Source organism: Campylobacter concisus UNSWCS (assembly GCF_000466685.1).
GTDB lineage: Bacteria > Campylobacterota > Campylobacteria > Campylobacterales > Campylobacteraceae > Campylobacter_A > Campylobacter_A concisus_A.
On record NZ_ANNG01000011.1, the window covers coordinates 1 to 106,022 of the forward strand.

General features: G+C 38.5%; 108 protein-coding genes. 53 read left to right on the forward strand and 55 right to left on the reverse strand.

The genetic code is table 11. The annotated features are described in order from the left end of the window. Positions 1-173 precede the first annotated feature (173 nt). The 9 genes from UNSWCS_RS03960 to UNSWCS_RS04000 all read right to left on the reverse strand — a co-directional run bounded on the left by UNSWCS_RS03960 (position 174) and on the right by UNSWCS_RS04000 (position 10,890). A complete protein-coding gene (locus UNSWCS_RS03960; protein ID WP_021087442.1) occupies positions 174-737 on the reverse strand; it encodes a MotE family protein in 564 nt (187 codons plus the stop codon). Then, entirely contained in the window at positions 737-1,159 is a 423-nt protein-coding gene (locus tag UNSWCS_RS03965; protein WP_021087427.1) for a flagellar export protein FliJ, read from the reverse strand. The genes UNSWCS_RS03960 and UNSWCS_RS03965 overlap by 1 nt, the downstream gene beginning before the upstream one ends. Continuing rightward, complete coding sequence (locus UNSWCS_RS03970) at positions 1,156-2,406, reverse strand: adenylosuccinate synthase (protein WP_012140419.1); 1,251 nt, start codon at positions 2,404-2,406, stop codon at positions 1,156-1,158. Before UNSWCS_RS03970 ends, UNSWCS_RS03965 begins: the two co-directional genes overlap by 4 nt. 2 nt (positions 2,407-2,408) lie before the next feature. Further along, positions 2,409-3,269 carry an ATP phosphoribosyltransferase regulatory subunit gene (locus tag UNSWCS_RS03975; RefSeq protein WP_021087457.1) on the reverse strand — a complete coding sequence of 287 codons (861 nt, stop codon included), beginning with the start codon at positions 3,267-3,269 and terminating at the stop codon, positions 2,409-2,411. Then, positions 3,262-7,314: a diguanylate cyclase domain-containing protein gene (locus UNSWCS_RS03980; RefSeq protein ID WP_235044381.1), complete on the reverse strand. Its 4,053-nt coding sequence runs from the start codon at positions 7,312-7,314 to the stop codon at positions 3,262-3,264. The genes UNSWCS_RS03975 and UNSWCS_RS03980 overlap by 8 nt, the downstream gene beginning before the upstream one ends. Before the next feature lie 119 nt (positions 7,315-7,433). Continuing rightward, positions 7,434-8,063, reverse strand: coding sequence for an NAD(P)H-dependent oxidoreductase (locus tag UNSWCS_RS03985; RefSeq protein WP_021087465.1), 630 nt, complete (start codon positions 8,061-8,063; stop codon positions 7,434-7,436). 111 nt (positions 8,064-8,174) lie between these two features. Then, positions 8,175-9,197 carry a selenide, water dikinase SelD gene (selD, locus tag UNSWCS_RS03990; protein ID WP_155242296.1) on the reverse strand — a complete coding sequence of 341 codons (1,023 nt, stop codon included), beginning with the start codon at positions 9,195-9,197 and terminating at the stop codon, positions 8,175-8,177. Then, positions 9,194-9,796: a sulfurtransferase-like selenium metabolism protein YedF gene (gene yedF / locus UNSWCS_RS03995; RefSeq protein WP_021087476.1), complete on the reverse strand. Its 603-nt coding sequence runs from the start codon at positions 9,794-9,796 to the stop codon at positions 9,194-9,196. Before yedF ends, selD begins: the two co-directional genes overlap by 4 nt. A gap of 146 nt (positions 9,797-9,942) precedes the next feature. Next, complete coding sequence (locus tag UNSWCS_RS04000) at positions 9,943-10,890, reverse strand: formate dehydrogenase subunit gamma (RefSeq protein WP_021087495.1); 948 nt, start codon at positions 10,888-10,890, stop codon at positions 9,943-9,945. Between the two features lie 234 nt (positions 10,891-11,124). On the opposite strand from UNSWCS_RS04000, the gene UNSWCS_RS04005 reads away from it, so the two are divergent. Next, positions 11,125-11,721, forward strand: coding sequence for a DJ-1/PfpI family protein (locus UNSWCS_RS04005; protein WP_021087467.1), 597 nt, complete (start codon positions 11,125-11,127; stop codon positions 11,719-11,721). Positions 11,722-12,025: 304 nt separating this feature from the next. On the opposite strand, the gene nspC is transcribed toward UNSWCS_RS04005, so the two are convergent. Then, positions 12,026-13,165, reverse strand: a complete 1,140-nt coding sequence (nspC, locus tag UNSWCS_RS04010) for a carboxynorspermidine decarboxylase (RefSeq protein ID WP_021087432.1) — start codon at positions 13,163-13,165, stop codon at positions 12,026-12,028. Between the two features lie 84 nt (positions 13,166-13,249). On the opposite strand from nspC, the gene UNSWCS_RS04015 reads away from it, so the two are divergent. The 6 genes from UNSWCS_RS04015 to UNSWCS_RS04040 all read left to right on the forward strand — a co-directional run bounded on the left by UNSWCS_RS04015 (position 13,250) and on the right by UNSWCS_RS04040 (position 18,164). Then, positions 13,250-13,471, forward strand: a complete 222-nt coding sequence (locus UNSWCS_RS04015; protein ID WP_002941462.1) for a MoaD/ThiS family protein — start codon at positions 13,250-13,252, stop codon at positions 13,469-13,471. A 1-nt stretch (position 13,472) separates the two neighbouring features. Further along, on the forward strand, positions 13,473-13,907 hold the full coding sequence (locus tag UNSWCS_RS04020; protein ID WP_009295363.1) for a molybdopterin synthase catalytic subunit: 435 nt from the start codon (positions 13,473-13,475) through the stop codon (positions 13,905-13,907). Positions 13,908-13,918: 11 nt separating this feature from the next. Further along, positions 13,919-14,386, forward strand: a complete 468-nt coding sequence (locus UNSWCS_RS04025) for a hypothetical protein (protein WP_021087501.1) — start codon at positions 13,919-13,921, stop codon at positions 14,384-14,386. Between the two features lie 66 nt (positions 14,387-14,452). Then, positions 14,453-15,946 carry a GTPase gene (locus UNSWCS_RS04030; RefSeq protein WP_021087437.1) on the forward strand — a complete coding sequence of 498 codons (1,494 nt, stop codon included), beginning with the start codon at positions 14,453-14,455 and terminating at the stop codon, positions 15,944-15,946. A 39-nt stretch (positions 15,947-15,985) separates the two neighbouring features. Next, positions 15,986-16,468, forward strand: a complete 483-nt coding sequence (locus tag UNSWCS_RS04035; protein WP_035143466.1) for a hypothetical protein — start codon at positions 15,986-15,988, stop codon at positions 16,466-16,468. Then, the gene (locus UNSWCS_RS04040) at positions 16,461-18,164 is read left to right on the forward strand and encodes a LeoA/HP0731 family dynamin-like GTPase (RefSeq protein WP_035143469.1); all 1,704 of its coding nucleotides are present in this window, start codon (positions 16,461-16,463) and stop codon (positions 18,162-18,164) included. The genes UNSWCS_RS04035 and UNSWCS_RS04040 overlap by 8 nt, the downstream gene beginning before the upstream one ends. A 153-nt stretch (positions 18,165-18,317) precedes the next feature. Here the strand turns inward: UNSWCS_RS04040 and UNSWCS_RS04045 are convergent, their stop codons facing one another. After that, positions 18,318-18,956 carry a Crp/Fnr family transcriptional regulator gene (locus UNSWCS_RS04045; protein ID WP_021087451.1) on the reverse strand — a complete coding sequence of 213 codons (639 nt, stop codon included), beginning with the start codon at positions 18,954-18,956 and terminating at the stop codon, positions 18,318-18,320. A gap of 149 nt (positions 18,957-19,105) precedes the next feature. Next, positions 19,106-19,519 carry an acyl-CoA thioesterase gene (locus UNSWCS_RS04050; RefSeq protein WP_009295346.1) on the reverse strand — a complete coding sequence of 138 codons (414 nt, stop codon included), beginning with the start codon at positions 19,517-19,519 and terminating at the stop codon, positions 19,106-19,108. Between the two features lie 90 nt (positions 19,520-19,609). On the opposite strand from UNSWCS_RS04050, the gene ciaB reads away from it, so the two are divergent. Both ciaB and UNSWCS_RS12460 read left to right on the forward strand, forming a co-directional pair. Beyond that, positions 19,610-21,454, forward strand: coding sequence for an invasion protein CiaB (gene ciaB / locus UNSWCS_RS04055; RefSeq protein ID WP_021087460.1), 1,845 nt, complete (start codon positions 19,610-19,612; stop codon positions 21,452-21,454). Positions 21,455-22,391: 937 nt separating this feature from the next. Then, the gene (locus UNSWCS_RS12460; protein WP_235044382.1) at positions 22,392-23,780 is read left to right on the forward strand and encodes a putative bifunctional diguanylate cyclase/phosphodiesterase; all 1,389 of its coding nucleotides are present in this window, start codon (positions 22,392-22,394) and stop codon (positions 23,778-23,780) included. Positions 23,781-23,919: 139 nt separating this feature from the next. Here UNSWCS_RS12460 and UNSWCS_RS04065 read toward each other — a convergent pair whose 3' ends face one another. Continuing rightward, entirely contained in the window at positions 23,920-24,459 is a 540-nt protein-coding gene (locus tag UNSWCS_RS04065; RefSeq protein WP_021087499.1) for a hypothetical protein, read from the reverse strand. A 65-nt stretch (positions 24,460-24,524) separates the two neighbouring features. Here UNSWCS_RS04065 and UNSWCS_RS04070 point away from each other — a divergent pair, with 65 nt between their 5' ends. Beyond that, positions 24,525-26,900: a putative bifunctional diguanylate cyclase/phosphodiesterase gene (locus UNSWCS_RS04070; protein ID WP_021087435.1), complete on the forward strand. Its 2,376-nt coding sequence runs from the start codon at positions 24,525-24,527 to the stop codon at positions 26,898-26,900. Here UNSWCS_RS04070 and UNSWCS_RS04075 read toward each other — a convergent pair. Then, the gene (locus tag UNSWCS_RS04075) at positions 26,897-27,085 is read right to left on the reverse strand and encodes a hypothetical protein (RefSeq protein WP_002940779.1); all 189 of its coding nucleotides are present in this window, start codon (positions 27,083-27,085) and stop codon (positions 26,897-26,899) included. The two genes, UNSWCS_RS04070 and UNSWCS_RS04075, sit on opposite strands and share 4 nt — an antisense overlap. A 129-nt stretch (positions 27,086-27,214) precedes the next feature. Between UNSWCS_RS04075 and UNSWCS_RS04080 the strand changes: the two genes are divergently transcribed. Then, positions 27,215-27,910, forward strand: a complete 696-nt coding sequence (locus UNSWCS_RS04080) for a dUTP diphosphatase (RefSeq protein ID WP_021087434.1) — start codon at positions 27,215-27,217, stop codon at positions 27,908-27,910. Next, a complete protein-coding gene (locus UNSWCS_RS04085; RefSeq protein ID WP_021087444.1) occupies positions 27,907-28,647 on the forward strand; it encodes an EI24 domain-containing protein in 741 nt (246 codons plus the stop codon). The genes UNSWCS_RS04080 and UNSWCS_RS04085 overlap by 4 nt, the downstream gene beginning before the upstream one ends. A gap of 17 nt (positions 28,648-28,664) precedes the next feature. Here the strand turns inward: UNSWCS_RS04085 and UNSWCS_RS04090 are convergent, their stop codons facing one another. Beyond that, positions 28,665-29,186, reverse strand: a complete 522-nt coding sequence (locus tag UNSWCS_RS04090) for a hypothetical protein (protein WP_021087487.1) — start codon at positions 29,184-29,186, stop codon at positions 28,665-28,667. Between the two features lie 83 nt (positions 29,187-29,269). Here UNSWCS_RS04090 and UNSWCS_RS04095 point away from each other — a divergent pair, with 83 nt between their 5' ends. The 5 genes from UNSWCS_RS04095 to UNSWCS_RS04115 all read left to right on the forward strand — a co-directional run bounded on the left by UNSWCS_RS04095 (position 29,270) and on the right by UNSWCS_RS04115 (position 33,259). After that, a complete protein-coding gene (locus UNSWCS_RS04095) occupies positions 29,270-29,638 on the forward strand; it encodes a hypothetical protein (RefSeq protein WP_035143471.1) in 369 nt (122 codons plus the stop codon). Further along, positions 29,639-30,046: a hypothetical protein gene (locus tag UNSWCS_RS04100; protein WP_021087443.1), complete on the forward strand. Its 408-nt coding sequence runs from the start codon at positions 29,639-29,641 to the stop codon at positions 30,044-30,046. Positions 30,047-30,177: 131 nt separating this feature from the next. Further along, on the forward strand, positions 30,178-30,771 hold the full coding sequence (locus UNSWCS_RS04105) for a LemA family protein (RefSeq protein WP_021087473.1): 594 nt from the start codon (positions 30,178-30,180) through the stop codon (positions 30,769-30,771). Next, positions 30,771-31,628, forward strand: coding sequence for a TPM domain-containing protein (locus UNSWCS_RS04110; protein ID WP_021087498.1), 858 nt, complete (start codon positions 30,771-30,773; stop codon positions 31,626-31,628). The genes UNSWCS_RS04105 and UNSWCS_RS04110 overlap by 1 nt, the downstream gene beginning before the upstream one ends. A gap of 947 nt (positions 31,629-32,575) precedes the next feature. Beyond that, positions 32,576-33,259, forward strand: coding sequence for a hypothetical protein (locus tag UNSWCS_RS04115; RefSeq protein ID WP_021087482.1), 684 nt, complete (start codon positions 32,576-32,578; stop codon positions 33,257-33,259). A gap of 75 nt (positions 33,260-33,334) precedes the next feature. Here UNSWCS_RS04115 and UNSWCS_RS12465 read toward each other — a convergent pair whose 3' ends face one another. The 3 genes from UNSWCS_RS12465 to UNSWCS_RS04125 form a co-directional block, all read right to left on the reverse strand. After that, on the reverse strand, positions 33,335-34,006 hold the full coding sequence (locus UNSWCS_RS12465; RefSeq protein WP_320973603.1) for a polysaccharide lyase family 1 protein: 672 nt from the start codon (positions 34,004-34,006) through the stop codon (positions 33,335-33,337). Continuing rightward, on the reverse strand, positions 33,949-34,584 hold the full coding sequence (locus UNSWCS_RS12470) for a pectate lyase family 1,PelI (protein ID WP_021087475.1): 636 nt from the start codon (positions 34,582-34,584) through the stop codon (positions 33,949-33,951). The genes UNSWCS_RS12465 and UNSWCS_RS12470 overlap by 58 nt, the downstream gene beginning before the upstream one ends. 121 nt (positions 34,585-34,705) lie before the next feature. Beyond that, positions 34,706-35,803, reverse strand: coding sequence for a CinA family protein (locus tag UNSWCS_RS04125; protein ID WP_021087502.1), 1,098 nt, complete (start codon positions 35,801-35,803; stop codon positions 34,706-34,708). A 95-nt stretch (positions 35,804-35,898) separates the two neighbouring features. On the opposite strand from UNSWCS_RS04125, the gene ileS reads away from it, so the two are divergent. From ileS to dapE, 14 genes are all read left to right on the forward strand, one after another. Next, positions 35,899-38,655 (forward strand): isoleucine--tRNA ligase, encoded by a 2,757-nt coding sequence (gene ileS / locus UNSWCS_RS04130; protein ID WP_021087441.1) that lies wholly within the window; start codon positions 35,899-35,901, stop codon positions 38,653-38,655. Between the two features lie 99 nt (positions 38,656-38,754). Beyond that, the gene (gene gatA / locus UNSWCS_RS04135) at positions 38,755-40,113 is read left to right on the forward strand and encodes an Asp-tRNA(Asn)/Glu-tRNA(Gln) amidotransferase subunit GatA (RefSeq protein WP_021087492.1); all 1,359 of its coding nucleotides are present in this window, start codon (positions 38,755-38,757) and stop codon (positions 40,111-40,113) included. A 4-nt stretch (positions 40,114-40,117) separates the two neighbouring features. Then, the gene (gene guaB, locus UNSWCS_RS04140) at positions 40,118-41,566 is read left to right on the forward strand and encodes an IMP dehydrogenase (protein ID WP_021085271.1); all 1,449 of its coding nucleotides are present in this window, start codon (positions 40,118-40,120) and stop codon (positions 41,564-41,566) included. Beyond that, positions 41,566-42,672, forward strand: a complete 1,107-nt coding sequence (gene metX, locus UNSWCS_RS04145; RefSeq protein ID WP_021087494.1) for a homoserine O-acetyltransferase MetX — start codon at positions 41,566-41,568, stop codon at positions 42,670-42,672. The genes guaB and metX overlap by 1 nt, the downstream gene beginning before the upstream one ends. Before the next feature lie 3 nt (positions 42,673-42,675). Beyond that, positions 42,676-42,867, forward strand: a complete 192-nt coding sequence (xseB, locus tag UNSWCS_RS04150; protein WP_004317712.1) for an exodeoxyribonuclease VII small subunit — start codon at positions 42,676-42,678, stop codon at positions 42,865-42,867. Next, entirely contained in the window at positions 42,860-43,654 is a 795-nt protein-coding gene (locus UNSWCS_RS04155) for a carbon-nitrogen hydrolase family protein (protein ID WP_035143506.1), read from the forward strand. Before xseB ends, UNSWCS_RS04155 begins: the two co-directional genes overlap by 8 nt. Further along, positions 43,651-44,211 (forward strand): DNA-3-methyladenine glycosylase I, encoded by a 561-nt coding sequence (locus UNSWCS_RS04160; protein WP_021087509.1) that lies wholly within the window; start codon positions 43,651-43,653, stop codon positions 44,209-44,211. The genes UNSWCS_RS04155 and UNSWCS_RS04160 overlap by 4 nt, the downstream gene beginning before the upstream one ends. Before the next feature lie 3 nt (positions 44,212-44,214). After that, a complete protein-coding gene (locus UNSWCS_RS04165) occupies positions 44,215-44,568 on the forward strand; it encodes an MmcQ/YjbR family DNA-binding protein (protein ID WP_021087481.1) in 354 nt (117 codons plus the stop codon). A gap of 86 nt (positions 44,569-44,654) precedes the next feature. Then, entirely contained in the window at positions 44,655-45,962 is a 1,308-nt protein-coding gene (murC, locus tag UNSWCS_RS04170) for a UDP-N-acetylmuramate--L-alanine ligase (protein ID WP_035143507.1), read from the forward strand. Further along, positions 45,962-46,279, forward strand: a complete 318-nt coding sequence (locus tag UNSWCS_RS04175; RefSeq protein WP_021087459.1) for a hypothetical protein — start codon at positions 45,962-45,964, stop codon at positions 46,277-46,279. Before murC ends, UNSWCS_RS04175 begins: the two co-directional genes overlap by 1 nt. Beyond that, positions 46,273-46,617, forward strand: a complete 345-nt coding sequence (locus UNSWCS_RS04180) for a hypothetical protein (RefSeq protein WP_021087493.1) — start codon at positions 46,273-46,275, stop codon at positions 46,615-46,617. The genes UNSWCS_RS04175 and UNSWCS_RS04180 overlap by 7 nt, the downstream gene beginning before the upstream one ends. After that, complete coding sequence (locus tag UNSWCS_RS04185; protein WP_021087449.1) at positions 46,614-48,815, forward strand: endonuclease MutS2; 2,202 nt, start codon at positions 46,614-46,616, stop codon at positions 48,813-48,815. The genes UNSWCS_RS04180 and UNSWCS_RS04185 overlap by 4 nt, the downstream gene beginning before the upstream one ends. A gap of 90 nt (positions 48,816-48,905) precedes the next feature. Beyond that, positions 48,906-50,816, forward strand: a complete 1,911-nt coding sequence (locus tag UNSWCS_RS04190) for an EAL domain-containing protein (RefSeq protein ID WP_021087503.1) — start codon at positions 48,906-48,908, stop codon at positions 50,814-50,816. Further along, complete coding sequence (gene dapE / locus UNSWCS_RS04195; protein ID WP_021087469.1) at positions 50,816-51,907, forward strand: succinyl-diaminopimelate desuccinylase; 1,092 nt, start codon at positions 50,816-50,818, stop codon at positions 51,905-51,907. The genes UNSWCS_RS04190 and dapE overlap by 1 nt, the downstream gene beginning before the upstream one ends. 62 nt (positions 51,908-51,969) lie before the next feature. Here dapE and UNSWCS_RS04200 read toward each other — a convergent pair whose 3' ends face one another. Beyond that, positions 51,970-52,182 carry a hypothetical protein gene (locus tag UNSWCS_RS04200; protein WP_021087454.1) on the reverse strand — a complete coding sequence of 71 codons (213 nt, stop codon included), beginning with the start codon at positions 52,180-52,182 and terminating at the stop codon, positions 51,970-51,972. A 137-nt stretch (positions 52,183-52,319) separates the two neighbouring features. Between UNSWCS_RS04200 and UNSWCS_RS12475 the strand changes: the two genes are divergently transcribed. After that, the gene (locus UNSWCS_RS12475) at positions 52,320-52,559 is read left to right on the forward strand and encodes a hypothetical protein (protein ID WP_021087430.1); all 240 of its coding nucleotides are present in this window, start codon (positions 52,320-52,322) and stop codon (positions 52,557-52,559) included. A 229-nt stretch (positions 52,560-52,788) separates the two neighbouring features. Here the strand turns inward: UNSWCS_RS12475 and UNSWCS_RS04210 are convergent, their stop codons facing one another. After that, positions 52,789-53,619, reverse strand: coding sequence for a peptidylprolyl isomerase (locus UNSWCS_RS04210; protein ID WP_021087484.1), 831 nt, complete (start codon positions 53,617-53,619; stop codon positions 52,789-52,791). A gap of 70 nt (positions 53,620-53,689) precedes the next feature. Between UNSWCS_RS04210 and gltX the strand changes: the two genes are divergently transcribed. The 7 genes from gltX (at position 53,690) to UNSWCS_RS04245 (ending at position 60,623) form a co-directional block, all read left to right on the forward strand. Then, entirely contained in the window at positions 53,690-55,069 is a 1,380-nt protein-coding gene (gene gltX / locus UNSWCS_RS04215; protein ID WP_021087470.1) for a glutamate--tRNA ligase, read from the forward strand. Then, positions 55,066-56,319 (forward strand): malic enzyme-like NAD(P)-binding protein, encoded by a 1,254-nt coding sequence (locus UNSWCS_RS04220; protein ID WP_004317644.1) that lies wholly within the window; start codon positions 55,066-55,068, stop codon positions 56,317-56,319. Before gltX ends, UNSWCS_RS04220 begins: the two co-directional genes overlap by 4 nt. A gap of 90 nt (positions 56,320-56,409) precedes the next feature. After that, the gene (gene upp / locus UNSWCS_RS04225; RefSeq protein ID WP_004317747.1) at positions 56,410-57,036 is read left to right on the forward strand and encodes a uracil phosphoribosyltransferase; all 627 of its coding nucleotides are present in this window, start codon (positions 56,410-56,412) and stop codon (positions 57,034-57,036) included. 9 nt (positions 57,037-57,045) lie between these two features. Continuing rightward, positions 57,046-57,552 (forward strand): ribonuclease domain-containing protein, encoded by a 507-nt coding sequence (locus tag UNSWCS_RS04230; RefSeq protein ID WP_021087447.1) that lies wholly within the window; start codon positions 57,046-57,048, stop codon positions 57,550-57,552. After that, positions 57,549-57,821, forward strand: a complete 273-nt coding sequence (locus UNSWCS_RS04235) for a barstar family protein (protein ID WP_021087462.1) — start codon at positions 57,549-57,551, stop codon at positions 57,819-57,821. Before UNSWCS_RS04230 ends, UNSWCS_RS04235 begins: the two co-directional genes overlap by 4 nt. Next, positions 57,818-58,492, forward strand: coding sequence for an MqnA/MqnD/SBP family protein (locus tag UNSWCS_RS04240; protein WP_021087424.1), 675 nt, complete (start codon positions 57,818-57,820; stop codon positions 58,490-58,492). The genes UNSWCS_RS04235 and UNSWCS_RS04240 overlap by 4 nt, the downstream gene beginning before the upstream one ends. A 295-nt stretch (positions 58,493-58,787) precedes the next feature. Beyond that, complete coding sequence (locus tag UNSWCS_RS04245; protein ID WP_021087507.1) at positions 58,788-60,623, forward strand: aryl-sulfate sulfotransferase; 1,836 nt, start codon at positions 58,788-58,790, stop codon at positions 60,621-60,623. Positions 60,624-60,686: 63 nt separating this feature from the next. Here the strand turns inward: UNSWCS_RS04245 and UNSWCS_RS12325 are convergent, their stop codons facing one another. The 11 genes from UNSWCS_RS12325 to gatC form a co-directional block, all read right to left on the reverse strand. Continuing rightward, positions 60,687-61,601 (reverse strand): hypothetical protein, encoded by a 915-nt coding sequence (locus UNSWCS_RS12325; RefSeq protein WP_200862615.1) that lies wholly within the window; start codon positions 61,599-61,601, stop codon positions 60,687-60,689. A gap of 17 nt (positions 61,602-61,618) precedes the next feature. After that, a complete protein-coding gene (locus tag UNSWCS_RS12330) occupies positions 61,619-62,662 on the reverse strand; it encodes a hypothetical protein (protein ID WP_200862616.1) in 1,044 nt (347 codons plus the stop codon). Positions 62,663-62,905: 243 nt separating this feature from the next. Continuing rightward, positions 62,906-63,694, reverse strand: coding sequence for a shikimate dehydrogenase (locus tag UNSWCS_RS04255; RefSeq protein WP_021087478.1), 789 nt, complete (start codon positions 63,692-63,694; stop codon positions 62,906-62,908). Further along, entirely contained in the window at positions 63,691-64,584 is an 894-nt protein-coding gene (locus UNSWCS_RS04260; protein ID WP_021087500.1) for an SPOR domain-containing protein, read from the reverse strand. The genes UNSWCS_RS04255 and UNSWCS_RS04260 overlap by 4 nt, the downstream gene beginning before the upstream one ends. A 9-nt stretch (positions 64,585-64,593) precedes the next feature. Then, a complete protein-coding gene (locus UNSWCS_RS04265) occupies positions 64,594-65,136 on the reverse strand; it encodes a DUF1882 domain-containing protein (protein WP_021087453.1) in 543 nt (180 codons plus the stop codon). Beyond that, positions 65,136-66,380, reverse strand: a complete 1,245-nt coding sequence (locus UNSWCS_RS04270) for a serine hydroxymethyltransferase (protein ID WP_021087445.1) — start codon at positions 66,378-66,380, stop codon at positions 65,136-65,138. The genes UNSWCS_RS04265 and UNSWCS_RS04270 overlap by 1 nt, the downstream gene beginning before the upstream one ends. Continuing rightward, on the reverse strand, positions 66,377-67,885 hold the full coding sequence (gene lysS / locus UNSWCS_RS04275) for a lysine--tRNA ligase (RefSeq protein WP_223231786.1): 1,509 nt from the start codon (positions 67,883-67,885) through the stop codon (positions 66,377-66,379). Before lysS ends, UNSWCS_RS04270 begins: the two co-directional genes overlap by 4 nt. Before the next feature lie 4 nt (positions 67,886-67,889). Then, on the reverse strand, positions 67,890-68,357 hold the full coding sequence (locus UNSWCS_RS04280) for a Fur family transcriptional regulator (protein WP_002941362.1): 468 nt from the start codon (positions 68,355-68,357) through the stop codon (positions 67,890-67,892). Beyond that, complete coding sequence (locus tag UNSWCS_RS04285; RefSeq protein ID WP_035143508.1) at positions 68,354-68,971, reverse strand: CvpA family protein; 618 nt, start codon at positions 68,969-68,971, stop codon at positions 68,354-68,356. The genes UNSWCS_RS04280 and UNSWCS_RS04285 overlap by 4 nt, the downstream gene beginning before the upstream one ends. Beyond that, entirely contained in the window at positions 68,971-70,104 is a 1,134-nt protein-coding gene (locus UNSWCS_RS04290; RefSeq protein WP_021087508.1) for a type IV pilus twitching motility protein PilT, read from the reverse strand. Before UNSWCS_RS04290 ends, UNSWCS_RS04285 begins: the two co-directional genes overlap by 1 nt. A 3-nt stretch (positions 70,105-70,107) precedes the next feature. Further along, complete coding sequence (gene gatC / locus UNSWCS_RS04295) at positions 70,108-70,395, reverse strand: Asp-tRNA(Asn)/Glu-tRNA(Gln) amidotransferase subunit GatC (protein WP_021087429.1); 288 nt, start codon at positions 70,393-70,395, stop codon at positions 70,108-70,110. A 124-nt stretch (positions 70,396-70,519) separates the two neighbouring features. On the opposite strand from gatC, the gene UNSWCS_RS04300 reads away from it, so the two are divergent. From UNSWCS_RS04300 to hisG, 5 genes are read left to right on the forward strand one after another with little or no spacing between them, the layout of a single operon-like run. Continuing rightward, on the forward strand, positions 70,520-71,083 hold the full coding sequence (locus tag UNSWCS_RS04300) for a hypothetical protein (protein WP_021085040.1): 564 nt from the start codon (positions 70,520-70,522) through the stop codon (positions 71,081-71,083). Continuing rightward, a complete protein-coding gene (locus UNSWCS_RS04305) occupies positions 71,083-72,090 on the forward strand; it encodes a lipoprotein (RefSeq protein ID WP_021087488.1) in 1,008 nt (335 codons plus the stop codon). The genes UNSWCS_RS04300 and UNSWCS_RS04305 overlap by 1 nt, the downstream gene beginning before the upstream one ends. After that, positions 72,087-72,419 (forward strand): hypothetical protein, encoded by a 333-nt coding sequence (locus UNSWCS_RS04310; protein WP_021087452.1) that lies wholly within the window; start codon positions 72,087-72,089, stop codon positions 72,417-72,419. Before UNSWCS_RS04305 ends, UNSWCS_RS04310 begins: the two co-directional genes overlap by 4 nt. Beyond that, entirely contained in the window at positions 72,406-73,035 is a 630-nt protein-coding gene (locus tag UNSWCS_RS04315; protein ID WP_021087426.1) for a type III pantothenate kinase, read from the forward strand. Before UNSWCS_RS04310 ends, UNSWCS_RS04315 begins: the two co-directional genes overlap by 14 nt. Beyond that, complete coding sequence (gene hisG, locus UNSWCS_RS04320; RefSeq protein ID WP_002941288.1) at positions 73,032-73,646, forward strand: ATP phosphoribosyltransferase; 615 nt, start codon at positions 73,032-73,034, stop codon at positions 73,644-73,646. The genes UNSWCS_RS04315 and hisG overlap by 4 nt, the downstream gene beginning before the upstream one ends. 633 nt (positions 73,647-74,279) lie before the next feature. Here the strand turns inward: hisG and UNSWCS_RS04325 are convergent. The 10 genes from UNSWCS_RS04325 to tupB form a co-directional block, all read right to left on the reverse strand. After that, positions 74,280-75,605 carry an aminotransferase class V-fold PLP-dependent enzyme gene (locus UNSWCS_RS04325; RefSeq protein ID WP_021087510.1) on the reverse strand — a complete coding sequence of 442 codons (1,326 nt, stop codon included), beginning with the start codon at positions 75,603-75,605 and terminating at the stop codon, positions 74,280-74,282. A gap of 87 nt (positions 75,606-75,692) precedes the next feature. Further along, complete coding sequence (locus UNSWCS_RS04330; protein ID WP_002941192.1) at positions 75,693-75,881, reverse strand: hypothetical protein; 189 nt, start codon at positions 75,879-75,881, stop codon at positions 75,693-75,695. A gap of 25 nt (positions 75,882-75,906) precedes the next feature. Further along, the gene (locus UNSWCS_RS04335) at positions 75,907-76,650 is read right to left on the reverse strand and encodes a winged helix-turn-helix domain-containing protein (protein ID WP_021087439.1); all 744 of its coding nucleotides are present in this window, start codon (positions 76,648-76,650) and stop codon (positions 75,907-75,909) included. Beyond that, positions 76,643-77,425 carry a formate dehydrogenase accessory sulfurtransferase FdhD gene (gene fdhD / locus UNSWCS_RS04340; protein ID WP_021087489.1) on the reverse strand — a complete coding sequence of 261 codons (783 nt, stop codon included), beginning with the start codon at positions 77,423-77,425 and terminating at the stop codon, positions 76,643-76,645. The genes UNSWCS_RS04335 and fdhD overlap by 8 nt, the downstream gene beginning before the upstream one ends. A 219-nt stretch (positions 77,426-77,644) precedes the next feature. Then, complete coding sequence (fdh3B, locus tag UNSWCS_RS04345) at positions 77,645-78,286, reverse strand: formate dehydrogenase FDH3 subunit beta (protein ID WP_021087450.1); 642 nt, start codon at positions 78,284-78,286, stop codon at positions 77,645-77,647. Between the two features lies 1 nt (position 78,287). Next, complete coding sequence (locus UNSWCS_RS04350; protein WP_080655743.1) at positions 78,288-81,110, reverse strand: formate dehydrogenase subunit alpha; 2,823 nt, start codon at positions 81,108-81,110, stop codon at positions 78,288-78,290. A 30-nt stretch (positions 81,111-81,140) separates the two neighbouring features. Further along, complete coding sequence (locus tag UNSWCS_RS04360) at positions 81,141-81,314, reverse strand: twin-arginine translocation signal domain-containing protein (RefSeq protein ID WP_002941238.1); 174 nt, start codon at positions 81,312-81,314, stop codon at positions 81,141-81,143. Further along, positions 81,304-81,999: a molecular chaperone gene (locus tag UNSWCS_RS04365; RefSeq protein WP_021087486.1), complete on the reverse strand. Its 696-nt coding sequence runs from the start codon at positions 81,997-81,999 to the stop codon at positions 81,304-81,306. The genes UNSWCS_RS04360 and UNSWCS_RS04365 overlap by 11 nt, the downstream gene beginning before the upstream one ends. 245 nt (positions 82,000-82,244) lie before the next feature. Beyond that, the gene (gene tupC, locus UNSWCS_RS04370) at positions 82,245-83,198 is read right to left on the reverse strand and encodes a tungstate ABC transporter ATP-binding protein TupC (protein WP_021087491.1); all 954 of its coding nucleotides are present in this window, start codon (positions 83,196-83,198) and stop codon (positions 82,245-82,247) included. 9 nt (positions 83,199-83,207) lie between these two features. Continuing rightward, positions 83,208-83,900: a tungstate ABC transporter permease TupB gene (gene tupB / locus UNSWCS_RS04375; RefSeq protein ID WP_021087440.1), complete on the reverse strand. Its 693-nt coding sequence runs from the start codon at positions 83,898-83,900 to the stop codon at positions 83,208-83,210. A 75-nt stretch (positions 83,901-83,975) separates the two neighbouring features. On the opposite strand from tupB, the gene tupA reads away from it, so the two are divergent. The 4 genes from tupA (at position 83,976) to UNSWCS_RS04400 (ending at position 88,614) form a co-directional block, all read left to right on the forward strand. Then, positions 83,976-84,794 (forward strand): tungstate ABC transporter substrate-binding protein TupA, encoded by an 819-nt coding sequence (gene tupA, locus UNSWCS_RS04380; RefSeq protein WP_002941321.1) that lies wholly within the window; start codon positions 83,976-83,978, stop codon positions 84,792-84,794. Between the two features lie 259 nt (positions 84,795-85,053). Continuing rightward, positions 85,054-87,297, forward strand: a complete 2,244-nt coding sequence (locus UNSWCS_RS12735; RefSeq protein ID WP_414531019.1) for a molybdopterin oxidoreductase family protein — start codon at positions 85,054-85,056, stop codon at positions 87,295-87,297. Between the two features lie 777 nt (positions 87,298-88,074). Continuing rightward, positions 88,075-88,326 (forward strand): hypothetical protein, encoded by a 252-nt coding sequence (locus UNSWCS_RS04395; RefSeq protein WP_021087446.1) that lies wholly within the window; start codon positions 88,075-88,077, stop codon positions 88,324-88,326. Beyond that, the gene (locus tag UNSWCS_RS04400; protein WP_021087466.1) at positions 88,327-88,614 is read left to right on the forward strand and encodes a type II toxin-antitoxin system RelE/ParE family toxin; all 288 of its coding nucleotides are present in this window, start codon (positions 88,327-88,329) and stop codon (positions 88,612-88,614) included. It abuts the gene before it with no gap. 10 nt (positions 88,615-88,624) lie between these two features. Here UNSWCS_RS04400 and UNSWCS_RS04405 read toward each other — a convergent pair whose 3' ends face one another. From UNSWCS_RS04405 to UNSWCS_RS11485, 5 genes are all read right to left on the reverse strand, one after another. Beyond that, entirely contained in the window at positions 88,625-89,875 is a 1,251-nt protein-coding gene (locus UNSWCS_RS04405; protein ID WP_021087504.1) for a hypothetical protein, read from the reverse strand. A 397-nt stretch (positions 89,876-90,272) separates the two neighbouring features. Beyond that, a complete protein-coding gene (locus UNSWCS_RS04410; protein WP_021087480.1) occupies positions 90,273-91,535 on the reverse strand; it encodes a 5-methylcytosine restriction system specificity protein McrC in 1,263 nt (420 codons plus the stop codon). A gap of 4 nt (positions 91,536-91,539) precedes the next feature. After that, positions 91,540-93,150: an McrB family protein gene (locus UNSWCS_RS04415; protein ID WP_035143489.1), complete on the reverse strand. Its 1,611-nt coding sequence runs from the start codon at positions 93,148-93,150 to the stop codon at positions 91,540-91,542. Between the two features lie 100 nt (positions 93,151-93,250). Further along, positions 93,251-93,703, reverse strand: a complete 453-nt coding sequence (locus UNSWCS_RS12740; RefSeq protein WP_051267824.1) for a DUF1566 domain-containing protein — start codon at positions 93,701-93,703, stop codon at positions 93,251-93,253. A gap of 27 nt (positions 93,704-93,730) precedes the next feature. After that, on the reverse strand, positions 93,731-94,225 hold the full coding sequence (locus tag UNSWCS_RS11485) for a DUF1566 domain-containing protein (protein ID WP_021087431.1): 495 nt from the start codon (positions 94,223-94,225) through the stop codon (positions 93,731-93,733). Between the two features lie 199 nt (positions 94,226-94,424). Here UNSWCS_RS11485 and UNSWCS_RS04430 point away from each other — a divergent pair, with 199 nt between their 5' ends. From UNSWCS_RS04430 to UNSWCS_RS04450, 5 genes are all read left to right on the forward strand, one after another. Then, positions 94,425-94,856 carry a transcriptional regulator gene (locus UNSWCS_RS04430; RefSeq protein ID WP_021087448.1) on the forward strand — a complete coding sequence of 144 codons (432 nt, stop codon included), beginning with the start codon at positions 94,425-94,427 and terminating at the stop codon, positions 94,854-94,856. Between the two features lie 128 nt (positions 94,857-94,984). Continuing rightward, the gene (locus tag UNSWCS_RS04435; RefSeq protein WP_035143496.1) at positions 94,985-95,212 is read left to right on the forward strand and encodes a hypothetical protein; all 228 of its coding nucleotides are present in this window, start codon (positions 94,985-94,987) and stop codon (positions 95,210-95,212) included. 37 nt (positions 95,213-95,249) lie between these two features. Next, a complete protein-coding gene (locus UNSWCS_RS04440; RefSeq protein WP_021087505.1) occupies positions 95,250-96,536 on the forward strand; it encodes a hypothetical protein in 1,287 nt (428 codons plus the stop codon). Positions 96,537-96,633: 97 nt separating this feature from the next. After that, the gene (locus UNSWCS_RS04445) at positions 96,634-97,191 is read left to right on the forward strand and encodes a ClpP family protease (RefSeq protein ID WP_021083671.1); all 558 of its coding nucleotides are present in this window, start codon (positions 96,634-96,636) and stop codon (positions 97,189-97,191) included. Position 97,192: 1 nt separating this feature from the next. Continuing rightward, a complete protein-coding gene (locus UNSWCS_RS04450; protein WP_021087425.1) occupies positions 97,193-98,740 on the forward strand; it encodes a TraM recognition domain-containing protein in 1,548 nt (515 codons plus the stop codon). Positions 98,741-98,778: 38 nt separating this feature from the next. On the opposite strand, the gene UNSWCS_RS11800 is transcribed toward UNSWCS_RS04450, so the two are convergent. The 9 genes from UNSWCS_RS11800 to UNSWCS_RS04495 all read right to left on the reverse strand — a co-directional run bounded on the left by UNSWCS_RS11800 (position 98,779) and on the right by UNSWCS_RS04495 (position 105,766). Continuing rightward, the gene (locus tag UNSWCS_RS11800; protein WP_080655745.1) at positions 98,779-99,297 is read right to left on the reverse strand and encodes a tetratricopeptide repeat protein; all 519 of its coding nucleotides are present in this window, start codon (positions 99,295-99,297) and stop codon (positions 98,779-98,781) included. Then, positions 99,267-100,748 (reverse strand): double zinc ribbon domain-containing protein, encoded by a 1,482-nt coding sequence (locus UNSWCS_RS04460; RefSeq protein ID WP_021087496.1) that lies wholly within the window; start codon positions 100,746-100,748, stop codon positions 99,267-99,269. The genes UNSWCS_RS11800 and UNSWCS_RS04460 overlap by 31 nt, the downstream gene beginning before the upstream one ends. 12 nt (positions 100,749-100,760) lie before the next feature. Further along, positions 100,761-101,312 (reverse strand): zinc ribbon domain-containing protein, encoded by a 552-nt coding sequence (locus UNSWCS_RS04465; RefSeq protein ID WP_021087458.1) that lies wholly within the window; start codon positions 101,310-101,312, stop codon positions 100,761-100,763. Positions 101,313-101,408: 96 nt separating this feature from the next. Beyond that, on the reverse strand, positions 101,409-101,873 hold the full coding sequence (locus UNSWCS_RS04470; protein WP_035143498.1) for a hypothetical protein: 465 nt from the start codon (positions 101,871-101,873) through the stop codon (positions 101,409-101,411). Next, positions 101,870-103,543, reverse strand: coding sequence for a phage integrase SAM-like domain-containing protein (locus tag UNSWCS_RS04475; protein ID WP_021087461.1), 1,674 nt, complete (start codon positions 103,541-103,543; stop codon positions 101,870-101,872). The genes UNSWCS_RS04470 and UNSWCS_RS04475 overlap by 4 nt, the downstream gene beginning before the upstream one ends. A 50-nt stretch (positions 103,544-103,593) precedes the next feature. Further along, the gene (locus UNSWCS_RS04480) at positions 103,594-104,880 is read right to left on the reverse strand and encodes a tyrosine-type recombinase/integrase (protein ID WP_021087421.1); all 1,287 of its coding nucleotides are present in this window, start codon (positions 104,878-104,880) and stop codon (positions 103,594-103,596) included. Positions 104,881-105,061: 181 nt separating this feature from the next. Then, positions 105,062-105,295: a histidine kinase gene (locus tag UNSWCS_RS04485; RefSeq protein WP_035143501.1), complete on the reverse strand. Its 234-nt coding sequence runs from the start codon at positions 105,293-105,295 to the stop codon at positions 105,062-105,064. Beyond that, a complete protein-coding gene (locus tag UNSWCS_RS04490) occupies positions 105,292-105,543 on the reverse strand; it encodes a hypothetical protein (RefSeq protein ID WP_021087438.1) in 252 nt (83 codons plus the stop codon). The genes UNSWCS_RS04485 and UNSWCS_RS04490 overlap by 4 nt, the downstream gene beginning before the upstream one ends. A 10-nt stretch (positions 105,544-105,553) precedes the next feature. Continuing rightward, positions 105,554-105,766: a helix-turn-helix domain-containing protein gene (locus UNSWCS_RS04495; RefSeq protein WP_021087497.1), complete on the reverse strand. Its 213-nt coding sequence runs from the start codon at positions 105,764-105,766 to the stop codon at positions 105,554-105,556. Positions 105,767-106,022 lie beyond the last annotated feature (256 nt).

The following is a 106,022-nucleotide window of genomic DNA, read 5'->3' on the forward strand; positions in this document are numbered from 1 at the left end:
GGTATTTATCACTACATCTGCACTTAGACTAACGCCGCTAAGCTCTTTAAACCAAAACTCATCTTTTTGCACGCTAAAGCCAACAAGGGCAGGGGTAAAAATAAGAGATGGATGAGCAAATAGGTTAAATTTATCAGTTAAATTTAGTTTTTTAGATTGGCAGTAAATTAAATTTACTGCATATTTATGCTTCCAGCTGGAGCAGGCATATCGCCCTTTTCATCTACAAATGGAGGCCCTTTTTGAAGCAGCGCAGTCACTTCAGAGGCAACTTTTGGATCCATTTTAGCCATGATGGTTGATATCTTTTTCGCATCAAGGGCGTAAAGTATGGTGGCTGCGTTTGATCTAGGCATTTGCGAGAGCACCTCGGCTGCTGCGCCATCTTTCATTTTGGCGTAGGATTCATTGACTTTATCAGTAGTCATCGTGCGAAGCTCTTTTAAAATTTTCTCATTTTTAGCGACAACTTCGTCGATCTCTTTGCGTTTTTGCTCGATCACTTTCATCGTCGCATTCAGATCAGCCTCTTTTTTGGCAAGCTTTTTGTTGTTCTCTTTATAAGCCGCAGCCGAGCTTGCTCGAAAGACCTCTAGGGCTTGGCGCTGCTCGTCGATGACCTCAAGTTCCTTTGAAATTTCCTCTTTTCTAGTTTCAAAGATCTGAGTGCAATCAACCGGCACTTCAAAGCAAAATGCAAAATTTATAACCATAAAAAAGAGTAAAACAGCTCTCATCACGCCTCGCTTTTGGCTGCAAATTTCATAACCGCAAACTCATCAAGAGCGAGCGCTTCAGCCTTTTGTATGCGTTTTATCTCTTTTTTAAATTCTTCTTTTTCTAGATATTTCATCTTTTCATACTCTAAATTTGCATTTTTATATTTGTGCTCGTAGTGCAAGACCTCTTTTTTTGCTATCTCTAAGCTTTCTTTGCAGGTACTTAGCTCGGCTCTTGCTATATTTATGAGCTCTAAATTTTCTCTTAGCTCGCCTATGTTGCCACTTTTTGGCAGGCTAAACTCGTTGAGCTTGGCTCTTAAGAGTGCTATTTTTTCTTCAGCATTTCTTACATTTAGCCTAGCAACGACGAGCTTAGCCTCTACCTTATCCATCTCCTGCTTTTTGACGCGGACGACGGAGGTAAATTTACTTTTCATCTAATGATCGTATCGCTTCTTTCAGGGCTTGTTGAGATATAGCCGACCTTCACGCCAGTTAGCTCCTCGATACGCTCGATATACGCTCTTGCGTTTGCTGGCAAGTCTTCATATCTGCTGATGCCTTTTACGCTATCCCAGCCTGCAAGCTCTTCATAGATAGGCGTTGCATTTTCAAGATCTGTTGGCACGTAGTCGATCGTCTCGCCGTTATATTGATACGCTTTGCAAATTTTTACCACCTCAAAGCCATCAAGCACGTCAAGCTTCATAAGCGCATAAGTATCTACGCCATCAAGCCTTGAAGCATATTTTACGCTTACTGCGTCAAACCAGCCACAACGTCTGCGGCGGCCTGTTGTTGTGCCAAATTCTTTACCGATCTCACACATCTTATCGCCGTTTGTGCCTTTGTCTTCAGTTGGGAAAGGTCCGTGTCCTACGCGAGTCGTATATGCTTTGATGACGCCTATTACCTTGCCTATCTCTTTTGGATTTAGTCCAAGGCCTGTGCAAGCGCCAGCGCTTATGGTATTTGAGCTAGTTACATAAGGATATGTGCCGTGATCGATATCTAAAAGTGTGCCCTGAGCGCCTTCAAGTAGGACTTTTTTATCTTCATCAAGCGCTTTCCAAACTAAATTTGTAGTGTTTGCGATAAATGGAGCAAGCACCTCTTTATATCTTTTTAGCTCTTCAAGTAGCTCATTTTCTTCAGGTATCTTTACGCCAAGAGCGTCAAATACTGGTTTATTTGTTTCAAAATCATGCATCAAAGCATCGCACAAGCGCTCTGGCTCAAGTAGCTCGCCAACTCTGTGGCCGCTTCTGCTTATCTTGTCTGCGTATGTTGGTCCGATACCTTTGCCAGTCGTTCCGATCGCTTTTTCGCCTTTTAAGCGCTCTTTTGCTTGATCGACTTGGCTGTGGTAGCTTAAATTTAAGTGCGCTTTGTCGCTTATGTAAAGTCTGCCCTCTAAGTTGTCAAATTGTGCCATCTCAGTGATGAGCACCTCTGGAGAGACAACGACGCCATTGCCGATGATATTTATGATATTTTTGTGCAAAATTCCGCTTGGGACAAGGTGAAGTGCGTATCTTACGCCATCGACCCAGATCGTATGACCAGCGTTGTGGCCACCTTGAGAGCGACAAATCATGTCATAGTTTAGTCCTAGCATATCAACTATCTTGCCTTTGCCCTCATCACCCCATTGAACACCAACTACTAAATCAGCCTTTCTCATTCTTACTTCCTTAAATTAATTTTTTCTTCTATCAATGCATCAGTATAAACAGCGAATCCGCTGCTTGAAATATCGTCTATTTCATAGTTTCCACCACTTGCTAAGATGGCGTTGTCTTTTAAAAATCTAAAAAATAAACTATCATAATATCTCATTTTTGAGTAATATAGCGGAACTATTCTTAAATTTTTATATTCTAGTGATTTTGCCACAGCTTGCAAATTTCGCAACGGCTCTTTTAGCTTATCAGGGACTAAATTTACTATCTCATCAAGCTCGCTAGCGTCCTTTAAAAGAGCTAGTTTGCTAAGCCACGGCACGTTTTGTGATAAAATTTTTTCTAGCCATGAGTTTTCAAAAATTTCTATCTCTAAGTTTAAAATTTCGCAAATTATCCTTGGTATTTGCATATTGCTAAGCTGCAAACAAGCGCCGATCTCAAGTTCGCTAAAGAGCTTTGCTACGATGTTTATGCTCTTTAAAATGTCGTTTTCACCGATAAGCTCAGCGCCTATTTGATAAATTTCTTGGCTTGGGTAGCGAAAGACTGGCTGTATGTAAAACCACCTCTTTGGCTCATTTGCCTTAAGCCTTCTAAGCACAATCCTAACGGTATCAACCGTGCTATCAGCCCTTAGGCTTATCTCGTGGTTTAGACTGTCGCTAAAGCGCAGAAGGTTTGTCGCATCTACGCTTAGATGTTGATGATACGAAAAAAACGGCGTTACGATCTCGCTAAAACCTTCATCTTCTAAAATTTCACTCGCTTTTTGCTCGATTTTTCTCTTTAGCTTCGCACTTTTTGCAAAGTAAAGTTTGCTTCCGTTTGGGATCTCGTGCTCATAAACATTTACATCACTCAACTCTTATCTCCTTACTAAAACCTAAATTTATATCACACTCTTTGATGATGGACACGGCTAAATTATAGAGTTCGCCGCTGTCACTACTGCTTGCTAGTTTGCTTAAATTTATAGAAATTTCTTGATTAAATTTACCTATATTTTTTATCTCGTCTTCTATTTTTTGCTTTAGGCTTTGTGCTAGTTTGTCGTCTTGATTTAAATTTGCTATCACTTCATTTGCAAGCTCTTTTAGTACGACTAAGCCTTTAAAAAGCTCGAAATTTTCGCTATTTTTATAGTCTTTTATATGTAGATACGGTCTTTCAAATTTAAACGAAGCAGCATCTTTTGCCAAAAGTGCCAATGAGAAAATGTTACCTTGAAATTTATCAAAACCAAGACCAAGTAAAAACTCAAGCGTTCTTTTATCATCGATATTTTTTATAGTCGCATTTAGTCCAAATTTATCAGCCACAAACCTTATCATATTTATGCTCTCAAGCGCCTCTTTTGAGTTAAAGATATGCTTGCAAAATTTATTATCTATATTAAAGCGGTTTGTCTTTAGCATGCCAAGAGCTTCTATCGAGCTTGAGTATGAGGCAAAGTCATCAAGTGAGAAGTGTATGCCAAGCTCTTTATACTTTCTAACATAAATTTCTAAAACTTCTAAATTTGTAGCTGTTGCAGCGTCGATAACATCGATGATAAGCCCAGTTGGATCAAGGCTTTTATCCTCATCAAATATCGCTTTAAATTTATGCCAAAACTCCTGCGTAAAGAGCTTTTTGACGCTTAAATTTACGCGAACCTTTGCGCTTATGCCATTTTCTAGCCACATTTTTCTTGCTAAAAGCGCCTCTTTTATCGTAAATAAAGCGATATTACTCGATGCGCTACTTGTCTTTATGAGTGGCAAAAAGTCGCTTGGATAGATGATCTCGCCATCTTTTCTCCATCTAATAAGCGCTTCAAAACTTAAAGTCTCGCCCGTGCTAAAGCTGATCTCTGGTTGAAATTCTAAAAACATTTCGCCAGCGTCAAGCGCTTTTAAAATTTTTGAGCCATCTTCGTATTGGCTCTTAAAATAGACATCTTTTTTCGCGTCAAATGTATAGCTTCTGTTTTTGCCGCTTATCTTGGCTTGATACATCGCCCAGTCGGCTCTTTGTAGCACGTCATCAGCCCCAAGATCACTATCAGCCAAGGCTATGCCTACGCTAGCGCTTGCTTTTAGTTTTAGCTCATCTATCTTCACTTCATCTGAAGCTAGCCTTAGCATATTTTGCGCTATCTCATAGACTTCGCCTAAATTTTCGTAGTTTATGACGCCTACAAACTCATCTCCGCCTATCCTTGCAAAGATATTTTTGCCATTAAACATAGCGCCTATCTTTTCAGAGATAGCTACTAAAAATTTATCGCCTATTTGGTGACCGAAGTTGTCATTTATGCTCTTAAAATCATCCATATCAAGGTAGATGACGGCTATTTTTTGTTCATTTTTTTGTATGAGAGAATTTAGCTTGTTGTAGAGTAGAAATCTATTTGGTAGCTTTGTGAGCGGATCGTGATATGCGATAAATTCTAGATATTTTTCATTTTGTGCTTCGTTATTTGCAAGCATTGCTAGCATGATGTAGCCAGTTTTTTTCTCATTTGCATCGATAAGCGGTAAAATTTCTATGACTTCAAGTTTGCTTTTGTTTTTATTATTTTCGCTCCAAACCTTGCCACTCCACGAGCCACCTTGGTTTATAGTCTCTATGATCTGGTGTTTTATATCGCTTAAGCCTTGCTTTATAAAGGTGATATCTTTTAGATATACGCTATCTTTTGCGCCCGCACTTTCAAAAAATGCGTCATTTGCGTCAATGACCCTCATCTCCTCATCAAGCAAGACGACCTCTTCTTTGCTAAATGAGAAAATTTTTGCAAGCAGGTCTTGGCAGACAAAGAAGCTATCTTCTAGGCTAAGGTCTTTTAGTGTGCCTTTTATCAAGCTTACTTCGCCAAATTCGTCGTATTCAAGCGCTTTTGCCCTTAGTCTAAAGTGTAAAATTTCTTTATCTATGCTGTAAAGCTTGATATCTTTTATGTATGTTTGAGCGTCTCTTAAGCTCTCAAAAAAGCTATAAAAACTATCAAACTCATCGACAAAGACCGACTTTGCTTGCTCGAAATTTAGAGTGCTTTGCGTGCCAAGAATTTTACTTAGCTCGTCTGAGATGTTGAGCATGTCGCTTCTTTTATCCCAAGTAAAGACATTTGCCTCACTCGCCCAAAGCAGAGCCTTGCTCTCTTTGCTTTGTTTTTCAAATCTCTCTTGAAGCTTTAGCATATCGCTAAGATCGGTAAATGAGTAGATGACCTTTTGCCCTTCTGCATCGATAAATTTAGCCTTTATCTTAAATGGAATTTTCTTGCCGTAAGCGTTTGTCATATTTGCTATGAAATTTAGCTCTTCATTTTTAAAGCTTGCTTGTAAAAAGGCTTTTTTACTTGCTAGCACGGCAGCTTTAAAGCTATCAAAGTCCTCGCTTGCGATGATATCTTCTAAATTTATGAGACCTTGGCTTTGGACGTTAAAAATTCTCTCGACATTGTTTGTGCTTTGGATGATCAAAAATGGCTCTTTTGCTGAAGCGATAGCGATAACATTTGGCGATAAAATGACGTAGCTTTTGATGATATCGTCATTTCTTTGCGTCATCTTTTCTTGAGTGATATCTTTTATAAGTATGAAATTTAGCCTAGTGTTTTCTAGCTCAAAGCTACTTTGGGTTACTAAAACATCGATTATTTCACCATTTTTACGCCTTAGCTTAGCCTCGTATGATAGATTATTGTTGATAGCATTTTTTCTATCTTCTGCTAAATTCTTAGACTCATCTTCAAGAAGTTCTTTTATATTTAGATCCGCTACGTCATCTTTTTTGTAGCCTAGTTTTTCTAAAAGAGCGTTGCTAATGTCTGTGATGACACCAGTATAAGCGTCAAAGACCACGATCTTTAAAAAGCTCTTTTCAAAGACATAGCCAAATCTACTCTCGTAGCTTTGTGCTGTCTCGTAAGCTTTATCTCTATCTTCGTAGAGTTTTTTGATGCTGTTATTTAGTAAGATAAATTCTTTTACGTCAAAGTCCTCATCAGTTGGCTTGCTTTTATCTGTCGCAAAAAGAGCGATCCTGGTAAATGCAGAGAGAATTTTGTCTTTTATATATGAGTTGTCGCGTAGCCAAAGTATGCTAAATGCTACAAAGCAGAAGAACGAAAGCACGACTAGAACTAGCTGGATAAATATCTGAAGTTGCCTACTAGAGCCTGTTATGACAAATAGCTTTTGCTCTTCTAGGTAGCTGATTTTGTAAAAATTCATATCCTTTAGCATAAAAATGATCTTATCACTTTTAAACTCGCCACCTTGTGAGATGTATTTATTAAAGTCCTCTTTTATAAATTTCTTATAAAACTCATCTCTTGAGAGATTGCCGTCTTTATCAACCAAAAAGACATATGCGGCAAAATTTTTATTGTAGCCTGTATCGACTCTGTTTTTTAAAAAATTTTGACTTAGTTGAGCGAGAATTTTATTGCCATTTTTTAGCCCATAAGCTATGTAGATATCTTTAAATCGTCTATTTTTATAAAATCTATCAGAAAGCCTAAACTCGCCCTCTTTGATATCTGAAAACCATGCAATATCGTAGTCGTGCAGCTCTAAAGCACCGTCAAATTTACGCTCGTAAAGCAAGGAGTTATCTTTTGATATCACGTAAAAAGCGGCGTAGAATTTACTTATAATAGTATCTTCATAAAACGGCTCTATGCCGTTTGCAATGAGTCTTGCCTTTGTAGATATGTTATCTTTTACATCTGAAAATGCGTTGGTGATGTTGTTTCTAGTGATTAAATTTAGAGTGGAAATTTCATATTTTATGTCGTTTATGCCAGCAAATATGACAAAGAGTGCAAGAAAGATGAAGGCAAAAAGAAGTAGTGCTATCTTTACATAGAACCTCTTAAAAATCTGCAAAACTGGTTTAGCGCTATTTTTTTGCATTAAATTTAAGCCTCGCTTTTTAAAACTAGCCATGATTTTAACGCAAATTTACTTTTTTTAGCTTATAAAATCTCTTTTTGTTTAAATTTAAATAGACACAGGGCATTTTGCCCCGTGAGTTAGTAGATCCAAGTAACTACTTCGGCTCTTTGTCTGCGGTATTTTTCTGGCTGTGGGTTTAAGCGGTAGCCAAATGGCACTACGATAGCCACTCTTTGCTCGCTCTCATCAAGGCCTAAAATTTCATTTAAAGCGTGTCTATCAAAGCCTTCGATCGGGCAGCTGTCGATCCCAAGGCTCGCGGCTGCGTTTATCATATTTGTCGCAGCTATCATGCACTGCTCGTGTGACCACTGAAATGTTAGCTCATCGTCGTTTTTGAAATTTGACAGCAAAAAGTCGTGATAAAATTTCTGCCTTGCAGCGATCATCTCAGGCTCTTTATTTGCGCGTTTAGCGATCATTTTATCAATATAGCTACTACCAACTTTTACCTCTTTGATCTTTGCCAAGATGACAACCAAATGCGAGCAAGAGGTGATCTGCGCTTGATTCCACGAAACGGCTTTTATCTTCTCTCTAAGCTCTTTGTTTTGCACGACCAAAAAGTCCCACTGCTCAAGCCCAGTCGAGCTTGGGCTTAGCCTGCCAGCCTCTAGGATAAAGTCAAACTCGCCAGCGCCGATCTTTTTGCTCTCGTCAAAAATTTTGCAAGCGTGACGAAATTTTAAAATTTCAAGATAGTTCATCATATCTCCTTTGTTAAATTTCTTGACATTATAAAGTGGTTAGGTAAATTAAAAGAAATTTAGAAATTTTATCATCTAGTGCATGAAAACTAGGCTAAATTTAGCCTAGAGTTAGTTTAAAAATATATCAAACTCGCCTTTTTGGATCGTTTCTGCGATGATGGCTGAGTGCTCATAGCCAGCCTCTTTTAGGCGCTTTAGAGCTAAATTTGCCTCATTTTCGCTAACAGCTAGTAAAAGTCCGCCAGAAGTTTGCGCATCAAAAAGCAAGATATCAGCCTCTTTGCTCACAAAATGCTTTGCAAATTCGCGGTTTTTGTAGCTTCCCTCTGGGATGATGCCCATATCGGCAAATTCTTTAGCGCTTGCGATCACTGGCACATCTTTTTCAAAGACATTAAAGCTGATCTTGTCGTTTAACATCTCGCTTAAATGCCCTAAAAATCCAAATCCAGTCACATCGGTAGCGGCATAAACTTTGATGCCACTTAGTGCTTTTAGAGCGTAGAAATTTAGCTGTGCCATGATGCCTGCGGCCTCATTTATCTGCTCCATGTTTAGTAGATCAGCCTTGATCGCTGTGCTTAGGATACCGCTGCCAAGGGGCTTTGTAAGGATCAAAACGTTACCAACTTCTGCTGTGTTGTTTGCCCAGAAATTTTGTGGGCTCACCTTGCCAGTCGCGCTTAGCCCATAATACATCTGCTGCGTCTCTATCGTGTGTCCGCCAACGATGACACCGCCACACTCTCTTACTTTATCGGCTCCGCCTTGTAAAATTTCGCCTAAAATTTCAGGCGCAAGGTTGCAGCTATCAAAGCCCACGATGTTTAGGGCGTTTATCACCTCGCCGCCCATCGCAAAGACGTCGCTTAGGCTGTTTGCAGCAGCGATCTGACCATAGATAAATGGATCATTTACTACTGGCGTGATAAAGTCAAGCGTCTGAACAAGTGCAAGATCGTCTGAGAGTTTAAAAACGCTCGCGTCTTCGTTTGAGCCGATGCTTGAGAGCAAATTTGGATGAGATAAATTTAAACTACTAATCGTTTTGTGAAGACCCGACGGGTCAAGCTTAGCAGCTCAACCAGCGGCTCTAACGAACTGTGTAAGCTTTTTGTCGTGATAGATCATAGTTTGATTTGCTCGTGAGTTGAGAGTATGTCGATGATCTCATAAGCGTTTGAAATTTCGCCAACTGCAAGATCGCTCACTAGTTTATAAGCCTCCAAGCAGCTTCCGCAGCTTAAAATTTGAACGCCAGCAGCTTCAAGATCTTTAAGTGGCTTAAAGCTTGGATGTGCGCGGTTTGTGGTCATCTTAACGGCGTTATTTACGCAGATGATTATCTTTGGTTTTTTCTCTATTTGAAGAAGTGCGCCTAGAAATTTTGATAGCAAATTTATGCCAACTTCGCCGCTACCTGCGCGCTCTTCGTTTAGATAGAGCACTTTTTCATTTTTTGGTGTTATATCGCAGACAAATTCGTCAAAATTTGTAAGCTCAAGTGCGCTTTTGCCCTTGATGGCTAAAATTTTAGTCTCATTGCCATTGCTTTCTAGGCTAAATTCTATATTTTGATTTTTTAAAAATCTCGAGATATTCTCTTTTGGCGCCAAAGCATTTACGATGATCTCTAGGCTCTCTCCCTCATTTAAACCCTCAAGTGCGTTTTTAGTCATGATGACTGGTTTTGGGCACTCTAAATTTCTACAATCAATTGTTCTTGTCATTGTTTTTCCTTTGTGATTAGTATTTCAAACCTTGAAACTGATTTTGGATTATAGCTAAAAAATATTAATTTTTTAAAAGGATTTGTGCTTTGAAATTTGCTATAAAAGAGAGTTTGACCCTGCGTAAGTCGCAAGGTCAAGGCTAGTTATTTTAAATTTGTGTAAGATTTTTCGTAGTCAGATACTGGGATCTTGTTTTCTTTAACAAGCTCTTGATACCAGTAGTGGTGAAGAACATAGACCTCTTCTTCTTCTTTGTATCCAGTGACCATCGACCAGATAGCGCCATGTATAGCGATCGCAGCCATATAGATATGAACTAAGAAAAATACCGCACAGACGATGCCAAGGCAGTTGTGGATAACTACGCTGTATCTTAAAAGATCGATTTGTTGGATACCAAACCAACTAGCAACTGCTGGCTCTTTGAAGTCTTGAAAATACATAATCGCACCAGTGATGATCATCACGATACCACCAGGGATAGCGATCCAATACCATGCTTTTTGACCGGCGTTAAATTTACCAGCAGGGACTGGTCTTTTCTTCTTTGATAGATAACCACCAACTATCAACATCCATCTGATATCATATACTGCTGGGAGCATTCTTTTTGTCCAGCTAAAGAGCATTGGTAGCACAGATATAGCAAAGATCACAGTTGCTATCTCGTGCAAGTATCTACAGAAACGCACAAATGTGCCACCACCTAGCTCTGCACCCCACATAATGATGATACCAGTTGGCACCAAGATGATCCAAGAGATCGCTGCTAGAGCGTGAGCTATACGTATAAATACTGAAAAAGCAAGCACTTTTTTGCCCTCGTGACTAAAGTGTTTTGGTCCGATGATCAAGAAGTGTAGCACGAACGCGCCGATAACAGCTAAAATGATAGAAAGTGCAGCTATCGCGAAGTAGTCGTTGCCTTGTATAAAAGTAAATATCGGGCCCCAGCCATGCTCATAAGGCTTGATATTTTCTATCCTCTGTGCTGCCCAAATGGTGCTGTCATATTGATTGACGCCAGTTGGTCCCTCAATGGCCATTGCCGCAACAGACAATGTAAAAAGTAGAGTAAGAATTCTCGTCATTTTATTCCTTTATTTGCTAAAGCTTAAATGATTTAAGCTTTGGTTAAATATGCTAAAATCACACAGCTATGCCGTTTTGCGGCTATTATATCAGAGCTAATCACAAGCAAACCTTAGCAAAAAAGATTACTAAAAATTTTATAAAAAACATTTAAGTTTTGTTAATTTTTAGCATTTTTGATCTGAAAATTTAGCTAAAATAAAGCCAAATTTTAGCCGAAAAAGGACCGCACTATGGATCTTTTTTGCCTTATATTTGATGAGTACGAGACGCTTGATCTCATGGGGCCAGTGGAGTTTTTAGCAAGGGTGCCTGAAATGAAGATAAACTACGTCTCGTTTGATGGTGGGATGAAAAGAAGCAAGCAAGGCTTTAAAATAAAAACAAAAAAGCTTAGTAAGATGCCAAAAGAGAGCGTTTTGCTACTCCCTGGAGGTCAAGGCACGAGGGTACTTGTAGATGATAGTGAGTTTATTTTGAGACTTAAAGAGTGCGTTTTGGCATCTAAATTTTGCCTAAGTGTATGCACTGGCTCAGCGCTCATCGCTCGCACAGGAGTGCTTGACGGACTAAAGGCTACCTCAAATAAAAGATCGCTTGAGTGGGTAAAAAGTTGCGGCGAAGCTGTAAAGTGGCAAGAGCGCGCTAGGTGGGTGAGGGCAGGTAAATTTTACACAGCTTCAGGCGTGGCTGCTGGTATGGATATGGCGCTTGGCTTTATCAGTGATCATTTTGGCAAGGAGCTAGCCCAAAAGATCGCAAACGAGACTGAATACAACTGGCAAAAAAGCTCAAAGATAGATAAATTTGCCAAAATTTATGGGTATTAAATTTAAGGTGGCTTGGACCTTTTGATAAAGTCAGAAATCTACTAAATTTTAAAAAAGATAACAAGCTAAGATAGCTTTTGCAAAAAGTGTCAAGATAAAATTTGTAGATAATAAATTTAAATCATTTTGGAGTTCGTAATCGGACTTTAAATTTGCCAAATTTAATAAGTTTAAATTTTGAAAACGAAAATAGCTTCAAGATAAATTTTTAAATTTAGGCATTTTAAAGCCCTTTTGGCGAAATCTGCAAGCCAGATAAATTTGACCTAAATTTAAAAGCCAAATTTACCTTCAAAAACTAAGCCTAGTTTCTGCGCCTATACTCTTCGTAGTCTAGCTCTCTAACCATTTTAACCTCGCCATTTTCTTTTAAAAGAAGAAGATCAGGCAGTTTTATGCCGTTAAATGTCGTGTTTTTAACGATGGTGTAGTGAATTTGATCTTCAAATATGACGCGGTCGCCGATTTTAAGCTCGCTATCAAATTTATACTCCGCATCGCCAGCCTCAAGCCCCACTATATCGCCAGCTAGGCAGGTATTGCCGCCAAATCTATAAGCAAATTTGCCGTTTTCACTCTCGCCTCTAACGGCTGGGCGGTAAGGCATGAGCACAGTATCAGGCATGTGCGCCTCGGCTGAGGTGTCAAGGATAGCGATATCTTTCTCGTTGTGTACGATGTCAAGCACGCTGCTTATCAAAAAGCCAGTCTGCCAGCCCACGGCCTCGCCAGGCTCCAGATAGACCTCTACGCCGTATTTTTCGCGAAAACGCCTAATTATCTTTATAAGCAGCTCCACGTCGTAATCAGCCCTTGTGATGTGGTGGCCGCCGCCCATATTTATCCACTTCATCTTTGGTATAAACTCGCCAAATTTCTCCTCAAATGCCTCCAGCACGGTCTGCAAGCTGCTAGCACTCTCCTCACAAAGCGCGTGAAAATGAAGCCCGCTAATGCCATCAAGAAGCTCTGGCTTAAAATTTGCCCTCGTGATGCCAAGCCTGCTAAATTTAGCGCATGGGTTGTAGCTGTCTGTTGGGGCTAGTGAGACCTCTGGATTGACCCGCAGGCCGCAGATAACGCCATTTTGCAGGGCAATGCCTTTAAATTTTTGCCACTGAGCAAAAGAGTTAAATGTGATGTGTTTTGAAATTTTTAAAATTTCATCAAAGTCCTCATCTTTAAAGGCTGGGCTATACGTGTGGATCTCGCCTTTTACGTATTCGCTTGCAAATTTAGCCTCATGAAGCCCACTACAAGTCGCCCCGTCAAGATATGAGCCCACCAAGTCCATCACTCCGCTAAATGCAAAGCCTTTGAGTGCTACTAAAATTTTAGCTCCGCTTTGCTCTTTTACATACTTTAAAAGCTCCAAATTTTTACGTACTTTTGCCTCTTCACAGACGTAGGCTGGGGTTTTTATGCTTTTTAAAATTTTGTTCATCTTCTATCTCTTTTGCAAATTTTCAAATAAGTATATCTAAATTTATTTTTAAGTAAAATCAGCAAAAATTTCAAAGGATAAAATGTGGTAGAGATCGAATTTCTTGGGCCTATCGGGCTTGAGAGTATAAAAGTAGAAGCGAAAAATTTAGGCGAGGTAAAAGCAGCTTTAAGCGAAAAAGAAGAGCTTAAAAAGTGGCTAAACATCTGCGCTGTGGCTGTAAATGACGAGATCGTAAGCGATATAAATTTCGCTCTTAAATCAGGCGATAAAATTTCTATCTTACCGCCAGTTTGTGGAGGCTAAGATGCAAATTTATAATGGCAGCTTGGACGTTCAAAGCATCACAAATGAGTGGTATGATAAATTTAAAGATAAAAACTGCGGCGCACTCATCACTTTTGTAGGCATAGTAAGAGAAGAGGGCGGTATTTCGGCGCTTAGCTTTGATATCTATGAGCCGATCCTTAAAAAATGGCTAGATGCTTGGCAGGAGCGAGCTAAAAAAGAAAATGCCTACGTGCTCTTTGCTCACTCAAAAGGCGATGTGCCAGTGCATACTAGCTCTTATGTAGCAGGTGTTGTTAGCCCTCAAAGAAAGGTCGCGCTAAGGCTTATAAACGAGTTTGTCGAGGACTTTAAGGCAAATGCGCCGATCTGGAAATATGACGTGATAAATGGCGAGAGAATTTACGCCAAAGAGCGCAGTCAAGCGATAAATGGCGCTGGACTTTTGGCATAAAAAGGGCAAAAATGATAACCAAAGAGAGTAAAAAAGATGTTTTTTGGGCACTAGCCTTTGGGATTGGACTCTTTGTCTTTAGCATCGTTGGATATTTTTACCTAGATCTTGGCACACCCTCTCTTTTTGGTGTCATCGTTGGCGCCATTTCAACCTTTTTTTGCGTGAGAAAGATCTTGCAAAACAACTTTTTTGAGATAGATGATGATGGATTTGTCATAAAAAAAGGCTCAAAAAATATCAAATTTTTCTTCAAAGATATCGACGAGATCGCTATTAAGAGCTTTGGCGATAAGAAAAAAGTCGATGCGCTAAGTGTTAAATTTAGAAAAAATCGCCTGGATAGAGATGCGTGTTTTGGGCTAGTTCAGGCACTTGGCGATGATATGATCGTCATTTTTGACAGATATGAGCTTTCGCAATTCACACTTTCAAAAGAGCTTCGAGATAGGCTTGCTAAATTTAAAGATAGGGCGTAAAAATTTATTATTATAGTTTTATGCTAAATCGTTTTTGATAAAATCAAAGTATTTTAAGGAAAAAATATGAATAAATATATTCCTCAAGAACCAAATCAAATTTATGATTTTATAGATAGTACTATTAGCGAAATTATATTGGAGATTGATAAAAAAGACGGAAATGAATCTGTGCAAAACTCAAAAGAGCAGGTAAAAAATATAATTTTAAGTTTTAAACAACAAGTTTTTGATAGTGCAGTAGCAGGGCTAAAGAAAAATAGTGAGTGGAATAAACTGGTTATTGCATTTTATGGAGAAACAAATGCTGGTAAATCGACTTTAATAGAAGCGTTACGTATATATCTTGGGGAGTCTACTAAGTCTAAAGATATATTTAAATTTAATAGTTTAAGACAAAAATTTAATAATATTCCAATAGAAAAAATAATACAAATTAAAGAATATAAGGATAAGCTTGATAACCAAGAATTAGCTATTTTGCTGCAAAACGAGCAAAATGGAAAAACACTAATTAATACACTGGCTAACCACCTGAAATTATTTACAATAAATTTTAAAAGGAAATTCTTAAACACAGAAATATGTGAGATGATAAATTTGGCTGACGGCTCGATAATTGGTGACGGAAGACCTGATTTTACAAGAAAAGCAACTAGTTATGAATTTGACGATTTTATATTAGTTGATTTGCCTGGTATTGAGGGTAGTGAAGAAAAAGTAATAGACGAAATATTAACGTCAGTTAAAAGGGCACATACTATATTTTATGTTACTAGTTCGGTTACTCCTCCACAAAAAGGGGATAACAATAAAAAAGGAACGCTTGAGAAAATAAAAGAACACTTAAATGATCAAAGTGAGGTTTATGTTTTGTTTAATAAGCGTATTAACTCGCATCAACAGCTAAAAGAAAATTTATTAAGTGAAAGCGAGCAAAAATCACTTTTAGTAGTAGACGAAAAAATGCAAGAAATCATTCAAGATAGTTATGTTTCGCACAAAATTGTATCTGCAAAAATAGCGTTTCTTGGTGTAGCTGAGTGCTTGCTTGATGGTTTTAAAGCTGCTCAAGACAGAGCTAAATTTTTAGAAAAATTTGATAAAAATGAGCTTATTAAGCGCTCTAACCTTGATGAATTTGGGTTGTTTTTAAAAAATGAGCTGGCGGATAATGCTCAAAAAAAGATAAAAAGATCAAATTTTTATAAAGCAAATGGTGTACTAAAAAAGCTAATTGATATCTTAAAGGATATTTTATGTAACAATATCTTACCTCTAAAGGAAGAGCTAACTAGAGAATATCAAGATGCTAAAAATAATATAAATACGGCTTTTTTATCACTTAAAAATGATGCCAATATTGCCGTAGACAAAGAAATAGAAAAATTTAGAAGAGAGACTAGAAGTTCTATTTATGATTATATAGATGATGACGTTAGTAATGACGATTTTAAGCAAAAATTAGAAGATATCCTAAATCAAAACGTTCAAAAATTACAAAACAAACTACCTGATGTTGTTAAAAATATTTTTAATGAATTTGAGTCAATGGTGTAGCAAGATTTAAGTAATTTTGCTAGAAAAGCAAATGAAACCATGAATGAGTTACAAAGCGTAAATATTGGCTCATTTAATATAAACATCGATATTAAAAGCGGTGTGGACAAAATGGGATTACTAGGGAGCGCTGTAGGGGCAGGGGGTCTGATAATGACTTTTGCTCTTACAAATGTCTGGAATCCTTGGGGCTGGGCAGCATTTGGAGTTGGCGTAGTTACCGTAATAGTAAGCTTTTTAAAGTCAGTTTGGGGATGGTTTGATAGTGATTACAAAAAATCACAACAAAGGCAAAAAGCTGATGACAATATACACAATGTAGCAAATCGCATAAAAAACAATATCACTCCAAGCCTTGATAAAAATTTAGAGGAAATTAGGGTGGTGCTTGATGAGATAACAGCTAATCTATATTTTTTCGTACAAAGTGTTCAAACTACAGAAGAGCTTTTTATTGAAAATATTGAAAAACTAAAAAATGTATTTAAAAGTATCAAAAATTTAGGAGGAAAAGATGAATAGTACCTTGGCAGAATTTAAAAGTCAACAAGACAAAGCGATGCAAATTTTAACGAGGTTGCAAGAGTTTGTAATGGAAGGCGAGGAATACGGCATAAGCATAGACAAAGGCATAAAAACAAAACTCGCAAATGCGCTGGAAAACGTGCAGGACGGGAAGCTAAAAATAGCACTCGTAGGCGGCTTTAGCGAAGGTAAAACGTCAATAGCTGCCGCTTGGCTTGAAAAGCTAGATAAGGCATCTATGAAAATAAGCCACGAGGAGTCATCTGATGAAGTCAAAATATATAACGTAGATGATGAAATCGAGCTTGTAGATACTCCGGGATTGTTTGGGTTTAAAGAAAAATTTAGTGACGAAGCACATACGATACAAAAATATAAAGATATAACCAAAAAATACGTAAGCGAAGCACATCTAGTACTATACGTGCTAAATCCGGTAAATCCTATAAAACAAAGCCACGAAAGTGACCTAAATTGGCTTTTTAGAGAGTTAAATTTGCTACCTAGGACGATATTTGTACTTAGTAAATTTGATGAAGTGGCCGACATAGAGGATGACACAGCCTATAAAAATGAATTTAATATCAAAAAACAAAATGTAACCGAGCGCTTATGTGAACTAATAAAACTAACGCAAAGCGAAATAAATGGGCTATCTATCGTAGCTGTATCGGCAAATCCATTTGATAATGGCATAGAATACTGGATAAAAAATTTAGCTGAGTTTAAAAAGTTGTCGCATATATCAAATTTGCAAGAAGCTACAAGCACAAAGATAAAAACCAACGGCGGCATAGTAAATATAGTAAATGAAAGCAAAAAAAGTGTGATAGCGGATGTTATAAACAAACAACTTCCAGTAGCAAGAGGAATACAGCATGAAATAGCTAAAAATATAAACTCTCTAAACGATACAAGGGAAAGAATAAGTAAAGAGTTAATGCCGCTCTCAAATAAAATTTCAAAAATAAGGGTTGAACTAAGGGAGTTTATAACTGGATATTTTAGTGACATTATTTTGCAGGCCCAGGGAACTAGCATTGATAGTTTTAATGATTTTTTCCAGCGCGAGATAGGTAGTGAGGGTATAAATATGAATACTCGCATACAAAATGAATTTGACAAGCTTACAAACTCGGTTAATCACGCCATAAGTAGGCTTGAAGTAAATTTTCAGGCTGAAGTGGATAATTTTAACTCTGCCTTGCTTAGTTACGGTAGTCAGGGTGTAAAGTATTTAAAAAGCTCAGGCATTATAAACGCAACCAACGTAAAGATAGCGCGAGATGGCATAGTTAGCGCTGCAAAATTTATAGGTGTCGATTTGTCTAAAATTTTGAAATTTAAACCATGGGATGCAACTAAATTTGCGGCTGGAGCAAATGTATTAATTTCCGTTATTGGTCTTGGAATTGAAATTTGGGATAGTATTCAAAAACAAGAGCGAGAAAGTAAATTTAGGATTGCTATTAGTGATATGGTGGATAGCTTTGAAAAACAGAGAAAAGAGATATTGGATCTAATTAACGGTGACAATTTTGTTGATGTTTTTTTTCCTGACTATATAAAGCTTGTTTTAAATTTAAAAGAGATAGAAAAAGACATAGAGACTATGAAAGAAACACAGGCAAATTTTAAAAAATGGCTTGACGTGGGCGAGACTATTGATGCTGAGTTTGAAGTGATAAAATAAATATCTTTAATTTATATTTGAAAATTTCGTGTCGCTTTAATTTATTTGACACGAAATTTTTATATTACTTAGCAGAATGTCTTTGGATAGTTGTAAAATCTATTTGCTTTTATAATGAGGATTGTTTTATTAATAAAAATAAAATTTTTAAATTTAGTTAGTATAACTTTCAAGTTTTTCGTGGTCGATGATGAGAAATTCGTGCGGTGTGATCTTTCTGATGATGTCATCTTTGATAAGCTCATTAAAGGCTGTTGAGGCGCTTTGGCGCTTGAGACCAACAAAGCTTGAGAGCACCTTTAGAGAAAACGGCAAAAACACGTATCGATAGCCATTTTGTTTCAGATCTTGCTCGTTTGCAAGCTCGATCAAGAAATTTGCTATCCTGCCCTTTGCGTCCTCAAAAAGTATCGACTTTGTGATCTGGCGCTGCACGATGATGGTGTTTAGCGTGGTTATTAGTATCTCGCTCGCAGCTTTTGGATTGTGTAAAATTTTACCTATCTCATCTAGTCTAATAACGTAAATTTGGGCATCTTCAAGCACTTCAAAGGCGCAGTTGTCATCAAGTATGGCGATGTTGTTTTTTTCTAAATGATAAAGGATAAATTCTTCGCCATCTTCAAAAAATGAGAGCTTTGCTGAGCCGGTTTTTAAGATGATGATCTCGATATCTTCGGTGTAGATCGTGCTTGTCTTTGGCAGCTCTTTAAACTCAAATTTCTCCAGCTCATCTTGTGTTAAGATATCTAAAATATGCGTTTGTAAAAGCCCTAAGCGTGATTTTTTCATCTTTCTCCCAAAAAAGTGTAAGGGCTGATTTTACTTTATAAAGCATTTAAATAAGTTGAAATTTCTCTTTTTTGAAGTCAATTTTTTTCAAATTCTTTTAAAAATAGTGATAAATTTAGGGGTTTGGCTGCATAAATTGCAACCAAATTTTAAAAGCCGTGAAGCTCTTTTATCTTCTCATCTATCGGTTTTTTGTGTCCATCTTTTGTCACACTAACATAGGTCGCAGTCGCGCTTGTGACATGTATAGTCTCTCTAAAACCACCGTCATTTAGCCTAAGTGCAGTTACTTCTATCTGCGTTGTTATCGATGTTTTGCCAACTGCGATGATCTTTGCATAGCAGCTTAGCACGTCGCCAACAAAGACTGGTTGTTTAAAGATGATCTCTTTCATCGAAATTGTCACAACTCGCTCAGGCGAAATTTCTCTAGCTGCCTGCGCACCTGCAAGGTCGATCTGGCTCATTATCCAGCCGCCAAAGATATTGCCAGCTGAGTTTGTATCTTTTGGTAGCATCACTTGCTTGATGCGTGGCTCGCCAAAGTCCTTTAAAATGTCCATTTTTTGCCCTTTAGATCTTAAATTTTTGGTAAATTGTAGCAAATTTTAATGGCTTTATGCTAAAATCCTGCAACTTTAAGGGATGAAAAGATGAATGATTTTAAAAGACTAAACGAACTTACAAAAGAGCAAAAATCCAAGCTAAACGCGATTTATAAAAATTTAGATGACAAGATCATAACTGAAGCTGTGAAAATTTGCGCCCTTGATGGCACGCCAAGCCAAAAACTAGCCCTTGCTAGAAGGATCATAGACCTAAAAGTAGACCCACTTCAAAATGAGCTAAAAAAGCTAAATTTAGGCGAGGACGAGCAAAAACGCGTGCTAAATTTGATCTACGGCTACGTTAGAAATTTATATGAAAATTTACACTCCGAGCTTATAAAAAAGGCACGTGATGAGCAAATTTTAGACCCGTTTTTTCAAGCCTTTGTTGAGGCTATGCACGAGCTTGGGCTTAGTCTAAATGCGTGGCAAATTTCATGGCAAGAAAAGATAATAGACACCACAAATAAAGAGTTTGAAGCTAAATTTAAAGATTTAGGCGAGGCAAATGAGTTTATCACTAAAAACGCCTTATTTCAGTGTGATAGTAACGGCGTAAGAGCTGATAGAACTTACGGTGCAGTTTGCAAAGAGGGCGAGAAATTTAGCTTTTTGCCTTACGCGCTTGCCTTTAAAGATGAGGTTATTGAGCTTAAAAAAGTATTTGTAAAAAATCTTGAAATTTTAAGAAATTTAGCTCAAAATGACGAGCAAAAATCCTACGTAAAATACCTTGAAAAGCTGCAAAACGCCTTTTGTGAAGAGGATAACGCAAAGGTTATAAACGCTTGGCAAGAGGCTGAGATAGCGTGGATGGATGTAAAAGGCGCGCTTCAGCCAGGCCACCCGCTAGAGTACTACGAGGATGCCTACACGCACGCAGTCGCACTTGAGTGGGATATCAGGCTGGTCGATAGCGAGGGCATTGACGAGCTTAAATTTAAAGAAAAAGTGGCAAAAACTTACAAAAGCATTTGCGAAAAGATCAAATTTGATAACGCCGAGACAAACAAGGCAGTTAGCGAAAATATCGCTAGAACGCAGCTTTATATAAGCGTGCCGATGATCTATTACGCAGCGGAGCTAAACGGACTTTTTAGCGCTCAGGTCGTGCCAAATGACGAGAGTGTGAGCGCAAAATGTGGCAAGAAAATTTTTGCCTTTGTAAATCACGTCTATGAGGGCGCAAAGGCAAAGCCTTTTATGAAGCTTGGGGCTGAAATTTTTAGCAAGGAATTTTTGGATTTTGGTAGAGAGATTTTATTTTTAAAGCCAAAAATTTGGAAAAAAGTATATGAAATTTCAACGATCGGTCATGAGTTTGGGCACATCCTCTTTATCGGGCTTGATACTGAGATGAGCATGAATAAAAGTGGCGTCTTTAAATTTATCGAAGAGTACAAGGCGACGACTGGTGGGCTGGTAAATTTCTTCTTGCACGAAGAAGCGGAGTATAAAATGGCCGTCTTTCACGAGCTAATAGCCCGTGCGGTTGGGCTTATAGCGTGGCGAAAGGTCGATGAGGTAAGGGCTTATTACTGCGAAGGGCTCATACATCTTAGCCTGCTTTTTAGGGCTGGAGTGCTTAAATTTGACGGCAAACTAAGCGTGGATATGAGCGAGCAAGCCTACGCTAAATTTAAAGAAATTTGCTTACAAAACTACTTCGATCTAGCGCGAACATACGCTAAAAAAGCTGATGCGAGCACGTTTTTGGAGAAATTTTGCCAAAAAGATGAGCTAAGCTATCTGCCAAAAGATGAAGAGTGCAAGAAATTTGTTGAGCATTTCTACGCTAGGTACGAGGCTATCGGCAATGACGTCGATGATAGCGGCGAGTGGCAAAGGTGGCAAAAGCTAGCCCAAGAAGCGGAGAGTGGCCGTGCTTGATAGGATAACAAATTTTCACAACGGCTCATTTTTATTTATATTTGCCCTGATTATTGCTTATTTTTTTGCTATTTATCTGGGTGATCCTTTACTTTTAAGTGGCACTTCTATTGCTGTAGATGCGGCAATAACTATTTTTTTATTTATCGCATTGAAAAGAGCGGGGGTTTTAAATTCGTATTGGATATACGTCCTTCTTGCTCTTGGTTTTTGGGTAGTGGCTGATGTTTTACTGATGTTTTATGATAGATTAAATTTTGTTAGTAAAAATGTCTCTAATAGAACATTTATGCAAATTTTATTTTTAGTTCCGTTCTTGATGTTTTTTACATCTTTTGTTGGACTTTTTACCAGTGGTCTTAAAAAAGTTTCATGGCAACAGTTAATTGCTGATACTTTAGTTATTATTTTTATCGTTTCAAGCTTTCTTTGGTTTTCTATTTTTCATATGAGCTTTAATGTAGCTTTTGATAAAAAATATTTACTAAATCTTGCATATATATCTATAGATACACTTTTGCTTTGTGCAGTTTTTACCACTTTCTTTTTATTGAGATCAAGAAAAAGGCATAGAGGCTTATTTTTGTATCTACTAGCCACTTTGTTTATATGCGGTTGCGATGCATATTATTCAATTAAACCTTATTTTGGTCTTGGTGGTGCAGATATTCATTATGAGAGTTTATTTAAAATCGCATTTTTTATTATATTTTTAGCAAGCCTACATTTGATAGAAAATGAAGCGAATATTAAAATAAGATTATTTAGGCGAGATTTCCAAAGAGTTTTGTTAGAAAAAGTCGCATTTTTGCTTATACTTTGCTGCATCACATTGGGTACTACAAACACCGATCAGATATATTCATCGTGGATTGTATTTTTGCTTATGACCTTACTAATATACTCTGCGATAACTTACAATATATCTTATTCGCAAATGATAAAAAGGCTATCTCTTGAAGAAAAAACTATAATAAAAAAACTAGATAGAGAGATCAAAGATAGTCTAAGAGAGCTTGAAGAGAAAAACGAGCGCTTAAGGCAGCTTAGCGAATTTGACTCACTCACTGGACTTTTAAATAGGCAGTCATTTTTAAGCAAACTATCAGAGATGATAAAGACTAAAGCTCTTGGTGAGAAGATAGATATTTACAGTATCGACATCAACCACTTTAAGGCAATAAACGACTCATACGGCCACTACGTGGGCGATGAGGTGCTTTTAAAACTTTCTAAAAATATCAAAGCGATCTTGCCAGAAGGTGCTATCATCTCAAGGTTTGGCGGTGATGACTTTATGATAGTTTTAAAGCAAAAAAATGAGGGGCATTATAGAGAATTTTTATACTATCTGCTAAACATCTTAGCCGAGCAAATCTCAGTTGGTGACTATAAGATAGCTCTTGGGGCAAAGGTTGGCGTTAGCTCAACGCAAACAAGCGAAATTTTAGCTGATGATCTTATCATGCAAGCCGGAGCCGCACTTGATGCAGCCAAAAGAGATGTCAATACAAAATATGTCTTTTACGATGATATAAAAGAGATCATTCAGGAGAAAAACTACATAGAAATTTTGCTAAATTCTATGAATTTTGATGAGGAATTTAGCCTAAATTTCCAGCCGCAGTATCTGCTAAATGGTAAAAAGATAATAGGCGCTGAGGCTCTTATAAGGTGGAACTCTCCGGTAAAAGGCTTTGTAAGTCCGGCTAAATTTATCCCAGTTGCTGAGCAAAGCTCTATCATAAATACAATAGGAATATGGGTGGCAAAAGAGGCCATAAGGCAGATGAGCTACTGGAACAAAAAGTATGGCATCAGCCTAAAAGTTGGCATCAATATCTCGCCAAAACAGGTTGATAATGTAAATTTTGCATCGGATATCTTTGGCTATGTTGAAGAATTTGGCATGGATCCAAAGTGCGTTGATATCGAGCTTACAGAGGCAAGTCTCGTCAATGCCGAAGAGATCATGCAAACAGTCTTAAAGAAATTTTCAGATAAGGGCATGAGCATCTCTATCGATGACTTTGGCACTGGCTTTTCATCGATGAACTACATCAAAAAGTATCCACTAGATAGGCTAAAGATCGCAAAAGAACTAGTTGATAATATCGCTATAAACGAGATCGATAGAGACGTTGTAAAAAGCGTTATGACTCTAGCTAAAAATATCGAGCTAAAGACGATCGCTGAGGGTGTTGAAGATGAAACTCAGCTTGAAATTTTAAGAGAGCTAGGCTGCGATGAGATACAAGGTTATTTCTGGGGCAAGCCGATGAACGCTAAAGACTTTGAAGAGCTTATAAGAAGCACATTGGACTAATGTAAATTTAAATTTTAGAGTTAGATTTGATTGATATTTAAGTGCCTAAAACTTCTGTCTAAAAAACAGAAGTTTTTCACAGGTTTTTCACGAGGTTAATAACTTTTTAAGAAAATTTTTTATGAATTTGTATGGGTTTTTAGCTCATAACGCTTTTGTAGTCTAAATTTTCAAAAAGCAGTAGCTCTTTTTTGCTCTCTTTTATAAGTGTTTTTACTAGCTCTGAGGTTTCTTCATTTTTTGGCAAGACAAGATGAATTTTTTCATTTATAAAGATGATAAAGATATTTTTAAGCTCGTAAATTTCGCTTACATCTTTTATGTCAAAAATTTCATTTTCTTTTGGCTCATTTTCATAAAATGCCAAATTTTTCTCATTTACTTCAAAGATCATCTCTTTTTTAAAGTCTGAAATTTCTAAGCTTTTTAGCGCCGCTCTTCGTCTATTTTTTAAAAAAATTGGATAAAAAATGATCCAAAAAATAGCAAAAATGGTGCCAATAATAGTAAAAATTTTGGTTTTTAAGAGCATATCAGCGATAAATCCAGCTATAATGGCCTCCGTAAAAATCATAAAAACATTTATAAAATACTGTTTTCTAGCCTTTTTTGAGAAAAATAGATTAAACGCTTGGTAGTCTATTAAATTTTCTCCAGATAAGACGATGTTATGCTTCATAAATAAACCTTAATGAAAAAATTGTAAAATTATAACTAAAAATAGGGTTTGAAACAGAATAAACAATGGAGAGAAACATTTTTTTTACGTCAAATTCGTCACTTATCCTAAGACAAAAACAAATTTTCTATGCCGTTATAGCTCTTTTTATATTTTCTCAGTTTGCCGGCATTTTAAACTATAAAATTTTTGAAAATTTGTTGATATTTTTGGGCTTTGTTTTTGTGGTTCTTGGCATCTACATCTCTATGAACAGATCGAAGCTTAAAGTCATCCACTGGCTTGCTGTATGCTTTGGGGTCTTTCTTTGGACGATTATTGATGCCATTAGAAGCGTCAATGAAGACTTTTTTTTAAGAAGTAAAGAGCAAATTTCTTATCTTGATTTTTTTGATCTGCTCCCTATGTTTTTACTCCTAGCTGCTGTTGGCATATTTTTTATTAATAAGATTAAGGCGCTTCCAAAAAGAAAATGGAAACAGATTTTATCCGATAGTTTTAATGTTTTTTTATTAGTTTGCATTCTTACTTATTGTATGGTTGGGGATATTGGCTATCTCAAAGAATTTATACTTTCAAAAAATATAAACAACATCGTTTTTAGTCTTGCTTTTTTTATAAATTTACTAATTTTATTTATAACGCTTAGTGAAATTTTTACAAGCACTACTTTTGGACTTAAATATAGTGGCTTTTATTTCATTGTGGGAAGCGTGATTTTTACACTACTAAATTTATATGTTTTTTATAATGGTTTTTTATTTAATGACTTTAAAGTTAGATTTCATTCGCTGTATCTTGTTCCTTTTATTATTTTAATGGTTGGAAGTTTTTATCTAAAAGGTAAAAACAAAGATATAAATATGGAAAATGTTGGTGTTGGTTTTGTGTCAAGATTAATACCAATGACTTCAGCTTTTTTACTTTTGATAAAAGGCGACATAGATACCACATCTGACCTATTGGCTTTGGTTACCATTGTTATTGGCGCTATTTTGGGCTATTATTGTAGAGCTTCTAATGAAAGCGATGAAGCATACGATGCTGAAAAGCTTTTGCATGATATTAAAAATAAAGAAAAGCGCAGCAAAATGGTTGAGCTAGAGATCATAAATTTAAGCTTAGAAAATGTATCTGAAAAGGACTATCTCACATCTCTTGATAATAGAGACTCTTTGCTAAATAAGCTAGATGAGATGTGCAAAGCCATAGAAGAAGAACAAGAGATTGTAGTTTATTATATAAATATAAGCCGTTTTAAAAATATAAATACATCCTATGGTCATGGAATCGGCGATAAAATTTTAAAAGCGGTAGCAAAGCGCATACGCGAAGCGTGTAATAGACAAGAATTCATAGCGAGGATAGGTGCTGATGAGTTTATCGTGCTTTCAAATATGGAAGTAAATAGCCACACTAAGCGTATGAAATTTGGCTTGGAGCTACGAGAGACGATAGAAAAGCCTTTACAAGTAGATAAGTATCACTTTTCTCTTAAAAGTATCATAGGAATTTATGTTGTAAATAAAGAAAACATCACCGAACCTAGAGATATCATCAAAAAAGCTGACATGGCGATGTATTATGCCAAGAATAATCCAGCTTTAAATCCTATGGTTTATAATAAAGATATAGATAGGGAAACGTATAGAAATTCAGCTATCGAAATAGCTCTTAAAGGAGCAAATCTGCAAGAGGACTTTGAAATTTACTTTCAACCTATTGTTGATATGGAAAATCAAAAGATATCTTGTGCCGAAGCACTTTTGAGATGGCATTCAAAAGAATTTGGCTTAAAAGAGGCTAGCGAGTTTATGGAGATAGCTAGCTTAAATAGTGACATTTTAAACGAAATTTGCACTCTTGCTGTCCTAAAATCAATAGAACAAGTCGTATCATGGAGACAAAAGGGTATAAAGATACCAAAGATAAGTATAAATGTAGATCAGATACAAAGTACATCTGAAAAATTTGTGAGCGCTTTTATACTTGCTTTAAATTCTCATCATTTAAATCCAAAACAATTTGAACTAGAATTTAGCGAAAGTATATGGCAAAACGATAATGAAACGCTTGATAAAATTTTCTCACTTTTGGAGAAAAATAGCATAGATGTTTGTATAGATGACTTTGGATCTGGATATACGTCATTTGTCTATATCAGAAAGTATAAGATCGACCGCATAAAGATAGCAAATGACTTTGTCGCTCAGTCAGTGATCAACAAAAAAGATATGCAAGTAGTCGCTGCTATCATAAATATAGCAAAATCAATGAAGCTAAAAGTAACAGCAAAAGGCGTGGAAAGCCACGAGATAAAAGAGCTTTTAAAAGAGCTTAATTGTAATGAAATGCAAGGATATTTCTTATCTCGTCCGATGAGTGCGGAGGAGTTTGAGAATTCTTTAAGGCAGAATTCTCACATGGTGGCTGATATTTAAATTTCAGCCTTTATCTCTTCGTTTGATTTTACGACCATGCCTGAGCCATGTATCACGCTTGGGATACAGCTTGTGCAGATATCGACCTCTTCGCCGTTTTTGTGAGCGTGGATGAAAACTGCATTTTTATCATCGCTGCTTTTTAGTCCGCAAACGTTGCAAACTACTAGATCTTTCTCTCTCATCTTTTCTCCTTTGAAATTTTGGGTGATTTTACATCTTGTAAGCTTGCATTAAGATGATTTGGGTCAAGCTTGTCGCTTGAGCATTAATTGTTTTTTGTTATAATCATTTAAAATTTAAAAGGTTTAAAAATGGATGAAAGAACTATTGTTTTAGAGATGTTAAAGATGCAACAAAGCCTAAATGACGAGACAAATGGGCTTGGTTGGGAAAATGGCTATACAAATAAAAATAAACTCATAAGCTGGAGGCGCTGCATATATATGGAGTGCGCTGAGCTCATTGACAGCTTTGCGTGGAAGCACTGGAAGAGCATAGATGCCAAGACTGATGAACAAAATTTACGCATCGAGGTTGTCGATATCTGGCACTTTATAATGAGCCTAGCGCTACAAATTTATAAGGCAAAACAGCTTGGCGATGTTGAAACTTTGGCTGAGGATATCTGCCAAGCAAGCGGTTTTAGCGACTTTTGCAAAGAGCCACTAAGTGTCGAAGACGAGAGCATTTATGAGATCATGAACGACGTTGAGATGCTTATACATGAGTGCAGCGGCTTTGACTATGATATCTTTGATATCTTTAAAATTTATTTCTCAATGTCTTTAAAATGTGGCGTAAATTTATACTCGCTTTATGAGTGCTATATCGCTAAAAACGTGCTAAATCGCTTCCGCCAAAATAACGGCTACAAAGAGGGAAGTTATAAGAAAATTTGGAACGGACGCGAAGATAACGAAGTGATGAGCGAAATTTTATCAAATGGCGTTAGTAAGATAGATGAAATTTACGCCGCACTTGAGCGTGAGTACAAAAAGGTAAAATGATAAATCTTCTTCGCCTTGGCTTTAAAGACTTTTTTACAGCCAAATTTATAATACTATCGATCTTGCCGCTTTGTCTTAGCCTACTTTGCCTAGCTTGGCTTAGCGTCTGGGGAGGTGGCGAGATATTTGACTTTTTAAGCGATGGCTCAAAAAACGAAAATTTCGCTTTTTTAGAGTCAAACTCGACGCTATCTTTTATAGCTATTAAAATTTTAAGCTTTAGCGCTACAAAATGGATAGTTAGCATACTTTTTTACGTCTTAAGCACCTTTTTAACGATCATCATTAGCATCGTGATCGCCTTAATCGTAGCTGGCTTTTTAACGCCAGTCGTGGCCAAAGAGATAAACAAAAGGCACTACAACTACGTGCTTAAAAGCGAGGCTAGCACGACTAGAGTGCTAAAGGTGATGATGGTTGAGATCATGAAATTTCTCGGGATCTTGCTCGTTTGCTTGCCACTTTTGTTTGTGCCAGTTTTAAATTTTTTCATCATCAACGTGCCGTTTTTTTACATCTACTATAAGCTTTTACTAATAGACGTTGGCTCAAACACGCTTGATAGCGATAAATTTGAGCTAGCACTGCTTGAAGGTGGCGGGGTTAAATTTATAGTTTTTACGCTTTTGTTTTACGTTATCTCGCTTGTGCCGCTTGTGGGATTATTTTTTCAGCTTTATTTCGTGATAGTCTTGTCGCACCTCTTTTATCAAAGAGAGGCGCTAGTTAAAATTTAGAGCCAAAAGCTCTAAATTTATGCGTAGTAAGATACTTTTTTGCTCTCATCAAGCAAGGTGTCAAATAGCCTTTTTGTCGCACTTAGTAGATTTTTATTAGCGTCATTTTTAGCTAAAAGTTCGTCAAACATCTTTAGCATATTATCATTTATGAAATTTTTGTGATCCAGATCTTTTGCGTCAGGCAACATCTGCTTGATCTTGTTTGAAAGCTCACTGATGCTTTGGCTGCTACCTGCGATCTTGTCGCCCTCTTTGACATTTTTCATAAACTCATCAACCTGTGGGCGAATTTGCTTCATCGCCTCTTCGATCTCTTTCATATCTTGCTCGTCTATGCCATTGCCTTTATAGGCAAACTCATAGCCGTATTCGTGCGTTAGAGTTAGGCTTCTTTGGCTTGAAGTGCCATTTTTCTGGCTTGAAAACTCCAAACTTTTGTTGTCATACATCGAAAAGCTTATCTCGTCGCCTGAGCTAGTCTTCATCGAAAAGCTCATGTTATTGTAGCTTCCTTGAGAGTAAAAATTTGTTTGCATTTTAAATCCTTTTGAGGCTAAATCGGCAAAATTTTAATTTCATAAAGCAAAATTTTGTAAAATGCGTCAAAAAAGGACGGGCGATGTGTTGTTTTGGGACTAGGATCTTTTTGCTGATGCTTATCACTGTTTTAAGCTTTGTTTTTGCTAGACTTTGGCCTGTTTTGCCAGTCGTTGGCTACTACTTTATACTTGCAAATTTGCTTGCCATTTTAATGTTTTCACTATTTTTTAAAGGGCTTTTGCCAAGCTTCGTAAAGGTAAATGCGATCCACTATTTTTCGCTAATTGGTGGCTTTTTTGGGGTATTTTTAACAATGCTCATTTTTAAAAGGGTTGCAAAAGATAAATTTACTCTAATAGAGCTCATTATTTTTACGCTTTGGGTGCTAATAATCGCCATAGTCATCTTTAAATTTCAAACCATTCTTGGCATTTTTAGGGGAATTTAGATGGATGAGAGGATAGTTAAATTTCTAAAAAAGATGCACCTTGCAAGTGTTTGCGCCATTGATGATGAGGGTCAGCCTTACGCTTTTAGCGCATTTTACGCCTTTGATGAGATAAGTTTTAGCCTTTTACTGGCTAGCTCAAATGAGAGCTCACATATTAAATTTTTAAAAAACTCAAAGCTTGTTGCTGGCACCATCGCTCTTGATACGAAGATCGTTGGCAAGATAGAGGGCGTGCAGTTTCAAGGAGCGATGAGAGAGGCTAGCGAAAGTGAGCGAGAAATTTACTTTAAAAGATTTTTTTATGCAAAAGCGATGGATCCAAAAATTTGGTCTATAAGCCTTGAAAAGGTTAAATTTACGAGCAACACTCTAGGTTTTGGCAAGAAAATTTTTTGGCAAAAATAATAAGATCCAAACAGACCTATAATCCACAAAAGTGAGTGCGCTTTAAGCACTCACTTCACTTACCTAACTTCAAATTTACATCATTTTTTAAGCCTTATTTTACTAATATCACCCCTTTTAAAGGAGAAGACATGAAAAATTTAATAGCCATAGTTGTGGTCATCGCCGCACTTGTTTTTGGCGCTTTCAAATACGCAAATTCATTTGTCGTGCTTGATGAAAACACCAACGAGAAGTGGTCACAGGTGCTAAATCAATACAAAAGAAGAGCCGATCTCGTGCCAAATTTAGTTGAGACCGTAAAAGGCTACGCAGCTCACGAGCAAAAGGTCTTTGAAGACGTGGCAAATGCAAGAAGCAAGAGCATGCAAGTAAGCATCGATGCAAGCAGTCTTAGTGACGAGGCAAAGGTTAAAGAATTTATGGCAGCTCAAGGTCAGCTAGGCTCCGCACTTGGCAGGCTAATGGCAGTTAGCGAGAGCTACCCAGAGCTAAAAGCAAATCAAAATTTCCTCTCACTCCAAAGCCAGCTTGAAGGCACAGAAAACCGCATAAGCGTAGCAAGACGCGACTACATCGAGGCAGTAAAAGAGTATAACGTAGCTCTTAGAAGCTTTCCTGGTAAATTTATAGCTAGCGTCTTTCATCCGGAGATGAAGCCAAAGCAAGGCATCGAAGTTAGCAGCGAAGATATGAAAAATCCAAAAGTTTCGTTTGAGAAGTGATGAAAAAAGCTCTTGCTCTTTTGCTTTTTGCATTTTGCTTTTGTTTTGCTCTAAATTTTAATGAGCAGATCAACGATGAGGCTCATATCTTTTCACAAAACGAAAGAGATGAGCTTTTAAATTTAGTACAAAATTTCGAGCAAAACAGCACCACACAAATCGCCATAGTGACTTTAAATTCGCTTGAAAACAGGAGTATCGAAGAGCTATCGCTAGGGATTGCTAGAGGCTACAAATTAGGTCAAAAAAAAGATAACAACGGCGTGCTTTTGGTGGTTGCTCCAAATGAGAAAAAGGTCCGCATCGAGGTTGGATACGGGCTTGAAGGGGTGCTAACTGATGCCGTAGCAAGCGAGATCATAAATAGTGTGATGATACCTGAGTTTAAAAATGACAAGATGAGCGAAGGCGTGAAAGAGGGCGTTTTAGCGATCATAAAAGTGGCTAGCGGCGAGGAGTTTAGTAGCAAAACTAGCCTTAGCGACTTGCCTTTTGGCGTATTTGCCTTTTTTGCTGGCATGCTCTCTTGTTTTGTTTCTGTGATCTTTGGCAAATTTTTTATGCGAACTGGCTTTAGCACGTGCTTTGCTGGACTTGTATCAACCGCGCTTGAGCAGGGATTTGGCGTGCAAAACTACCTTATCATCTTTGGCGCCTTTGCCTTTATATTTGCGGTATTTTTCTTTATTTTAAAAGACGTTTTTAAGAGAAATAGCCAAGGTGGCTCTTTACCAATGGGCTTTAGACGAGGCGACTCAGACTCAAATGGAGGTGGCGGTCGCTCAAGCGGCAGAGGAGGCGGCTTTAGTGGCGGCGGTGGTGGTTTTGGCGGAGGCGGAGCTAGCGGCAGCTGGTGAAATTTGCTTACTTTAGAAGTAAATTTCACTACTGTTTGCAAATTTTAAAATTTGCTTGAGTTTTAGATCGCATGCGGTGCGAAGCACTAAAGCATGCCACTTCTAACGTCGTAGGAGTTAGGGGATCGTTAAGGGGGAAGAGAGCTCTTTTGCTTCGCTAGCTCGCAACTGCAAGCAGCCGTAATTCAAGTCCCCTTGTCTCCCTTTTGAATAAAAAGTAATTTATAAATTCCATAAATCTTTTTTGCAAATTTTAAAATTCCATTCACCCCTAAGAATTGACTACTAAAATTTGGCTTCGCTAACCGCTTAACTCAAATTTTAGAGCCGAAATTACTCGTTCATGAAATTTTAAAATTTACTTGACACTCATTTGATTTGACGAGGCAAATTTACAAATTTTAAAACTTTACTCACTCGCCTTAGCAGACTACTAAATTTAGGTCTCGTAGCCACTCGCCACTAAAATTAGAGCCGTGATATGCCAGCTCTAATTTTAAAATTTGTCTGACACTTGCCAGATGATAAACTGCATGCAGTGCGAAGCATCATTGCATGCCCCTCTAACGTTGTAGGGGTTAGGGGATTGTTAAGGGGGAAGGGAGCGACTTCGTAATTCAAGCCTCTTCCCCCTTAACAAAGAAGCAAACATTTAAATTTGATTAGATTGCTTTGCAAATTTTAAAATTCCATTCACCCCTAAGAATTGACTACTAAAATTTGGCTTCGCTTACAGCTTAGCTCAAATTTTAGAGCCAAAATTACTCGCTCATAAAATTTTAAATTTGCTTTTTTGGAGTAAAACGCATGCGGTGCTTCGCATAGGTTTTAATCTAAAATTCACTATTTTTCTTTCTAAATTAAGAGATCGTTTTATGGATTTTAGACCCAGCATTTGCATATAAAAGCTAAATTTCTTAAAATATGCCAAAAAATTAGGAGCAAAAATGCTATCAGGCGAGCTACTTAAAAGCCATTTTGCTAAATTTGATCTAGCGGCGATGCTTAGTGAGTTTTTTGAGCAAAGTTGTTTTGATAAAGAAAAATTTCAAGCACTTAGGCGAGATGGTTTTAAAAGCTTAGATAAGAGCCAAAGAGAGGAGCTTCTTAAAATAGCAGGTTTTAAGGCGCATATTGACGCGAAATTTCAGGGCTTTTTGCGTGAGCTGATGCAAAGCAAGATCCTCGTTGTAAGCGGCGTGGAGTATAAATTTAGCGAGCTTGAAATTTACACCTGCTTTGATGCTAACACCTACAAAAGATCGTGCGAGGCGGGCGAAATTTACTTTCACAACTTTGGTTTTGACATCTCTTTTAAGAGCGAGCCAGCGCTTTATGGCGGCATTTTGGTTAGGAGTTTAAAGCCCTTAAATGAGCGAAATTTCATCTTTGGACCAAGAAAATGCGCCCTTTGCATTTTAAATGCAAAAGTTAAAAATTTAAATTTTGATCTAAAAGAGGCTGATTTTAGAGATGATGAGGCCATTTTTACGCCAAGGATTAGATCGTTTAAAGATGAGAGCGAGCTTCAAAATGACGCTTTAAGGGCGGTTAGCGGCGAGTTTAGAGGGGCGCTTGAAAGTGCAAAAGAGTATAAAAAAAGAGTTGAAAATGCCTATAAAAAGGGATGAAATTTATCTTTTTATCGGCTTTGAGGCTGAGAAATTTAGCCCCAAGCGTTTGGCTAGCTCGGGGCTTTGGTGATATTATTTTATGACGGCTAGTTTGCCTGTGCCTGCGTTTTGATTTACCTCTTTTTGGACGTTTGAAGCTTCGAGGAGCTCAAATTTATATGGAGGCTCAAATGGCGGCTTGGTTAACTTTTCGCAAACGCTGCCTTTTTTAGAAAGGTCTATGTTACCGCTTTCAAAAATGGTGCCTTTGTTGCATTTGTAGCTTATCTTGACGCCATTTGTAAAGTAGTTGTTTTGAGCGTATATTAGCGAGCCAAAGCGCACGCCAATGGCGTATTTTTGGTCATAAAAGCCATCTTTTGAGTCGTAAAAGTTGTTATAGACGTGCACCTTTGCATTGCGTGCCATAGGTAGGCGTTGCGCGCAGTTGTCAAAAATGTTATGAGCGACCGTTATCGTCCTAGTTTCGCTGCTGCCGTCTGAGTCTCTTGAGCCTATTAGCATCGTTTTGTCGTGGTTTTCAAAGATGTTGTGCGAGATCGTGATAGCAGCACTATCCCCCTTGATGTCGCATAGTCCGTCATAAGTTTGCCATTTAGTAAGCTCTCCGCCTGCTAAATGCACATGGCTAAGATCCACAGTGTCCTTAAAATGGCAGTGATCTACCCAGATGTTTTTACTTGAATCTATACTAACGCCGTCATATTGCGCGTTAAAGCCATCATTTTTTGTACATCTGGAAATGGATCAAAAGCATCTTCGATCAGCATGTTGCGGATCGCGATATTTTGGACATTTTTTAGCAAAAATGAGCCACCTTTTATGCCTGAGTTTTCGCCTAAGCCGATTATCGTGGTATTGCTAGCTACCGGCACTACGATGAGTTTTTTCCATTCGTTGGCTAAATTTTTGCGAAGCGCTGCTAGCTTTGGATCTTGCGAACCATCTAAATTTGCATGGCATGAAGCGCCGTAAGCCTGCATAAATTTGGTATAAGAGCTAAACTCGCCACCACTAATCTCACTTATAAATTTATCCAGCCCATCGCTATTGCCATTTTGCGGGATCTTGCCTTCGCTAAGGTCTATGAGCCCATCCACATAGATGACGTAACCACCCATTTGAGCGTATTTTACAAGCTCTTGTCTATCTTTTACGACGACTTCTTTACTCTCTTTGCCGGTGTATCCGCCAAAATTTTGCTCTGCTCCAATGCTAGCGTAACCAAAGGGCGAGTCGCTTGCTTTTATCTCGCCTGCTTGAGCTAGAGCACCAAATGCAAATAACGCGCCAGCGGCGAGAAACAATATCTTTTTAAACATCTTTAGCCTCCTAAATTTGGCTTTTTAATTTTGATCTTCTATTAGAAAATCACAGCCAAATTATATATTGACTTGTTAAATCTAGCGTAAGGCTTTTATAATTTTTTAGTAGAATCAAAATTTATGCGAAAAATATCTCGCTTTTTAGACGAAGCAAACATAGATAGGCACTTAGCACGCTTTGCTCTCTTACGTAGTTGCGCTCCCCTTTTAAAAGTAGCCTCTCAACCTCGATGTTGCCGTTTCTATCGCCAGCTGCGACATATACCGTGCCAACTGGCTTGCTAGCTGTGCCACCACCTGGTCCTGCTATACCGCTAATAGCAAGCGCGAAGTCCGCATTTGTCGTGCTTAGCGTACCTTTTATCATCGCTTTTACGCAAGGCTCGCTCACGGCTCCGTAAGTATCTAAAATCTCATCCTCAACGCCTAGCCACTCGTGTTTTATGTGGTTTGCATAAGTCACCAATGAGCTATCAAAGCTAGCCGAGATGCCGCCATATCTTGCAAATTTAGCCGCTGCAAGCCCAGCCGTGCAAGACTCAGCAAATGAAATTTTAAGCCCTTTTTGTATGAGCTTTTTTGCTATAAATTTGATCACATCTTTTTGCGGGATAAATTTTTGCGAAAATAGCGTTTTTACGCCTTGTAAAAAGCTCTCGATCTGGCCAAATTTATTGCTTTTTGCCCTTACTAGTATCAAATTTGGCAGGATCTGCGCAAGGGTTATATCGACCTCGTAAGTTTTAGCAAGTGGTAGCATAAGGATCTTCGCGCTATCTGCGTCGATGTCTATTAGATGAAAGTAGCTAAAATCAGGCTCGTACTCGACTAAAAACTCGCCTAGCTCTTCATTTGGATTAGCTTTTATGAGATTTATCTGAGCGTTATTTAGGCTGGCTAAAAAGCTATTTTTAGAGTAGTCTAAGCTATCTTTAAGTGCAAGCGTCGTGCTGTCTTTTAGCTCGAGCGAGCCCCCAGTTAGCGTCGCTACGATCTTTGCAGCGATGGCAAAATTTTCATCTGAGCCAAAAATGCTTACAAAGTCGTAATCTTTTGATAAATTTTCGATGATAAAAGGTAGCTCTTTGCTATTTTTTGGAGCAAAACTGACCACTCCAAGCTCGCCAAAATGATCCTCGTAACTTTGAAAAATGTAGTTTAGAAATTCTCTATTTATCTCAAGATCTTCGCCTATTATCAAGATACTTTGTCTCATTTTTAAGCTCCTTTTTTTGCCTCATTATACTATTTTTCAGTGTGATTTAACCAGCACAGGTGTAAAATTAGCAAATTTTAAAATCAAGGTAAAAAATGGACTACAAAGAGACACTTTTACTCCCAGAGACAAATTTCCCGATGCGCGGAAATCTCCCACAAAATGAACCACAAAGACTAAAATCATGGTACGAAGAGCGCAAGGTTTATGAAAAAATGAAGAAAAATCGCCAAAATGCGGTTAAAAACTTTAACATCCACGACGGCCCTCCGTATGCAAACGGCCACCTTCACATCGGTCACGCGTTAAATAAAATTTTAAAAGATATCATCACAAAAACGCACTATTTTTACGGCGAAAACGTCCGCTACGTGCCAGGCTGGGACTGCCACGGCTTGCCGATCGAGCAGCAAGTCGAAGTAAAGCTTGGCGATAAGAAAAAAGATCTTAGCAAGGTCGAGATCAGAGAGCTTTGCAGGCAGCATGCGAGAGAATTTATAGACATTCAGCGAAATGAATTTAAAAGCCTTGGCATCATCGGCGACTTTGAAAATCCATACATGACGATGAAATTTGAGTTTGAGGCTGACATCTACAAAGCACTTTGCGAGATCGCTAAAAAAGGCCTTTTGATTGAAAGAAGCAAGCCAGTTTATTGGAGCTGGGCAGCTAGATCGGCGTTAGCTGAAGCTGAGGTCGAGTACGAGGAGAAAGAGGACTACTCTATTTACGTGGCATTTGAGCTTGATGGCGACGCGCTAGAAAAGCTTGGCGTAAAAGAGGCAAGCGCTGTCATCTGGACGACCACGCCTTGGACACTTCCAGCAAATCAAGCTATAAGCCTAAATCCAGATGAAATTTATGTGCTAACGGCTGAAAATTTGATCTTTGCAAAGCCACTACTTGAAAGCGTTGTGCAGAGTGGTCTAAGCAAGGGCGAGATCAAAAAAGAATTTAAATCAAGCCTGCTTGAAAACACTCACGCGATAAATCCACTAAACGGCAGAAAGTCTAAATTTTTACTAGGCGATCACGTCATGATGGATGGGGGTACTGGACTTGTTCATACAGCTCCAGGACACGGCGAAGACGACTACTACGTCTGTTTGAAATACGGCTTTAGCGAAATTTTGATGCCAGTTGATGATGGTGGCTGCTACGATGAGAGTATAAAACATCACGGACTATTTAGAAGTGACGTGGTAGATGAGTTTGTCGGTATGCACATCTTTAAAGCAAATGAGAAAATTTTAGAGCTACTTGGCAAAAGCTTGCTTAGCGTCTCTAAATTTAGACACTCTTATCCATTTTGCTGGAGAACGCACAAGCCCGTTATTTATAGAGCTACAAAGCAGTGGTTTATAGCTATGGACGAGGCAAAACTAGGTGGAAAAACGCTTAGACAAACAGCGCTAAAAGAGCTTGAAAAGGTTAAATTTTATCCAAGCGTTGGCATAAAAAGAATAGGCTCTATGATAGAAAATCGCCCAGACTGGTGTATCTCTCGTCAGCGTGACTGGGGCGTGCCGATCGCATTTTTCAGAGACAAAGCGACAAAAGAAGTTATATTTGATAGTGAAATTTTAGACCACATCGTGGCTATCTTTAAAGAAAAAGGCGCTGATGCGTGGTGGGCGCTAAGTATAGACGAGCTTTTACCAAAGGGCTCAAAATACAAGGCTGAAAATTTAGAAAAAGTGATGGACATCCTTGATGTTTGGTTTGATAGCGGCTCGACGTGGCATGCGGTCTTGCAAAGCGACAACTACGACGCTGGCAAATACCCTGCAAGCATGTATCTTGAGGGTTCAGATCAGCACCGCGGCTGGTTTCAAAGCTCGCTTCTAGTAAGCACAGCTATAAATTCTCACGCACCTTACGAGAGCATCCTAACTCACGGCTTTACTGTCGATGCCAAGGGCGAGAAGATGAGCAAAAGTAAGGGCAACGTCATCGCTCCACAAGACGTGGCTAAGACTCACGGCGTGGAAATTTTACGCCTTTGGGTTGGCATGAGTGATTACTCAAGTGACCTAAAAATAAGCGAAGATATATTAAAGCAAATAAGCGAGCAATACCGCAAAATCCGCAACACGATACGCTTTTTACTAGCAAACGTAAATGATCTTGAGAGCTTAAATACAGAATTTAACATCCTTGATAAGTGGATATTAGCACGCGCTAAAAAGGTCTTTGACGAGGCGAGCGCTTGCTTTAGAAATTATGACTTTTCAAAGGGCTTTAACATCCTTTTAAATTTCTTATCAGCCGATCTTAGTGGCGTCTATCTTGACGTTTGCAAAGATAGACTTTACTGCGACGCAAAAGACGCTCCAAGAAGAAGATCAGCTCAAAGCGCAATGGCGATCATCACAAAGGCGCTTTTGCCACTCATCGCTCCAACGCTTACTTACACCGTCGATGAGGTGATGGACTACGCTCCAAATATCATCAAAGGCGAGGCAAAAGACGCGTTTGATCTAGTCTATGAGCCTATCAAATTTGATCTTAGCTTTGAAGATGAGCTGCTTTTTGCTAGCAGGGAGAAATTTAACGAGATCGTGGATGTTCTTAAGAAGGACAAAAAGATAAAATCAACTCTAGAGCTAAGCCTAGAGACAACTAGCCACAACATCACAAGCTACGACGAGCGCGAAGTGGCCGATCTTTACATGGTAAGCTCGGTTAGAGCTTATGATGACAGCGAGCCACTAGCCGAGTTTGAGCTAGAGGGTGATAAATTTAAGATCATAGCAAGCAACCTTCACAAATGCCCAAGATGCTGGAAATTTAACGCTAGCAAAGAAGACGCGTTATGCCCAAGATGTGAAGAGGTCATAAGTGCTAAGTGAGCCAGTAAGCGCAACTATCATAATAGCAACGATCGCTGCGGTGGTCGTTGTTAGCTTGTTTGGCATATTTTTGGTTAATAAATTTAAAGGATAAAAATAGTGGTAACTTTAAAAGAAGCTTTAAAATTTTCAGCTGAAGAGATAAAAAATTTAAGAGCCGAGCTTGAGGCAAAGATCATAAAAGAAAAAGAGCTTGGCGCTTATGTCGAGCAGCTAGCAAATTTAGAGATCGCAAAACTAGGCGAGGGCGTGCCTATCGCTATAAAAGACAACATCCAGGTAAAAGGCTGGAGCGTCACGTGCGCTTCTAAAATTTTACAAGGCTACGTAGCGCCTTATAACGCAACCGTTATCGAGAAGCTACTTAGCAAAAATTTAGCTCCATTTGGCCGCACAAATATGGACGAATTTGCGATGGGAAGCACGACTGAAAGCTCATTTTACGGCAAAACACTAAACCCACTAAATCACGCTCACGTCCCAGGTGGCAGTAGCGGTGGCTCGGCAGCAGCAGTCGCAGCTGGTCTTGCAGTAGCAGCACTTGGTAGCGATACTGGTGGCTCGATCCGCCAGCCAGCGGCATTTTGCGGATGTGTGGGCTTTAAGCCAACTTACGGCAGAGTGAGCAGATATGGCCTTGGCGCATACTCAAGCAGCCTTGATCAGATAGGCCCAATCGCGCAAAACGTAGAAGACGCAGCCATTTTATATGACGCGATCGCTGGACACGACCCAAAAGATAGCACGAGCGCAGATGTGCCGTTTGTTAGCATTAGCGACAAGATAGATAGCGAGAAAAAGCTAAAAATTTGCGTTGTTAAAAACTACGTAGAAAATGCAAGCGAGCAGACAAAAGCTGCTTTAAATTTAGCTATCGAAAAGCTAAAATCACACGGTCACAGCGTAACTTACACAAATTTTGAAGACTCAAAATATGACGTTGCTGCCTACTACATCATAGCAACCGCAGAGGCAAGCGCAAATTTAAGCCGCTACGATGGCGTAAGATATGGCAGACGCGCAGAGGCTAAAAATTTAAAAGAGCTATATGTAAATTCGCGATCTGAAGGCTTTGGCGAAGAGGTAAAAAGAAGAATTTTACTTGGTACATTTGTGCTAAGTAGCGGATACTACGATGCTTACTACATCAAAGCGCAAAAAGCAAGAGCGCATATAAAAGCTCAGTACGAGAAAATTTTAGAAGAAAATGACCTCATCTTCATGCCAGTTGCTCCAAGCACAGCTTATAAATTTGGAGCACACAGCGATCCACTTCAGGCCTATCTAAGCGACATTTACACGATCAGCGTAAATTTAGCAGGCCTACCAGCTATCTCTGTGCCAGTTGGCAAAGATGATCAAAATTTAAACGTGAGCGCCCAGCTCACCGCAAAAGCGTGGGACGAACAGACCTTGATAAATGGTGCTAAGAGCCTAGAAAATTTAATAAAAGGATAAAAATATGAAGATAGTAAAGAGAGCTTTAACATTTGAGGATGTGCTTCTTGTGCCGCAATACTCTGAAATTTTGCCAAAGCAAGTTGATGTAAAAACCAGGATCAGCAAAAATGTCACGCTAAATATCCCGATCGTCTCTGCTGCGATGGATACGGTGACTGAGCATAGAACTGCTATCATGATGGCAAGGCTCGGCGGTATCGGCGTCATCCACAAAAATATGGACGTCGAAAGCCAAGCAAAAGAGGTCAAACGCGTTAAAAAAAGCGAAAGTGGCGTCATCATCGATCCTATCTTTATAAATCCAGAAGCGACCGTGGCTGAAGCTCTAAGCCTTATGTCAGATCTTCATATTTCAGGCGTTCCAGTCATCGACAAAGACCGCAAACTAATAGGAATTTTAACAAACCGTGATTTGAGATTTGAGACAAATATGAGCACTTTGGTAAAAGACCGCATGACAAAAGCACCGCTTATCACTGCACCAAAGGGTTGCACGCTTGATGATGCGGAGAAAATTTTCTCTCAAAATAGGGTTGAGAAGCTACCTATTGTCGATAAAGACGGCAGACTTGACGGACTTATCACCATAAAAGATCTAAAAAAACGCAAAGAGTATCCAAACGCAAATAAAGACAGCTATGGCAGACTTCGCGTGGCTGCGGCTATTGGCGTGGGTCAGATAGACCGCGCTAAAGCGCTTGTTGATGCTGGCGTAGATGTCATCGTCATCGACTCAGCTCACGGCCACTCAAAGGGCATCATCGACACTTTAAAAGAGGTAAAAGCAAATTTTAATGTCGATGTCGTAGCTGGTAATATCGCAAATCCAGCAGCCGTAAAAGACCTAGCAGAAGCAGGAGCTGACGGCATAAAAGTAGGCATCGGACCAGGTTCTATTTGTACTACAAGGATCGTTGCTGGCGTTGGCGTGCCTCAAATTTCAGCTATTGACGACTGTGCAAGCGAAGCAGCAAAATATGGTATCCCAGTTATCGCCGACGGCGGTCTAAAATACTCAGGCGACGTGGCAAAAGCCCTTGCAGCAGGTGCAGCTTGCGTTATGGCAGGAAGCTTACTTGCAGGTTGCGAGGAGAGCCCGGGCGAGCTTATAACATTCCAAGGTCGCCAGTACAAAGTATATCGCGGCATGGGCTCAATAGGCGCTATGACAAAGGGCAGCTCGGATCGCTACTTCCAAGAGGGCACCGCTCAAGACAAGCTTGTACCTGAAGGCATCGAAGGCCGTGTGCCATTTGCTGGCAGCATAAAAGATGTGATCCATCAGCTAATAGGCGGCCTAAGAAGCGCTATGGGCTATGTTGGTGCAAAAGATATCCCGACTCTTCAAGAAAGAGCTGAATTTGTCGAGATAACAAGCGCAGGACTAAAAGAGAGCCACGTCCATGACGTAGTTATCACTCACGAGGCACCAAACTACAAAGTTAATTAGTGTTAGACCTGCAGACTAGAACTATTAAATTTAACGAGCCACTCTATCTTGAGAGTGGCCGTATGCTATCAAATTTCAAGCTTATTTACGAGACTTACGGCACGCTAAATGCTGATAAAAGCAACGTTATCGTGATCTGTCACGCCCTAACTGGCTCACACCACGCTGCTGGCACATACGCAGGCGATGAGAAAGCTGGCTGGTGGGACGGGCTAATAGGCAGCAAAAAAGCGGTCGATACGGATAAATTTTACGTTATTTGCGTAAATATCTTAGGCTCGTGCTTTGGCTCGACCTCGCCGCTAAGCGTGGATAGAAGTAGCGGCAAAGAGTATAGGCTAAATTTCCCAGTCCTTGCCATAAGTGACGTGGTAAAGGCGCAGATGAGGCTATTTGGCGAGCTTGGCATCACGAGGGCAAGAGCCGTGATAGGCGGCAGTCTTGGCGGTATGCAGGCACTTTGCTACGCTATCGAGTTTCCAGAATTTGCGCAAGATATCATAATGCTAGCAAGCACCTACCAGACTAAGCCTTGGGCGATAGCGTTTAATAAAATCGCCATCGAAGCCATTTTAAATGATGAAAATTTCAAAAACGGTGAATACGACGCGGAATTTATAAGAAAAAATGGGCTAAAAGGCATGGCTTACGGCAGGATGGCAGGGCACATCAGCTTTTTAAGCCCTGATAGTATGGATAAAAAATTTGGACGAAGCTACGTAGAAACTGACGGCCTTTACGATCTTTTTGGGCATTTTCAGGTCGATCGCTATATGGAGTACAACGGCTATAACTTCCCAAAGAGGTTTGACCCACTAAGCTACCTATACATTGTAAAGATGATGAATATCTTTGACTGCACAAGACACTATGACAACCTAAAAGACGCCCTTGCGCCGATAAAAGCAAATTTGCACCTTATCGCATTTAAAGGCGATCTACTCTTTCCGCCAAGCTGCATGAGAGAAATTTATGACGCACTTTGCGAGATGGGGCGGGAGGCAAAGACAAATTTTGTTGAGATAGATAGCAACTACGGCCACGACGCCTTTTTGGTCGAGATAGAAAAATTTGATGGATATATAAAAAATATATTAAAAGGATAGAAAATGGAGCAAAAAGAGCAAAGTTTTGAAGAAAAATTAGCCCTAGCTGATAAAATTTTAAACGATCTAAATAAAGATGATGTGAGCTTAGAAAACAGCATAAAGCTGCACGAGCAGGGCAAAAAGCTCTTAAACGAGGCGAGAGAAATTTTAGAAAATGCAAAACTTAGCATAAAGCAGGTGGATGATGAGTAAAATTTGCGCCCTTCAGCTACCAACGCAGCCTTTAAGCGAGGCGAGGCTTGATTATTACCTTAAAATTTGCGCTGATGAAAACGCAAGGCTGGTTGTGCTTGGCGAATACGTGCTAAATAGCTTCTTTAAAGAGCTTGCCAGCATGCCAAAAAGCCTCATAAAAGAGCAGAGCGAGCGCAAAAAAGAGGCGCTCTTTGCGATGGCAAAAAAGTATGATCTAAACATCATCGCACCTATCATAAATTTAAAAGGCAAGGAGATATTTAAAAGCCTAGCTAAATTTAGCCAAACTCAAGTAAAGCTATACGACCAGCAAATTCTCATGCCTTATGCGCACTGGAACGAGGCGAAGTTTTTTAGCAACGCAAGCGAAGAGCTAAATTTACCTATCTTTACATACGATAAATTTAAGGTTGGCGTCATGTTTGGCTTCGAGGCGCACTTTGACGTGTGCTGGGCGTATATGAGCGCTAAAAAGGTCGATATCGTGCTTGTGCCAACGGCTTGCACGTTTTTCTCGCAGGCGCGCTGGGAGGAGCTTTTAAAGGTTAGAGCCTTTACAAACAACGTTTATGTGCTTCGTGTAAATCGCGTGGGAAGCCACAAGAGCGAGGACGAGCAGTGGAGTTTTTACGGCGACTCGATGCTCATTAGCCCATTTGGCGAGGTTAAAAACAGACTTGGCAAGAACGAAGAGATGATGATCGATGAGCTTAGCAAAAAGGAGCTTAGCGAGGCTAGAAGCACCTGGGGCTTTATGCAGATAGAGGCTAAATTTAAAAGATGAAGCGCTGCGCCTGGGCCGAAAAGAGCGAGTTTAGCAAGAGTTATCACGACTGTGAGTGGGGCAGGGCGGTCAAAGATGATAAGAAATTCTTTGAAATGCTCATTTTAGAGGGCTTTCAAGCAGGTCTTAGCTGGGACTATGTGCTACGAAAAAGAGCTGGACTTGCTCAAATTTTAGACGGCTTTGACGCAAAAAAGATCGCCAGCTATGACGAGGCAAAGCTTCAAAGCCTCTTAAGCGACGATCGAGCGATCAAAAACCGCCTTAAAATTTACTCCCTGCCAAAAAATGCCAAGGCTTTTTTAGAGCTTTGTGCTGAGTTTGGCTCGTTTTATAACTACATCTATAAATTTACAAATGGCAAGCGCGTGATAAATGACATAAAAAGCGCCAAGGACATGCCAGCAAGTAGCGAGCTCTCAGAGCACATCTCAAAAGATATGAAAAAGCGCGGCTTTAAATTTGTAGGCGCTGTGATCATCTACTCGTTTTTACAAGGCGTTGGTGTCACCTATGATCACGAAAATGAGTGCTTTTGCAAAGGAATTTCGGAGTGAAATTTGAAACGAAGCGACGTTGAAAAATATATAAAAGAGAAATTTGATGTTTTGGGCGAGCAAATTTTCCCAAAATATCCAAATTTTAGTGTCTTTCGTCACAATAAAAATGAGAAGTGGTTTGCGCTACTTATGCAGCTAAGCGCTAGCAAGCTAGGTCTTGAAAGTGACGAAGTGATAGAGGTTTTAAACCTAAAATGCAGCCCTGATCTAGCCATGGTGCTAGTTGATGAGAGGCAAATTTTTAAAGCATATCACATGAATAAAAAGCACTGGATAAGCGTAAATTTAAACTCTAAAATCTCACAAAAAACAGTTTTTGACCTGATAGATGAAAGCTTTGAGCTAAGCAAATAAAAGCCATTTTTCAGCCTTAAATTTAGTAGTTTTTGTTAAAATCACGAAAAACTTAAGGATAAAATTTGCAAGAGCTAAACAATGAGATCAAAAAAGTCCATTTCATAGGCATCGGCGGCATCGGCATCTCTGCCATCGCTAGATTTTTACACGAAAAAGGCCACAAGATAAGCGGCAGCGACATCAAAGAGAGCAAGACGACGCTTGAGCTTCAAAATGAGGGCATCGAGGTCATCACGCCGCACTGCAAAGAGGCGATAAAAGATCAAGACTTTGTGGTTTATTCAGCTGCGATAAAAGAGGACAACATCGAGCTAGTGGAGGCCAGAAGAAAGGGCATAAAGTGCTTTTCAAGAAAAGAAATTTTGCCTTACGTGCTTGAAGACAAGTGCGTTTTCGCAGTAGCTGGTGCGCACGGCAAGAGCACGACTTCAGCGATGCTAGCAAGCCTAATTGAAGGCTCAGTCATCATCGGTGCCATCTCAAAGCAATTTGGCTCAAATATGCGCTACGCCAAAAGCGACAACGTCGTATTTGAGGCTGATGAGAGCGACTCAAGCTTTCTAAACTCAAACCCATATCTAGCCATCGTCACCAACGCAGAGCCAGAGCATATGGAGCACTACGACTACGATCTAGCTAAATTTTACGCAGCCTACAAGGGCTTTTTGGAGCGCGCAAAGGTTAGAGTGATAAACGCTGAGGATGAGTTTTTAAGCACGCTTAAGCTTGATGCGATCAGGCTTTATCCAAGTACCGATATCACCGAGCTTACGATGGTTGTAAGGGACTATCAGCCATACACCAGCTTTAACCTTAAAAATTTAGGCAAATTTGAAGCCTTTGGCATGGGCGAGCACATCGCCATAGACGCATCTTTGGCTATCCTTGCTGCGATGCACGAGACGCCACTAAAAGACATTAGAGAAAATTTACTAAATTTTAAAGGCATCAAAAAGCGTTTTGACATACTTAGTGCAAACAAAAATTTCGTCCTTATTGACGACTACGCACACCATCCAACAGAGATAAAAGCGACGCTAAAATCAGTCTTTGAATACGCCAAAATTTTAGGTATAAAGAGCGTCACAGCGATATTTCAGCCACACCGCTACACAAGGCTTAGCACAAATTTACCTGGCTTTAAAGAGTGCTTTAAGGGCGTTGATGAGCTTGTCATCTTGCCAGTTTATGCAGCTGGAGAAAATCCGATCGAAGTTGATATGAAAAGTGAATTTAGCGAGTATAACCCGATCTTTACAGATAAGGTTGAGAGGGTTGAAGAGGGGATAGAATTTACAGATGAATTTGGCGTGAAAAACCGCCTAAGCGACGGCATCGTAGTTGGCTTTGGAGCGGGCGATATCAGTGTGCAGCTAAGAGGCGGATATTAATGGATCTAAGCACTTTTAAGCCTCAAGATGAAAATGAAATTTTAAAAGAGATAAAAGAAAAAGAGCTAAGCGAGGATGAAATTTCTAGCCTTATAAATTTAGGCAAAAAAGATATCTTGATCGCGCTTGCAAGGTCACAAAAGCTAAATAGTGCTCAGATAAAAGATATGCTGCCAAATGCCCCGTATCTAGCCGTTTGCTTGCTGGTTGAAAAGCAAGATATCAGCGAGGTTAGGGCTGAGATTTTAGAAAAGATCAAGCCTCATGCCGAGCTTTACAAGGAGCTCATCGCAAAGTATAAGGGCGTGAAATGGTAAGAAATTTGATAATAATCGCCGGCGTGATGCTGCTTTTTGGAGCGATCTGGGCGATAAAAGATGAAAAGATCAGCAAAAGCATAAAAGCGCTCGTTAGCGCGGTGCTTGTAGCGATCCTTGTTTGCGTCTATTTTTACGAGGAGAATTTATCAAAAAACGAGGATGCCATCTCAAAGCTAGTGACTGACTTTAAGCAGGGCAAAACACTAAAATGTGGCGAATACAACGTGAGCGCTGAGAAATTTAACTACGAATTTGGCACTGCGTCATTTTTGCCAAAGCGAGAATTTAGCGATCTTTCAGGCGTCATCGTACCTATAAAAAGTTGCGAGCAATGAACGATATATTTGCAAAGCTCGATCTGGGCGAGTATCTGGATAAATTTAACTCCTTTTTAGCAAGGCAAAAACCGCTATTTTTACAAGGCGACAGCAAAATCCACTTTGAAAATATAAACGAGCTTTCAAAGTATGATTTTAAGGCACCTGATGAGATAAAAGAGCTTGATGATGCGCTTATGAGACTTAGCAAGCAAGCAGTGCTTCACATCAGCGAAATTTACGAGTTTGCAAAGATCATTAAGTATTTTTCATATCTAAAAAAGCAAAAATTTGAAGGCAGGCTTGGCGAGTGGATCGCAAAGGTTGAAATCCCTGAAGCGATGAGCCAGATGGCAAACAGCTTTGATGAAAACGGCGAGTTTAGCGACAGCGTGGATGAGCGATTTTACGCGATAAAGCAGGCATTTAGCGAGAAAAAGCACCAGATCGACGCCGAGCTTAAAAAGCTCATCTACTCAAAGCACATCACGCCCTATCTAGTCGATACCCAAACGCACTATATCAACTCGCAAGAGGCACTTTTGGTGCGTGGCGGCTTTAATCACGCCCTAAAAGGCACCGTGATTGCTAGAAGCTCAGGCGGCTACTTCTACGTCGCACCTGCAAGCACCGAGCGCCTAAAAAAGGAGCAAAGCGAGCTGCTTGATAGAAAAGAGGAGATCATTTTTGAGCACTGCAAGAAATTTAGCCTGCAGATGAGCAAGAGCCTGCTTTTTTTGAAATTTATAAATAACGCTTTTGATCAGTTTGATGCCTATCAAGCGCGCGTAAATTTGGCTAGATCGCGTGACTATGAGTTTGTTTTACCAAATAGCTCGCACGTTATAAAGCTTGAGAAATTTGCCCATCCAGCGCTTAAAAACCCAAAGAGTGTGAGCGTGGATTTTAGCAAAAAAGTGCTTTTAATAACTGGCGTAAATGCTGGCGGTAAGTCAATGCTTTTAAAATCAATCATCTCAGCTGCGCTACTTGCAAAGTATCTGCTTCCTATGCGTATCGACGCAAACCGCTCAACGATCGGCTCTTTTAAAGAATTTGACGCGATCATAGAAGATCCGCAAAGTGTGAAAAACGACATCTCGACCTTTGCTGGCAGGATGGTGCATTTTGCAAAGCTTTTTACTAAAAAATCGATCATCATCGGCATCGACGAGATCGAGCTTGGCACCGATTTTGAGGAGGCTGCGAGCTTGTATGGCGTCATGATAGAGCGCCTCATCACTCAAGATATCAAAATGATCATCACGACCCACCACAAGCGCCTTGCGATGTTGCTAGCTAAAAATCCAGAGGTTGAGCTGGTAGCAGCACTTTACGACGAGGCGGCTCAAAGGCCTAAATTTGAATTTTTAAAAGGCACGATCGGCAAGTCTTACGCCTTTGAAACGGCGGCAAGATACGGCATATCTCAAAATTTAGTGGCGCAGGCAAAGAAAATTTACGGCGAAGATAAAGAGAATTTAAACGAGATCATTACAAAGACGCTAAATTTACAAACCAAGCTTGATGAGGGGATAAAAGAGGTCACGGCAAAAGAGGAGCGGCTGGAGCGCTTGCTTGAGGAGCAAAAAGAGCTAAAAGAGAGAAATGAGATAAAGCTAAATGCGACTATTTCTCGCCTTGAAAAAGAGTATTTTGACGCGATAAATGCGGCAAAAGCTGTTATAAATTTCAAAGATATAAAAGATAAACAAAGGGCGCTAAACGTGGCAAATGAGAAAAAAGCTGCCATCGTTAAGCCTAAAAAAACTGAGCGAGAGAGCCTAAAAGTAGGCGATAGAGTAAAATATGAAAATATAAAAGGCACGGTTTTAAGTATCTCAAAAAATGACGCGATGATCGAGTCAAATGGTATAAATTTGCGCGTGCCACTCGAGCTTTTAAGAAAAAATGGCAATGAAGTAGTCTTACCTAAAAAAGGTGGCGTAAGTTTAAGTGTTGATAAGCCAAAAACGGCCTCGCTTTCGCTTGATCTGCACGGCATGAGAGCTGACGAGGCGATAGCAAAGCTTGATAAATTTATCTCAGATAGTCTTGTTATGGGATTTGATGAGGTTAGCGTATTTCACGGCATCGGCACTGGCAAGCTTGCCTTTGCTGTTAAAAATTTCTTAAAAGAGCATCCAAGCGTGAAAGAATTTCATGATGCACCGGCAAATCAAGGCGGATATGGTGCAAAGATCGTTAAACTTTGAGCTAAATTTTTAATTAAAAAATGAAAGAAATTTTTTATTTAGCTTAGATATAATCTATTAGAAAAATTTAAGAAAGGAAGTTTAAACTTTATGCCAAGCGACGAATCGCAAAAAAAGCACTTTAGTATGGTTAAAACCGTCACTTTGGTCGTGGTTTTGCTTTTTACTTTCTTTGTAATTGAAAATTTAACTGTCTATTCATATAAATACAATAATGCGCTCTCTACAAACAACTTTGGCCTCAAAAAAAAGACTGAGTATCTAATAGATCAATATGTGAATTACTTTAAAAATATAAGTAAATTTAGTGTCTTAGATTTTCAAAATTACATAAGCAATGCCGCCTTTGGTGATGTCTTTTTGCTAAAAGAAAATGGTAAAAATGGCTTTAAGATAGAGGCATCGTCAGACAAAAGCCTCGTAAATAAAGACTACGAAGACAAGAGCTGTGGCGACATCTATTCACATGATTTTCAAACGAATTATTTCAAGGCTGAAATTTTGCCAGAAAATAGCGCCAAAGTATGTATGTTTGTCGCAGTAAATGAATATATTTTAGGCTTTAAAGCGCATATAGATCAAAGGATAACTGGCACTAGCGATGAATTTTATTTTCAGTGGCTGATGAAAAACATGACTCTTACTTTGATCTTAAGCTCGATCGGTCTATTTTTAGGGCTTGCGGTCTGTCTTTGGTTTGTATTTAAGTATCTAAACATCAAATTTGACTATCTAAAAGTAAAAGAAGAGAGCACTATTAAGATCGCTGAACTAAAAGAGAGGCTATATATCGATCCGATGACAGGACTTTTTAACAAGGCTGCGCTTTTAAAAGATGTGAGCGAGTATAAATATCCAAAAGTGATACTTATGGATATCGATGATTTTGGCAAGATGAACGACTACTACGGCAAATACGTGTGTGACCAGATACTAAAACAGATGGCAAATCTCATCAAAGAATTTGCAAAAAATGAGAATATGAAGGCTTATTGCATCGAGGCGGACAGGTTTGCTTTGGTTGAAGATAATAACGACTTTATCGACAGATACGAGGAGCTTGCTGAAAATTTACTAGATATCTTTAAAGGCAGGATGCTTAGCATAAAAGATGAAAATGGCGTAGAGGTCGATGATATAGAAATTCACAACACTATAGGCTTTGCGCTTGATAGCGACCAGACTTTAAGAAAGGCAACCATCGCGCTAAAATCAGCCAAATCACTCGATAAAGACTATGTTTGCTACTTTAAAGGGCTAAGTCAAAAAGATGAATACGCAAATCAGATCGAGCGCTCAAAACTTATCCAAAACGCTACGATAAACGATAACATCGTGCCGTATTTTCAGCCGATATTTGACGAGAAAAAGATCCCTATAAAATATGAATGCTTGATAAGAATTTTAGACCGCGACGACGTCATCTCGCCAAGCGTATTTTTGGATATCTCAAAGCGTATCAAGCGTTACGCAGACCTTGAAAAGCAGCTCATTAAAAAGTGCTTTGAGCACCTCACTGAAGATCCAAATTTGGTTCTTTCTATAAATTTAAGCAGCCGAGATATGATAGATGGCGACGTTAGCGCACTTGTTTTAAATTTACTAAATAAGCACAATGTCGCTGGCAGGATAGTGTTTGAGATAGTTGAAGACGAGGAGCTAAAGAGTGCTGAGCGCGTCTCAGTCTTTGTTGAGCGTGCAAAGAGCATGGGCGCTATGATAGCGATTGATGACTTTGGCTCTGGCTACTCAAATTTTTCTTACATCATAAAGATCAAGCCAGACTACGTGAAGATCGATGGCTCTATCATCAAAGACATCGATATCAATAAAGACTCATACGCCATCGCAAGCGCGATCGTGGCATTTGCAAAGGATCTTGGTATAAAAACGATCGCAGAGTATGTTCATTCTAAAGAAATCTTTAACGTCTGTAAGGGGATAGGCATCGACGAATTCCAGGGATTTTACTTGGGAATTCCTTCTAAAAAGGCGTTTTAGTGGTAGTTAGCTTTTTAAAAGAGCTTTTAAGCTTTCGTTCTATCACGCCAGATGATGCTGGGAGTTTGGAGTTTATAGCTAAATTTTTGCCTGATTTTGAGGCTAAATTTATAGAAAAAAACGGCACAAAAAATCTCATACTTTCTAAAATTTATGGAGACGGGGAGCATCTAGCCTTTGCAGGACACGTTGATGTCGTGCCACCAGGAGATGGCTGGGATAGCGAGCCATTTACCCCACTTGAAAAAGATGGCTACATCTACGCAAGGGGTTCGCAGGATATGAAAAGTGGCGTGGCTGCCTTTGTTTGTGCTGCTAAAGAGGCTAAATTTGAAGGCAAACTAAGCCTCATTTTAACAAGTGACGAAGAGGGCGATGGCACTTACGGCACGCCTTTAGCGCTTGAATATCTGCGTGAGATAAGGGATCTGCCCAAATTTTGCGTCGTGGCTGAGCCAACTTGTGATAAGAAATTTGGCGATAGCATAAAGGTCGGCAGACGTGGCTCGATAAATGGTAAGATCGTGATAAAGGGCGTTCAAGGACACGTGGCATACCCAGAAAAATGCATAAATCCAGTAAATTTAATAGCTCCACTTTTAAGCAAGATAGCTGATCACGATATGGACGGGGGGAGTGAGTTTTTTAGCCCAAGCAAGATCGTGGTGACGGACATTCGTGGTGGCATGCAGGTTTGCAACGTTACGCCAAGCGAGCTTAGCATAATGTTTAACGTTAGAAACTCAAATTTAACCGATGTAAATGACGTTGAGAGCTATCTTAGAAGCGTTTTAGATGGGCTTAGCTACGAGCTTAGTATCAAACAAAGCTCAAAGAGATTTTTAACCAACAAAGATAGCAAGATCGTAAGAAATTTAATGGCATCTGTCACAAAGATCACCGGCGTTACGCCACTTTTAAACACAAAAGGCGGCACGAGCGATGCTAGGCACTTTGCCGAATTTGGCGTAGATGCGATAGAATTTGGCGTCATAAACGACCGCATACACGCCAAAAACGAACGAGTTAGCGTTGATGAAATAAATAAACTTTATGAAGTTTTTAAAGACCTCATAGAAAATTTTCATTAATCTCTTTTTTATTAAATAGTTAAATTTAAACGCCATCGCTGGTGTCTTTGTAGGACAAGTTTTTAAGAAAAATGGCTACCTTTTACCTGAAACTGAAACTGCTTCATTATATAGACCGCGCTTATTACCGCAACCACCGCTAAAATGGTGATCGTTATTATTAGAAGCGTCTGTTTGTCAGGGTTTGAGTCTAGAGAATAGCCAACTCCAAGCAAAACAGCACACCAAACCCCAGCACTAAGCGTGGTAAGTAGGCAAAATCTAAAAATATTCATCCTGGCAAGTCCAGCTGGCAGGCTGATATACTACGAATTTCAGGGATTAGGCGCGAGTTATACCTACGAATTTGCCATATTTTAGATGATATCATGCCCAAAAAAGTAGCAAAGACACTGCAAAGGCGATAGGGCTTTTGCCACCGATCATCGCTTTTTTACTTTTGACAGCACTTATATTTGGTCTAAAACTTGGCAAAAATGGCGTATTTATGCAAAGAAGTAAATTTTGCTCAGTGGGCGCTATCAGTAAAATTTTTGAGCGTGACTTCTCGATGTTTTATGGCATAGTCTCTATCGTTCTTTTTGCAAGCATCACAAATTTAGTGCTAAATCAATACAAATTTGGCTTTGAGGCTCAGCTCTTTTTGTTTTAGGCATGGGAGCTGGAGCTGCGATAAGTCATAACTTTGTGCTTGCAAGCTCAGGAGCTGGCATCACGCCTTTTACCCATTATGCTGTAGCAACCCTCATATCTACGCTATTTACGTTGGATTTTTTACCAAAAAAGCTTAATTAAATTTGGCTACTTTTGCAGGTTTTTGCTTATAAATTTTAAATTTAAATTTTGGAGAAATTTAGCCACCAAAGTGGCTAAATTTGAAGTTATCTTAGGATTTGAATTTTTGCTTTTGCGCGGAGTTTTTCGAAGTAATCACTCATTAATTTTTCTTGCTCGCCTTGGTAAAGCTCGTTTATAACGTTATCTTTTACATCAGCAAAGCTTGGTGTGTATGAGCCGATCTTCTCTTTTACTAAAAACATATCAAAGCTATCAGGTCCTTGCAAAGGCTGTGTGTAGTCGCCGTTATTTGTGCTTGAGATGATCGCAGCAAGTCTTGGATCTATGCTTTGATAGTCTAAACTCACCTCTTGTGTTTGCACGCCGTCTAGTAGCTTCGGACTTGTCTTTTGAGCTTCAAGTAGATTGGGGTCTTTTGCTCTATAAACTACGACTCTAGCGGTGCTAAAAACCTTAAATTTATCAGGATTAGCGTCAAAATATGCCTTTGCTTTTTGCTCGTTTATATTCTTGCCAGCCTCAGCAGCTATGCTTTTATAAAGTTTTTCTTGAAGCATCTTGTGCTCTAGGTTGTTTTTAAAGTCCAAAAAGTCCATGCCTTGAGCTTGGATAGAGCTTCTAAACTGAGAATTTGTCATGCCATTTTGCTTTGCGATCGCCTCGATCCTATCATTTAGCTCAAAAGGTGTCACGCTTAAATTTAAGTTTTTTATCTGAGCATCTTCAAGCCTATCTCTGATAAGTAAATTTAAAGCGTCCTGCTCTGTTGTCTTTAGCTGTTCCTTCAAGCTATAAACCTCGTAAAGCGTGATAGGCTCGTTCTCCACGATAGCTGCGATGCCGTTTATCATCTGAGCTGAATATAAATTTAAGGCACTTAACACGCCAGCAGCCAAAAAGAGCAATTTTTTCATAATGAAACCTTTATTTAAGTATTTAGTAAATATAATTTTGGGCAATTATAACATAAAAATAAGGCACAAAATGATAGTTACTAGATTTGCTCCGTCGCCTACTGGATACCTACATATAGGCGGACTTAGGACAGCTCTTTATAATTATTTATACGCAAGAGCTAACAATGGAAAATTTCTGCTCCGCATCGAAGATACTGACTTAAAACGAAACTCAGAAGAGGCCACGCAAGCTATAAAAGAGGCATTTGCTTGGTGTAAGCTAGATCACGACGGCGAAGTGACCTATCAGTCAAAGAGATTTGATCTTTACAAAGAGTACGTTAAAAAGCTACTTGATGAGGGCAAAGCCTACAAATGCTACATGAGCAAAGAGGAGCTTGAGGAGCTTAGAGCTAGTCAAGAGGCTAGAAAAGAGCGCCCAAAATATGATAATAGATATAGAGATTTTACTGGCACGCCTCCAGCTGGCATTGAGCCGGTTATCCGTATAAAAGCCCCACTTAGCGGCGAGATCGTCATACATGACGGCATCAAGGGTGAGGTTAAATTTAAGGTTGAAGATATCTTAGACGACTTCATCATTGCAAGAAGCGACGGCACGCCAACATATAACTTCACAGTTGTGATAGACGATGCGCTAATGGGCGTAACAGACGTTATTCGCGGCGATGATCACCTCTCAAATACCCCAAAACAGATCGTTCTTTACGAGGCACTTGGCTTTAAGGTGCCAAAATTTTATCACGTCGCGATGATAAACGGCGAAGACGGTAAAAAACTTAGCAAAAGGCATGGCGCAACTGACGTTATGGAGTATAAAAAGATGGGCTACTTGCCTGAAGCGCTCTTAAATTTTCTCGTTCGTCTTGGCTGGAGCCACGGTGATGATGAGATTTTTACTATCGAGGATATGCTTAAATACTTTAATCCAAACGATATCAACAAAAGTTCAAGCACCTATAACGCTCAAAAGCTTGACTGGCTAAATTCCCACTATATAAAAACTTTGCCTTATGAGAGGCTAGCGCACGATATGCTCGAGTTTGGCGTGGATTTTAAGGCTTTGGTAAAGGGTGAGCTACTGCTAAATTCACTCCGTGAGAGGTCAAAAACCTTAATCGAGATGGCAAATAGCGCAAATGCTATCATCAACGCTCCAAAAAGCTATGACGAAAAAGCTTGGGCTAAATTCATAAATGAAGATAGCAAAGAAATTTTGGCGAAATTTGCTCAAATTTTAGACCGCGACCTTGACGCAAAGGGCTACGAGGAGCTAACTAATAAATTTTTAGAGCAAAATGGCTTAAAACTAAAAGACCTGGCTCAAGCCTTAAGGATAGCGCTAACTGGCTCAAGCGTGAGCCCAAGTATCTTTGAAGTGCTTGAAGTAGTAGGCAGCAGCGAGATCAAAAACAGAATACAAAATTTATTAAAGGAAGAGAAATGACACATGTAACTAAAGAAGAGGCACTAAACTACCACATCGGCGGTAAGATCGAGATCAGGGTAAAGACACCTTGCGAGACTTCAAGAGACCTTTCAATGGCCTATACACCAGGCGTTGCTGAGCCATGCCGTGAGATAAATGCAGACACTGAGCTAGCTTACAAATACACAAATAAAGCAAATTTGGTGGCTGTCATCACTGATGGCACGGCTGTTCTTGGACTTGGTGACATCGGCGCTATCGCTGGTAAGCCAGTTATGGAGGGCAAGGCGGTGCTATTTAAGAAATTTGCAAACGTTGATGCCTTTGACATCGAGCTAGATGAGCATGATCCTGATAAGATCGTTGAAATTTGCAAGGCTCTAGCTCCTACATTTGGCGGTATAAATTTAGAAGATATCCGCGCTCCAAAGTGCTTTGAGATCGAGCGAAAGCTTCAAGAAGCAGTTGATATCCCTGTAATGCACGACGATCAGCACGGCACAGCGATGATAACAAGCGCTGGCATTATAAACGCGATGGAAATTTCTGGCAAAGATATATCTAAGATAAAGATCGTAGTTAGCGGCGCAGGTGCAGCGGGTATCGCTTGCGCAAAGATGTATAAAGCACTTGGCGCAAAACACATCGTGATGATAGATAGCAAAGGCGTTATCCACTCAAAAAGAACAGACCTAACTCCAGAGAAGGTTGAATTTGCGCTTGAGACCGAGGATAGGACTTTGGCTGATGCGATGAAAGGCGCTGATATGTTTTTAGGTCTTTCTAAGCCTGGCGTTGTGACAAAAGAGATGGTTGCGTCGATGAACAAAGAGCCTATCATCTTCGCTTTGGCAAACCCAGTGCCTGAAATCTTCCCAGAGGACGTCGTAGCTGTAAGAGATGACGTTATGATGGGCACAGGTAGAAGCGACTATCCTAACCAAGTAAATAACGTTTTGGGCTTTCCATTTATCTTTAGAGGAGCGCTTGATGTTAGGGCTAAAAAGATCACTGAAAATATGAAAATGGCTGCAGCTAAAGCGCTTGCACAGCTTGCAAAAGAGCCAGTGCCAGCTGAAGTTTTAAAAGCAAGTGGCGTTAGCGAGCTAAAATTTGGCAAAGAGTACATCATCCCAAAACCATTTGACAAGCGTGTGCTAACAGCGGTCGCTCCAGCAGTTGCAAAAGCTGCAGTTGAAGATGGCGTAGCGAGAGTAAAAGATTTTGATGTTGAGGCTTACAAAGCCAAACTTGCAAAAGGTTTTTAATCAAATTTAGCCCAAATTTTGGGCTAAATTCTCCTCTTGGCATTTTGTAAAAGACAAACCTTGTAAAAACAGTAAATTTAAGGACAAAAAATGCAAAACGTGAAGCTCATCTCACATCCATTGATCGAGCATAAATTAACCATTTTACGCGACAAAAACACCCAGCCTTTTCAGTTTCGCATGCTAGTTGATGAGATCAGCTACCTTATGATCTTTGAGGCGACTAGAAATTTAAAGGTAAAAGATGTCAAAGTCCAAACACCAGTTGCGGTGGCAGACGCAAAAAGGCTCACTACAAAGGTGATGATATGCCCTATCTTAAGGGCTGCTCTTGGTATGCTTGATAGCGTCTTTACTATCATACCAGATGCGAGCGTTGGCTTTTTGGGTTTTCAGCGAAACGAAGAGACAGCGCAGGCTGAGTTTTTCTACGCAAAGCTTCCAAAAGACGCAAAAGAGCGCATGGCGATCATCATCGACCCTATGTTTGCAACTGGCGGCACGGCGATAGACGCGGTTAAGTTCTTGCGTGAAAAGGGCGTTAAAGAGATCAAATTTATCTCTATCATCGCTGCACCTGAGGGGCTAAAGAGATTTAGCGAAATTTACCCAGACGTCGAGGTCTATACGGCTTCAATTGATGAGAAACTAAACGAGAAAAACTACATCGTACCAGGTCTTGGTGATGCTGGCGATAGAGTTTTTAACACTCTTTAAGGGCTAAATTTGAACAAAAGACTTTTGCCAGCTCTAGTCGCCTTTGTCATTGCTATCATCGTTGGCACCTTCTTTTTTTCAAAAGAGGGCGGCGAGGCAAACAAAAACGCTCAAATTTTACTTGAGCAGCTTAATAAAGAGGGGCAAAAGAGCCAGAGCCTCGCAGAAAACGGCTCATACACCTCAAAAGATGAGGTCGCACTTTATATCTATAAATTTAACAAGCTGCCAAAAAATTTCATAACCAAAAAAGAGGCACTTGAACTTGGCTGGGACGCAAAAAGCGGAAATTTATGGCAGGTAAGTGGCGGCAAAAGCATCGGTGGAGATAGATTTTCAAACCGAGAAAAGAGGCTGCCTGAGGCTGATGGTAGAAAGTGGTTTGAGTGCGATGTGAATTATAATGGTGGCAGACGCGGCGCTGAGAGAATTTTATATTCAAACGACGGACTTATCTACTACACGCCCGATCACTACGAGCATTTTTACCTGCTTTATGAGAAGAGGATGCAATGAAAATCGTGATCTTAGATGCTAAAAAAATGCTCGAAAAAGAGAAGATGCATGAGTATTTTGCAAAGAAATTTGACCTGCCAGAGTACTACGGCAGAAATTTAGACGCGCTCTTTGACTGTCTTTGCGAGATAAATGAGCCAACGCTTATAAAGCTAAAAAACGAAGATGCCTTGCAAGGTGACACGAAAGAGAGCTTAATTCGGCTATTTCATGATGTTTGCAACGAAAACGAGATGGTTAAATTTGAGCTCATAAAAGATGAAAAATGATATTTGGAAAGATTGATTATCTAAATTTACTCCCATTTCACGTATTTTTAAAATCAGCCCCACTAAGCTCTCAGATAAAAAAGGCGATCGAGTTTAAAAAAGGCGTGCCAAGCAAGCTAAATAGAGCCCTAAACGCTAGAAAGATCGATGCAGCAGTAATCTCAAGCATAGCAGGCAAAAAGGCAAATTTAAAGAAGCTAAATTTTGGAATAGTCGCCAAAAAAGATGTCAAAAGCGTGCTTGTTCGAAAAAACTCCGCTATGAAATTTGATCCAGCTTCAGCTAGCTCAAACGCCCTAGCTAAGGTGCTTAAGCTAAATGGCGAGGTGATCATAGGCGACAGGGCACTAAAGGCATACTTAAGCGATGGCAAAGAGTGCTTTTACGACCTTGGTCAAATTTGGCACGAAAAGACAAATTTGCCATTTGTTTTTGGTAGATTTTCTTACGTAAAAAATGGCTCGTTTTACAAAAGACTTGTCGCAAAATTTTTGCAAAAAAATGTAAAAATTCCAAACTACATCTTAGCCCAGTACGCTAAAAGTCGCGACATAAGCGAGCAAGATATCAAGTGGTATCTTAAATTTATAAGCTACAAGATCGGTCCAAAAGAGCAAAAATCACTCCGAAAATTTTTTAAAGAACATAGGTTTTTAAGAGAGGTAAAGTAGTAATAAGCCTAGGTAAATTTGCTAGCATCATTTTTTATTATATTTGACCTTATAAATGGCGAAGATAACGAGGTTGAATACGCTATTTAATAAATTTTAAATATATTTTTAAATTTTAAGCTAGTATTAACTTTAGCGTGAAATTTATGTTATAAAGATTTACTACAATTACACACAAAGCAAATCATTTTTGTTATTCCTTTTACTGATTGAGGCCTTGGTTTTTGCCAAGGCTTTTTCTAAATTTTATAAGCTTTATGAGTAGAGTTTATAAAATTTATCTAAAGGAGATGTTATGAAAAAGACTTTGAGTTGTGTTGCACTAGCCTCTGTGCTTTGCTCGAGCGCTTTTGCGATAGGCGGTCCAAGCGGGGCTAAACTTGACTACGCTATCACTGGGCAGATCGGCGAAGTAGTGGTAAATCCTTACGATACTGCCCCACTTACAGCAGTCATCAAAAATGGCGGCTACACACTAAGCAATGCAAAAGTAACCATCGTGCCAAAGCAAGGCGGTCAAACTATAAGCTACAAAGTGGCTGACAAGCATCTTCGCACACATGGCGGCATCCCAGTTTTTGGCATGTATCCTGACTATCAAAACACCGTTGAAGTCGAGTACGACAAGAGCTACAAGGGCAAGACTGAGCATATAAAAGAGAGCTATAAAATTTACGCCCCAGCTATCTACCTAGAGAGTGCTGGCACGCCAAATCAAAAGGGCGCGCTATTTGACAAGATCGAGGTTACTAAGCCAGCAAGTGCTAAATTTGCAAACCGCCTCTACTATGTAAATAACTTTGTAAATAAAACAGGCAAGGGCACAAAAGTCGTTTGGAACAACCCAGCTGGCGGTGCGATCGAGTGGAACTACAGCCCAAATAACTTCATCCTTGATACAAAAGGCGAGGTTAGATGGTACCTTGAGCCAAGTAAAATTTACGATCTTAAACAGCCATTTCACGCTGGCGTTATGATGGGCTTTAAGCAAAATGACGATGGTGCGATGACTTGGGGATATGGCCAAAGATACGCAAAATACGACATTATGGGTAGAGAAATTTTTAACCGCGAGCTACCAGCTAGCTACAATGACTTCTCACACTCGATGGACGTAGCACAAAACGGACACTACTTCTTGCGCGTGGCAAATGCCGACTACAAAAGGGCTGATGGCAAAAACGTAAGAACAGTGCGCGACGTCATCGTTGAGCTTGACCGCGACGGAAACGTAGTTGATGACTTTAGACTATATGAAATCCTCGATCCTTACCGCGACATCGTGCTAAAAACGCTTGATCAAGGTGCAGTTTGCTTAAACATAGATGCTAAAAAAGCAGGCCACACAGCAAGCTCTGATGAGCTTCAGTCTATGGATACACACGATAAATGGGGCGACATAGTTGGCGCTGGTCCTGGACGTAACTGGGCACACGTAAATAGTGTGGATTATGACCCAAGCGATGATAGCATCATCATCTCAAGCCGCCACCAAGACGCAGTTATCAAGATCGGCCGTGACAAACAAGTAAAATGGATCATGGGCGCTCACAAGGGCTGGAGCGATAAATTTAAAGATAAACTCCTTCAGCCAGTTGATAGCAAAGGCAATAAGATCGTCTGCGAAGATGAGTACTCAAAATGCCCAGGATATGAGAGCGACAAAGGTGGCTTTGACTGGCAATGGACGCAGCACACAGCATTTAGGATAGATAGCAAGTCTAAAAAAGGCGAAATTTATCTAAGTGTCTTTGACAACGGCGACACAAGGGGCATGGAGCAACCAGCCATCGCTGGCATGAAGTACTCTCGTGCGGTCGTTTATAAGATCGATGAGAACAAAAAGACAGTTGAGCAGATCTGGGAGTACGGCAAAGAGCGTGGTAAAGAGTGGTATAGCTCGGTTACTAGCCTTACGCAGTATCAAGATGACCTTGATAGCGTGATGGTCTATTCAGCTGTTGCTGGCATGCAGTTTGACATCGCAAAAGGTCGCCCAGTAGGACTTCCTAGCCCGCACATAGATGAGTTTGAATGGGGCGCAAAAGAGCCTAGCATCGAGATAAAGATGACAAATGCTATGGGCTATCAAGCGTTTCCATTTAGCTTACAAAAAGCTTTTGAAAAGTAAACCATCCTAATTTTACCCTTTCTCAGTTTCGAGAAAGGGTTTTAAAAATTTAACTTCTAAATTTTAAAGATCAACTGTTATTGTGTTTTCTATATCGATCTTCACAGTCATCGGGGCTGAAAGTTCGCCAGTGTCGTCGTTTAGCACCCTAACTAGTTTGCTTTCATATCTAGTGTAGCCAGCTTGTGCGCCACTTTGATCACTTGAGACGCTAAAGCCATCAAGTGAAAGCGAATTTCCGCTTGTATTGCCGCTTGTAAATTTAAGCACCACATCCTTATCGTCCGTGATATCAAGAACGTCTTGTGCGTTTATGTTTTTGATATGTACGCCAGAGCCGTCACCGCTGATACCGTCGCGGCTTACGCTCTGTCTTGTGTCAAATGAAATTTCTTCTATATTATTTATCTTAGCGTCGAGCTCGCCGTTAGCAAGTGCCCTAAAGTCGATAGTCTCAGCCTGGCCTTGTGTGGCAAGCTTTAGCGTGTCATAGCCTTCGCCGCCATCAACTACGCCATTAAAGTTGTTCGCGCTCATTATTATCGTGTCGTCACCGCTTCCGCCATTTATATGGTAGGTGCCTTGCTTGCTGATGGTTATTATCTCGTCATTGCCAGCTCCAGCGTCGATATTTAAATTTTGCCTTACATTTGTATAGTAGCTAGTTACCGGTCCTGCTGATAAAACATCATCGCCGTCACCTAAATATATGGTGGCATTTGTGCCGCCAGCTCTATCTGAGATAAAGACTTCGTCATTGCCGCCAGCTAGATCGATCAGGTTGTTTCCTGCTGCGTTTATAAAACTTGCATAATCAGCATTGTCGCTTCCAAGCACGGTATTGTCAGCTTGTGAGATGAAAGAGTCATCTTTGTCGTTTATCCCCCACGCTGACCCAGCGTCTGAATACGACCTACCGCCTATTTTTACCTCTATGCTAGATGAGTGGCTGCCGTCCACCACATTGTGACCAGACACTGCGTAAAGGCTGGCATTTAGCCTGCTTCCGCCAGATAAGATGGTGTTATCACCACTTGTAGCATCGCTCTCGATAGAGGCTGAAATGTAGGGTCATTTGTCTCAAAGCTTATGATATTGTTGCCTGAAGCGTTGCTAAGTGCTACGGTGTCATCAACAAAAGGATCACCAGGCGCTATATCATCGCCGCCACCTAAGACGACATTGTTGCCTGATGAGCCACCTAATAGTGCAGTTTCCCTTCCGCCTATTCTTAGATCGACTAGGTTATCGTTGGTTGTGTTTTTTATGTCCATCCAGTCAAGGTGATTAGTCGCGACTGCCTTGTTTGTCTTGTCTAAAAAGCCATCTGGCATTTTCTTATAGATGCTCCATGAGTTCTCTTTGGTAAAAGTTTCGTTATCGTATGTTGCGTTTTTAGCTATCTCGATCTTAGCTTTTGCCTCATCAACCCTTGCTTTTACGATATTTGTTATCTCTAACTCTGTGGCTGCAAATTTGGCAAATATCTCTTTATCAACGTGTAAAATTTCTATCTCATCAGGTTTTGCTGTGCCGCTTGCACCAGCATCTGCGTAGCCTGATACAGAGCTCACGCTTGGTGCTTCAGCTCTTGATATGTCGCTTAGATTTTGAAAATTTGCATTTATGTTTGAGTAGTGACCACCTTGAGCAAAGCTAGCTGCTCCAAGACTAACGCCACCACCACTAGCGTTACCACCAGCTTGGTTTCCACCAGCTGCTGTCTCTTCTAAATTCGTTAAATTTTCACCTTTTAAGATGGCTTGTTGTAAGCTAGCGATCTCGTCGTTGCCGCTACTTTGTGCGCTAGAGCTATCATCTGCAAAATTTGTAAGATCGATACGCTTTCCAGTAAAAACTTTGTCCGCTCCACCCACTTTGGCAACTTCAACTTTAAAATTTACATCATCTGAGATAATAGTATCATTTTGCAAGAGTATATCGCCTACATTTAGGGCTCTCTCCTCTTTTGTTAGGTTGTTTACAACCTTCGCATTTTTGTCTGATACGCTTTTTACAACGCCTATAATACTTGCCATAAATTCCCCTTTTATGTAGTTTTTTAGCTTAATTATAGCTTTTTGAGAATATGTCACAATTGTACTAGAGTACAATATAACGTTATATTATAAAATGTCACAAATAGCTTCTTAAATAGATATAAAATGCGTAGTATTAGGGATATACTTTGAAAGATATAGTAAAATTAACAAAATAAAAAGGCAACAAAGTGTTGTAATATGAGGTAAATTTTTCTAAAAATAAAATTTAAATTTTAAAATTTATAAACTCAAAGCCTCTCGCATAGAAATTTCTATCTTTTTCTCATCGAGGCTGCCATTATAAAATAAATTTAACGCTAAAACTGCTTGATACAAGAGCATATCAGCTCCGTCTTTGCATGCTAAATTTTGGCTTTTGGCCTCTTTTAAAAATGGCGTTTGCTTGCCGTAAATAACATCAAATGCAAATTTAGCGCTTTTTAAAATGCCATCTAAAATCTCTTTTGGTGCTGGCAAAAGGTCATCTTTTAGCCCTGCTGAGGTTGAATTTACCACTAGATCAAATTTATGCTCTTTATAGTCATCCCAGCTAAAGCACTCATAGTGATCTTTAAATTTATCAAGTCTTGCCTTGCTTCTATTTAGTATGCAAACATCTATGTTTTGCGATCTAAGTGCGTAGGCTAGGGCGTTTGCGGTGCCTCCAGCTCCAAGGATGATGGCACTTTTTGCCTCTTTGAAATTTGATATCGCTTTTAAAAAGCCAGGTGCGTCAGTGTTGTAGGCATAAATTTTTTCATTTTTTAGCACTAAAGTGTTTGCAGAGCCTATTTTTTGGGCTACCTCTGAGGCGTCGTCGGCTAAATTTAGAGCAAATTCTTTATGCGGGAGTGTGACATTTGCGCCGTTTAGTTTTAGGGATTTAAATTTATTGATTAGCTCATTGCCATCTTTTAGCAAAACCCTAGTATATAGGGCATCAAGAGCTAGATCGGCAATGGCTTTGTTGTGTAGTCTTGGAGATACGGAGTGAGCTATCGGATCTCCAAAAACTGCGAAGGTTTTCATTTTGCTCTAAAGACAAAAGCGTCTTTATTGACATCTTTTCTTATGTCATTTACAGCTTTTTGTAGCCCTTTTTCATCAAATGGACCAACTAAAATTTTAGTTAGCTCGCCAGCTTTTATAGTTTTGTAGCTATAGCCTTTGGCTGCTATTTTTTTCATATAGTCGGCATTTGGGTTAAATTTACTAGTTGCAAATACTTGAACATAAGAGCCTTTTGCGACGCTCTCAGCTTTTGCTGGAGCTTCAGCTTTTTTCTCTACTTTTTCAGCTTTTGCTGGAGCTTCAGCCTTTTTTTCTACCTTTGTTTCAGGTTTTTTCTCAGCTTTAGTTTCAGCTTTTTTCTCTATTTTTGCCTCAGTTTTGGATGGCTTTGCTTCAGGCTTTTTATCTGCTTTAGCTTCGCTTTTTGTTTCAGCTTTTTTGGCTGGAGCCTCTATCTTTGTCTCAGCTTTTTTAGGCGCTTCAGCTGGATGCTCGACAGCTTTTACCACCTCTTTTGGCTCTTCAGTTTTAGGAGCTGATTTTGCACCTTCTTTATCTTTTAGCTTTTTGATCATATCTTCAAAATCATCTTGTTGCTTGTTTTCAGGCACGATAGGCACTTGCTCGAAAAGTTGTGTATCGCCTTTTTTAACATCTGAATTTGTATCTTGTGCAGGTACCTGCGTATCGACTGGCTGCTCTGCTGGCACTGGAGGCAGAACTAGTCTTGAGTCGGCTTCATTTTGTGCTTGTGCTGAGTCGCTTGAGTTTATAAGCTTCATGGCTACGATGATGATTAAAAATAGTATAACAAGAGCTGCTATAAACATAAGAAGTTTCTTTAGTTTTGCACCCTTTGCCTCATCATCTTTTTCTAAAAGTATATCTTTTAACTCTTCGTTTTCCATTATTTCTCCTTACATATATTTTGACCAACTTGCCCCACGCTCTTTTTGATAGAGGTTATATGGCAAAGTTAGGATGTTAAATTCTTTTGGCATATCTTGATTAGGAAACATTCTCCACTCTTTGGCTAACTTTTGTGAGAGCTTTGTGCTTAGCATATTTGCAAGCATGCAAGCTTCATTTAGTGTAGTGTGACCTTTATGCACATAAAGGTGCAAATGCCCAGGTGTCTTGGTCTCGTAGGCTGTGAAATTTATAAAGCCTTCTTCTCTTAAAAGAAGCTGCGCTCTATGCCAAAATCTATCTGGAGTTCTGCCGTTGTAGTCAAAGACTATATTTTCAACCTTATCACTTGCATTGATTAGCGAGTGGGCGATTATAGCTTTGCCCTCCTCATGCTCTTTCATGACACTATAAGTTAGTGGTTCGTTGATCTTTTCAAATTTATCAAAGAAAATTTTACCCTTATACTCTATCTTATTGACGATCGTGTCACGTTTGATGTAGTAGTGGGTCGTTATTATCTTTATAAGAGATGTATCAATACTTTGCATCAATATGTCGCTTTATCGTAGATTATAAATTTATGAGCTAGCTCTTTTAGCTCGCCATTGATCTTCTCTTGTAAAGATGCATTGTTGATGTCGCTTAGAACGTCGGCGATCTTGTTTGCTATTAGCTCAAATTCAGCCTCTTTCATACCACGAGCTGTAAGGGCTGGGCTACCTACACGTATGCCGCTTGTGATAAACGGACTTCTTGTCTCGCCTGGAACTGTGTTTTTATTTACAGTTATGCCAGCATTTCCAAGAGCGATGTCCGCGTCTTTTCCACTAAATTCGCGGTTTAGAAAGCTCATTAGGATTAGGTGGTTATCAGTGCCGCCACTTACTAGATCAAAGCCTCTGCTTATTAGCACTTCGCCAAGTTTTTTAGCATTTGCTTTTACTTGTTTGGCGTAAATTTTCCACTCAGGGCTAAGGTTGTGCTTAAAGCCAACTGCCTTTGCAGCGATGACGTGAACTAGTGGGCCGCCCTGAATTCCAGGGAATATAGAAGAGTTTATCTTTTTGGCGTACTCTTCGTTGTTTGTCATGATGATGCCACCTCTTGGGCCTCTTAGAGTTTTATGCGTAGTTGAACTTACGACGTCGCAGTGTGGGAAAGGATTTTGATGTTCACCAGCTACTACAAGGCCAGCGATGTGAGCAACGTCTGCAAAGAGTATCGCGCCAACAGCGTCAGCTATCTCTCTAAATTTCTTAAATTCAATCTCTCTTGTGTATGCGCTAGCGCCACAAACGATCATTTTTGGTTTTACTATCTTTGTGATATCCATAACTCTATCGTAGTTTATGCGACCATCAAGCTCGACGCCATAAAAGAAGCTCTCATACATCTTACCAGAGCTGCTTACCTTTGCGCCGTGAGTTAGGTGTCCGCCGTGGCTTAGATCCATGCCTAAAATTTTATCACCTGGGTTAAGCAAAGCACCATAAACGCCTTGGTTTGCCTGAGAGCCAGAGTTTGGCTGAACGTTTGCAAATTCGCATCCAAAGAGCTCTTTACATCTATCGATCGCGATTTGCTCGATCTCATCGACAAATTCACAGCCACCATAATATCTCTTTCCAGGGTAGCCCTCAGCGTATTTGTTTGTTAGGATTGAGCCCATCACTTCCATGACTTCTGGATATGTGAAGTTTTCGCTAGCGATCATCTCAAGGTGATCACACTGGCGTTTTAACTCTAAATTTACTAGGTCGTAAATATCTTTATCGTAGCTTTGCAAACTCATTTTTCGTTCTCCTTTGTCTCAGTTTTTAGTGGCCTCATCGCTGGGAAGAGGACAACGTCGCGGATTGATTTTTTATCTGTTAGAAGCATCACAAGTCTATCGATGCCTATGCCTTCGCCTGCAACTGGCGGCATGCCGTATCCTAGGGCTTTTACATAGTCCTCGTCCATCTCGTGAGCCTCGTCATCGCCTGCGTTTTTAGCATCGATTTGCGCTTTAAAGCGGTTGTATTGATCGATTGGATCATTTAGCTCGTTAAAGCCATTTGCTAGCTCACGACCTGCGATAAATAGCTCAAATCTCTCTGCCACATCAGGATTTGTGTCGCTTCTTCTTGAAAGTGGGCTTATAGAGATCGGATAGTCGATGACGAAAGTTGGGTGGATGAGCTTGCTCTCTACGTAGTTGTCAAAGAGTTCAGCCTGCAAGTGGCCAAGGTCAAGCTTCTCGTTTGCTTCAAAGCCATCAGCTCTTAGTTTTGTTAAAATTTTAGCCTTGTCGCTTACGACATCTTCAGCAAGTCCGCCTATCTCAACTAAGGCTTTTTTATAGCTTATGCGTTTAAATGGCTTGCTAAAATCAATCTCCATACCATCAAAATTTATCACTTTCTCCATGCCAAGTTTTTCTAAAATGACATTAAATAGATCCTCTGTGATGCCCATTAGATCGTGGTAGTTGTGATATGCCCAGTAAAACTCGATACTTGTAAATTCAGGGTTGTGGGTTAGGTCCATACCCTCATTTCTGAAGTTTCTATTCATTTCATAAACAGCCTCAAAACCGCCAACTACAAGACGTTTTAGATATAGCTCGGGAGCGATTCTTAGGTATCTCTCAACTCCAAGAGCGTTATGAAATGTCACAAATGGTTTTGCATTTGCGCCGCCAGCTATTGGGTGAAGCATCGGAGTTTCAACCTCTAAAAAGCCCTTTTCTTCAAAAAATCTTCTAATCGTGCTTATAATCACCGAGCGCTTTTTAAAATCAGCCCTAACTTCAGGGTTCATTATCATATCAAGGTATCTTTGGCGGTATCTTGTCTCAACATCAACTAGCCCGTGGTACTTCTCTGGAAGCGGACTTATTGATTTTGTAGCTAAGCTAAGCTCATTTACATGCATTGAAAATTCGCCAGTTTTTGTTATAAAAGCGTAGCCTCTAACATAGACGATATCGCCTATTTCTACATATTTTTTAACGATTTTAAACCACTCTGGATCAAGCGTCTTATTGCTAAAGTAAATTTGTAAATTTCCATTTTCGTCTTCGATGTTTGCAAAGACCGCTTTACCAGCGTCGCGGATCAGCTTTATCCTGCCTGCAAGGCCAACTAGTTGACCCTCTGCTTTTTTCTCTTCTGTATCTTTTATATAGTTAAATTTAAGTCTAAATTTAGAGATATTCATATCTCTTCTAAGAAAATGTGGATACGGATTTATGCCTAAATTTCTAAGCTCATCTATGCTTTCTAATCTTTGAATTTCATGTTGGTTGTCAAATATCACCTTACTTTCCCTTTATATTATTTTTTGAACATTTTTCGCAAATTCCATAAAGCTGCATCATGTGACCAGTTAGTTTAAAGCCATGCTCTTTTGCAATGCTTATTTGCCTTTTTTCTATCATAGGATCTTCAAACTCTATGATAAGGCCGCACTTTCTGCATATCATGTGGTCATGGTGTGGCTTTGTGGCAAGCTCAAATTTCTTGCCTTGTGAGCCAAAACTGATAGATGTTACCATCTCTGATTCTTCAAGTAAATTTAGCGTTCTATAAACAGTTGCGATGCCGATATTTAGCTCAGGGTAGGTCTCTTTTATAAAAAGATATAGCCTCTCTGGCGTAAAGTGTTCGTCGTTGTTATAAAGCGTTTTTAGCAAAATTTCACGCTGTTTTGTATATTTTAAACCGTTGTCGCGAAGAACTCTTTTAAATTTCTCAAGCAAGGCATCATATTCTAAATTTTCTATCATTTTTCTTCCCCTTTAGTGGCGTTTGTGTCGGTGTTTATGCTTGCATTTGCATCCATTGATATAAATGCATCACTCTTGTTTGTATCCTTTGGTCTTACTACCATCTCATCTAGCTCATTTTTGATGTTTTTCACATTGATATTTGTTATCCATCTACCAGTTTCAAGTAGGAGCGGATAGACCTTGCTATTTGTAAAGTATGGCTCGATCATTTTATTTAGCGAAGTGCCTGACATTACGGCAACGACTGCTGAAAATGTGAGGAAAATTTTGCCACTTCCCATGACAAATCCACCAAGTCTGTCTAAAAAGCCAAGTCCGCTTACTGAGACTATCTTTGATAAAAATTTGCCAACTAGCAGACAAACTAGCCAAAAAACTAGCCAAAGTCCGATAAATGCGACAAATTGTAAAAATGAAGGATTTTCAAATTTATAGATATTTTTACTTATGAAGCTCTCAGCTACATCTGAAAATCTACTAGCGACAACTAGGCCACCTATTAGCCCGATAAGCCCAAATGCCTCTTTTATAAGCCCGTTTATTATGCCTTTTACACCAAGTATCAGGACAAGGGCGATGACGATAATGTCAAACCAAGTTACTAAATCCATCATACAGTTCCTATTAAATTTTGAAGTTCTTGCTGGCTAGTTGAGTAGGCTAGCGCGTTTTCTTTTGTGATCAAGCCCTCTTTTAGCGCTTTCATCAGTGCTTGAGTCTGCGTGCTCATGCCAGTTTGTTGCTGATTTAGCTGCATTTGAGAGTAAATTTGATGCACTTTGTTTTCGCGTATCAAGTTTGAAATCGCCATGTTATTTATCAAAATTTCATGCACAGCGCACCTTCCGCCGCCTATTTTTGGGATCAGACTTTGTGAGATGACAGCAGTTAGCGAAACGCTAAGCATATTTCTTACTTGAAGCTGCTCGCTTCCATCGAAGCTATCAACGATCCTATTTATAGTTTGTATGGCTGAGTTTGTGTGAAGAGTGCCAAAGACTAGGTGTCCAGTCTCAGCTGCCCCTATAGCCGTAGAGACCGTCTCTTTGTCTCTCATCTCGCCAACAAGTATGATATCTGGGTCTTCACGAAGTGCAAATTTTAGTGCCTTTGAGTAAGAGTGCGTGTCGGTGCCAACATTTCTATGTGAAAATAGGGCTTTTTTGTTGTTGTGCACAAACTCTACTGGGTCCTCAACGGTGATGATGTGCTTTCTATAATTTAAATTTATCTCATTAAGCATCGCAGCAAGCGTCGTTGATTTACCACTGCCTGTTGGTCCAGTAACCAGGATAAGGCCTTTTTCTCGTTTGATGATATATTTAAAAATTTGTGGTGCATTTAGCTCATCAAGCGAAGGGATGTTGATAGGTATGATACGAAAAGCTGCCGCTAGATCGCCATTCATCGTGTAGTAGTAGTTGCCACGAAAGCGGCCGATATTTGGAAGCTCTATGGCAAAGTCAAGCTCTTTGTTGTTCTCAAGTTCGCTTTTTTGGGCGTCTGTGATTAGAGCGTAGCATAAATTTTCTATATCTTTGCCACTTAGAACGCCAAATTCAAGCGGTCTTAAAGTGCCATCTATCCTTATTTGAGGCTCAGACCTTGAGACTAGGTGGAGGTCACTGGCTTTATTAAAAACAACGGTTTTTAGAAGCGTTTGGATGTCACCAGAGAGATTGCTCTCTGATGTTTTGGTTTGGGCATCCGAGCTTTGCGCTCTTAGTTGTTCGATTAGATCCATATTTTACTCTATGATCTTTGGCACGGCAAAGAAGTGTCCCTCGCGTGAAGGGGCGTGCTTTAAAATTTCATCGACAACGTCACTTAAATGTGGCTCATCTTCTCTTAATGGAGTGCCACCTTTTATAGAGCTAACTACGGCCTCATCGCTGCTTAGATCAAGCTCGTTTAAAATATCGACAAAAGATACGATTTCGCTTAATTGTTTCTTGATCTCTTCTCTTTTTTCATCATTAATTTGTAATGCGGAGAGTTTTTCTAGTTTATTTAAGAGAGTGTCGTCTATTTGCATTATTAAGCAACCTTTTAATTGATTTTGAGGCATTATATCACATTCAAGCTTTAATTTTGGGCTACTTTTAATTTAATTATGCTAAAATCTGCGAATTAAAATTTTTTAAAAGCAAGGAAAAACGTTGGCTATAAAAGAAGACTTAACCGAGATAAAAAAAGAGATCGACGCCCAAGAGCAGTTTCTTGAGAGTATGATCAAGGGAGAGCGTTTTTTTAGGAAATACAAAACTTTGCTGATCGTGCTATGCGTGGCAGCTATCGTCGCTCTCATCGGATTTTACGCTAGTAAGGTTTTAAACGACAACAGAGTTGAGGAGGCAAATTTAGCCTATTCAAAGCTTATCTTAAATCCAAATGACGCAAGTGCTTTAAATGTTTTAAAGGAGAAAGAGCCAAGCTTATATGCGCTTTTCTCACTTGGGCAAATGCTTGATAAAAACGATACAAAGGGCATTAGTGAGCTTGCAAATTTAAAAGTAAATCCGATCGTAAAAGATATCATCCTTTCACAAACTGGCGATGCAAATACTCAAATTTTAAGCGAATATAACGCACTTTTAAAAGGTTTTGAGCTTTTAAAACAAAATAAAATCAAAGAGGCAAATGTAGAATTTGACAAGATCGCACTTGACTCACAACTACAAACTTTAGTTAAAAATTTAAAACACTATCAGGGAATAAAATAATGAAAAAACTTACACTATTCTTGGCTTTTGCCTTGGCTTTAGTTCTAAGCGGATGCGGCACAAAAAGACAATATTTTGAGCCTGCGCAAACTTCTGGTGAGATATCTTTATCAAAAGATCTTCCTTCTTACATCAAATCAGCAAATGCAAATGGCGCAACGCTGGATAATGGCAACATCATCACTAAAAATGGGCTAAATAAAAGCGTTACCTTGCCTGAAAATTTCAACTTCTTAAACGAAAATAACGGCTTTGTTATCTCAGCTAGCATAAATGGCGATCTAAACGTGACTGATCCTAGCGGTCACAGCGTTTATAGCGGTAAATTCCCAACTGCGATCGTAGCAGCCTCACTTGATCAAAACCAACTTGCAGCTATCAGTGCATCAAACCACATCTATCTAATCGACATCAACACAGCGACTACGCTAATGGAGTATAGCTCATCTGATATCGCAGCGGTTGATTCAAGAGTTGTGGCACCTTACTTCATGAGCTCGCTCATCGTCTATCCAGCGCTTGATGGTAAAATTTACATCGTGCAAAAAGATACTGGTAGAATTTTACGCGACGTTGTCGTAAGCTCTGAAAATTTCTTTAATAACATCATATTTTTAGGCGTTGAGGGCGATAACCTAATCGCAGCAACAGCTAAAAAACTAATCGTCATCAACCCAAGCCAGACAGTATATTATGACGATGAGATCAAAGACGTGCTAGTTCATAACGATGAAATTTACATCTTTAAAAAAGATGGCACGATAGTAAGAACAGACCTCATGCTAAAAGAGCAAAATAAGGTAAATTTCAAATTTGCTATCTTCTCAGCGGCTACCATCATTAACAATAAGCTCTATGTCATCGAAAAAACAGGCTATGTTATAAAGACAAATTTAGACCTTAGCGGAGCTGAAATTTATGAATTTAGCGACGAGATAAAAGATAAAAGCTTCATGGGTAATGGCGCATTTTACTATGATAACGAGTATGTTAATCTAGGGCAATGAACCAAAAAATTTGGGAGCTTTTTGAAGCTAAAAAGATCTTGCTAAGGGATCTAAAAAGACTTGACCTTAGCGAATTTACCAAGAAACGCTCACTTGAGGCGTTTTTTGGTGTTGATACAAAAAATTTCTACGAGATCGTTTTTTTAAGAAGTGCAAAGAGCAGGCTTTTGCTCAAAGAAGCCAGCGAGATAAATGAAATTTGCACTAAATTTGAAGATAAATTTCAAACCAAGATCAAAAAACGTGTGATCTTTTATAACTCTCAAATTTGCTCAAAATCCCTAAACTACTTCAAAGAACAAGGCTGGAGCTGTTATGATTTTGTGTGATATCGGCAACACCAACGCCTCTTTTTTGCAAAATGGCAAGATCACACATATAAAAGTTAGCGAATTTAAAAACTACAAGCCAGACGAAAAGGTATATTTTATCTGCGTAAATGAAGAAATTTTGCGGATGATAGATAAGGACGAAATGTTTGTAAATTTAGAGCCTTACTTTGAGATAGACACGATCTATCAAGGTCTTGGAGTAGATAGAAAAGCAGGGTGCTATATGATAAATGATGGCGTTATAGTAGATGCTGGAAGTGCCATAACCGTTGATATAATGGCAAACTCACTTCATCTTGGCGGCTACATCTTGCCAGGCATCGCAACTATGTTAAATGCCTATAAAAGCATCTCGCCACGCCTTGATGTGACACTAAATTCGCAAATAGACATCGATGCGTTGCCTCAAAAGACGAGCGATGCTGTGAGTTATGGCATCATAAAGCCCATTATCACGCTCATTTCAAAGTTAGCAGGCAGCAAAAAGGTCTATTTTACTGGCGGAGATGGTGACTTTTTATCTAAATTTTTTAAAAATGCCATTTGCGACAAGATGCTTATCTTTCGCGCCATGCAAAAAATAATCGATGAGAAAAAGGAAATTTTAAAATGATAACAGTAGCCTTGCCAAAGGGCAGGATCGCAGAAGATACACTTGAAATTTTTAGAAAAATTTTTGGTTCGAGCTTTATGTTTGAGGATAGAAAACTCATCCTTGAAGAGGGAAATTTTAGATTTTTAATGGTTCGCAACCAAGACATACCAACATACGTCACTGAAGGCGCTGCAGATATCGGCGTGGTCGGCCTTGACGTGCTTGAAGAGCATAAGCCAAATGTAGTGAGGCTGCTTGATCTACAAATAGGCAAGTGCAAGGTCTGTATCGGTATAAAAAACGAAGATGAGCTTGATTTTTCAAGGTCTGAGCTAAAGATCGCTACAAAAATGCCAAATATCACTAGAAACTACTTTGCCAAGCTTGCTGTTGGCGTCAAGATCATCAAACTTTATGGCTCGATCGAGCTTGCACCGCTTGTCGGGCTAAGCGACGCGATCGTCGATGTGGTCGAGACTGGCTCAACCATGAAGCAAAATGGGCTAAAAGTGGCTGGCGATATCATGCAAAGCTCAGCCTATCTAATCGCAAATAAAAATAGCTTCATCATCAAAAAAGATGAAATTTTGGAGCTTTATCAAAAGATAAAAGATGAAATTTCAAAGTAAAATTTGAAATTTTGACTTCTAAATTTAAAAACGCCTAAATTTATCCACTTTGAAGCTAGTAAATTTAAGTGCATAGGATATTAAATTTACATGACTTACTTTGTCTAATTTTAAAAACTTTGCTATTAAAATTTGGGCAAATCAAAAGTTGTAACCGCTACTAAATTTTCAAGTTAAATTTGAAGTTATTTGGTTGGGTGTGATAGATGCATGTTTTTGGTTGGGTTTGTGTGTCGTTATGATAGGTTTTAGTTTTATAGTCAAATTTTATTTTGGAGTGATGAAATTTGATGCAGATGAGGCAGGTTTAAATTTAAAAAACTAATTTTACAGAAACTACTTAAAGCAAAACATTTAAATTTCAAAACCTATTTTTAAAAAAACTTGCTATTAAAATTTGGGCAAATCAAAAGTTGTAACCTCCACTAAAGTTACAAGTTAAATTTGAATATTTTTATTGAGTGGGGCTTATGTCCTACCATGATAAATTTTAAATTTTATTTCAGACCGACCAAATTTGATATAGGTAAAGCCAGTTTAAATTTAGAAAAACTAATTTTGCAGAAGCTGTTTAAAAACAAAATGTTTAAATTTTAAAATCTATTAAATTTAACCCGAAACAACAAATTTAGCCTAAATTTTACCGCCAAACATCTCATACATCGCCTTCTCCTCGCCCCAAAGTTCGCGGTGCTTTTTGATAGATGATTTGATAGCGTTTATGAGATAGAGCACGTCCTCTTTTGTGTGTGTGTAGTGCATGCTCACCCTTACAAAACCTGGCTTTTTCTCCAAGACCTTATTCTCTTTAAGCCCCAGCAGGTCAAAAGCATAAGGCCCAGCGCACATCACGCCAGCGCGGCTTTGTATGCCGTAGTTGTTGCTAAGTGTTGCAGCAAAGTCATAAGGCGAAATGTCGCGCACATTAAATGAAAAAATAGGCAGTTTTTCTGCATTTTTAGGCCCATAAATGGTGATATCCTCGATGCTGCTAAGCTCTTTTTTAAAGAAATTTGTTAGCTCATCTTCACGTGCTTTTATATTTTCTACTCCGACACTTGCTTGCAGGCTGTAAGCTAGACTTGCTCGCACCAGCCCCAATATAGATGGCGTGCCAGCCTCTTCAAGCTGCTCGGCATTTTTTATAAAAAGGTGCTTTGATGGCGTCGCAAGCGCGATGGTGCCGCCACCTGCAAAGCTTGGGATATCGCTTGTATAAAGCTCTTTTTTGATCGCCAAAAGCCCGCAACTCCCAACTCCGCCAAGTAGCTTGTGAGGTGAGAAAAAGGCTGCGTCAAAGTAGGCGGCGTCTAAATTTTCATGCGAGCTGGTTGCCGCGCAGTCAAATGCCACCACTCCGCCAAATTTTTTAACGAGCGAGTAAATTCTCTTGTAGTCGGTTTTCACGCCTGTGACGTTTGAGGCGGCGCTAAAGCAGGCGATGATCTTTCTTTTTGCGTTTAGTTTTAGCGTCCTCTCAAGCATCACGTAGTCTATCTCGCCATTTTCATCAAGCCTGATACGCTCGCAGTCGCAAAGCCCTTCACGAAAGCTGATCTCGTTTGAGTGGTGCTCATAGGGCCCAACAAGCACGAGTGGTAAATTTACGCTTCTTAAATTTGCTTCGCCGATCAAGGCTCTTGTCGTTGGCGGTAGATAAATTCCCATTATCTCTTGAAATTTCTTTATCGCAGCCGTTGCGCCTTGTCCCGTTGCTATTAGATAAAAGCTATCATCAAGCCCCAAAAGCTCTTTTAGCTCGGCTCTTGCGTTTTCGTAGCGTTTTTGCGTTAGCACGGCGCTTGAGCTGCTGTCTGAGTGAGTGTTTGCGTAGGTTTTTAAAAAGTTTGAAATTTCATCTTCGATAGGCGCATAGGCAAGGCCTGAGGCCGTGTAGTCAAAATAGTAAATTCCATCTTTTAAAATGATATTTTTTCTTACTTCATCTATGGTTGGCACGATTTCCCCTTTGGTTAAAAGCGCGATTATAATGAAATTTTGTATAAAGTGAGGTTACAAGCGGGCAGGGCGCCCACTCGCGTCTGTTTATTTGTTTAAGAAGTTTTTCTCTAACCACTCGTTAGCTTTTGCTTCACTCTCAAATCTTTGGCTCTTAGCAACTTGGTTTGCACCCTCATAAAAACGGATGCGAATACCGTCTTGAACGCTATCGATCTTGATTCTAGTGATCTTATCTTTGTTTAGATAAGTCCTGTCGTTTAGTTTTACATACATGTTTTTCTCCTTTTAAAAATTTGGTTTATTTTTTATCGTTTTTCTTCTCGTCTTGTTTTAAAAATAGCTCTTTAAAGCGCTTATTTGCATAGTCTTCGATGTCGTTTTGAAGCTGTTTATAAGCGTTTATGAGCTCGTATGCTCTATCATTTAGCGTAGTGCCAGCGCTATCTCCACCACCTTGCTTGGTCGTAAAGAGATCTTCTTTTAAATTTTTTTGCAAAATTTGCAGATGCGACCAGCATTTTTTATAGTTCATACCTAAAATTTCAGCTGCCTTTGATATCGAGCCAACCTCGGCTATAACGTCTAAAACTTCGGTTTTACCCTTACCAAATATAAGCTCGCCCTCGTCGTTTTCTATCCAAGTCTTCGTCTTTACTCTCATCTTTTTGCCTTTCTTTTCCTTAAAACAGCCTAGCTGACAGTACTTCACGTCAAAGCCGTAGTCTCTAAGCGTCGATCGCATGGTCTTTAGCCCGCCGTTAGCCGCCGCCATCTCTCTTGCATCTTTGCAAAAAACTCTGCCCTTTTCGTCGCTCACTTCTTTTAGCTTTAGTGACAATGTAAATTTACCGCGGTCTTTATCCAAGCCTCCAAACTGTCCAAGCTCGCAGTTGTCTATCTTGATGCCAAGTCTGGTTGCCTCGTCGCTTACCTCGCCGACTTCTATGCCAAGCTTGTTTGCGATCTTAAAAGCCGTACCACAGTCAAGTTTGCCGCTTTTATTTAGCGTTTGTTTTATTAACTCTTCTAAATTTTTACTCATCAATTCTCTCTTCGCCGCTATAAACGTTGATATTTTCGCCCCTTGCAAAACCACAAAGCGTCAGCTCAAATTTACGAGCGATCACCACGCCAAGGCTAGTCGGTGCTGTCCTTGAGATAAGCGCCGGGATGCCGTGCATAACGGCCTTTGCGACCATCTCTGAGCTAAGTCTGCCACTCACCATCAAAAATGAATTTGCTAAGTTAGCTCCGTCTAAAACGGCCTTGCCAACGGCTTTATCGATCGTGTTGTGCTGAGCTATATCCTCGCCTATGTAAAATTTATCTTCGCTCACAAAAAGCTTTGCCGTATGCACGCAGCCAGTCATCTCGTAAAGCTCGCACTGCGTGTAAAACTCCTTCATTTGAGCAAGGATCATATCTTTGTTAAATTTAGCCCCGCTTTTTACGGCTCTTGCCGCCATCGCCTGTGGGTCGATATTTGCCGTTGAGCTTCTGCCGCAGCCACTTATTATGACCTTTTCTTCGTCAAACTGCTCTAGGCGTTTTTCGTTCACTTTGGCGTTTATGTAGACGCTTAGCTCATCGCTTGAGAGCCTAACTTCAGCTATGTCCTCTGGCTTTGTGATGACGTTTTCGCTGATCAAATAGCCCACAGCAAGCGCCTTTTGGTCAGTTGGCGTTGCCATAACGGCACCAAATTTTTTGTCATTTATGTAAATTTCAAGCTTGATCTCACGCACCAAAATATCATCAACCTGTGCTTTTTGCTCGCCCTTATATTTGATGATCTGCGTTTTATAAATCGGTTCCATCTTGCTCCTTGAAGTTTTCACAAATGATAGCCCAAAAAGCTAAATTTAATTTTGGATTGTAGTAAAAACTTGCTTAAACAAAGCAAAAAGCTTAAACGTATTTTGATACGAAATAAACGTTATTATAATTAAAATTTGATATGCAAAATAGGCATATTTCTTAAAGTATAAAATTAGAGAAAATAACAAATTTTATAGGTGCAAAAAGCACCTATAAATTTACGCTTTTAGTTTTAGTCTGTCGCCAGCGTAGTAAGCGATCTTCCAAACAGTAGTTTGTTTTAGGTCTTTTTCGCCATAACCTCTTGCAGCAACTCTGTCATTGTAGATTTTTTCGATGACATCTGACTCGCCAACTAGTAGAGCTTTTGTAGAGCACATCGCAGCACAAACTGGCACCTTGCCCTCAGAAATTCTATCTTGTCCATATACTTCGCGCTCTTCTTCACTATTAGTTGGTAACGGACCGCCTGCACACATGGTGCATTTATCCATTACGCCTCTTGCACCAAAGGCACCATCTTTAGGGAATTGTGGCGCACCAAATGGGCAAGCATATAAGCAATATCCACAACCTATGCAGATATCTTTATCATGAAGCACGATGCCATCAGCTCTGATGTAGAAACAATCAACTGGACAAACAAGCGAACAAGGCGCATCTTCGCAGTGCATACATGCGATTGATGTTGAAATTTCTTTACCAGGCATACCTTCATTTAGTGTGACGACGCGGCGTCTTCTAACTCCGATAGGCAACTCATGAGCTTCATCACATGCTACTGCGCAGCCGTTGCAATCAATGCATCTATCTGTATCGCAGTAAAATTTAAGTCTATTGTTATCGTTAAATGCGCTCATATTATGCCCTTTCTATGCGGCAAAGACCGCCTTTTGTTTCTGGAATTTGAGTGTTGATATCATATCCATAGTTTGTTACGGTATTTGCACTCTCACCAACCGCAAATGGCAAAGTTCCTTCTGGGAAATTTCCAGTCATATCAACACCTTGCATATATCCAGCCCAGTGGAATGGCAAGAAGATCATATCAGGCTTGACTGATGGCACGATCCTTGCACGAACCTTGATCTTAGTTCCCTCAGGTGAATGAACCCAAACAAAATCCCAATTTTTAATGCCATGTTTAGCCGCTAGCTCTGGGTGGATGTCAGCAAACATCTCAGGCGTAATGCGTGATAGATACTTACTAGCACGCGTCTCCATACCAGCACCACTGAAATTTACGAGACGAGCTGTAATAAGGTTGATAGGGAATTCTTTTGAGAAGTCCTTACTTTGTTGCAAGCTTTCAAATTTAGTATCAACGCGGTATTGTTTTGCTTTATCTTTAAAGCTTGGATACTTCTTGGCTAGATCTGGTCTTGGTGAGTGGATCGGCTCTCTGTGTTGAGGGATCTGATCGGCAAATGTCCAAACGATAGTTCTAGCACGTGCATTGCCATACGGAGCGATGTTTTTCTCCAAGCATTTTGTTGCTATGATATTACTATCATCAGTTGACCAGCTGGCTCCGATCCTTGCTTTTTCATCATCAGTCAGTGTGATGCCTAAAATTTTCTCGATATTGTCTTTTTTGATCTCAGGATATCCGCCATTTATAGATGAACCAACTGGCGCTGAGCCTTCAGCTGCTAGCTGGCTAACACCGTTGTGCTCTAAACCAAAGCGGTTTCTAAAGCCCATTCCGCCTTCACGAACTGATTTATGTGTATCATAAAGTATTGGGCTACCTGGGTGATTTTCTGTCCAGCATGGCCATGGGAGTCCGTAGTATTCGCCCTCAACAGGAGTGCCAGGCTTGCCAAGAGATGTTACTTCATCAAATTTATCCCAGTTCTCTTGGTGGCGTTTTAGGCGCTCAGGTGTCCAGCCAGTCATACCGATAGTTTTTATAATATTTGCTATCTCGTGAGTAGCAGCTTCTGGCCACTCTATCTTGCCGTCAGCGTCCCTTATAGTGCGAGTTAGCTCGTCATAAAAGCCTATGCGTTTAGCTAGTTCAAATAACAATTCATGATCAGGTATGCTCTCATAAAGTGGTTTGCATACTTGGCTTCTCCATTGACCACTTCTGTTTGTAGCTACGACTGTGCCGCTAGTTTCATACTGAGTTGAAGCAGGTATGACATATACATTATCTTTTTTATTTGTTATAACGGCAGCGTCATTTACAAACGGATCTACACAAACAAGTAACTCAAGTGCATCAAGACCCTCTTGAACCTTTGCTTGTTGTGCAGTAGATGTTATGCCGTTACCTATAACTACAAGAGCTTTTAGGCTATCTCCTGCATTATCGATCGCATCATTGCCATCTTTACCATTTAGCGTACCAGCCCACCAGCGTGCAAGTGAAAATCCTGGCTTAAACATCCACTCAGGCTTGATAAAATTCTTTTGCAACCACTCGAAATCAACCTTCCACATTTTTGCAAAATATTTCCAGCTTCCTTCATTTTTAGGGTAATAACCAGGTAGGTTATCTGGTAAATTTGCCATATCAGTTGCACCTTGAACGTTGTCGTGGCCTCTTAGGATGTTACATCCGCCGCCACTTACGCCCATGTTGCCAAGCACTAGTTGCAAGATCGGAGCTATACGAGTGTTTGAGCTACCTATTGTGTGCTGAGTTAGACCCATCGCCCAAACGACTGAGCCAGGACGGTTTTTAGCATAAATTTCTGTGATCTCTTTAAGAGTTGCAGCTGGCACTCCAGTCACATCTTCAACGACTTCTGGTGTCCATTTTGCAGCCTCTTCACGAATCAGATCCATACCATAAACACGGTCATCAATAAATTTCTTATCCTCCCAGCCATTTTCAAAGATGAGATTCATCATGCCATATATAAAAGGTATATCCGTTCCTGGGCGAATTTGTGCGAAATAATCAGCCTTTGCCGCCGTTCTTGTATATCTTGGATCGATTACTATTAGCTTAGCGCCCTTTTCTTTTGCTTTTAAAAAGTGTCTAAAACCAACTGGGTGATTTACCGCTGGGTTTGATCCGATTATAAAAATAGACTTTGCGTTTTGGATATCTCCAAGGTGATTTGTCATAGCTCCATAACCCCAAGTATTCGCCACACCGGCGACTGTAGAGCTGTGTCAAAGACGTGCTTGGTGATCTAGGTTGTTCGTCCCAAACATCGCAACGAATTTGCTTATATAATAGCTTTGCTCGTTGCAGTCTTTTGCTGATCCTAAAAACATAACCTGCTCTGGATTTTTCTCGCGGTAAGCTTTTAGTTTTGCACCGATCTCGTCAAGTGCTTGCGTCATAGAGATGCGTTGCCACTTGCCACCAACTTTTTTCATTGGATATTTTACACGGCAGTGTGAGCGAACCATATCGATAACGTCTGCTCCTTTACAGCAGTGACCACCAGCACTTACTGGGTGATCTTGTGCTACTTCTTGACGCACCCAAACACCGTTTTCTACCTCTGCTAGCACTCCGCATCCTACAGAGCAAACTGAACAAACAGTTTTTACTATTTTTGAGTCTGGAAATGGGTTTGCCATCTCTTGAGCTGTTGCTTCTCTTGTGACATTGCTTGCTGCAAAGCCGGCCGCTCCACTAGCACCTGTTAATGCAGCCATTTTTAAAAACGATCTACGGCCGATGTTGTTTGGCGTAGCGTTTAATATAGCTTCAGACATTTTCATCCTTTCTTAAATTTCTATCAAATTTTATTTTGCTTGTTTGTAGTAAAGTTCCCAGTTTTTGCTTCTTTTATAAAGCACCTCGGTCTTTTTACTCTTTCCTGATTTTAAATTTTCATTAGCATTTGCTGCTACCGCACCACTTGCTGCCACAGCGCCAACTAGACCGACTTTTTTTAGAAATTCGCGTCTATTTTGCATATGTACCCTCCGTTCTTAGTTTTCTTATCCTATTTTTTTCTCTTCTTATGCTTTCTGATCTTGAAAGACCATCGCTCTTTTTGTGGTCTATCTTGACTGGTTTTGGTGAGTTTAGTGCTACGCGCTCAAACGCGATAAATTCGTTTAGCAAAACGGCTACATCCTTGTAAATTTCACTATTTTTATGCTCATATAAATTTTCTATAAACTCATCAATGTTTGGATTTATAATATTTTTAAAAAGCTCCTCTTCACACTCGTCAAATTTACCGATAAACTCGTTCATAAGCGTAAAGACAAAGCCCACGTTATCTTCATTCTCTTTAAATTTACTCTCATCTCTTCTGATGTTTGTCTTAGCTAAAATTTTACGCACATCAGCGCAAGCATGACCCACTTCATAACCCTCATCGTAAAAAGAGAGTGAGTTTCTAAGCGGACTTGGCGGAGTGTGAAAAATGTCATCAAATTCGGTGATCAAATTCTCTGGATTTTTTTCATTAAATTTACTTTTTATATTAGTAGCAGCATGCGAGACTTCATCATTTAGGCTGTATTCTTCTATGAGATCAAGCATTTTACTAAGATCATCAAATCTCTTTTCATCTTCACTAAATACGAAGAATTTAGAGAAAGTAGCGTAGTAAAGTTTTCTGCCAGCTGCAAATTCCTCTTTTGTGCTCACCTTTTTCCTTAAATAGTTTTTTAACGACACTGAAACTATACAATTAATTGCCTTATTAATTTGGCTTAAAATAAAATAAATTAGAAAAGTTAAAAAAAGCTTAAATATGCCTTAATTGCATATTTAAAAGCACTATTTTTAGGGGATTATACAAAATATGATTTTTTAGCAGAATTATTAAAATTTAGCTCTTTTTTGATATTCATTTTTATTTTTGGAATAAATTTAAAGAGTGGGAGTAAATTTTACTCCAAAGCTAGCATCGAGCCATCTTCAAATTCTAAAAATACCTGCTCTCCGATCTTTGTAATTTCATCATCATGGCTAAAAATTTTGATCAAAAAGTCGCCAACTTTGACCTTCAAAAGCTTTTCATCGCCCATGTAAAGCGAGGCCGAGTGCAAAACCCCTGAAATTTGACCCTCACCACCTGTTTTAGAAATTTTTATCTTGCTTGGGTTGATCGTGATCTTGCTTTTGCCTTTAAAATTTGAAGGTAAATTTAGCTTCGCATCATCGCCAAAGCTTAGCACGCCACCCTCTATCTCAAAGATATTTTTGTATTCAAACTCGCAGACCCTGCCTTTGTGCAAAAACACGCACTCGTTTGCTAGCATGCTAAGCCACTTCTCGTCGTGACTTGCGATGACAAAGCCGCAGCCATATCTCTCGTGCATCAAATTTATAGCCTTGCTAAAGAGCTTTGAAGTGGCGATATCAACGCTGTTTGTCGGCTCATCAAGCAGATAAAATGGCACCCTTAAAGAAAGTGCAAGTGCAAATGCGATGCGCTGCGTCTGACCAGAACTTAGCTCAAAGTGGCGCTTGTCTAAAAATTTCTCATCAAGTCCCACAAGAGCTAGTGCTTCGCTGGTTCGCTCCTCAAATTCGCTTAGTAAATTTCTACTTTTTAAAATGGCTTTGAAATTTTCTCTAACGCTTCTTTTTAAAAGGGCTGGCTCAGGCAGCAAAACGCAAATTTTACGCAGCATTTCAAGGCTTGGTCTATTTTCTCCCCAAAGTGAAATTTCCCCACTATCTGGGCTTTGCAGGCGTGAGAGCACTCTTATTAGCGTGCTTTTGCCACTGCCATTACTGCCCATTAGAGCGGTTATTTTTTTAGTATTTATATCAAGGCTTGGGATATTTAGGATCTCGCTTTTGCCGTAGCTTAGGTGTAAATTTCTTATCTTTATCAAAATTTGCTCCTATTTGTCTAGTTTTCTGAGCGCAAAGATCGCTAAATTTACTAAAAATGCGATAAATATCAAAACCATGGCAAGCGCTATACCCATGGCAAATTCGCCCTTGTTTGTCTCAAGCGAAACGGCTGTGGTGATCGTTCTAGTAAAGTACTTGATGTTGCCACCTATCATCATCGCAACGCCCACTTCAGCCACGATCCTGCCGTATGCGGTGGCGATAACTACCATGAGAGCGTAGCGCAGCTCGTAAAGCACACAGCAAACTAGCTTTGCCGGCGCAAGGCGTAAATTTAAGATAGTTAGATAGTGCTTTTTCTCCATATTTTCAACCACGCTTGCAGTAAGCGAGATGATGATAGGGAGGGCAAGCACAAACTGACCCAGCATGACCGCTTTTAGTGTAAAGAGTAAATTTAAGCTGCCAAGCGGGCCGTTTCTAGTGATAAATGCGTATAAAATAAGACCGATCGCAACTGTTGGCATGGCAAGAGCCGTGTCACTTAGAAGGCGTAAAATTTTTCGGCCCCTAAAGTCATAAAAGCCAAGCATGAAACCAAGTGGAAAGCCAACAACAACGGCAAAAAGTATCGACACGCTTGATGTGTAAAGAGTAGCCTTGATGGCTGAATATGTTTCAAGGTTGCCGTTTAAAAGTAGATTAAAGGCTTCTGTAAAGCCATTAAGTAAAAAATCCAATTATTCTTTCCTAGCATATTTCTTAAGATTATTTTAAATGTGCTATAATATCACAATTTTTTTTAAAGGAGAAAAATGAAAAAGATTATTTTAGGCTCACTAGCAGCCGCAGTTTTGGCGTTTGGCGCTGACAATGAACTAATCATGGCGACTACAACAAGTACAGATAACACTGGCTTGCTTGATGCGATCTACCCAGCTTATAAGGCAAAAACAGGTGTTGATATAAAATGGACAGCTGTTGGTACAGGTGCAGCTCTAAAGCTTGGCGAAGACTGCAACGCTGACATACTTTTCGTTCACTCACCAAAAGTTGAGAAAGAATTTGTAGAAAAAGGCTTTGGCTTAAAAAGAAATGCCGTAATGTACAATGACTTCGTCGTTATCGCTGATAAATCAATCGCTGATAAATTTAAAGGTAAAGATATCAAACAAAGCTTTGAGCTCATCAAAAAAGATGGTATCAAATTCTTCTCACGTGGCGACAAATCAGGCACAGATAATAAAGAAAAAGGCATCTGGAAAAAGATCGCTGGTGAAGTCCCTGAAAAAGATAGCTGGTATATGCAAACAGGCCAAGGCATGCTAGCTACGATAAATGCTGCTGCTGAGCAAAAAGGCGTTACATTTACTGATCGCGGTACTTACATTAAATATGAAGCAAATCAAAAAGGTCATCCTGAGATGGTCATCATCAACGAAGGCGACAACGACCTTAAAAACTTCTACTCTCTAATCGCAGTAAATCCAAAACACTGCCCTAAAACTGACATCGAAAATGCAGAGAAATTTATAAAATGGGCGACAAGCGAAGAGGGTCAGAAATTTATAGGCGACTTCAAACTTCTTGATAAGCCACTTTTCACTCCAGACGCAAACACACGCAAAAACTAATTCAAAGGGCGAGCAATCGCCCATCTTTTTATAAATTTTCATATTTTTTAAATTTATTTTTAATCACTTAAGCTAAAAAACAAAATTCAAAATAAGACAAAAACGGCAAAAAGCTCCGTAAATTCAGCGTCAAAGTAATATGCAAAATTTGCATATTACTTAAAATTTTTTTAAATAAAATAATTAATTTTAAAATTTATTTTATGTTATAAGGAATATAATAACCAGAAATCGCGAAATATTATTCGAAAGGAATACTATGCAAAATATAGTTAAAACGACCTGTCCGTATTGCGGAACTGGTTGCGGCATAGATCTTATCGTGGAAAACGGCAGGATCGTCGATGCGAAGCCAACAGACAACCATCATGTAAATGATGGCGAGTTGTGCTTAAAAGGAATGTTTGGTTGGGAATTTGTAAATTCACCAAAACGCTTAACCAAACCTATGATGAGAAAATTAAATGGCGAGTTTAATAAACACGGCAAACTTGAAGAGGTTAGCTTTGAAGAGGTTTATGAATTTTTAGGAAAGACTTTTAAAAATAGCGTTGAAAAATATGGTCCAAGTTCTATCATGGGCTTTAGTTCAGCTCGTTCAAACAACGAAGACAACTATGTATTTCAAAAATTCTTTCGTGCTTTAGGAAGTAACAACGTAGATCACTGCGCTCGTCTTTGACACGCTCCAACAGTGGCAGGTCTTGCCAGCACCCTTGGAAACGGAACAATGACAAACGATCTTGTTGAATTTGCGACTGATACAGATGTATTTTTACTAATAGGCACAAACACAAGCGAATGCCACCCTATCATCGCTATGCAGATGCAAAGAGGCTTAGAGCGTGGTGCAAAAATGATCGTTGTGGATCCAAAACGCACTGATATGGCTAAAAAAGCCGATATATTCTTGCAAATTCCAGTTGGCTCAAACATCAAAACACTAAACACAATGATGAACGTCATCATCTCTGAAAATTTACAAGATACAGAATTTATCGAAAAATATGCAGAGGGTTTTGAGTATCTAAAAGAAGCCGTAAAAGACTTCACTCCTGAGAGATTTGAGCGTGAGACTGGCGTCAAAAAAGAGCTTATCACTGAGGCTGCTAGGATGTATGCAAAAGCTGGCAGTGCTGCTATTTGCTACACTATGGGTATCACTCAGTTTAGCGACGGCACATCAAATGTATTCTCGCTTTCAAATTTAGCGATCCTAACAGGAAATTTAGGTAAAAAAGGCGCTGGAGTAAATCCGCTTCGTGGTCAAAACAACGTTCAAGGCTCATGCGATATGGGCGCACTACCTAACGTCATCCCAGCAGGTCCAGTAAATAGCGCTTATGCACAAGAGCAAGCTCGCAAAGTTTGGCACTTCGAGCTTAATCCAGTGCCTGGCTTTAAACTAACATACGCACCTGATAAGATGGATAGCGGCGAGCTAAAAGTGCTTTACGTTTATGGCGAAAACCCTGTTATGAGTGACCCTTGGACAGAGCACTTTGTGCATGCTACGCATCACCTAGACTGCTTTATCGTGCAAGATCTATTCTTCACTGAAAGTGCTCAAAAGGCCGATGTCGTCTTACCTGCAGCTGGTTGGGGCGAAAAAGATGGTACATTTATCAACACATCTCGCCGCGTTCAAAGAACTAGAAAAGCAAGCGAACCAGTAGCTGGCGTAGAGCCTGACTGGAAAGTAGTTTGCAACATCGCAAAAGCGATGGGACTTGAGGGATTTGACTTCTTAAGCGCAGAAGAGGTTTGGGACGAGCTTAGAAAACTAATGCCTAAATTCTTTGGCGGTATCAGCTACTATAGACTTGAAAAACTAGGTGGCATCAGCTGGCCATGCCCTGATGAAGATCACCCAGGCACACCTGATCTTTATACCGATCACAAATCAATGCTACCTGATGGTAAATTCCGCCTAGCTCCAGTACTTTACGCTGACGATAAAGATAAGCGTGCGAGCATGGAGGCTGAATTTAAAGCCAAAATGCATATACCTGATGGCTATCCAGTAGGTTCAGGCGCGATGAGCGAAGTACCTGACGAGGTTTATCCTTGCTTATTTACAACAGGTAGAAAAGTTTATCACTACCACACAGGTACGATGACTAGAGAGTGCCCACCGCTAGAGTATGGTGCTGGCATCGAAGGTCCGCTAATCGAAGTAAGCCCTGATATCGCAAGAGAAAGGGAGCTAGAAGATGGCTGCTACGCAATGGTAGAGAACAAACGCGGCAGGATAGCAGCTAAACTTCGCGTAAATCCTGACCTTAGGGAGAGTACGATATTTACGACTTTCCACTATAGTGAGGCTGACGGTAACGAGCTTGCAAATGCTCAAGACCACGATCCGCTCTCAGGTATCACACCTCTTAAGATCACTATAGCTAACATAAAAAAATTAAGCGAAGAAGAGTATATAGCATTTAGACAACAAAATGAGATGTCTATGCACTCTGAAAAACCTTATCTTTCACCTGTTAGATCATAATTCAAGGGCGCAATGCCCTTGAAATTTTTAATTCAGATTTTAATAGCAAATCAACTTTTATTAACTAAAATTTCCTATTGTTTTAGATGAAATCTCATAGTAAGAATAGGTTGTTTTTATAAAATTGCTATGAAGTGCTATCTCTATTTTTTACATCTATCAAGGCTCTTAGACTTTTAAAGCTTGTATGCGCCGGCTAAAAGCTTTTATTGGCTTTAACTTTTAAATTCTGTGATCACTAATTGGTGTGAGAGTATAGGTATTGTTTTTCTTTTAGCTGACTAAGGCAAAAGTTTGGCTATTTTTGAATTGTCAGCCAAATAGTCAGCTAAAAAGTTGTGATAATAATAGTTTGCTATTGTTTGTAATTTTTTGAATAAAGTTTTAAAATAACGTTAAAATCGTGGCTCAATGTTTGCAAAAGTTGGTAAAAATTTGTGATTGTTTATAAGTGGTGGCGGACAGAGAGGGACACTCCGCCAATTTTATAACTTTTATCACTTTTAAACCTTTCAAAAGTCCGATATATGCGACTTTTTATTGATATGGAGATTATATATTTTAAAGCTTTATTTTTGCTGATTTTCTGTAACAAAGTCTTAAATTCTCTGTAACGAGCATTCTGTGATTTTAAAGGGCTTTTAGAGTATTTTTAATAAAAAAGCTTGTCCTATTATCAGGACAGTTTTTCTTAAACTTTTAGCTATAAAAATTTTTGATTTAACAAAAATAAAGACTCTAAAGTGCTATAATCTACTCAAATTTAAAAGGACTTTTATGACTACCATGATAAACATTCAAACAACTGCAGATAATACCACTCTTGAAGCGATAAAGGCTCTACTTTTTAAAATAGATCCAGCTGCTATTTTTGAAACCTATAGTGAGCAGCAAAACTATCTTAGTAAAGAGGACGAAGAGCACCTAAAGAGGATTTCTGATATGGATGATAAAGGAGAGCTAGAGTATGTCTCAATGGACGAAATGAGTGCTCATGTAAATTCTCTTTTTAAAAAATACGGTGCCTAAATGCAGCAAACTCCTTATTTAAGCAAGGAATTTCTAAGCCAACTTGATGCGATTTTGGATTTTTACTCTAAGGATAGCGTTGAAATTGCTTGGATTTTTTATTGCGAGCTATTAGAAAGACTAAAAAGCATCTCTTATATGCCTTATAGATTTAGAAAAAATAAAACAATCAATAGAGAAGACACGAGAGATCTTATCTTTAAAGGGTATGTGGTGGTCTTTCGTATAGAACAAGATCACATAAAAATACTTGCAATATATAAGCACAATCTTACTCCTTACTCATAGAAATACACTATTAGCTTAAATTTATAGAGGCTATAGCTTCTAAATTACTATTTGGCTCTTGCATCTTAATCTCCACAGGAAAGGATATGCCAAAGTGTTCAAGCTCTCTTTTTAGCTTGATATTTGTATTTGCATGAGTTATGACTAGATTATAAATTTCTTCTTTTACTTGCCTTATCTCTTCTCTTGCAAACTCTATTTCACTATTCTTTTTGATAAGCTCTTCATTGGCCTTGCAAAGCTTATTTTTAGTAGTTTGCAGCTCCGTCTCTTGAGCTTTATATAAGCTTTCTTGATCGCTAAGCCTTGTTCTTAGTGTTTGATTTTCATGCTCTAGCTCTTCTACCTTTACTTTTTGCTCTTCACTATATCTAGTAATGATTTCTATATATGTCTCATCTTTTTCAATGACAGCCTCTAGCTCTTCTAGTTTTTTCATAAGCTTATCATTTTCGCTAGCCACTCTAAAAGCTTTTAGTTTCTTATGCTTACTGCCACCATCTCCTTTTATCATTCCCAGAATTTCAGCATTTGTGTTATATACAGTTTTAAAAACGGTTTTATAGTCCAAATTTGGATCAGTTGTATTCTTTTTGAATCTTTGCATTTGGTTTCTGCCATTTACTAAGCTATTCCATTCTACATGAGCATGCTTTTGAAATATTGGTTCAAATTTTTCATATTCGAGTTCAGCCCCTTTTTCATAGTATTGCTTGCCATTTACACTCTCTTTTATATGTATGTAATAAGCTCTGCCATCCTTATCTGTAATGTATGTGCCACCTAGTTTGCCATTTTCATCATGAAATAGTGGAAATATCTCCTTGTTATCGCTCTTTCTCAAAAGGTGCCCCTCATCACTATGAATGTATAAATTTATGGGTTCAATATTTAAAATTTTGCTTACAGCTTTTATGGATTTTAGTAAGCTTGATAATTGCGTATGCTCGTTTAGTCCTATGACGCATTCATAGTGACAGTTTTGCTTTAGCGGCTTTTTGCCTTTATATTTATCTACTAGCTTGATCTTGCCAAGATATGATACTTCATACCTCATCTCATCTCTTCTTTTTTGCCATAAGTCATCAAAGCTAAGCTTATTTAATCTTATGTGTCTCACAGGCTTTTTCAAGATGCCATATTTTTCGTTTAGATAGTATCCTGGCATTAGGTAGCCAGGTTTTTCTTCTCTACTATTGTGAGCATTTGTTCGGTCACTAGCTAGCTCAAATGTTATATTTGCTTGTTGATTTTTAAACATATTGCCTCTTTAATTTAATATCTATTTATAGTAATTATATGTGTTTGGGCAAAAATCATTAGCCTAAACCATTTTATTGCCCAAATTGGTTTAGAGAGCTCTAAACCTTTGGGCTCTGCGAGGCTTTTTAATGTAAAAGAGAGATTTGACCTACATTCTTTTAAAATATAAGTCATATTCTATAGCTAGACTAAATGAGTCCTTTATGCCTACCCCTGCTAGCTTGTTTGTGCATCATCTGCTACATAGGCATTTTTCTAATCGCATATTTTACGTATTTTATTTTTTATCTTTAAAGCATATCTTTACAGTATGTTTCTCTGCTTGGCACTTCGACTACTAGCGGATCACTTGATGATATAGTGCCTTTTATCTTATATCCACATAGACAGCGATACTATCTTTTTTCTTTTATAGTTTCTAAAATCTTCTTAAGGTACTTTTTAAATTCGTCAGCAGATGTTTTATTATCATTTGTTAATACACTGAGTATAAAAATTTTGTTTTCAGAACTATGTCTTATGTTTTTTGGCTCATTAAAGACGTTACTTTTGGCATAGATTAGAATTCCAGTGTTTGAACCGGCTTTCTCCACGTATTGTTTTATTTGTAGCAAATTCTTGCAATCAGTTTCACCTATATAGGCATTATAAAAATGCCTATATTTAGCATCCAAAACAGCTAAAATTTTCCCTTCTTCATCTTTTATCGCAAAATCAGGTCTCAAATCCAAGCCTGGAATTTTATACTGAGTCTCTAGGCTAAATTTACCGCCAAATTCGTCCAATGCACTTTTTATGAGCCTCTCGACATAAAGTTCAAAAAGGTTGGGCGCATACAGTAAATAACCAAAATTTAGATTTTTGACGGCGCTTTCGTTCGTATATCTAGAATCTTGCAAAATGATAACTCTGGCGATTTGAAGAGCAATTTTGTAGTCTTTATAAAGCTCGTTCATAACGGATTTTGAGTTCAAAGCCGTATCTATGTCTCTGATACTCTTCATCTTGCCATTAGCATTGGCTAGCAAAAAATTCTTTATTTCTTTGTCGTAAAGTACGAATTTAGTGTTTTTTCTAACCAAGATATCGTAAGCTTTTAAAAGCACCCTTGCGACTACTTCGTCGGGCACTCGCGAGCTTTTGCAGCTTGAAATTTTACCCGTAAAGGGCTGATCTTTTTTGATGAAATTTTTAACGTCGAGGCTTCCGTGCATGGCGTAGTCTCTGAAAGGAATTTTCTTATAAACGCTTGGAAAGCCGCTTAGCTTGGCTAGCTTTAAGCGGCTGATAAATGAGGCATAAAGGATGTAGTCCATAGGGATCTCGCCATTTATCTCGGCGACGCTACCGCCAGAGCTAAAAAACGACGAGTCGATAGTTTTAAAAAGCTCGGCTTCTAGCTGCTTACCGAAACGCGAGTTTATGATATACTCTTGTCCTTCAAAGGTAAAATGGCCTATGTAATTGCCAAATACATAGTTGCTGTCTTCATACTTTCTAAGTATATAGTGCGCATCTTGACCTTCTTTTATCTTTGGGTCAAATTTATCATGCCGTCCGTTTAGAAATATTATGCCCGTCTTACCTTTTGTCATCTCATCAAAGGTTATTTCTTTTTGATGCTCGGCACACTTGCAACAGCTGTTATCTTCAAACATCGCACTAGCCTACGAAAATTTTCTTAGCCATCTTTAGTTTTTTCTCTACTTCGCCGTCGCCAAACTGTGTTCTGATATATTCACGCAAGATCGGTTCTATATGCCTATTCCAAATTTGTTGCTCACTCATTGCTTCCTTTTTGAGAAAATACGAATGCCCAATCTCATAAGCTCTACCTAAATTTAAACCATCTTGTTCTTGCTTGCCATTTAACTCATACGTTTTGCCAGTAATATATTGGTTTAAATTTTTGCATTTTGTCTTGTAGGCTTTATCCGTCGCATTTTCTACAGCCTCATAATCACACTCCATCAAGACCCACGCAAAGCGCCTTCTAAGAGCTAGATCAAAGCAGTCGATACTCTTATCCACATCGTTCATCATGCCTATGAAATATATGTTGCTTGGTATAGAAAACTCCTGCTTACTAAGTGTATAATTTTTAGTCTTTATGCTTTCACCTCGGTAATTCTCCTCTAAAAGCGATAACGTCTCGCCAAATACCGCTGCTATGTCGGCTCTATTTATCTCATCAACTATGAAAAAGAAATTTTCATCAGTATTTTGTGCTGCTTTTAAGCAAAATTCTTTAAATATGCCGTTTGTCAAAGCTAAATTTAAATTTCCGTTTTGTATGCCGATCGGTTTTATGCCGTCTATAAAATCCTCGTATTCAAAACCGCCATGAAACTGTACCCACTCGGTTCTATCGCGGTTCGGATCTAAAATATCAAGGCAATCTTTTACAAATTTTGTCTTGCCGGTTCCAGGTGCACCGTAGTAGATGATATTTTTTATACCATTTTGAGTTAATTCGTCAAATTCATCAGGAATGCACCTAGACAAAATGCCAAAAATATCCCTTAAAGCACCGCCATATTTTTCATATACCTCTTTCTCTTCATCTGTTAGTGTTTCTATAAATTTTCCAGTATCTATATGTCCGTATCCATTTGGGACCGTTGTATTTGAATTTCTTGCTACATAATTTTTAAATTTGCAAATTATTCTATTAATAACAAAAAACTCTCTAAGTCTTTTAGCAAGCTCATCATCAACTGGCTTTACAGTGCCATCTTTAATGTAAAAATTTACATCACCTTTTTGAAAGTATTCAAGTAGTCTTTGAAATATATTTAAGTAAAAGATCGTATGAGTATCTTTGATATTTAGTCCTTTTTTACAAATTTCTAAAATATCATAAAAAGCAGTGTATAACGTGTCAAAATCATCAAATTTAAGATTGCTAAGTTGGTGTAGCAAAACTGAAAAATGTGTATTTGCTTGATCATTTATTTTATTTTTATCTATCCTTGTTTCTATCGTAAAATCTTTCAGTGGCTCAATCTTTGCTCTATCTACTATATGAGTTATATCACTTATACTTAGAGCTTTTTGCGCATTTTCATATATGTCTTCAAGACTCACTTTACTCCAACCATCTACTAGTGTAAGAGATTTATCTCCATATGGACTTTCTTCACATATAATAATATTGTTTTTATCCTGATCCCAATCAAAATCCTTAAACACTTTCAAATTTCCCTTGCAGTTGACAATCCTACTAAAAATCTTATTTACCTTTAGTATCTGCTCAGCTGTAAAGTTACTCATTGTATTCTCCTAAATTTTAAAAAGCTCCCGCAAGGGGAGCAAAAAGCTTTTTAAAGCATCGCCATTAAGTCTAAATTTCTCAAAAAAGAAATTTCAAAAATCAATACTGTCGGACGCACCGCACGAAGTAGTGTTGAGGAAAATCGCGCCCGTCTTCACTACCATCCTCGAAACGCACTACACATGCGCGAGACGAGTGGCCGGCACGTTTAGTTTGGCTCCAATACCATGGATAATCAGAGTCTGTTATGTATTTAAAAGCCGCATTTAGAGCAGGTTTATATCTACCATTATCCACTATACTTAGTAGCTCCGCTCTGGTCGGTAGCCTCCAGTCTTTGTATCCGGCTAGGCTTAATGTTTTGCAGTACTCCTGTGCCTCCTTCCACGTTCCTTCAAATATTTGTTTTGCGTCCTGCCACATCAGTTTACCTAGCTTCTTTTCGCTACATACCACTACGTTTTTATCATTATCTCGGTAGCACGTAGGGCTTAGTGCCTCTGCGTGAAGCAGTCCGCAAAGCAACAAAGAAACGGCTATATGTCTTTTCATCTTTTTATCCTTTCTTAAATTTTAAAATCAATAGTCCCGGACGCACCGCACAAAGTCGCGATTATTAGAAACGCCATAAAGGTTACTGGCGCCGAACCAGAAAGCCACGGCCCACGCAGCAGACGGGTCGTTGTTGGCTTTTTTGGTAGAGCTCCAGTACCAGCCGTAGATTTTTTCGCCTCTGTCGCTCATCTTGTATGCGATGTTTTGAAAGGCTTTGTTTATCGTAGGGCTGTCCATGCCATGATCCGTGATGCTTAAAAGCTCTTTTATCGTAGGCAAACGCCAGTCATCAAAGCCAGCAAAATTTAAATTTTCGCAGTAGTGAATGGCTTCGTCGTAAGCCATCTCATGTAGAGGTAAATCACCGTCTTGCCACATCAGCTTATATATATTGTCTCTAACGACTTCCAAACGGTTATCTCTGCTAAATCCGGTAGTTATATCACCCACAACTGGGTCAAACGCAAACGCAGAGCCACAACACAGCAAAATAGCAAACATAAAAGCTATCTTTTTCATCTTTATCCTTTCTTGTTTTGCTTGAAATTAGACCTATTAACCTGATGATGTATGTTAGTTCATAAAAACTATCACTATTAAGAATAAATTTACTATACGGATAATTTTATTAGAATTATTCTTATTGAATACTTAATTCATATAGTATTTTTTTATCAATTATACTTCTTAAATTTAGAGCAATTTCAAAGAGTGTAAAATGCAAATTTATGAAAGAATAAATGCGATCCTAAGAAGTAAAAAGTTAAAGAAAAAGGACTTTGTCCAAAAATTTATAGATCTTGAACCTAGACTAAAAAGCACAGGCGAAGTGCCGTCTCTGCCATCTATATATAACTATCTCAATGGAAATAGAGAGATCAAAGCTGAGCTTATACCTTATATAGCAAAAGCCCTTGGAGTAAGCGAACAAGAACTTTTTATAGACGACCTTAATATCTCAAGCTTTTTAAAAGATATGGTCAATAAATGTAATTACAATGACAAAGAATATGAAAATTTACAAAACATAAGTCGCATCATAGATCTTTGTCAATATGCTTCAGAGCCACTCTTATCAAGGCTAATAGAAATTCTAGAGAAAAACAAAGAGCAAACGCTAAGACATATGAGAGATATTTCTCTTTTATAACCACCTTCTACTCGCCATAAAGACAACCATACCTAGAAACTATGTAGTTAGAATAAATTTTATATTAAATAAAGTTCGTAATGAATAATATACTTGCAAATTTTTACTTATAGAAAAAGTAGTTCTCGATGAAAAAGGCATTATTTGTTGTATGCTTTTTGGCTAGTATGGTGTATGGATTAGAAAGAGGTGCTACTAGCAATTTCAAATACATTATAGATACAGGTGTTCAATCAATCTATGTGCTTCAAAATAGAACAGACGGCTATGACTTATCATTTCAGCAATATTATTGCTTTGTTTTTTGGAAAACTAATAAAAATATAGATAGAATTTTGGTGAACGTAGTCTATTGAAATACTACGGGTCTATTAAAAACTACAAGGATAAAATATGTCATTCGAGGTTGAATATGATCTTTTTAATGATGGAAGTAAAAAGAAACCAAATAATAATCTAAAAATACATCAAACACCTATTTTAAACTCTCTTGTAAATACATATGCGCTCTCTCTTTTTGTTGGTAAATTTTATGATTTTAGTAAAAATGACCATGCTCTACTTGAAAAGGTGGTCGATAAAAAAAGAAATATGCAGACTGAAAAATTTATGGATGAAGTTTGCAAAGTTTGTGGTAAAGACGAAGATCTAATAGTAAATGTGCCAAGACTTCGTGGCTACATTAAAAATTTTGATGAAAAAATAGACAGCAAAAGAAAGCAGATAAATAAAAAGCTAAAAGAAGTATGTGAAGAGTTTTTTGCACTTATAAAGCTAGATCAAAATTTAGTACCGAGCCAAAAACAGCATATAAATGATAAAAATAGTTACATCCTAGCTCCAAATGAATACCTAGAAAAGCATATAAAATCTCTAAAAAGTAGGTCAATAGTTGATGATAAAAAATTTGCGTATATGCAAGACGCTGCTTTTATAATGATGTGTTTAAACTCAGGGGAGTACTTTTGGAAGGGCGAATACAAAGACTTTTCAAGTAGTCAGCCAGATGATATGACGCTTTATCTTTTAAGCTATGTTTATGACGAGGCAAAAGTTCAGAGATTTTTAAAATCCATGAATGTTTTGATCATAAAAAGAGGCTTTGTGATGGGGCTAGATAGGGACAATCAAGCGCTAGTTTTTAGCAATATGGGATCAGAAATTTTTGAGCTTGAAATTTTTAAAGATAGATATATAAGCTTTAGAGAAGATGACGCTTTGATTATATTTTCACCCGCATTTTTTGGTAACTTTGATCAAATTTATGATGAAATTTGGAAGATAAAGCAAAATGTGATAAAAATAAAAACTACCCCTACTAAAAAGAGCTTAAGATCTTTAGATGACAGCTCTCTTTTAGATCATGAGCTTATATATCAATCCCTTAAAGATGAAAATATTTTTGTGTTAAGCAAATTTAAAAAGGAGCTAGATAATCTAAAAAATGACCTTTCTTACAAAAATTTTGAAATAAACAAAGATAGATACGCAAGGCAGTGGCTTATAGATGATATCTACGGACTATATCTTGCCACGCACGCTCCTTTTAGATACAAAAACTCTAAAGAGCTAGCTAAAATTTACTTTGAAGATCTCCTTGGTAAGAGCTTAAATTTATTCATTGATGAAAAAAGAACTCCTGCTTTAGGACATCACATAAACGATCTAGAGCTTTTATAAACGACCAAGCCACCGGCTCTAGAAGCAATAGGTGGAATTTAAAGGCTCATCTACTATCTTAAACTTCTCTCACAAAAACCAAAAACAAGGAGAGAAGATGGCAGAGTTTGACAAGCTAAATTTCGCCGACATTCACATGAGCTTGCTGGCTGATAGAAATATCTTTTTATATGGGCAGATCGATCAAGAAATTTGCCTAACTACACAAAAAACACTTTTGTATCTTGACAGCGTAGATCAAAGCGACATAAACATATATATAAGTGGCCCTGGAGGCTCTATATATGATGGCTTTGGACTAATCGACTTTATGAAAACCATAAAATCACCAATCAATACATTTTGCGTGGGGCTAGCTGCCTCCATGTCTGCACTCATATTTTTAAATGGAGATAAGCGCTATATGCTGCCAAACTCAAGCCTCATGCTTCATCAGCCTCTTGGTGGTGCATCAGGTCAGGCAAGCGACATCGAACTAATCGCAAATCAAATTTTAAAAATCAAATCAAAAGTCAATGAGATGATAAAGGCTAACAGCAATCTAAAAATAGCAAAGATAGAGCAACTCACCGATAGAGACTGCTATATAGACGCATCATCAGCCATTGCTTATGGCCTAGCTAATGAAATAATACCAACTAATAAAGGAGAATAATATGTCAGTTTTTTCACTAATCAACAACAAAAAAGAGCTAGCTCAAGTCGCTACTTCAAACGCTCTTAGCATACCTATAAGCTTTACGCATGCGATGATAACAGGGCAAACAGGTTGTGGTAAGACCACTTCAGCGATCCTACCAGCGATGGATGAGCGTATAAAAGTAGGGCATGGGATGCTTGTCTTTGACTACAAAGGAGTTGAGCATAAAAAGGTTAAATTTTTAGCCAAGAAGCATGGCAGACTAAAAGATGTCGTAATGATAAATGTGCCATGGGGGAACAAAATAAATATAATGGATGATGCAAGTGAGAGCTTATTGATGAATTTCTTTCAAAAGACATTTGGCACAAAGCGTGATCCATTTTGGGGAAATTTAGCGGCAAATATCGCCACAAAGTCTCTTTCAACGATGAAGGCGATATGCGACCTTATGGAGCAAGGTTTTTGCACCCCATATATAGAAAATAGAGCAAAAGATATAAAGCCAAGCTTTGCAAATTTATGCAAATCAACCCAGCAACTAGGCGACTTTAAAAAATTTTATGCCTTAGTTAAGCTGGTAGATGATCATGTAAAAAGCGACACGGCATTTGCAAGAGTTATAAGTAAAAAATCTTTGGTTAGCTCTTTAAATGAGAAAATTTGGGCATTAGGCGAGTTTAATGAAAAATCTGAAAATTTCATACAAGCTTTCAAGGAGTATGAAGGTGTAAGAAATGATGAAGAGTCACAAAAAGCAAGACTTTTTTCAAACTACACATTTATGCTTTTTGCCTTGCAAAGCATAGCCGATGATGAGATGCTAAACTATCATGGCAACAGCATAAGCAAGCTACTAAATGAAGGAAAGATAGTCGTTGTAAATTCTCAAGGGCTAAAGGATAGTGCGGTAGAGCTTATGCTAAATTCCACCCTTTCAAATATGGCGCAACGCATAGCAAACGAAGAGAAGGTGCCAGTTAGTATCTTTATAGATGAAGCGCAGCGTGTGCTAAATCCATCAACGGACCTACACGCTGACGTACTAAGAGAGGCTAGGGTTGAGCTAATACTTGCCTTTCAAAATGAAGATGTGCTAAAAAGCAGCCTTGGTAGTGACTCAAGATATAAAGAGCTGGTGGGAAATTTAACCAATCAATATTTCTTTAAAAACTCGGTCAGACAATACGCCAGCGGAGAGGATAAAGACTTTAGCAAGTTAAAAAAATTTGAGTATTACCACGATGGTAAAATTTATAAAGCTTCGCCTATATTTATAGATGAAAATGACCTTTTAAAGGCTGAGCTAAGCTATCAAAAAGAGCTTGGCATCTGTAGTAGTTTTACTAATGTAGATCTTGGGGATAATGAAATTTTAGTATATAACGAGCAGCTATTTAAAAGGCGCTCTTTGCTCATAAAACAAGACATAGTGACAAAAAAGAAGTCTGAAGTGCCAGTGCTAAATCAAAAACTTGATGCGCTGCTTAAAAGACTAAACGTTTTAGTTCAAGAAGCAAACGAAGCAAGTGACGAAGATAAAGAGCTCTGGGAGATTTTATAAGATGTAAATTTACTCATGGGAGAATTTCCCATGAGTGTTTAGTTGCTAAAATATTGATTAAGTATATCTAGTGCTTTTTTGTCGCCTAGTTTATAGTATGCTTTATTTAGCGCGTCTTGTGCTTCTTGTTTTGCATTGGTATAATTGCCATATTTGCATAATATTTCGCCTAAATTTGTGCATCCCCTAGCATAGTTGTAGTTATAACAAGATTTTTTGAAGTAAGAGTATGCGTTTTGCATATTTTTTTCAAAGCCAGCGCCATCTCTATAATTTACGCCAAGATAGTTACAACCTCTACCACTTACTGCATCACAAGCTTTTTGATTATATTTATTAGCCAAAGTTAGATCTTTAGTTATCCCATAGCCATATTTATAGTTATAGCCAAGACTTGCACATCCATCAGCATTGTTATTTAGATCGCAAGCTTTTTGATAGTATTTATTGGCTTCTTTAAGATCCTTTTTTATACCATCACCTTCCCCGTATCCAGCACCAAGGATAAAGCAGCTCTTGCCATCTTTTAGATCGCACCCTTTTTTAGCAAATTCGATAGCTTTTTTAGATCCTTAAAAGAGTTTGCGTCATCCTTAAAAAGTTCGCTTGCATACCCACATGATTTAGCCATACCAAGATTACAAGCTTTTTCATAATTTATGGCAGCACTATCTATATTTTTTTCAAGCCTATATAGATTAGCCAGGCTTTTGCAAGTAAAACCATCTTTAAGATCGCAAGCTTTTTGGTAAAACTCTTTTGCTTTTTCTATATCTGCCAAGACCCCATTTCCCATTTGGTAATTAACGCCTAAATAAGAGCAAGATCCGCCATCCTCTAAATTACACCCCATCTCAAAATATTCATTTGCCTTCTTATAATCACCATTGCTGTTATATTCTAATCCCATTTCAAAGCAAGCAAGACTATTGTTTAGAAGGCATCCATGTTCGCCGTTAAAAACTGTATTTGCTTTAGAGGCATCAACTTTTTTATATATCTCATAAGCTACTTTTATATTTTTTTCAGAGGGATTACCTTTTAGTAGATTGCCAGCTAAAGCCTTGCAAGCTTCTTTGTTATTATTATTACATAGCTTTGTATAGATCTCATTTGCATGCTCTAGGTCGTTTTTTTGTTCATAATCTTTAGCCAGTTTTATGCAGCCATCGCTTATCCCTATCTCGCAAGCAATTTTTGCATCGTCTTCAAGTGCTTTTTGCTTATCGCAAGCTTGCGTATTATCTAATTTGCAAGATGTTTTGTAGTATTCATAAGCCTCTTTATAATCTACATTTTTTATCTTCTCTAAAGTAAAACTACTAGTTTGATAGTCGCCATGTTCATAAATCAGGCCTAGTTGATAGCAGGCTTTAGAGTCAGATTTGCACTTCTCTCTTAGAAGACTTATTGCTTTGTCTGCATACAGCTTTGCTGCAGTGTCATGCTCCTTTTCATAAAAGTATGCCAACTTCATACAACTATCACCATTTTGATTTTCGCATTCATTTTCTAGACTATAAATTTCATATCTACTTGGATTTCCTAAGAATATAAATGCAGAAGCTACCGCTACAGCAAGTATAAAAATAGCTATAGCATATATAAATTTATAGTTTTTTATATGCTTTTTTAGTTGCTCTTTGTTTTCTCTTTTTTTAGCTTCCTCAGCAAGTCTAGCTTCTTCTAACTCACGCTGTCTTTGCTCTCTCAAGCGAATTGCCTCTTCTTCTTTTTCTTTTCTTAGCTGCTCCTCTCTTGCTTCTTCTTCTAACTTTCGCAGCCTTTTTCTTTCATTCTCTTCTTGCTCTTTAATGATCTCTTTTTTGGTTTTTGGCATAAAGTGCAAAGTTTCACCACAAAATCTACACTTGGTGGCATTTGTCTTTACTTCTTCTTTACAAAAAGGGCACTGCGTTTTTAGTTGTGTATCGCAGATTGGACAAAATTCCAAGTCCTTTTCTATTTCTTCAGCACAAAAAGGACATTTGACTAGATTGTTATTCATGCCCAAATCCTACTAAAAAAATAGTCTTAGAGATATCAATTGTGCAATAAGCAATACTAAAAATGCACCAATTGCCCAGCCATAATTAAATTTAACTGTTTTTACTGGAAGAACCTTATTTGCTATTGCACCCGCTATGATTTGTGCCACGGTCAAACCGATTGAATAAACCACATAAACAATATTAATCATTTCCATACTATCATTTTTTATGCCTATACTAATCAAGAAATATAATAAAACTGTTGATATAGTTGCTAGAGATATATATAGCAGGTTATCATATCCAGTATAGTATAGAGGCCCAAACAAAAATGCCCAAAAGTTGAAGCCTTGTGGCTTTAGGATTACTTCTCCATCCCACGTTTTTATAAAACCAAGCGGAATTTCATTATTATTTGCTTGGTTTTGATATGGGGGATTATTCGCCATATTTTTTTGGCTATTCATTTGTTCTCTTGCTTGGTTTTTGGCTTCCTCATTTAAGAAGCTACCACAAAATCTGCATTTAATAGCATCTTTGTTAATTGTCTCACCACAAAATGGACAAAATTTAGTCTCCATACTACATTCCTTTTTTATTTTTAAAGAATAGAACTATTCAAAGTGAATAATTCTATTTAACTTTTACTAAGCTCATTCTTAAAAATAAGCATAGCTTTAATAAATATAAGAAGGCATGGACTGCTTGAAGCCATATTGCATATCTAAACCTTGTGGTATTTTAAACTTGTCTAGAATTTTTTTAAACTCATCAAGTTTTTTATTGAATTTTTGATAAATTTCGTCAAATTCCTCTTTGTCTGTGCAGCCTATGGACTGACAAAAGAGCCCAACTAGCTTGCCCCTGATCTTAAAGACTTCATCGTATAGCTCTTTACAAAAATCAAATACATTTTGGTAAGTCAATGCCTCGCCTTGTTCGCCACCTATTGTGAAATCACTCGTTTCTGTAGTAAATTCGCCAAGAGATGAACCGCTTAAAACAAAAGGACATTCTTGTTTTAAGCCCATGATCGTCGCATCAAGCCAATCATTAATAGTCTCAAACGGATCATCAAATATATAAAGTTCCTCCGAACAAGCAGGTCTGAACAAAAGTTCATTATTATGAATTGTTATCATTTTTTATCCTTTTTATTATTTTTATTTGATTTTATATGGGGTATTTTATTACTTGGTATATCTAAGTATTTGAAAATACCTGAATATTCATCAAATGCTTTTATGTCTCTTAGTTTAGGTTTCAAAAGTTGAGATTGGGCGTATATGTCAAGAGCGTCGGAGAGATTATAACCCATCATTCCCCTAACTAGGTCATTATATTCTTCAAGATTCTTTCTATTGTTTTTATTTGTATTGTGGCCTAATTCATCTGCAACATTTACAATGGAGTCACTTATGTTGTTTATATGATCGTATTCTACTAATTTCTTAGCAAAGTTGCCTCTCAAGCGATGATCACTAACTTTTTTATCACTTATAACTTTTCTTATGCAGCCATTGGCTTTTTTATTAAAAGACTTTATTGTAGGGTATTGTTCTTTTATGGCTTTAACCCATTTATAATTATGTAAGTCTTTGATATTTTCATGTAGGACAATTACTCTTTTGGATTCGCTACTGCATTTGCCTTTTGCTGTATCTATAATGACACAATTATATGTTTGCCCATCTATTGTCTCTGTTATGAAACTATTTTCATTTAATCTAAAGAATTCTTCCATACGAAGTCCAACATGTAGTTTAAAGCGAAAATAGTCTAGTATCTCTTTTTCTATATTATGTTCTCCAGAAAATAACAGCATTAACTCGCTCATAGAGAAATTTCTCTTTGTCGTTTTCTCTTTAATACCAAATCGATCTATCGCTTCTTTTTTAAAAAAGTTATCACCAACTACTCCTAAATGCGCAAGTCTATTAAATACATTTGATAAAAAGCCTACTATATTATTTGCTCTCTTTTTGTTTCTTGCTCTCACACCTTCTTCTTTAATAAGACCTTCATGAAAGTCCTCAGCTACTTTTACATTTATATCGCTTATGCTGATGTCTCTATCATTAAGAAATTCCTTAAGCAGCTTAAGTGCATGATGGTACTCTTTTTTTGTACTATCACTAAAATTTCGCTTCCTTGCAACATGCTCCATAAAATCTTTTTCTATATCTTCAAAGTTTTCTAGTTTAACACCATATTGATGCTTTACAGGTACTATTTTTGTCTTTTCTTGTTTTATAATACACTCTCTAATTTCTAAAAAAATATAACTCGGTATAAATTGACCCCTTACGAGAAAGCCATCTCTTACTTTATACACTCCATCAGATATTTTTTTACTCACTGGAGTGTTGTAATAATTATTAAAGTCTATCTGCCCATAATACAGTTGAAGAAAATTATCCCACTTTTTTTGATCTATATGAAGTTCTGGCGGTAGTTTATTTTGACTTACGACTTGATCTTGATTAATAATTCTTTTTTTTCGAGACTCTTTTTCGGCTAAGTTGTTAAAAAAATTAGTAATCGTACTACTAACTATGCCTTTTTTATCTAGTGATAAAATACACGGATACAAACTTGCTAGGTTTAAAAATATCTTAAGCCAATATTGTCTTTTTTTCTCGCCACTAGACCTAGAATATCCCTTATTGAGGCAATATATTGCATCTTGCATCAATAACTTTATATCAGTATCATAATACGCCCTTACCCGCCCATGATGAACATCCTCATATTTTTCTACACAAAGCAGCTTTTGCATTGTCACATCCATAGATTTTTTATTGTTTTCCATCGAAAATCCTTTTTATGTTTATTATTAATTATACCGATTGCTTTCAAAAATCACTGGTTATGTAAAAATTTAAAAATTTTTAGTCCAATCATAGAATTTTGCTTAGCTTTTAAAGATATTTCCTTTGCGTACGTATCAGTTGCAAGATCGGCACTATGTCCTAGCAAAACAGATGTTAGATCGGTCAAGGAATTCTCCAAACAGTAATCCTTTATAGCCTTAGCAAAATTTCCCCTAAGCCTATGAAATGTAACGTTTGCTAGTGGGATACATTTATGGATGTGTCTATTTAATCGCTTACTAAAGTAATCGCTATTAACCTTACTGCTCTTAATATTTTCTAGCCACTTTAGATCGCTTAAATACTCAATATTTTCATGCAAAGGTATCTGTCTATACTTTTTCACTCCCCCTCTTTGTTTTGCAGTTCTAACATTTATAAATTTTATTCCATCCTGCTCACCAACATTGTCGCTATTAAGTTGCCAAATTTCATTAAGCCTTAGCCCAGTATGAAGAGCAAACATCATATAGTTTCGTAGATCAAGCCTTTTTGTAGCAAAAACTATTTTTAGTTCATCTAGGCTGAAGTTATCTTTCGGCGACTTCTCGTCGGCTGAAATTTTAAAAGATGTAAGCATTTTAAAAGGATTGGTTGTGAGCTTGCCCATCTTTATGGCATAGTCAAAGAGCCTTTTTGAGTAAGATGTGTAGTTATTGATGGTCTTTTTATTGAGCTTTTTGCTTGCTAGAGTTGTTTGAAAGTTTTCAGCATCGCTGTAGCTAAACTCTTTACCTTGATGATCTTTAAAAAACTCATCCAAGAGCTTGCCAGTCTTAACATAATAGCCCTTGGTTTTATCACTTGATTTTAGCTTTAAACACTCTGTTTGCACATATCTTTTAGCTACTGCTTCAAAAGATAGCGGCGAGGCTTCTTTTGGACTTAAAGATGCATCCAATAATGTTTTGAACTCTTTTTCAAGCTTTTCTTCTGGGACTACTAGATTATAAAATTTAGCTATCACCTCTTGTGAGAGCTCTTTATATTCGCTAACATCTAAAAATATGCCATTTTGTTTAATGCACCGCTCATTTTGTCTTTTAATGTTCATTAGGACTCTTAGGCTTTTAGAGTTTGCATGCGTTGTGGTTATCTTTTTAGAAAGAGCTTCGTTGGCTGCAGCTTTTATAGAATTTGCTAGTCTTACCGCCTCATCTGGATCTTTTGTGAAAAGGCAAAATTTAACAGTTAGCTTTTTGCCATCTTTAAGAGCAGTATCAAAAAAGTAGAAATTTGGTCTGTTTGCTATCTTGGTAATTAGTTTAGAACCCATGATAGAGCCTGTCTATTTTCTGTAACAAAAGTGCAAATTTTCTGTAACAAAGCTGATTTGTCTGAAATTTAGGACAAGAATATCTGCTAATAAATGCAGTTAAAACACCGAAATTTAGGGAAGTTGGAAAGAAAAATATTGTATTGGTGGCGGACAGAGAGGGATTTGAAGTCTTACTCTATTAACCTATTTCTTTTTTTAGTATTCTTGCTCTTATGTCTGATAAATAAAATTGTTGTTCCATTTCACTTAACTTATCAAATAGCTCTATTAGCTCTTTATGTGTTGGATTTATTTCACTTTCTTTTTGAAAATAAAATTCTAGTATTTTGTATAGATTGGGGTTAGTTTTTTCCCAGTTATATATAGTTCTTATATCTTTGCCGATAAATTCGGCTACATCTCTTTTATTCATTTATCTATTTCTTTTTTTAAAATTCTTGTTTTTATATCCAGGATATAGTATTGAATTTCTTGTTCTGATAGTTTTTCAAAGAGCTTTATTAATTCTTTATATGTATCATTTACATATAAACTTTCTTTGTTTTCCTTTAAATTTAATCCATTTTCTATAACTTCAAAAAGTTCTTTTCTATTTTTACGCCAGTTGTATATAGTTTTTTCGGCTATTTTGAGCTTTTTTGCTATTTCTGCATTTGTCATTTGTATGTTTCTATTTATTTTTTTCTTTTATATTTAGTTTTCCATTGTTTGCTTTTTCTTTTATTTTTTCTAATTTTTCTAAGAATTTTTGAGTTTCTAAAATTTGATCATCTAGTGCTAGACCTTGATTTATTAATCTGATTAATTCTGGCTTTTCTTTTTCCCAGTTTGTTAGCGTATTTCTTGTGATATTTAATTTTTCTGCTAATTCTTGTCTAGTCATTTTTCATACTTTTTGACAAATTATTTGGCATTTTATTAATTTTTAAGTTTTGTTTATTTATCATTTCACTATCCAAATGCACAATTATTGTGCATTAGTATTTTTTGATTTCTTGTTTGCAATAAAAGTATATCAAAAAATATGTTATTTGCCCTGAATATGGCTTTAAACTATTTATAACTTAACTTACCGCCCGCAACAGAGTAAAGATGTTTAGGGGCTTGTTTGTTACAACCTTAATACGTTGTAAAACTGT

Excerpts from the sequence above, each read along its gene's own strand:
- UNSWCS_RS03960 (WP_021087442.1), bottom strand. The coding sequence starts at position 737 with ATGAGAGCTGTTTTACTCTTTTTTATGGTTATAAATTTTGCATTTTGC.
- UNSWCS_RS03965 (WP_021087427.1), bottom strand. The coding sequence starts at position 1,159 with ATGAAAAGTAAATTTACCTCCGTCGTCCGCGTCAAAAAGCAGGAGATG.
- UNSWCS_RS03970 (WP_012140419.1), bottom strand. The coding sequence starts at position 2,406 with ATGAGAAAGGCTGATTTAGTAGTTGGTGTTCAATGGGGTGATGAGGGC.
- UNSWCS_RS03980 (WP_235044381.1), bottom strand. The coding sequence starts at position 7,314 with ATGCAAAAAAATAGCGCTAAACCAGTTTTGCAGATTTTTAAGAGGTTC.
- UNSWCS_RS03985 (WP_021087465.1), bottom strand. The coding sequence starts at position 8,063 with ATGAACTATCTTGAAATTTTAAAATTTCGTCACGCTTGCAAAATTTTT.
- yedF (WP_021087476.1), bottom strand. The coding sequence starts at position 9,796 with ATGACAAGAACAATTGATTGTAGAAATTTAGAGTGCCCAAAACCAGTC.
- UNSWCS_RS04000 (WP_021087495.1), bottom strand. The coding sequence starts at position 10,890 with ATGACGAGAATTCTTACTCTACTTTTTACATTGTCTGTTGCGGCAATG.
- UNSWCS_RS04005 (WP_021087467.1), top strand. The coding sequence starts at position 11,125 with ATGGATCTTTTTTGCCTTATATTTGATGAGTACGAGACGCTTGATCTC.
- nspC (WP_021087432.1), bottom strand. The coding sequence starts at position 13,165 with ATGAACAAAATTTTAAAAAGCATAAAAACCCCAGCCTACGTCTGTGAA.
- UNSWCS_RS04020 (WP_009295363.1), top strand. The coding sequence starts at position 13,473 with ATGCAAATTTATAATGGCAGCTTGGACGTTCAAAGCATCACAAATGAG.
- UNSWCS_RS04025 (WP_021087501.1), top strand. The coding sequence starts at position 13,919 with ATGATAACCAAAGAGAGTAAAAAAGATGTTTTTTGGGCACTAGCCTTT.
- UNSWCS_RS04030 (WP_021087437.1), top strand. The coding sequence starts at position 14,453 with ATGAATAAATATATTCCTCAAGAACCAAATCAAATTTATGATTTTATA.
- UNSWCS_RS04035 (WP_035143466.1), top strand. The coding sequence starts at position 15,986 with ATGAATGAGTTACAAAGCGTAAATATTGGCTCATTTAATATAAACATC.
- UNSWCS_RS04040 (WP_035143469.1), top strand. The coding sequence starts at position 16,461 with ATGAATAGTACCTTGGCAGAATTTAAAAGTCAACAAGACAAAGCGATG.
- UNSWCS_RS04045 (WP_021087451.1), bottom strand. The coding sequence starts at position 18,956 with ATGAAAAAATCACGCTTAGGGCTTTTACAAACGCATATTTTAGATATC.
- UNSWCS_RS04050 (WP_009295346.1), bottom strand. The coding sequence starts at position 19,519 with ATGGACATTTTAAAGGACTTTGGCGAGCCACGCATCAAGCAAGTGATG.
- ciaB (WP_021087460.1), top strand. The coding sequence starts at position 19,610 with ATGAATGATTTTAAAAGACTAAACGAACTTACAAAAGAGCAAAAATCC.
- UNSWCS_RS12460 (WP_235044382.1), top strand. The coding sequence starts at position 22,392 with ATGATAAAAAGGCTATCTCTTGAAGAAAAAACTATAATAAAAAAACTA.
- UNSWCS_RS04065 (WP_021087499.1), bottom strand. The coding sequence starts at position 24,459 with ATGAAGCATAACATCGTCTTATCTGGAGAAAATTTAATAGACTACCAA.
- UNSWCS_RS04070 (WP_021087435.1), top strand. The coding sequence starts at position 24,525 with ATGGAGAGAAACATTTTTTTTACGTCAAATTCGTCACTTATCCTAAGA.
- UNSWCS_RS04075 (WP_002940779.1), bottom strand. The coding sequence starts at position 27,085 with ATGAGAGAGAAAGATCTAGTAGTTTGCAACGTTTGCGGACTAAAAAGC.
- UNSWCS_RS04080 (WP_021087434.1), top strand. The coding sequence starts at position 27,215 with ATGGATGAAAGAACTATTGTTTTAGAGATGTTAAAGATGCAACAAAGC.
- UNSWCS_RS04085 (WP_021087444.1), top strand. The coding sequence starts at position 27,907 with ATGATAAATCTTCTTCGCCTTGGCTTTAAAGACTTTTTTACAGCCAAA.
- UNSWCS_RS04090 (WP_021087487.1), bottom strand. The coding sequence starts at position 29,186 with ATGCAAACAAATTTTTACTCTCAAGGAAGCTACAATAACATGAGCTTT.
- UNSWCS_RS04095 (WP_035143471.1), top strand. The coding sequence starts at position 29,270 with ATGTGTTGTTTTGGGACTAGGATCTTTTTGCTGATGCTTATCACTGTT.
- UNSWCS_RS04100 (WP_021087443.1), top strand. The coding sequence starts at position 29,639 with ATGGATGAGAGGATAGTTAAATTTCTAAAAAAGATGCACCTTGCAAGT.
- UNSWCS_RS04105 (WP_021087473.1), top strand. The coding sequence starts at position 30,178 with ATGAAAAATTTAATAGCCATAGTTGTGGTCATCGCCGCACTTGTTTTT.
- UNSWCS_RS04110 (WP_021087498.1), top strand. The coding sequence starts at position 30,771 with ATGAAAAAAGCTCTTGCTCTTTTGCTTTTTGCATTTTGCTTTTGTTTT.
- UNSWCS_RS04115 (WP_021087482.1), top strand. The coding sequence starts at position 32,576 with ATGCTATCAGGCGAGCTACTTAAAAGCCATTTTGCTAAATTTGATCTA.
- UNSWCS_RS12470 (WP_021087475.1), bottom strand. The coding sequence starts at position 34,584 with ATGTTTAAAAAGATATTGTTTCTCGCCGCTGGCGCGTTATTTGCATTT.
- UNSWCS_RS04125 (WP_021087502.1), bottom strand. The coding sequence starts at position 35,803 with ATGAGACAAAGTATCTTGATAATAGGCGAAGATCTTGAGATAAATAGA.
- ileS (WP_021087441.1), top strand. The coding sequence starts at position 35,899 with ATGGACTACAAAGAGACACTTTTACTCCCAGAGACAAATTTCCCGATG.
- guaB (WP_021085271.1), top strand. The coding sequence starts at position 40,118 with ATGAAGATAGTAAAGAGAGCTTTAACATTTGAGGATGTGCTTCTTGTG.
- xseB (WP_004317712.1), top strand. The coding sequence starts at position 42,676 with ATGGAGCAAAAAGAGCAAAGTTTTGAAGAAAAATTAGCCCTAGCTGAT.
- UNSWCS_RS04155 (WP_035143506.1), top strand. The coding sequence starts at position 42,860 with ATGAGTAAAATTTGCGCCCTTCAGCTACCAACGCAGCCTTTAAGCGAG.
- UNSWCS_RS04160 (WP_021087509.1), top strand. The coding sequence starts at position 43,651 with ATGAAGCGCTGCGCCTGGGCCGAAAAGAGCGAGTTTAGCAAGAGTTAT.
- UNSWCS_RS04175 (WP_021087459.1), top strand. The coding sequence starts at position 45,962 with ATGGATCTAAGCACTTTTAAGCCTCAAGATGAAAATGAAATTTTAAAA.
- UNSWCS_RS04180 (WP_021087493.1), top strand. The coding sequence starts at position 46,273 with ATGGTAAGAAATTTGATAATAATCGCCGGCGTGATGCTGCTTTTTGGA.
- UNSWCS_RS04185 (WP_021087449.1), top strand. The coding sequence starts at position 46,614 with ATGAACGATATATTTGCAAAGCTCGATCTGGGCGAGTATCTGGATAAA.
- UNSWCS_RS04190 (WP_021087503.1), top strand. The coding sequence starts at position 48,906 with ATGCCAAGCGACGAATCGCAAAAAAAGCACTTTAGTATGGTTAAAACC.
- UNSWCS_RS04200 (WP_021087454.1), bottom strand. The coding sequence starts at position 52,182 with ATGAATATTTTTAGATTTTGCCTACTTACCACGCTTAGTGCTGGGGTT.
- UNSWCS_RS04210 (WP_021087484.1), bottom strand. The coding sequence starts at position 53,619 with ATGAAAAAATTGCTCTTTTTGGCTGCTGGCGTGTTAAGTGCCTTAAAT.
- gltX (WP_021087470.1), top strand. The coding sequence starts at position 53,690 with ATGATAGTTACTAGATTTGCTCCGTCGCCTACTGGATACCTACATATA.
- UNSWCS_RS04220 (WP_004317644.1), top strand. The coding sequence starts at position 55,066 with ATGACACATGTAACTAAAGAAGAGGCACTAAACTACCACATCGGCGGT.
- upp (WP_004317747.1), top strand. The coding sequence starts at position 56,410 with ATGCAAAACGTGAAGCTCATCTCACATCCATTGATCGAGCATAAATTA.
- UNSWCS_RS04235 (WP_021087462.1), top strand. The coding sequence starts at position 57,549 with ATGAAAATCGTGATCTTAGATGCTAAAAAAATGCTCGAAAAAGAGAAG.
- UNSWCS_RS04240 (WP_021087424.1), top strand. The coding sequence starts at position 57,818 with ATGATATTTGGAAAGATTGATTATCTAAATTTACTCCCATTTCACGTA.
- UNSWCS_RS04245 (WP_021087507.1), top strand. The coding sequence starts at position 58,788 with ATGAAAAAGACTTTGAGTTGTGTTGCACTAGCCTCTGTGCTTTGCTCG.
- UNSWCS_RS12330 (WP_200862616.1), bottom strand. The coding sequence starts at position 62,662 with ATGGCAAGTATTATAGGCGTTGTAAAAAGCGTATCAGACAAAAATGCG.
- UNSWCS_RS04255 (WP_021087478.1), bottom strand. The coding sequence starts at position 63,694 with ATGAAAACCTTCGCAGTTTTTGGAGATCCGATAGCTCACTCCGTATCT.
- UNSWCS_RS04260 (WP_021087500.1), bottom strand. The coding sequence starts at position 64,584 with ATGGAAAACGAAGAGTTAAAAGATATACTTTTAGAAAAAGATGATGAG.
- UNSWCS_RS04265 (WP_021087453.1), bottom strand. The coding sequence starts at position 65,136 with ATGCAAAGTATTGATACATCTCTTATAAAGATAATAACGACCCACTAC.
- UNSWCS_RS04270 (WP_021087445.1), bottom strand. The coding sequence starts at position 66,380 with ATGAGTTTGCAAAGCTACGATAAAGATATTTACGACCTAGTAAATTTA.
- UNSWCS_RS04280 (WP_002941362.1), bottom strand. The coding sequence starts at position 68,357 with ATGATAGAAAATTTAGAATATGATGCCTTGCTTGAGAAATTTAAAAGA.
- UNSWCS_RS04285 (WP_035143508.1), bottom strand. The coding sequence starts at position 68,971 with ATGGATTTAGTAACTTGGTTTGACATTATCGTCATCGCCCTTGTCCTG.
- UNSWCS_RS04290 (WP_021087508.1), bottom strand. The coding sequence starts at position 70,104 with ATGGATCTAATCGAACAACTAAGAGCGCAAAGCTCGGATGCCCAAACC.
- gatC (WP_021087429.1), bottom strand. The coding sequence starts at position 70,395 with ATGCAAATAGACGACACTCTCTTAAATAAACTAGAAAAACTCTCCGCA.
- UNSWCS_RS04305 (WP_021087488.1), top strand. The coding sequence starts at position 71,083 with ATGAAAAAACTTACACTATTCTTGGCTTTTGCCTTGGCTTTAGTTCTA.
- UNSWCS_RS04310 (WP_021087452.1), top strand. The coding sequence starts at position 72,087 with ATGAACCAAAAAATTTGGGAGCTTTTTGAAGCTAAAAAGATCTTGCTA.
- UNSWCS_RS04315 (WP_021087426.1), top strand. The coding sequence starts at position 72,406 with ATGATTTTGTGTGATATCGGCAACACCAACGCCTCTTTTTTGCAAAAT.
- hisG (WP_002941288.1), top strand. The coding sequence starts at position 73,032 with ATGATAACAGTAGCCTTGCCAAAGGGCAGGATCGCAGAAGATACACTT.
- UNSWCS_RS04330 (WP_002941192.1), bottom strand. The coding sequence starts at position 75,881 with ATGTATGTAAAACTAAACGACAGGACTTATCTAAACAAAGATAAGATC.
- UNSWCS_RS04335 (WP_021087439.1), bottom strand. The coding sequence starts at position 76,650 with ATGAGTAAAAATTTAGAAGAGTTAATAAAACAAACGCTAAATAAAAGC.
- fdhD (WP_021087489.1), bottom strand. The coding sequence starts at position 77,425 with ATGGAACCGATTTATAAAACGCAGATCATCAAATATAAGGGCGAGCAA.
- fdh3B (WP_021087450.1), bottom strand. The coding sequence starts at position 78,286 with ATGAGCGCATTTAACGATAACAATAGACTTAAATTTTACTGCGATACA.
- UNSWCS_RS04360 (WP_002941238.1), bottom strand. The coding sequence starts at position 81,314 with ATGCAAAATAGACGCGAATTTCTAAAAAAAGTCGGTCTAGTTGGCGCT.
- tupA (WP_002941321.1), top strand. The coding sequence starts at position 83,976 with ATGAAAAAGATTATTTTAGGCTCACTAGCAGCCGCAGTTTTGGCGTTT.
- UNSWCS_RS04395 (WP_021087446.1), top strand. The coding sequence starts at position 88,075 with ATGACTACCATGATAAACATTCAAACAACTGCAGATAATACCACTCTT.
- UNSWCS_RS04400 (WP_021087466.1), top strand. The coding sequence starts at position 88,327 with ATGCAGCAAACTCCTTATTTAAGCAAGGAATTTCTAAGCCAACTTGAT.
- UNSWCS_RS04405 (WP_021087504.1), bottom strand. The coding sequence starts at position 89,875 with ATGTTTAAAAATCAACAAGCAAATATAACATTTGAGCTAGCTAGTGAC.
- UNSWCS_RS04410 (WP_021087480.1), bottom strand. The coding sequence starts at position 91,535 with ATGTTTGAAGATAACAGCTGTTGCAAGTGTGCCGAGCATCAAAAAGAA.
- UNSWCS_RS04415 (WP_035143489.1), bottom strand. The coding sequence starts at position 93,150 with ATGAGTAACTTTACAGCTGAGCAGATACTAAAGGTAAATAAGATTTTT.
- UNSWCS_RS12740 (WP_051267824.1), bottom strand. The coding sequence starts at position 93,703 with ATGAAAAGACATATAGCCGTTTCTTTGTTGCTTTGCGGACTGCTTCAC.
- UNSWCS_RS11485 (WP_021087431.1), bottom strand. The coding sequence starts at position 94,225 with ATGAAAAAGATAGCTTTTATGTTTGCTATTTTGCTGTGTTGTGGCTCT.
- UNSWCS_RS04430 (WP_021087448.1), top strand. The coding sequence starts at position 94,425 with ATGCAAATTTATGAAAGAATAAATGCGATCCTAAGAAGTAAAAAGTTA.
- UNSWCS_RS04435 (WP_035143496.1), top strand. The coding sequence starts at position 94,985 with ATGAAAAAGGCATTATTTGTTGTATGCTTTTTGGCTAGTATGGTGTAT.
- UNSWCS_RS04440 (WP_021087505.1), top strand. The coding sequence starts at position 95,250 with ATGTCATTCGAGGTTGAATATGATCTTTTTAATGATGGAAGTAAAAAG.
- UNSWCS_RS04445 (WP_021083671.1), top strand. The coding sequence starts at position 96,634 with ATGGCAGAGTTTGACAAGCTAAATTTCGCCGACATTCACATGAGCTTG.
- UNSWCS_RS04450 (WP_021087425.1), top strand. The coding sequence starts at position 97,193 with ATGTCAGTTTTTTCACTAATCAACAACAAAAAAGAGCTAGCTCAAGTC.
- UNSWCS_RS04460 (WP_021087496.1), bottom strand. The coding sequence starts at position 100,748 with ATGAATAACAATCTAGTCAAATGTCCTTTTTGTGCTGAAGAAATAGAA.
- UNSWCS_RS04465 (WP_021087458.1), bottom strand. The coding sequence starts at position 101,312 with ATGGAGACTAAATTTTGTCCATTTTGTGGTGAGACAATTAACAAAGAT.
- UNSWCS_RS04470 (WP_035143498.1), bottom strand. The coding sequence starts at position 101,873 with ATGATAACAATTCATAATAATGAACTTTTGTTCAGACCTGCTTGTTCG.
- UNSWCS_RS04475 (WP_021087461.1), bottom strand. The coding sequence starts at position 103,543 with ATGGAAAACAATAAAAAATCTATGGATGTGACAATGCAAAAGCTGCTT.
- UNSWCS_RS04480 (WP_021087421.1), bottom strand. The coding sequence starts at position 104,880 with ATGGGTTCTAAACTAATTACCAAGATAGCAAACAGACCAAATTTCTAC.
- UNSWCS_RS04485 (WP_035143501.1), bottom strand. The coding sequence starts at position 105,295 with ATGAATAAAAGAGATGTAGCCGAATTTATCGGCAAAGATATAAGAACT.
- UNSWCS_RS04490 (WP_021087438.1), bottom strand. The coding sequence starts at position 105,543 with ATGACAAATGCAGAAATAGCAAAAAAGCTCAAAATAGCCGAAAAAACT.
- UNSWCS_RS04495 (WP_021087497.1), bottom strand. The coding sequence starts at position 105,766 with ATGACTAGACAAGAATTAGCAGAAAAATTAAATATCACAAGAAATACG.